Source organism: Veillonella sp. 6_1_27 (assembly GCF_000163735.1).
In the GTDB taxonomy this organism is placed as follows: Bacteria; Bacillota; Negativicutes; order Veillonellales; family Veillonellaceae; genus Veillonella; species Veillonella parvula_A.
Genome location: NZ_GG770215.1, coordinates 475,443 through 590,785, shown reverse-complemented (window position 1 = coordinate 590,785; position 115,343 = coordinate 475,443). Strand labels below are relative to the sequence as shown.

The following is a 115,343-nucleotide window of genomic DNA, read 5'->3' as shown; positions in this document are numbered from 1 at the left end:
CGCTCGTATCAACGCAGCGGCTCGCATCAACGGTACAACTTACAGCCGTTTCATCGCTGGTTTAGCTAAAGCAGGCGTTGAAGTAAACCGTAAAATGTTGGCTGACTTGGCAGTTAACGATGCAGCAGCATTCGCTAAGCTTGTTGAAGTAGCTAAAAACGCTTAATAGCTTAACAATACACACTGAGGACTCTCTTTAGAGGGTCCTTTTTTATGTGGTGAAAGTAATAGATTATCAATATTTTTATAATATGATATCCTATACATAGAATGTGTGTGATAAATATTGAAAGAGGGGAATTGAAATAATGAAAAAGTTATTTTCTATGTTATTGTTAGCATGTATAGTAATACCATTACAGATCCAAGCCATATCGATGGAAGCTATTAAAAATGATAAGAATAATATTCCTATTCTTACAGGGAAAAATGCCATTACGTATTTTGTAGATAAGAGTTCCATTAAAAGAATAGAAGAGAACCAGTTTATTTATAAAGCACAGGCAGTTGTATATGAGGTTGAAAATAATAATAGTCGTAGAACTAACTCATATATTCACAAGGTTTTAGTTACTTATCGTTATGATATAAACCATTCTGTAGCCAGCGTATTACGTACTCCACAGTATGCACAAGACTATTCACTCCTCATATATGCTAAACAAGCTAGCTCTGGTATGAAATTAACGATAAATAGTGTGGAAGATTTTAATTATGAAGGTGTAGCCTTGGGGAATTTCGGTAATATTCCAGAACAATACGTTGATGTAGCTTTGCGTGATCCTAAATATGTTGTAGGTAATTATATCTTTAAAGAAGCTTATGGTACAGCTTTTGAAAATATGACTCTTCATAAGAAATAAGATAAATGAGTTTATGGAAGTAGCTAAAAACGCTTAATAGCATAATAATACAGATTAAGGACTCTCTTTGGAGGGTCCTTTTTGTATGGTAAAAGTATGATATAGCTACATTTATATTTTAGTGTAAAATACTAAATCGTTTTGGCTGTTTTATAAAGTGAAATAAACTATCAAAAAAGTAAAATATAAAAGAGGAGTTTTATTATAGCTTGTAGAACTAACATAGTAATAAACCTATTTAAGGTGCTTGTAAAAGGAGGCATTATTATGGGAATCTTTAAAAAGCTATGTATGACCTCTATGTTAGGTGTTATGTTAACTGTACCAACGTATGCAACTGTTGTTACAGGCAGTCAATCAGATGTAAATTTAGATTTAAAGTATCCTTTAGTTTATACAGAACATGCTTATGCTCAAAGAGTTATTAATACAGATATTGCAAATTATGTACTCGAAGCAAAGGATATGTATTACAACCAACATATTTATCAAGTTTCTCAAAACTATAAGGTTACCTATGAGGATAGTCAAGTTGTTTCAATCCTACTAACTACCTATTATTACTACGCCGGAGCTGCTCATGGTATGTATAATACAAGAGGTCTTGTATATAATAAAGTAACAGGTCAACGCATTCCATTATATAACTATATAAAAATTGCGAATGCAGCACAATTGGATAACGGTTTACGATCCCATGTATTAAGTTATTATACAGGTAATCATATAAAGAGCTATATTCCAAGTGGATGGAGTGTAAAATATGTAACCGATAACTATTGCTTACGTGGTAAGGGGAACATTGATCTAGTTTACCAACCATATGAACTAGGACCGTACGCAGCTGGTAATACCTATATTGGTTTTACACCAAAAGCCATTGAATACTTTAACAGAATGAACTCCTGATAAAAGTATGTTGCTATATTGATCCTAACTGTATTTTGATGAATTAAATAGTATTCTTGTAATATACGACAAAAGCCTATAGTACATTTTTAGTACTATAGGCCTTTATCGTATTTACCATATTATCTTCTAAATCCGCCGCATCCTCTAGTATTAGAGTTTGGACCGCAATAATTTTGGTTGTTATTGGTGCCTGGTGCATAGTTAGTATTGTTCGTATTGTTATCGGAGTTGTATTGTGTGTTAGTGTTGCAATTGTACTGAGAGTTATTGCATACATAATCGTAAGCAAATCCAGTAGATACAACAGCGGTTACGGCTAAAGCAGTCATGATGAGTATACGTTTTGTAAATTTCATAGTAATTACCTCCTTGTTCCTATATTTATATTATACTACTATGAGTCAAATAAAATATGATATTCTATATATATAATATTGGGGAGACATTATGTGAAAGGATGAGAGTTTATGATGAAACGTGCATTAATGGCTGCACTATGTTTTAGTTTTGTGACATTAGGTAGCCAAGCAATTGATATTAATATACCAGGTGCGGATCCTACAATATCGAAGGATGCATATCAGAATTATCGTAAGACTGGTAATGAAGTCCAAAAGACTGAAAATATTATAGCTAATCAGATACGAGATGAATATGCTAATAATATGTCTAAAAAATGGACACTAGATGAGTTGCTATACTTTACAAAAGAATTGTATCATTCTACAAAACAGTCTTCTTCTGTTTTTATTCTTAAGGATAATGGGGCAAATATCAAATTTACTTTGCCAGAGAGTAGCCAGTTCGGTAAAACTATAAAAGGGGATCCATTAACTACAGATATTAAAAAAGGGAATTTTCGTTTAATTGAGGGCAACCTACATTATACTATTCGTAAGAGTGGTGAAAGCCAAGCTAAGGAAAATTCGTTCTCGTATCCTACTGTTAGAAATGCTACATGGGAGATTGGGCAGACTAAAAGTGGAGCTTTAGAAGGGGCTATTAACTTTGGTGTGAAATCTGATTCTTCGCTGTCTTATTATATTAGTTATGATTTGATTAAGAAAAAGGAACTAGAACTATTAAAGACACATGATCAGGAGTACGTGTATAAAGAGCTAATGTCACCATTAGTTAATTATGTACTACCTTCAATTGAACCAGCAAAACAAATACTTTCAAAAACAAAACCAATAACTATTAATGGATTCACGTTCCAAACGTTAAAATCAAGTGATTTAGTGTATCATGGCCCTGATAATGATGCAATTTATATCTATGATGGTAAAAAATATCGTGAAGGTATCATGGTGAGAGAATTAAAACCGGAAGAGTTGGCTAATCATCATCAAATTAATTATAAATTGATACGATTCTTCATTATGTATAAGCCATATTCTGATTTTAAGCCAATTCAATACGCAACAGTTTGGAATGATGCTACTCCTGCTATGTATATGGAAGTTGAACGATCTGCATCTAGAATGTACATTCAATCACTATATGATGATAAATATTTATATACTCACTTTATAATGGCCGATTTAGAGTATAAAACACCATCAAAAGACTTACGCGATATAGTTCAATATGTAGACAATGCAAATGACAAAGATAAATACGCTAAAAGCCAAGCTGGAATGGGAGCTATGCCTAAAGGTATATATGAAAACTCATCTGTAAAATAAGGGGAAAATAGTAAACCTCACATATAATCTTGACTTGATTCTAAATTTAATTTATGAAAATATATATGTAAGTTTTACCACATATAAATACTATTACTCTAGTAAAGTGTTTATATGTGGCATTTTTTGTAGTAGAATAAAATTAATTACTATGAATAAATCATGAAAAGTTAGGAGATATTATGGGTGCCGAATTAAATCAAAAATTATTTAGTGCTGCTGATAGTTTATGCGGTAAGATGAGTGCTGATCAATATAAGGATTATCTCTTGGGATTAATATTCTATAAATATTTATCCGATAAATTATTGGAATCGACAGTTGTTAAAGCTTATAAATCTCTTGATGATATTGATACACATGTAATAGATAAAGATAGTAATTTATTGAAAATTAAACGAGAATACTTTACTAAGGCATATGATTCTATTGTTGAAGACTTTGCTTCAATGTGGTGTGTTGATGTAGATGAACTCATGGTATCTGTAAATCAATCTACAGCTGGTGAGGATATATATAACAAAAATCGTATAGTAGGTAGTGCTGACTATCCCGTATATGTACAACAACACCCTGATTCCGATCCATTTTCATACCCTCAACATATGATAGAAGCATGGAAAGTGTGTTTGTTTGAAGAAGTTATTCCATTGAGAGATGAGTTGAAATAATAGAGTTTAATTAACATTGGTTAAATAATAAAATATTAGTAGTTTTGTCCATATATGGTCAGGAAAGTTAAAAAATAGTATTAGACACCATATTGTGTCTAATACTATTTTTTATAAATATTATAAATGTAAAGGTATTAAGATGACATTAAAACATAATTATTCAAAAGAGATTAGTGAATTTATTAAAGCTAATAATAAAAGATTAAATTTGAATTGGGGCACAATCACTGACTTGAATCAATTAGGACAAGGTGGAAGTGGATTAGTTTATTCTGGTAAATATAAAGATTTTGATGTAGTAATTAAATTTTTTAATAAGGAGCTAGAAAGTAGAGATGAAATTAGATTTAAAAATGAATATTTTAAGATACAGTATTTAGAAAATCATGAAAAGATGGGTATTGCTACCTATATTAATTTTGAATGTATTGAGTTTAATGAGCATAAATTTTACTTTTATATTATGAAACATTATAAAGAAACTCTTAAATCTTATATGGACCATTATACTGGTGATAGGGAAAATCTTTTTGAGCAAATCTTAGGTTTCTTTATGAATGCATTAAGACCACTTTATAGATATCAAATTACTCATCGAGATTTAAAACCTGAAAATATATTAATAGATGAAAAAGAGCGTTTTTATTTAGCTGATTTTGGTATTGCTAAATTTATAGATAGTGAGCTAACTAAAGACCATGATCGAATGGCAAATTATAGGTTTTCTGCTCCTGAACAAAAAGAACCTGAGGCATCAAGTAGTATAGCCTCGGATATGTATGCTATTGGACAAATTTTATTTTGGATTTTAGAGAAACATACATATGAAGGAACGATTACAATAAAGGATTACAAAAATCACAGAATTAAACCATTATTACATGCTTTCTTAGCATATGATCCACAAGAGAGACCTAATTCTATTGAGGAGTTAGAAGCTTTAATAAATACAATAGATCAAGATTATAAAGAATATAAATTAAATGAAGAACGTATAAAGTTTGCTGAAAAAGCGATTGATTTAAATCAAGAATATACTGTATTAATACGTAGATGTTATCCACATGCTGACAATAAGATAGTTTATGTTGATAGCTCTGATTATATTGATAGAATTATTCAAATGATAGATATATTTATTAAAGATCAATATAAAAAGCAGAATAACATTTGGTTTAGTACAGGTTATTGGGATCAAGAGCTGATAGGGATTAGATATAAGAAATCAGATAATATCATTCAAATTCAAGTATCACAAAGTAATATTATTGAATTTAGGCTAAAGGGGATATGGTTATTTGCTTCTCCATCAGACTATAACTCTATTATTTGGTTAGATGCTGAACAACTTCCATTTTATTTAATAAATGGTGATGAAAGTTCTTCTATGTCAATAGTCAATGGTAAGTATCATGTAAAAACAGAAGAAACCTATAGTGGATTTTTAGAACTAGGTCCTGGTAGTATTCCGGTTCCAATTATTGATGTGCTTACATACGAACGGTTATTACCATGTGGAAAGAATATTGTTATTGCCCCTAGATTGTCAGCAGCATTATTCAATGATAACATCGATTGTTTAGATAAACTTCAAAACTGTAAAATTGATATTGGTATTCTTGACACTTATTTACGTGAAATAAATAAATATAAGCCAAAAGATTTTTATCATTATCTATAAAAAATGTACTACTTTTATAAAAGCGTTTTAGGAATATTTTAATAAGATAGTTTTTTTATTTGGTATTATAGAACTGATAATTTTTATATGTTAGGAGGGGCCATGGAAGCTGTTGGTGTTATTTCAGATATATCATATAACGCATCTATTTTATTTTCTATATGTACAATAATTTTTACTATCTATAAATTTAAAAAACAAAAGAAGTGGAATTCTGAACTTGAAAAATTAAAATACTCTTTTGAACATAATTTAACTAGTTATCGTATTTATATAGAACTAAAACATAAGCGAATCATAAAAGTTAATCAATGTATGGTACAAGCTTATAGTTTTGTGAGTAATATTGCTTCACCGATTCAAGAACATCCTGATTTTTCTAGATACACTAAACAGGAAATTTCTGACTATTTAGATAAAATCTCATTAGATGAAAATGATAAAATTTATATAATAAATCAATGGGAACTAAATAAGACTAGAGCATTAAAAGAGGTAGTGTATTGGTATAATCGCAGCAAATGTTTAAGTGCTTATAATTCAATTAATAAATTGAAAAAACACTTGCTATATGTTCGACTATATATAAAGGAAGAAGATTTCAAAGCTTTATTTGAGTTTACCCTTAAATTAAATAGTATATTAATTTATAAAGAAACACTATTGGATGAAATTAGAGGATTAAGTTATGATAATCATAATTTAATCCAAGATATTCAAAGTAATTTGGATGAAGCTACAGTATTATATGAAGAATTAGTATCTTTACTAAGAAAAGCATTAGAGATTGACTTGTTATAAGTTCAATTGAGTGGTAGTTATTTAAGGGGAGATTTATGAATATAGGGAAACTGGAAGCTGTTCCTGTGCGGGATTTATGGGCTCATGAGCAATATGATTTTTCATCATGGCTTGCAAAAGAAGAAAATCTATCAATTTTAGGAGAAGATTTGGGGATAGCCTTTACTGGTATAGAAACTGAACAGTTTGTAGGCTCATATAGATGTGATATTGTAGCTAAGGATGATAATAATGAAGGTAAAATTGTTATTATTGAAAATCAACTAGAAAGTTCTAACCATGATCATTTAGGAAAAATTATAACTTATGCATCAGGATTAGATGCTTCAAAAATTATTTGGATTGTTACAAATGCACGTTCAGAACATAAGAGTGCTATTGAATGGTTAAATAATAATACTGAGAATGATATTAATTTCTTTTTAATTGAATTAAAGGCTTATCGAATCGGGGACTCTTTGCCAGCTCCTAAATTTGAAATTGTACAAATGCCAAATGATTTTATTAAAAATGGAAATATGAAATCTAGAAATAAAACATTAAATCGTTCACAAGCTGCTCGATATGACTTTTGGTCTCGTTTTATAGAATATAGTTCTACTCAATCTTTAATATTAAAAAATAGAAAAGCAAATACTAAGGATAGAATGTCTATATCTCTTGGTGTAAGTAATGTTCGTATGGAGATAAAACTTACTGATAAAGCACATTGTATTAGAATAGCCCTATGTATTCGTGATAATAAAAATCTATATCAGTTACTTGAAAAATTTAAGGATGATATTGAAAAAGATGTAATGTATCCCTTAATATGGAAAAACATTGATAGTTTAAAACAATCAGAAGTTATTTTAGAGATACCGGGATTAAATTTTGATGATGATAGTAATTATGACGATTTGATGCACGATACTTTAGAGAATATAGTTCGCTTAAAGGATATTTATATTAAATATTTAAAAAAAATAGGGAATATGTAGATTTCAAAATAGTTTCAATATTATTTAACTCTATTTTGGCTATTCTTATTAAATAGGTTACATGATTGTAGTTTAGTTGGTGAATTTAAATTAGATAAAAGAAAAATAATAGTGCATTTAGAACCATAGCAACTAAATAATATAGTACCTTTAAAAATTTATGAGAAACATTAAGTATTATTAATGTTGTAACATCTTTAAGAAACAGTCTGGCTTTACGGGTGGACTGTTTTTATTTTATTTTCATGAAATCTCTTTATTTTACTTATATAATAGTTTCATTAGTCTAATGAGAGGGTAGGTATAGATGAAAGATACTGCAAAGCAAATTATAAAGTATTGGTATTCACTTGAATGTTTGCAACCGAAAGAGGTTCCTAAGTATAAAGCAATTTCTAAGAAGTATGTTAATGAGCTTGTATTTACTACTGAGAATGATACAACTACTATTTATCAACAGTCTGTAATAAAATCTTATTGGAAAAGAACTAATTCACGTGTTTCTACGTATGTAGTACCCTTACCAAATGATCCTTATAATTACTCTATTATTGATGAGATTAAATATTTTAAGGATGAAAAGGAATATGTTTTAGACGATGAACATGCTGTTCTGTTATGTGTAGTTAAAGGGACTGAAATATTAGAGGCTTTCATTGATAAATTAGAAATTGAATATCCTGAAAAACCATATTTAGGAAATGTGTATAGTGCATCATTTATCGTTGATGCGGAGGGATACTATAAAGAGGGCAGTCTACAAATTGCTCCTTTTATTTGGGTAATTTATCAAATGATGTTTCAGCCTGATGTGGAGTTTAAAGATATTAAGTTAGATGGCTGGGATGAAGTTGTTAAAGAAATTGAGGATGGTTTTAATCTTCCTGAAGAAAAGATATCCCTTGATGAGGCTGCACATGTGATCAATGTGTATATACAAAAGCATATCTTGGAGCCTATGGGCGTTACCATGTTCCGTGCTGGCGATGTTTATGGCTATTGTGGCTTTACGGTCGAGGAGATTCAGCTTGTTAAAGCTGATACAATGCCTGTAAATGTTTTAAAATCTAGCTTTTTCCTTGATGATTTACAGTTGGTCTTACAGCGCATCGATACATTAAAGGATAATAATAAGGTATTGTCTTATATCAATAGTCTTAATCAGGATATTGAGCATTATGATTTGTTGAAAGATACTAAGCAGATGCGTAAATGGTATAATCCGAAGGTATTACCATATGGTAGATGGCCTTCAAAGTTTAACTTATCCTTTATGCAGCAAATTGCTGTTAATATTGCTAAGGAGAATCCTAAAGACGTCTTTTCTGTTAATGGGCCTCCTGGTACAGGAAAAACTACGTTATTGAAGGATATCATTGCTAGTAATATTGTTGAACGTGCTGCTAAGTTTTGTGAAAGTAATCATGTAAATGATATCTTCAAAAAGGTTGTGGGCCGAGATGGGATCTCTTTTTACTATGATATACCTAGTGATATTGCATTATATGGCATGCTGGTGCTTTCATCAAATAATAAGGCCGTTGAAAATATTACATTAGAATTGCCAAATATTTCCTCTGTGGAAGAGGGGACTGATGGGTCTACATTATTTCATCCAGATTCCTCCAATCAACAGGTTGATTTATCTTATTTTGCTAAGGATAAGAAGTATCAATTTGTTAAATCTAATGAGGTATATTTTACCTTTTTAGCAGATCGTTTAGCAGAGAGTAATGAACAATGGGGCTTAATTTCTGCGAGACTTGGTAAGAAGTCTAATATAAACACATTTATGCCAGTATTAGATGTATTATCCTCAGATATGTCCTCTATTATGCGTATGCCTAGTGCTCAAGATGCTTTTGAAAGTGCCAAGAAACAGTTTCAGGCTCAACATAATCTTGTAAAAGCATTATTTACTTATGTAACAGCCTATGAAGAGAATATTCATTTGATTCAAGAATTAAAGGGTAAAATCGATAAATTAAAAGAGGAAGTTCTTGTAATCAATGAACAATTAAGTAAGTATTATGATTTAGATGATAATTTGTTGAAGTTGATAGAGCGTAAAAATAGTATTGAGTCTAAATTAATAGAGTTGAACAGCAAACGTTCTATTATTGATAAGATTTGGAGTGCTACTAGCTGGTCTATTTTAGAAGCCATGAGTAATGCTGCATTGTTATCAGTTATTGAAGACGAGACTACAAAACTTCAAAATGTTAAAAGTGAATTAGATGCATTACACAAATTGGTTAATGAGCGTGAATTTATAATCAATACGAAAGATGGTCTATTATCTGATATTAAAGAACTTGATGGTACTGTCCAAAATGCAGAACATACACAGCAAGATATTTTAGGTATATTAAAAACTGATAATAAAGACACGATACATTGTTTTGATGATATAGCATCAAAGTTAATGTCACCTGATGAGGACCGAGCAGAGGCCCATACAGCGTTCTTATATGTGTGTAACTACTTAAATGAATGTAGAGAACGTTTGTTATACAATGCCTTACAAGTACAAAAGACTGTTGTTATGAGTGATGCTTTCAGAAAAAATATGCAATTACTTAGTCAGTATTGGGGCTCATTAAATGATAGGAAAAATTTACAGAAAAATTTTGACCTTGATGCCATATTCCCTGCATTACTTAATTCCTTGATGATTGCAGTACCAGTTATTTCCTCCACCTTTGCTGCTGTGGAGAGATTTTTGATTAATTGTAAATCTGAAAGCTCGTTAGGTACCATTATTATTGATGAGGCAGGGCAGGCGTCACCTCATATGCTTGTAGGGGCATTGTTCCGTGCGCAGAAGGCCGTAGTAGTTGGTGATCCTAAACAGATTGAACCTGTACAAACTGTACAGGATTTGTTTGTAGAAAAAATTGGTGGCGAAGGTATTGGTAAATATCGGAGTAAAGAGCTATCTGTACAAAGCTTAGCTGATGCACAAAATCCATTTGCAGGCATTATCAAAAATCTTGATGGTTCCGAATCTTGGGTCGGTTGCCCGCTCGTTATTCATAGACGCTGTAAGAATCCTATGTTTACAGTAGCTAATGAGTTATCTTATGGTGGCTTTATGATTAATAAGACCATGGAGCCTAAAGAGTCTATTGAGCCATGCAAAGAGAGCTGTTGGATAACATATGATACAAGTAATATTGAATCTACTATGGGTAAAGATCGATATATACAAGTACAAGGCCAAATTGCTTTTGAACTGATTCAAAAGTTACGAGCAAGAAATGTGGAGTTTAAAGATATTTTTATCATTACACCATTTACTAGTGTTGCATATGGGTTTAAAAAGTATATGGGATCCCTTAGTAATGATATTGTGAATTGGACCAAGGAGGATAATAAGAAAGATTGGTTAGATGATAATATAGGGACTGTACATACCTTCCAAGGTAAAGAGGCTAAAGTCGTTATTTATATGTTAGGCTGTCAAAGCGATGGCACGGCTAATGGGGCTATTAAATGGGTTAACGCTAACAATGTAAATGTAGCCTTTACAAGAGCAAGGGAGTATATCTATGTTATTGGTGATGCTCCGAAATGGGCTGAACTCAATAAAAATCTTGCATTTGCCCAAAGGTACTTGCCTATATATACTTTAGAGGATTTTTAAGCGAATAAATTGCAATGACTATAGTAGATTACTAGATTATAAGGCATAGGTTACTATAGATGTTTCTATAAAGAATTTATATGTACAATAAAGGTTTATAAAAGAAAACAAGGAAAGAAATCCTTAGACTCCTTTCCTTGTCCAGATATGATATAGTTTATATCCAAGTGAGGCATAAATGGTTTGGTCGCCAGACTTCGCTTCTAGTATTTATAATTGAAAAAACGGTCTGACATCATGTCAGGCCGTTTCTCCATGCTTAAATGGAGTTATTAGTTGTGTAATTCTCGTTTTCCGTATATTTTTAGGACTATAGCAATAATTGTATTTAACACAAATAGAGCGGCAAAACATTCTAAAGCAGTAGTATAGCCATATCCTGCTTCGTGAAAGTATGATACGAGCATAGGGCCTGTGATGCCCGCTAATCCCCAAGCAGTTAGAATACGACCATGAATGGTAGAAAGTTGGCGTATACCGTAGAGATCTGCAAGATATGCTGGCATACAGGAGAACCCGCCACCATAGCAGGTGATAATGAGAAGAATTAAAATTTGGAATGTTAGGGCGCTATTGGTTTGGGCGAGTAAATAGAATGCGACGATTTCTATAATAAAGAAAAGTATGTAAGTTTTTGCTCGTCCAAGGTAATCGGAGATCGTAGACCATGCAATGCGACCCCCGCCATTGAAGATACCGATGATACCAACCAGTGATGCAGCTGCTGTAGGTGTCATACCAATGGCTTCTTGCGCCATAGGTGATGCTAAGGATAGTAGACCTATACCACAGGTAATATTAATAAAGAATACCCACCAAAGGGCACCGAATTGCCAAGTTTTCATGGCATCATTGGCTAGCATGCCATGGGTATGAACGTACATGGTAGATTTATCTTTCGTAGTTCGAGTTGAGTGTTTTTGTTGAGGTGCTTTCAAATAGAGCGAAGAGGCACCCATAATCACTAGATAGATTACACCGAGGATAATGAAGTTATTTACCAATCCAAATTGAGCTACGAGGAATTGCATAAGAGGCCCTGCAATGAGAGAAGCAAATCCAAAACCCATAATAGCTAAACCAGTAGCAAATCCTGGGCGATTTGGAAAGTATTTCACGAGCGTAGAAACTGGTGTTATATAACCAATGCCTAGTCCAATGCCACCGATGATGCCGTAGAAGAGATAGAGTAAGGTAAGATTGTGTATGCTAAGTGCATAGGCCGTACCCAATAATCCGGTTACCCAGAATAACATAGCGAGAAGTCCACTTTTCTTAGGGCCAATTTTTTCTGCAAAGGAGCCAAGAAAGCCCGCAGATAGTCCGAGCATTAAAATGGCTAACGAGAATGTCCATGTTGTTTGCGATAAAGTAAAACCCATATCTGCCATAATAGGACGTGTGAGTACACTCCATGCATATACGCTACCAATGGATATGTGCAAACCAATGGCTGCTAATGCAATAAACCAACGATTTCTCATAAGAAAACTCCTTTCATATAGGTGAGATACTCAGATATAGATAAAGAAGCATTTGTTACGAGAAGGCAATAAAAAAGACCATCTGAACAAAAGCTTGCCCAGACGGTCGGCTATCACACGATGTGTGCTACTGTGCATGTAGTCAATTCTACGTATCCGTCAGCCCAGTAGGAATATATTACAAATATAGCAATTGAAAGGACATCTTGTCGGTGATCTAAGTCACTATCGTATGCATTATGATGATTTATAATTGAAAACAAGGAAAGAAATCTTTGGATTTCTTTCCTTGTTTAGATATGATATAATTTATATCAAAGTGAGGCATAAATGGTTTGGTCGCCAGACTTCGCTTCTAGAATTTAATGTTGAAGAAACGGTCTGACTTCACAGTCGGGCCTTTTTTCATAGCCTAATTCTGTGAAAAGCTAACTTTTGCTAGATGTCAATTCATTTAGCTGCCATGATAATGGTCGCCACAAGTATGCCAAAGGAAATCATTAATGATAACACTTTGAATGTACTCATATTGATCACCGCCAATCTCTAGAAGATTAGCAAAGGCTGGCCCCATTTAGAGGCCTCAAGTTCAATATAGTGTTGTGGATAATAAAAGTAAATAGATTAGAGGTTCCTAATAGTCACCTAGGTGACCAATAGGAACCTTTTTCGCTTTGTAATTATTATTATAGGATAGATAAATTATGTTACAATACAAATAAGATAATAGTTTTTAGGGAGAGGGAAACTCATATGAAACGTTATATTATGCTATTGACTTTAGGTTTATGTTTTGTAGCACCAATGCTTTCACAAGCAGTGGATATAAGACCTATCATACATGTTACGAATGTACATAATGGCCAATATGATGAAGAATTAGATGCTATTACAGCAACCAAGTTTTATGGACCGTATCAGTTCCGTGTATTGAAGGATGCTGTAGAGACTAAAGGGGAAACTAAAGATATAGATGGCAGAGCCTTTAGAACCTCTGATGGTGTTTTTATGCATGTGAAGGCTAGATCTATCGATAATACAAGTATCTCTTTAGATAAAGAGATTGAAAAAATTGTTAAAGATAGAACGGTTCCTGAACCTACTGCAAAGATGGTATTGCCTGTTAAGCATGATGTAACAGAGGTCGATAATGATGGTGTGCGCAGTTTACTAGCTGAATTTATGTATGGCTGGCCATTACATAATAGGACGGACATGGTATTAGTTACTGATTATGAAGATACTCGTTACTATTATAAGTTGCAGTTTTATAGAGACCAGCTACCAAATGGTGTTCGCATTGAGCAGTTGCGCAAAATGATTATGGATGCGCAGTTTAGTTATAAATAAGGTGTTTTTGATCAGACTTCCATATTTGTGTATCCTAATGTATTTAGTCAGTCTGTAATATTTAGCTGAACGGGTATAGTAAAAGTAAATTAAAAAGAGGTTCCTATGAGTCAACTTGTGACCATTAGGAACCTCTTTTGTTGTGCAAGAGTTTATATAGTTTTCAAACTATTATAATATGCTTTTACCTAAAGGAAATTATTATTTATTTAAGCTTTCAACAATGCTTACAATATCGTCTGCTTTTCGGGCAATATGTGTGACGCCTAGTTCTTGATGGAGAGATTCCTCTCTAAAGCCCCATGTAACACCGATGCAAAGTAGGCCGGAGTTTTCTGCAGTAGCTACGTCAACTTCAGAGTCACCTACATAAATAGATTCGTTCGGTGTAGAGTTTAGTTCTTTTAAGGCTTGTAGTACCATATCTGGTGCTGGTTTACGTTGTAATCCTGGTCTTTCACCAATGGCAACAGGTAAACGATCACCAAAGTACTCTTTATTGAGTGGCGTTACACCTTCTTGGATTTTGTTGGATACGATGGCTAATTTATAACCTTGTTTACGCAGTATATCAAGCATATCTAGGATGCCTGGGTAAGGAGCTGTTGTGTCTTTTAAATGCTCACCATAGTAAGCTTTGAACTCCTCAATGTATGGATCTAATTCATGATCAGCTACTGTACTTGGTAAACATTGACGCATCAAATAGGTTACTGCATTACCCAGAGCTACTTTTACCTCTGTTAGCGATTTTTCAGGGAAGTTATGTGTACGTAGTACATGATTTACGGCGTTGGCTAAATCTGTAGCTGTATTGAGCAATGTGCCGTCGCAATCAAAAACGATAGTAGTATATTTCATAGGGGCCTCCGATTTTAAATCAATATGTACTTTTTAAGTATATGATAAATATGTAGAAAATCAAGAGAATAGACCTATTAGTTATTATAATTGTGTTACAATAATAGAAGTAATAAGTACAGTGTATAGGAGGCGTAGTATGACTGAAATACAAGCTCTTTTATTGATAAAATCTATTCTTGAATCCGCAGATATTCACGGTATTGAACATATGTTAAGTGAAGATTGTGAGTATCTGTCTACAGGCCGTGGCATCATTGGACGAAACCGCAATGAAACTGTTGAGTTTTTGTCCTCTATGACTGAGTCCATCAAGGCTGATAATGTACCTGTTACTTGCAAGGTCATGCATATTACTGATGTGTATGAGGAGGATGCGTTATTTCACGAGGGGCGTCATGGTTTAACCATTTCCTATGAAAGTAACGATAATTACGTGTACATGATTTTTGTAGACGTAAATGATGAAGGACTTGTAGATCGTATCGTTTCAAGCCAAGAAAATTATAGTATCGAGTATGATGATCTTCGTTTTGGCACTGATGAAAGCGAATATGCCTTTATTTCTGCGCCTACTACTGTGAAAGACTGGACTACAGCCCTTAGTATATGGCTTGAAACCGCGAATGTTGATGTAGACGATTTCTATCAATATATCGATGAAGACACACGCGTTGTATTCCAAAAAGGCGATGCTGAATCTATAACCCTTGAAAGCGGCCTAGATGTAGAGGATTACTTTGATCAATTAATGAACCAACACTTTGATGCGGTGCCTCATATCATTCGCGATGAAGAAGATGGTCTTATTTTAACCTATGGGCCTATGAGTACCATTGCAACCCTCAATGAAGAAGGCGCATTAGCCCTTATTAGTATCTATATCGATACACGTGACGAAGACGAAGCTACCGATGAAGTTGGTTATATCGAAGAGGACTTAACGAAGGACACTATTATAGAAGAGAATCTATATTAGTCGATACGACTCTTTTGATAGAGCTAATTTAATTACGATTAATAGATAAAATAAAAACTACCAGTTAAACATATATCTTTTAAACAGACCTTCTACTATGAAAGGATAAGTCACTAGATATTGTGAATAACTGGTAGTTTTTTGTATTATTTACATTTCGTCATGGTCTTTAATGAGACCAGCTTTTTTCTTTTTCCAGTAGGAGTAGTAGAATGGCAAGATTACGATACAGCCGCCTAGACCCCATAATAATTGGTTAGTTTGAGCTTGGGCAAGCATCCATAGGGATGTGCCGATAGCGATGACTGGGATTAAGTAGCCACCAGGGATTGTGTAGGAACGAGCTTTGTCTGCCCATTTGCGACGGAAGATAATAACAGCCAAACACGTTGGTAGATATTGTGTAAAGCGAGATACTGCACTGATGGCTGCTAGTGTAGTAAAGGAGCCGGACCAGGCAAGTAAAACACTGGCAATGGCAGTAACGATGGCTGCTACATATGGTGCGTTGTAACGATTGCGTTTTGCCAACGCACTTGGTAGCATACCATCTTCCGCCATGGATGTAGCTACACGAGGCGCATAGTAAGCTTCAGCAAAGTTGATACCACCCATAGAGATTAAGGTGCCTATTAATACGATATACATGCCAATAGGTCCAACAATCACATTGAATGCATCTTGTACTGGAGCCTTAGTATTTGCTAAATCTGTACCAAGTACACCAATAGATACGGCGAGGATCGCCATATATAGAACCGATACAAGAAGCATACACATGATAATAGCACGTGGTAAGTTCTTTTTAGGATTTTTCATATCTTCTGCAGCAATGGCAATGACTTCAAACCCTGTATAGGCAAAGAATAGAAGAACCGCAGCTTGAGCAAATGATCCATCTACATAGATGTCTTGAGGGAAGACTGGCGTAAAGTTAGCTCCATTTATAAAGAAAATACCAATTGCAATAAATAGGGCAAGAGGAACTAGCTTAGATATAGTGATTAAGTTGTTAACAAATTTGGATACGTTAACACCAAATATATTTACAATCGTAAGGCCTACAATTAAGATAAATGAAATGACATCCTTTGCAAAATCACCACTTAAAGCTGGTACTGCAGCACCTAATGCTGTAGCAAAACCAACGGCCATAGCCGCCCAAGCAATGACGGTAACAATCCATTTAAGAACACCCACTTCAAATGCCCAGAAGTCACCTAAAGCATGTTTTGCATATAGATAAGGACCACCATTGCGTGTAAATAAACTGGCTGCTTCTGCAAAGCAAAGGGCGATGCAGCCAGCGATAACGGCGTCAAATAAGAGTACACCTAAACTAGCGGAACCAATTATGGAATATGCTTTATTAGGTAGTAGGAAAATACCTGTTCCTACAATACCATTGATGCCAAGGAGTACAATACTCCAAAAGCCAAATTTTCCTGTTTCTTTCATGATACAATCTTCCTACTATTTAGTTATATTTTCTTGAGTTGCTTTTACGAATGCAGTAAATAAACGTTTTGCATTTTCATCATTTGTAGACATCATTTCTGGGTGGAACTGACAGGCTACTAACCAAGGATAGGCTGGATCCTCTAAACCTTCTACAGTACCATCCTTAGCTCTTGCTACAACTTGTAATCCTTTACCGACATTTTTAACTGTTTGGTGATGATGGGAGTTCGTAATCCAAGTATTGCAACCTATAGCACCAGCTAGTTTTGATTTGGAATCAATTTCTACAGTATGGGTGCCAAGAGAAGGTGTTTGATTCTGAGAGTGTTTTATTGTACAGTTTTGATCATATTTTAAATCTTGGAATAAAGAGCCGCCACGATATACATTTAAGATTTGTAAGCCACGACAGATACAAAAGATAGGAATTTGTTTTTCTTCTGCTGCTTTGATTAAAGCAAAGTCGAATCGATCGCGCTCCGGAAATACATCGCCAAGACCTTGCAAAGGTTCTTCTCCATAGTGAAGAGGATATACATCATGACCGCCGGATAATAACAAGCCGTCAAGCTTTGCTACCGTTTCGCGAGCTACATCAAGATTTTCGGTAAATGGAATTATAACAGGAATGCCACCAGTTTCCTCAATAGAACGAGGATAGTCTTGGTTTACGTAAGAACGCAATAAATCTACGTAAGGACCACCATTATCTCGTAAGATATTGCCAGATATGCCAATAAATGGTTTCGTCATAATATCACCTCATATGTGTAAAAATCTGTACAACCTGATGTTAGTGTATCAGATTTTTATGGATAAAAACACTACTAATAGATATAATTATAAGACTTATAATAGAGAAAATATGTTAAAGTTGATACATTTTACTATATTTTCTTTCAAGATATAGTTGTATAAGTTTATTGCGAAACATGATATGATAAACTACGAATGAACTGTACGGGAGGTTTACTATGGTTTTTCTAACATCTTTGCAAAGTATCATACCTATTGTGCTACTTATTTTGTTAGGATATATATTAAAAGGACAGGGCATGTTTAACCCTACCTTTAGTGGTAATTTATCGCGATTTATCATGTCGGTTGCATTACCAGCGGGAGTATTTATATCCGTATTACATCACCTACATACTTCAGATATATGGAATTTACGATATGGCATGTTAGTGGTTGTCCTAACATATGTTATTGCATATATTGTAGCGTTCATTATGATGAAAATGCTGAAAGTTCCTAAAGGACGACGTGGTATTTTTATCAATATGGTAGTAAATGATAACTGCTTGTTTATTGGGTTACCAGTGCAAATTGCACTCTTTGGGCAAGATGCGCTACCGTATTTCCTGTTATATTACATCGGTAACACTATTTCCGTATGGATGGTAGGGGTATTTCTTATAGAACTAGATCCACTGCCAAATCCTAAAGTAGATTTTAATAATGGATCCCATAAGATTGATAGTATACATAATAGTTCAGTATCTATTGAAGGTAAAAGCAAGAAGCATAAATTTGATTGGAAGAAGTTATTACCACCACCTTTGATAGGTTTTTTTGTGGCATTAATTTTCTTGTTCTTTGAAATTCCTTTACTTCCAATTTTGCATACTACCTTGAATTACTTAGGTGATATGGTAACCCCATTATCCTTGATTTATATTGGTATTGTACTTCATGATACGGGTTTAAAGAGCATGCGTTTAAATAAAGATTCCATCGGTGGGATTGTAGGACGATTTGTTATTTCCCCGATTATCATGTTCTGTTTGATTATGGTTTTACAATATGGAGCAGGTATAGTTCAAGAACCAATTGCAATCATCACCTTTGTTGTACAATCAGCAGGACCTGTTATTGCAGTATTGCCGATTGTAGCTAATGAATCAAAAGCTGATTTGCCATTTGCTACAGGTTTAGTCATGATTAGTACCATACTATTTGTTGTAGTAATTCCAATTATAATGGAAATTTTAACAATGATAGGTATACAGGCTTAAAATAAGAAGAAGATTAAAATAAGTAAATAAAAAATAGGTTCCTAATGGTCATATAGGTGACTATTAGGAACCTATTTTTATGTAAGTATATATAGCTTATCTAAAGAATCTACCAACGAGTGGCATGCTAGCACCATCGTTTTTATTGAGGCCTTTTAAAAGGACCATGATAATAACGTAGAGCAATAAGCCTTCGATACCAGTGAGTATAAAGTTAGCCCACATTGGTAAGATATCTGTTAAATAGTGGTAACTCAAGAAGATGAGTATACCCATAACACCAGCACTGACCACGTTTTTCCAAAGAAGGGAAATATCAAGGAAGTAGCCTGTGTATTTTTTGATATAAATCAAGTTAAGTAATGCCGCAAAGCCAATATCAGCAACGGTTGCCCAAGCGGCACCGCCGATGCCCAGCCAAGGAATAGCGGTCAGTGTCCAGTTAAGGATGACCTTGATTATGAGAGAAATCCCCATATTTATGACTGGAATACGTGGCCTGTTGAGACCTTGTAGGATACCTGTTGTTACTTGATGTACACCTAGGAAGAATATAGAGAACGCCGTGATTTGCGTTGCTAGTTCTGCCTTAGGCGCATTGTAAATCAGTGTAACGGTTGGGGCAGCAAGTACATATAATAGCACTGTAAATGGTACGGTTGCCATAAATGTTAGTCGCATAGAGCCTGCAGTGCGATCATAGATACCTTGATGATCGCGTTTTGCAAAGGCATGAGAGATAGCAGGTACAATGCTTGTCGCAAGGGCTGCGGTAATGATGGTAGCCAAGTTAATGAGTGGCACCGCCATCCCAGTAAGGTAACCGAATAGTTCTGTTACTTCGTTCATCGGGAACCCAGCATCTAATAAGCGACGTGGTACGATAAGTAAGTCGAGATTCGCCGTCAACGGTAACATGATACTTGCTAAGGAAATTGGTATAGACAATGTTAAGAGTCGTGACAAAATTTCTTTAGCTGATTCACGAGGACCATCGTAGCTTTCACCAGTACTACTAGCCTTAGGTAATTTGTAGTAGTAATACAACAGCACCAGGAAGGCCCCAAAAGCACCTACACCAGCACCCAAACTAGCACCACCTGCTGCGGCTGGTAAGCCATAAGGCAATAAAATAGCAGCAGCACCAAGCATAACGATAACCCGTAGTAATTGTTCTACAATTTGGCTAATCGCCGTGGGCGTCATCATTTCATAGCCTTGAATATACCCGCGGAAACAGGAAATCCATGTTACAAAGAATACTGCCGGAGCGAGCGCGATGATAGAGTAGTAGGCACGGCTTTCAGCAATGAGACCACTAGAGATTAACCAATCTGCACCAAAGTACATGGCAAGACTGGCGATAAAACCTGTTATAGTCAACATTGTAAAAGAAATATTGAATACTCTCTTAGCACCACCAAAGTCGTGTAAGGCTAATCGTTCTGCCGTCAAAATAGAGATGGCAATCGGCACACCTGCGCTCGAAATTTGTAATAGTAACAAATAGATAGGAAAGGCCATCTGATAGATACCGATGCCTTCACCACCTAAGATGCGAGATAGAAGAATCCAGTTGATACTACCGATGGCTTTCACTACGAAACCGGCAATTGTTAAAATTAAGGTTCCTTTTAAAAATCCACTAGCCATTGATTATAGTTTGTTAGAAGAACCTAATACATTTTTGATTTTGTGAGCTACCATGCCTTTAATAGCATCACGAGCAGGTCCTAAATATTTACGTGGGTCAAACTCAGATGGGTTTTGAGCCAAGTATTCGCGTACAGATGCAGTCATAGCGAGGCGAAGGTCTGTATCGATGTTGATTTTGCAAACCGCCATTTGAGCTGCTTTGCGAAGCATTTCTTCAGGTACGCCTTGTGCACCAGGAATGTTGCCACCAAATTCATTACATTTTGCTACGAATTCAGGCAATACGGAGGATGCCCCATGCAATACGATTGGGAAGTTAGGCAATAATTCGCCCACTTTTTTCAAACGATCGAAATCCAGGTAAGGGTTGCCTTTGAATTTGTATGCACCGTGGCTAGTACCAATAGCGATTGCTAAGGAGTCTACACCTGTGAGATGGACAAATTCAGCAGCTTGTTCAGGATCAGTGAAGCGAGCATCTGCATCAGATACATTTACATCATCTTCAACGCCTGCTAAACGGCCCAATTCTGCTTCTACTACAACGCCGTGAGCGTGAGCATATTCAACAACTTGTTTTGTGATTTTTACGTTTTCATCGAAATCATGATGAGATGCATCAATCATAACAGATGTAAAACCACCATCTACACAGTCTTTACAAATTTCGAAGGAATCGCCGTGGTCAAGGTGAAGAGCGATTGGTAGATTGCTGTCTTCAAGAGCGGCTTCCACAAGTTTTACAAGGTAAATATGTTTAGCATATTTACGTGCGCCTGCAGATACTTGCAAGATAAGAGGAGATTGTTCCTCTTTTGCTGCATCTACAATACCTTGTACGATTTCCATGTTGTTTACATTGAAAGCGCCAACAGCATAGCCGCCTTCATAGGCTTTTTTGAACATTTCTGTAGTAGTAACTAATGGCATGTTGTCCTCCTTGGCCATAGGGCCTGTTATATCATGTTATTAATACCGTGACTGCTAATATTTCTAGTTTGTAAGAACTAGATGCATTTCTGTTATTGCAATCATATATCAATTCAAGTTAAGTATATCAAGAAACACTATAAAGGGCCAATATTTTTTGTATAACTTATGCATAAATTTCGTCTTATTTTGTGACCCATGTGGGTTATTTCTGTGTGTTAGCATTTATTTAGTGGTGTTATATCAGCTCAATCGTTCAGCAATACATTCATATCCTCTGGCATCTCTGCATGCAGTTCGATCCATTCATTTGTTATGGGATGGTAAAAGCTTACGTGCGATGCATGCAGTGCTTGGCGTTGAATAAATTCTAGATGACCACCGTATAAGTCATCACCAGCTAGTGGATACCCTAGTTGAGATAAATGAACTCGAATCTGATGAGTGCGCCCTGTGTGTAATAAGCATTGCACATGAGTAAAGTGATTATGATCTATTAGAGAGTTGTCAGTTGGACATATATTACTATTATTAATCAAATTATCAGAGTTGTTTTTACTATAGTTAATTTTGCTTGTATTTTTACTAATCACTGTTATATCTGTGCGAGCCGGCTTTCCTTGGTCTGTACAACAACGCTCAATGATACTGCCTGGTTTACGACCTATAGGCCAGTTAATGCTTATAGGCACAGACGGGAGATGTCCTTCTACAATGGCGTCGTAGCTTTTGTAAAAATAGGTGTGTTTTTTATCAAAAGCATGTTGGACCACTGATGTTTTAGCAATGATGACAATACCTGAGGTATCCTTATCTAATCGGTGTACGGGATGGAAATCATAATGCTGATTTGTTTCTTGGTAGTAATGAAGTACACCATTTGCTAGCGTATGATCTCGTACGGTAGAAGTAGGGTGCATAAGAATACCAGCCGCCTTATTAATGACTAAAATATATTCGTCCTCATATATGATATCTAGTTCCATAGGGCTTAAACTAAACTCTTGCTCTGGTGTTAACTTCATAATGAGATGATCGCCACCGTGAATGAGCGTATTCCAGGTAGCAGGTTTACCATTAATTGTTATGATGCCATCACTTCGTAAACGTCGTCTCATGCGCTGGGAGATATGCTGTTGTTTTATAATATGATTTATAGATTGTGTGTGTACATCAGAATCTACAATTAAGTCGATTATTGTTGCTGTTTTCATACGTATTATTATAACAAATAAAATAAAAATGAAGAATTTTTCATAATTCGTTGTTTTTATGAAGGTCCATATAGTATAATTTGAATTATTAAATTTTATACATTATTTATGTGTGAACTTTTTTTACTGTAAAACCGTGTGTTTAGTTATAACAGTATATTTTATGAACTATATATGTATGTTAATGACTGTATGGTTATAGCTTATTCTATAAAAGGAGAGGTTTATGAATATTAACAAGAAATCTGTATTAGTCGCATGTGTGTTAGCGGCTATGTCTACAACAACTTTTGCGGCATCTACTACAACATCTACTAGTAGCACAACGGTAACAAATCACGATACACCAACATCTACTAGTACACGTGTAACTCGTGAGCAACATACAACGACTACATCAACTTCTACTGTGCGTACAGAGAGCTCTAGCTCCACTAAAAGCACAAAAGCTAGTGTAGGTGTTATGACTCCTCAAAAAATTGAAGAGCGTAGTGCACTTTCTGGCTATATAGCAGCTGATGTGGCGAGTGCATTAAATCCTTATCGCAATGCACCTAAATCTTTAAAATCTGGTAAAGGCACTACTTTCAAAAATGACGAAGTCCTTGAACATGGTGTATTAGCAGCTATGAAACAAGGTGGTAAATGGGGTGTTATCCGTCCAGACGGTACCGTTGCCATTGAGCCTAAGTATAAAGAAATTAAAGATGTTGATTATAAAACGGGCAATGTGTTAGCTCAAGTAGATAAGAAAACAGACACTTGGGTTACGCCTAAGGGTGTAGAAATCTCTGAAGAGGAAGCTTTAAAAGAACGTGTAAAACAAGAAGCAACTCAAGAGTATGCAAGTGATTCTTATGTAGAGTTTAAAGAAAAAGGTAAATATGGCTTTAAAACTACTGATGATAAAGTAGTGATTGCTCCACAATTCCGTCAAATCGTGACTGGATTTAGCGAAGACCGTGCTTTTGTTAAAAATGCTAAAGGTAAAATCGTAGCGATTGATGGTACTGGTAAAGAATTATTTAATGCTCCATCTAAAGAGGTATATAGATACCGTAATGGTCTTGCTGAATACCGTCGCTCTGTGAGTGGCTTTAATTTAGGTGGCCTTGTAGGTGGCTTCATCGTGGGCGGTATCCTTGGAGGTGCGCTTTTAGGTGGTCAACATTATCACGTAGGTGGTTTTGCCTATGATGGTGCAAAACGTGGCTATATTGATCGTTTTGGTAATATTGTAATCGACAGCAAAAAAGATAAAGTATGGCCTATCACAGCTTATGGTACGGTAATCAAAGATGCTGGTAATTTATACTTTGTGAATCGTAAAGGTGAAGTTGTTATTCAACCAGGCGATTACGATGCAGGTGAAATGGATAAATTAAATGGTCTATTAGCGTTAAGAGACAATAAGACTGAGAAATGGGGCATTTTCGATGTATCAACAGGTAAGCAAGTAGTAACCTTCAAATATGATTCTATTTCCTTTGCAGGGACTGATCGTTTAGTAGTTGTGAAAGATCATGTTAAAAACCTTATCGATATGAATAGTGGTAAATCCTTGTATTCTGCTCAAACAGAAGCAACTATTGAACCGTTCAACAATGATACTGTAACATGGGTTCATACTGGTAAAGAGGGCTATACAATCATAGATAATAATGGTCATATTTTATTTAGAGATACAAACAAACTTATTGAAGACGCTAAGTCCTTTAACCATGGTTTCAGCTCTGTTAAGTCTAAAGGCAAATGGGGAATCATGAACTCCAAAGGTGAATGGCTTGTACAACCTACATATGATGCGGTAAACGTTTTATAATATAATTGGTTTTAGAATTCCTTTGAATTTATATTGCCTTTAGTTCTGGCTTAATTAGTATTTTTTAGTTATAGTTTTTAGCTATAGACTAAATACAACAGAATAGCGTTATATAGAACTAGCAATGTACATATATTATGTATGTTGCTAGTTTTTTATATTATTTGTCTTGTGGATTGCGTTGCATAACCGTATTAGAGAACTTTCACTATACTTATAAAAGCTTCATTAATATATAGCTAATAATTATAATTAAGAAAATCGATTTACCTAGAAAATAAGCGTATTTTAAGGTATAATTAGAGAGATGTATTCCGATTTGGTGTAGTTTTACATTTTTACTTGGAATATGAGGATGATGAAAGTAATGCTATGAACCTTATGCCCAATAGGTTCAGGTGTAGGAGGTATAAAATGGCTAAAGATTGTTCCTTTGACGTTGTGTCCGAAGTGGATATGCAGGAAGTGGATAATGCGGTAAACCAAGCGAAAAAAGAGATTGGTACGCGCTATGATTTCCGTGGTTCTAAAGCGGAAATTAGTCTTGAAGGTGACACTATTAAAATCATCGGTGATGATGAATATAAATTGAATGCCATTATCGATGTTTTAAAAGGCAAGATGGTTAAACGTAACGTAGCGATTAAAAATCTTGACTACGGCAAAGTTGAACCAGCAGCAGGTGCAACAGTTCGCCAAATCATTACTATTAAAAAAGGCATTACTAAAGAAAATGCTAAAGAAGTAGTAAAAGCAATTAAAAACATGAAAATTAAGGTACAAGCATCTATCCAAGAGGATCAAGTGCGCGTATCTGGTAAGGACAAAGATGATTTGCAAGCAGTAATCCAAATGTTAAAACAATTGGATATCCCTGTAGAACTGCAATTCGTTAACTTCCGTTCTTAATACTATATGTCCATAGGATAGGTTAGTTAGACTCGTTTGAGTCTCTAATACTATCAGTGTAGGAGGCCTTATGAAAGTGGAGGACATGAAGGGTGGATATACCACAGGTTCATGTGCTACGGCAGGTATGAAAGCTGGTTTATTGGCCCTCTTAGATAAGAATATTGTGGATCAAGTGGTCATTGAGAACCCTCAAGGGCAGTACATTGAGGTTCCTATTAAAGCGGTAGAGATTATATCCGATACAGAGGCGAAGGTGACCGTCATGAAAGACGGCGGCGACGATCCTGATGTAACTCATGGCAATGATGTGGAAACGACAGTGACCCTTGATGATACTGGTGAACTGCGATTCCGAGCTGGCTTTGGTGTAGGTACTGTAACGAAACCAGGCCTTGCTATGCCACCAGGAGAACCGGCTATCAATCCAGGGCCCCGGACAATGATGAAAATAGTTTTTGAAGAACATTGTGTCCATGGTCAAGGTGTAACGGTAACCGTTAGTGTTCCTAATGGTAAGGTATTAGCTAAGAAAACATTAAATCATACACTTGGTATCGAAGGTGGCATTTCCATTATTGGTACTACCGGTATTGTTAAGCCTATGAGTGAAGAAGGGTTTAAGAACTCGTTAGTGCCACAGTTGAAAGTTATGAAGGCTAACGGATGTGAAACAGCTGTTCTCGTACCGGGGCGTATTGGTCAAGATCTTGCAGAGCAAGTATTGGGTATCCATAAGAACCAAATGGCAGAAACAAGTAACTTTATCGGATTTATGCTAGAAAAGGCTGTACAGATTGGATTCAAGCGAATCTTAATCATCGGTCATATCGGTAAATTAATCAAACTAGCTAGCGGTAGCTTCCATACTCATAATCGCATGAGTGATGGACGTATGGAAAGCATCGTGGCCTATGCTGCCTTAGAAGGAGCATCCCAAGAGGTGTGTGAAGAGTTATTTAATTGCCAAACCACAGAGTCTACATTCCCTATCTTGGAGCGAGAAGGATTGACTGGTGTGTACCAACGTGTTGTAGATCGTGCATCTCTACGTAGTGAGCGCTATATTGCTAACGAAGCAGAGGTGGGCATCATTATTACGACCTTAAAGGGCGAAATCTTGGCAATGGATAAGCATGCAAAAGAGATAGGAGAACTTGAACATTGGCACATACCTTGTATATCGTAGGCATTGGTCCGGGTAATCCTGATTATGTGGTGCCTAGAGGCCTTAATTTAATTAAACATGCTACAGTATTGGTAGGCAGTGAACGGTCCTTAGAGGACTTTCAAGAGCCTGGCCAAATTACATATCCTGTAACGGGTAAGCTCAGCGTATTAGCGGAGCAAATTGAGCGTGAGCTCATCAACCATGACGTTGTAGTTATGGTTAGTGGCGATACAGGCTATTATAGCTTATTGCCATATTTAAAGAAAAAATTCCCTGCTAATCCTATTGAGGTGGTACCAGGTATTAGTTCTATGACCTTTGCCTTTGCTCGACTCAATGAGGTGTGGCATGATGCGGATTTAATGAGCTTTCACGGTCGCCAACCGGCACCAGAGAAACTCGTATATGAAGCAGGTAAAAAGATGGGATTCTTAACGGATCCTGAATATAATCCAGCGCATATTGCGCGTATTTTAATAGATGCAGGTTGGCCAAAAGAAACGAGAGCGGCAGCCCTTGAGCGCTTGAGTTATGATAATGAAAAAATCGTAGACTCTACGCTAGAGGTGTTAACTGAGCTCGAGGGCTTTGGTCATTCTGTAATGGTGGTACTAGGATGAGACATTTTTTCGGAATTCCTGATGAGGAGTTTATCCGCGGCGATGTGCCGATGACGAAATGCGAAATTCGCAAAGCCGTTATGAATGAGGCACGCATCGAGGAGGATAGCATCGTCCTTGACGTAGGTGCTGGTACGGGCTCTATTTCTATTGAAGCAGCCTTGGCAGCTCCTAAAGGGCATGTATATGCAATTGAGCGCTTTGATAAAGGCATCGACCTTATCAATGAGAATATAAAGAAATTCAATGTAAATAATATGACCGTAATCAAATCCAAAGCTCCTGAAGGCATGGAAGAACTGCCTGAGCTTGATGCGGTTATCATCGGAGGTAGCGCTGGTGGTATGACAGGCATCATGGACGAGGCGCAACGTCTATTAAAAATTGGCGGCCGTTTAGTTGTAACTGCTGTAACGATGGAGACAGGTTATACAATCTTGAAAGAGTTGAAAGGTCGTCCTTTCACGTATGAAGGTTACCAAATGTCCATCAGCCGTTACCGCAAGGCTGGTCCCTATCATTTGTTAGACCCATTGAGTCCAATTTTCATTGTATCTGCAACGCGTATCGCAGAAGGAGAGTAATATGGTTGACGTACATATCGTAGGTGCAGGCCCTGGGGATCCTGAGTTAATTACTCGCAAAGGATATCGTTTAGTGCAAGAGGCAGACGTTGTTATTTACGCTGGCTCCTTGGTAAACCCTGCTATTTTAGAGGCTTGTAAACCAGGCTGTGAAATCCATAACAGTGCTACGATGAACCTTGATGAGGTTTTGGCTGTTATGAAAGCTGCCGTTGAGGCTGGTAAACGTGTAGTTCGCCTTCACACAGGTGACCCTGCTATTTACGGTGCTATTCAAGAGCAAATGGATGCATTGGCTGGCATGGGTATTTCTTATGAAGTCGTGCCAGGTGTAAGCTCTTTCCTTGCTACAGCAGCGGCTTTGAAACAAGAATATACATTGCCAAATGTATCTCAAACAGTTATTATTACGCGTATGGAAGGACGTACGCCGATGCCTCCAAAGGAAAAATTGCGCATGTTAGCATCTCATGAAGCGACAATGTGTATTTTCCTTAGCGTTCAAATGTTAGATAAGGTTGTAGCTGAACTCATCGAGGGTGGTTATGACAAAACAACTCCAGTGGCTATCGTGGTAAAAGCTTCTTGGCCAGACCAACACATTATTCGTGGCACATTGGAAACTATTGCGGATATTGTAGCTAAAGAAGGCGTATTGCGCCAAGCTATGATTGTAGTAAGCCATGTATTAGATAGCGAATACGAATTATCTAAACTCTATGACAAAGGCTTCGCTCACATGTACCGCAGTGCTAAGGACTAGTATGATGAAAGAACTAGAAACTGGTGCGCCTATGACGGGAGCAAAGAAGAATAGAACGGCTATTCTCTCCGTTTCTGAACGAGGAGCAAAGCTGGGTCAACGCATCAAGTCTTTGGTGGCACCTCATGCGGATTGCTTTGAAAAAGAAAACCGTCCCTCTGGTAGTGAGGCTATTTATTTTGATTCCCTCAAAAACCATATTGGACAGATTTTCAAGGAGTATGACCAAGTACTATGTATTATGGCGCTTGGCATCGTAGTGCGTATGATTGCACCATATATTGAACATAAATCCAAGGATCCTGCGGTAGTCGTAATGGACGAAGTAGGACACCATGTGATTAGCTTATTATCTGGTCACCTTGGGGGCGCTAACGAATGGACGCAGTCCATTTCGCTGGCCATCGATGCGGACCCGGTCATTACAACGGCAACGGATGTAAACGGATTGCCAGCGCCTGACGTCTTGGCGCGCCATGAGCATCTGTTAGTAGATGATTTTCAAACCTTAATTAATGTGAACTCTGCCATCGTTGGGGGAGAGCGCGTTGATTATTATATCGATGCAAGCTTAGAGAATGCTGATCATTTAGAGGAAGCTACAAAAGCTTATATTGGTGAACATGGCATAGTTCACGTTGTTTCTTTGGAACAACTAGATTCTATTCCATGTAAAAATGAAAGCGCTGAAGAGGGTGCTTCTCGCGTTGTCATTACGGACAAAGTAATGACCGAGTATGGTCATCAATTGATTTTACGCCCTCGTACCTATACGATGGGGATTGGCTGTCGTCGTGATACGCCAAAGGAATTAATCCTTGATGCTATACAACAATCTTTGACTGCACATCAGCTTTCACCAAAGAGCCTTGTAACGGCAGCATCGGTAATTGTTAAACAAGATGAAGTAGGCCTCTTGGAGGCTATGGAAATTATGGGGTGGCCTATCGTGTTCTATACACAGGACGAGATGGCACCACTTATTGAAGAAGAAAAATTAAAAGAATCTAATTTTGTAAAAGGAACTATAGGAGTAGGAAACGTATGCGAGACAACAGCATTACTAGCGGCCAAGAGCCGAACATTAATACAGCACAAAACAATTTATCCCAAAACAACGGTAGCCATTGCACAGGTAACATCAAAGTAATCGGCATAGGCCCTGGCGATGAAGAGTTTATGACACCGCAAGCACGCGAAGCCATCTTAGCGGCTGATCGTGTTGTAGGTTATTTGACTTATCTTGACTTGATTAAAGACCTTATTGAAGGTAAAGAAACTGTAGGCACTGCCATGATGCAAGAAGTAGATCGTTGCCAACAAGCCGTTGATTTAGCGGTAGAAGGTCATCAAGTAGTTGTAGTATCCTCTGGTGACTCTGGCGTATACGGCATGGCAGGTCTTGTGTTGGAACTTGCTAATAAGGTACCAGCAGAAAAACGTCCTTCCGTAGATATCGTACCTGGCCTTAGTGCTGTAAACGTAGCGGCTTCTGTTTTAGGCGCTCCGTTGATGCATGACTTTGCAGTTATTTCTCTTAGTGACTTGATGACTCCATGGGATTTAATTAAAAAACGTGCTGACCTTTGTGCACAAGGTGACATGGTTATCTCCTTGTACAATCCGCGCAGTAAAAAACGTGTTACTCACTTAGATGAAGTTCGTGAAATCGTTCTTAAATACCGCGACCCAAAAACACCTGTTGGCATCGTGCAAAAAGCAGGACGCCCAGGTCAACATATGGTAATTTCTGACCTTGAAAACTTTACAAAAGAAGAAGTGGATATGCAAACACTTGTTATTATCGGTAATAGCCAAACCTATGTTGAAAATGGCCGCATGATTACACCTCGAGGCTACAAATTATGATTTGGGTCATCGCTGGTACCTTAGATGGTCGTACCTTAGCGGTAGATATTCAAGAACGGACAGGTGAAGAGGTTCTCGTTACTGTTGTGAGTCAGTATGGGGCAGAACTTGCTGCCCATAAGGGAATTACCGTTCATACGGGCCGCCTTGACCAAGAGGCTATGCAAAATTTGATTAAGGAACACAACATACGCTTATTAATCGATGCGAGCCATCCGTATGCTGCTATTGTTACAGCTACGGCTCAAGATGCAGCAAAAGCTAAAGGTATTCCTTTTGTTCGCTTTGAACGTAAAGAGGTACCATTACCAGATTATGATAAATTACATATCGTAGTGGATGAGGTAGAGGCCGCAAATTTAGCTGGCAAATTGGCAAAGGAGAATAACAAACATGTGTATTTGACCACAGGTAGTAAGACAATGCACATCTTTGCTAAATCTGAGGCTTTACAAGATTGTGAAGTATGGACACGTATTTTGCCGACTGCAGAGGTGTTACAAATGATGGAAGACCTCAACGTGAGTCCTAAGCGCATTGTTGCTGTTCAAGGTCCATTTTCTTATGATATGAACCGCATCATGTTCCACGATACACAGGCAAGCGTTGTAGTTATGAAAAACTCTGGCCTTGTAGGTGGTGCTGATACAAAATTACAAGCTGCTATGGATCTTGGTATCCATGTTATTGTTATCGATCGTCCACGTGTTAAACTTGAAAGTCACGTGGTATCATCAAATGATGAATTCTTTAAATTATGGGAGGACACTAATGGATTACGTTAAAAATCCTAAAGCTATTGAAGATAAAAGCATGGAAATCATTTATGATTATGTAAAGGATTTAGGCTTAACAGATGATGAAGTGCGCGTTGTATCTCGTACAGTACATGCGTCTGGTGATGTCGAATATGCTCAACTCGTAAAAATGAGCCCTGATGCTGTTCAAAAAGGTATTGAAGCATTGGATAATGGTGCAGACATTTATACAGATGTAGAAATGGTTCGCACAGGTATTTCTAAGCCAGCTCTTAAAATTCGCGGCAATGAAGTGCACTGCTTAATTAAAGACGAAAATGTAGCTAAAATGGCTAAAGAATTAGGTGTAACTCGTTCCATTGCGGCTATGCGTACCTTTGGTAAACAACTAGAAGGACAAATCGTTGCTATCGGTAATGCACCAACTGCATTGTATGAAGTGTTGCGCCTTGCTCTTGAAGAAGGCATTAAACCAGCTCTTATTATTGGTATCCCTGTAGGCTTTGTAGGTGCTGCAGAATCCAAAGACTATTTGATGGAAGTATCCCCAGTTCCTTACATCACTGTAAAAGGCAACAAAGGCGGTAGCCCAATCGCTGCCTCCGTATGTAATGCATTACTTTACACAGACGTAAAACGTAATGACATGCTCTTTGTGGAAGGTAAAGAATCTAAATAATATAAAACCCGAATCGTGTTTTAGTAGTTTTGCGATTCGGGTTTTACTGTATATATTTTTCAGAATAATTGCTAAACATAGTCAGATATAATGTATTAGATTTCTTATAATGTAGTTAATTTTGAGAGGGGGTTCATATGGCATCAAGTAATGAACGAAAATTATTTCGTGTATCAGTGATTTGTATCTTAATCATCGCCGTTATTATGAGCATGATTATATCTCTTATTTGGGGATCAACACCCGTATCATTAGCTGAGATTTGGCATACATTATGGTCTAGTGAGCTAACTGATACATCTTCACAAATTATTTGGAATATTCGATTGCCTCGCAATATTGTAGCTGCGTTAGTGGGGGCTTGTCTAGCTGTATCTGGTGCAATTTTGCAAGCAGTTATGAAAAATCCCCTAGCAGATCCACAGATTGTAGGGGTATCCTCTGGTGCCGGATTAGCTGGTGTTATCATATTTATTTTATTTCCTGGGTATGATCATATAGTTCCTTTAGTGGCCTTTTTAGGTGCTATGGCTGCAGCACTCATGGTGTATGCATTAGCATGGAAAAATGGAGTGCGACCTAGTCGTATTATCTTAGCTGGTGTTGCGGTCGCAGCCTTTTTAGGCTCAGGTATTTCAGCACTACTTGTATTCTTTGGTGATCGTGTACAAGGGGCATTGCTTTGGATGGTAGGGGGACTCGCTGCACGCAGTTGGCCTCAGGTAGAAGTGCTGTTTCCATATGCTATAATTGGTCTTATTTTTGCCTGTTTAGGAGCTAAACGACTTACCATTTTAAGTTTAGGTGATGAAACTGCAAAGGGATTAGGCCTTAAGGTAGAACAAACACGGTTTATTATGACTGCAGTGGCTGCTCTTTTAGCGGCTGGTGCTGTAAGTATAGCTGGGCTTATCGGATTTGTAGGTTTGGTTATTCCCCATATGTTACGTCTTATAATCGGTAACGACTATGCATATTTACTGCCTGGATCCGCATTATTAGGCGCACTAGTTCTTGTTGTCAGTGATACAATAGGACGTGTTATGTGGAGCCCTATAGAGGTACCAGTGGGCATTATTATGGCATTTTTTGGAGCGCCGTTCTTCTTGTATCTGTTGAGGAGGGATAACTAATGAATACCGCTATTGATGTAAAACAGTTATCCGTAACTCTTGGTAATCGTCATATTCTACATGACATTAATGTATCGGTTCCTATCGGTAAAATTACGACATTAATTGGGCCTAATGGTTGTGGTAAAAGTACGCTTTTACGATCTATGATCGGATATATTCATAGTCCTCATGAATGTATTACCATATTTGATAAACCGTTACAATCATATTCTCAAAACAATCTGGCAAGGCAAATGGCATTTTTGCCACAAGTACCGAATATGCCAAAGGATATGACTGTAGAAGAATTGGTATATTGTGGACGGTATCCATACCAAACGTGGTGGAAAAACACGGCTAAAGAAGATCGTGAGATTGTTGACTATGCGTTACATATCACGAAAACGAATCATTTGCGAGAACAATTAATCCCATTCCTATCTGGTGGTGAACGGCAACGCGTTTGGATTGCTATGGCGCTAGCACAGCAACCAAAATTATTAGTCTTAGACGAACCAACAACATATTTAGATATTAATCACCAATTAGAAATTATGGAGTTATTGAAACGATTAAATAAGGAACAAGATTTAACCGTTCTCATGGTACTTCACGAACTAACACAGGCGGTTCAATATTCACATTATATGGCTGTTATAAAAGAAGGCCATTTAGTAGTATCAGGAGAGACAAGTAAAATTATATCGGATGAGTTGTTTAGAGATGTATTCTCTGTAGATGTACAACTTGATACATTTGATAATAAAAAATATGTGCGCGTAAAAGGATTAGTTGAGTAGCTTGATACTAATAGAAAAAGAGGGCATTCCCTATTTGGGGGATGCCCTCTTTCGCATGATACAATATGTTAGAATGTAACATTAATACCGTATGCTTCTTTAACTAAACGTGCCATAGCTTCAGGTGTTTGTAGTCCTGGGTTTAATAGGAATAGTTTAGATGGTAAGTATATTACGCGGTTATTTTGTACGGCTTTTAAATTAGCCCATGCAGGATTATCTGTCATAGCTTGTTTCATAGCTTTTGTAATTTCTTCTTCTTTACCCATTGTAACAACAAAGATAATATCAGGGTTATCTGCAGTCAATGTTTCAAGAGAGTAAGGGACAGTTTTATCCTTAGTTGTGCCTTCTAAGTGGGAGGCAACAACGTTTGTCATGCCTAGTTCTTTTACCATAGATGCAGTAACTGCTTCATCAGTTTCGGCAGTTACACCTTTTCCTGTGGCACGTAATACGGCAACACGTGCAGGCTGTTGATTCTTAACAGCATCTTTTACCTTGGTAATATTGCTTTCATAGGTATTAATAACAGATTTAGCCTTATCTTGATGGTTGGTTAACTCGCCAAGGAATGTTAACATTGGTACATTATCTTTAATACCATCGTAATCAAAAAGTACGGTTGGAATATTATTAGCTTGTAATTGGGATTCATATTTTTTATGTTGATTTACTAAACCCAATACTACATCTGGCTTCAAGCCTAATAGTTGTTCCATGTTGATATTTGCAGTTTGACCAAGAGCGGGTAGAGCTTCTAATTCTGGGGCTAATTTATCCGTTGTATTGGCACGGCTAATGGCTTTACCATCGACAGCATAAAGCATAGATAAAACAGAATTAGATAATACAGCAATTTTTTGTGGATCCTTTGGTACAGTATAGGTTTGACCATTAAAGGTCAACTCCTTCGTAGTAGCAGAAGAGCTGGATGTGGTTTTACCACACCCAGCTAGTGCTAGTACAATCATAACCAAAGCGATACTACCGAGTAGTAGTTTTTTCATGATGTACTCCTATGAATGTTATATATGCAATAACGATCTTAGTTATATTGATTATTTTTCTAATGCATCCCAAGCTTCGTTAGCACGTTCAACGAATAAGTTACGGATGTTTTGGTTTTCACCTAAACCATGGATGTAAGTGTCAACTTTGAAGCCTTCTTTTTCAAGAATGGATTTGTGGGAATCTGGTTCGTTACCAGCCATGTCGTTGTTTGCATGGTCACCAGCAACCATCATGAAAGGCATCAATGTAACATGTTTAATACCATGTAATTTCAATTGAGGGATAACTTGTTCAAGATTTGGTGTACCTTCTACTGTGTAGATGAATACATTTTTCATGCCAAGAGTATGGATACGGTCTTGAATTACAGAATAGTATGCATTGGAAGGATCTGGAGTACCATGAGCCATGATAAGAAGACCATCTTCTTTACCTAATTTAGGGAATTGGGATTGAACAGCTTTTAATGTTTCAATAACTTGGTCAGTTTGGTTTTCTTGACCCATCCAGTACATAAGAGAAGTACCGAGTGTCATTTTTTTGAAATCATTTTTGTATAAATTATATACTGCTGCATCGTAGTTATATTCCATACCAGGAATTACATCTAGAGATGCCAATGCAACGCGAGTGTAACCATCTTTTTTAAGTTCAGCTAAAGCTTCTTCAGGCGTAGGGTATGTTATACCTTCTTTTTGTTGGATACGATCACGAATAATATGGCTTGTGAAAGCAGTTATCACTTTAGTATTTGGGTGAGCTGCCTTAATAGCATCTACAGTAGCATCGATTGTTTTCACACGAGTATCTTTATAAGTTGTACCAAAGCTCATAACAACCATAGCATCTTTGTTTGGCAAGTTTTGTAAAGCTTCTGTATTATGTGTACGAACACCAATTGCAGCGGCTTCTTTCAATGCTGGTGTAGGATCTTTTACTTCCTCATTTAATTGATATGCAGCATTAGATACAACTGGTGCACCAAAGGATACTGCAAGACCTAGAATAGCGGATGCTAAAGCTAATTGTTTTTTCATTTCTATACTCCTATCTATAACTATAACTACACTAATATGCAATCATTTACATAGTTCTATTATATGAAAACTATGGATTCATCGCATATATATAACCTTATTTCAATCGTAACAAAGCGGAAAACAGGTGTCAATAAACCCTATACCCCTAGAAGTATAGAGAAATTAAAAAGTTTTTAATAAATTAATGTGATGAATAAAGTATGATAGTACATTTTATAATTATATTCTTATTGGTTATAAGGATATGAATATGTGAATATATAAGTAATTTTATTTAGGATTATTTTGATGGGGCCCCATAATATTACTACAATTAAATCAATCGTTATAAATATTAATTTTGATATTTTTTCTCATTGACTTCTATAGATTAATCTTGTACTATTATTACATAGTAGTTGATAACAATTTTCAATTGTGAAAGTTGTTTCATGTATGAGTAATATGGAGGTCACATATGAAAGGCATAATTATTGCATCCTTTGGATCAATTTACCAAGATGCTGTGGAGAAATCCATTGGCAGTATAGAGAAAAAAGTACGTTCCATGTATAGCGATATGGAGGTACGCCGTGTATTCTTATCTGATGCATTAGTAGAGAAGTGGAATGAGAAGTACGAGGATAAGATTTCTTCTTTCACAGAGGCTATGCAAGATTTCGCTCGTATGGGTATCGATGAGGTGTACATTCAACCTATTACATTGGTGGCAGATCAGTGCTACCAACAAATGCGCAAACAAGCATTAAAATTTTTACATAGCAATGAATATGGTTTTAGCCAGGTAAATATTGGTAAACCATTGCTTACCTCTTTAGGTGTAAAAAATTATGCCGATGATTATGAAGCAACATTAGAAAGCATTGTTCGTCACGTTAATACAAAAGCACTTAATAAATCTGTTGTGCTCATGGCAAATGGTCAAAATCAATTAGAGTTCAGTACATTGCAATTAAAAGCTATGTATGGAGCAGCGCCAAACGTAGTAGTATTTACTACAAATGGTTTCCCTACATTCAAACAAGCTCTTACTTTCTTGGATCGTATGGGGCATAAAGATTTATTAGTTGTACCATTGGCTCTCATAGGTTCTACACATTTAATGGACTATCTTGGCGGTGAACGCTCCGATTCCATTTATGCTTTACTCGCTGAGGAAGGCTACAATGTTGATATCTGGAATGAAGGGCTTGGGGAAAATCCACATGTACAAGATTTATTCTTGAAACATTTAGGTCAAGCTATCCGCATGTCTGATCGTAAACGGCCCATGCCTAGAGAATCCGTAAAACCTGTCATGACAAATTCTCGCTTAGAAGCGCAAGGTTTGATTTCTTGATATTTGTTATTACATAATTAGACATACAACACTCCACTCTTTCACATTAATAAAAATCCTCCTTGTTGGACATCCAATGAGGAGGATTTTTACATTTACCATGAAAGATAAGAATAATTTCTATTTTATACGTACCACGGTATGCCCCTATAGAATGGTCTATGGTATGATTAAGATACATTATTAGTTAATATAAGGAGACATTCATGAAACAAGCTATCTTAGTTGTTGCCTTTGGATCCACTGTGGACAGTGCTCGTGAACATAATATCGATTCCGTAGTAGAACATATTCGTAAATCGTATCCGGATTATACTGTAGAATTAGCTTTTTCCTCTCGTATCATCGTTAAGCGCTTACGTGAGCGTGGTATTGAGATTCCTACTGAACAAGGGGCGTTAGAAAAACTAATTCGAGAAGGTTATACACATGTATATGTGCAGCCACTTCATTTCACCGGTGGTGAAGAGTTCGATAAATTGAAAAATAATATCCTTGCTCATGAAGGTGAAGGTCAACTCGAAGTATTGCGTGTAGGTAGACCTCTCGTATACTATATGGGACAAGAAGAGCACCCAGATGATTACCAAATCTTGATTGACCGTTTCATTAAATCTCTTAATATTTCCAAAGATGATGGTTTGTTATTGGTCGGTCATGGAGGTCTTGGTTCTGGCAATTCTTCATATGGTAATTTACAGTTTAAGCTAATCCGTAATGGACTTACGAATGTGCGTATTGCTGTACTTGAAAACGCACCATATGTGTCAGATGTAGCAATGCCTTGGGAATGGCTTGATGGTAAACGTCCAAAAACAATTTATGTACATCCTTTATTATTGGTACTCGGGGATCATGCACAAAATGATTTATTTGGTGACGAAGAGGATAGTGTTGTTAATGAACTTTCTGGAGCAGGATATGCGGTTAAACCAATTCATAGTGCTCTAGGTGAATATGAAGCGATTCATGATATTTTCCGTCAACATGTGCAAGATTGTATTGATGATTTGTATGGCAAACGTAGCCCACATCGTCCTGCAATTCCAAATATTAAATAGTATCTTTGTATATATTGTATAAATTGGTTATAATAAAAGATATTGCAATTATAAATAGAAGTGTGACTATAAGAATAGGAGATACCCATGAAAGGTAAATTATATGGTATTGGCGTAGGCCCTGGCGATTCTGAATTAATGACTGTGAAAGCTGCTCGCATCGTAGGTGAAGCAGATATTATCATCACACCTAAAACAGAAAAAAAAGATGGTTCCGTAGCCCTTGATATCGCATCCCCATATATCCAAGAACATACAGAAATCGTTCCCGTAGTATTCCCAATGGTGTTGGATGATTCTACGCAAGAGGAAGGCTGGCAAGAGGCTAAACGCGTTATCTTGTCTTACTTAGATGAAGGTAAAAGTGTTGTATTCTTAACATTGGGTGACCCTATGTTCTACAGTACATATATGTATGTATATCGTTTGATTGAAAATACAGGTCATGAAATTGAAACAATTCCTGGCGTTACTGCATTCTGTGCAATCGGATCTCACCTTGGCTACCCAATCGTAGAGAAGGAAGAAGTATTGGCCATCGTTCCAGCTACAGCGCCTAAAGAAAAAATCGATGCTGTATTGGCTGTTGCAGATGATGCAGTTATCATGAAGGTATATAAAAACTTTGATGAAGTACAAGAAACCTTGATTAAACATAATATGGCAGATGATGCGGTTATGATTAGCCGTGTAGGTTTGCCTGATGAGCAAGTATTTATAGGTTTAGATAATATACCAAAAGATACTAAACTCAACTACTTATCAACAATTCTTGCAAAACGCAAGGATCGTTAACAAACACGTCGTATTACGAGGTAATATCTATGAACACAGTACAGATTCCACGTGTTGTCATTGCTGGTACCAACTCTGGTGTTGGTAAAACAACTATCGTAGCGGGCTTATTGGCCGCTTATGCAAATGGTGGACGTACGGTGCAATCTTTTAAAGTGGGCCCGGATTATATCGATCCGGGCTTTCATAAAATTGCATCCGGCCGTGACAGCTATAATTTAGATACGTGGCTCGTGCCACCTCACAAGTTAACTCCTTTCTTTGCTACTATGGCGCACGATGTAGACCTTGCCATTATTGAAGGTGTTATGGGCCTTTACGATGGTGGTCGAGAAGGCGTTAGTTCTACGGCTCAAATTGCTAAACAGTTAAATGCACCAGTGGTGCTTGTTATCGATTGCAAGGCTATGGGTGAAAGTGCAGCTGCTATTGCAAAAGGCTTCCGTGACTATGACTCAGAGGTAAACTTTGGTGGTGTTATCTTAAACCGCTTAGGCTCTGCTAATCATGAGCGTATGGTTCGTGAAGGAATGGATAAAATCGGTGTACCCGTTATTGGTGCCATTTATCGTGATGATCGTATGCATTCTCCAGAACGTCATTTAGGACTTACACCGGTTACTGAAATTGATCCAACAGAGGCGATTAATACGATTCGAGAAGCTGTTGAGAAAATGGTAAATCTCGATGCACTATTGGAAATTGCTACTAATGCACCAACTATCGAACTACCAGATTCTATAGATGTTAAAACCATTGAAAAACGTGTGAAAATCGGTGTAGCTTATGATGAGGCGTTCTCTTTTTACTATCCAGCTAGTCTTGCTGCGTTAGAGGAAAAAGGGGCTGAGCTTGTTTACTTTAGTCCCCTTAATGACTCTGTGATTCCTGATGTAGACGGACTTGTATTCGGTGGTGGCTTCCCAGAAATGTTTTTATTCCAGTTATCTAGTAATGAGTCTATGAAGGAATCTATCCGCCAAGCTAATGAAAAAGGTATGCCTATATATGCCGAGTGTGGTGGCCTCATGTATCTTTGTGAAAATATTCATGACTTCGAAGGTTCTATATATAAAACTGTAGGTATTGTACCTGCCAATTGTGTGATGCAACAAAAGCTTCAAAAGGTGGGCTATGTTACAGCAACTGCAAAGAGAGATACTTTGCTAGGCGCTATGAATACAGCCATTCATGGTCATGAGTTCCATTTCTCTACAATGGAGCCAACTATAGATGACTTCCCATGGGCTTTTCATTTAGAAGGGGGCCGTAAACCTCAATCGTATGACGGCGGCTATGCAACAGAAAATGTATTAGCTTCTTACTTACATTTGAACTTTGCTGGCTCTGATGAAGGGGCACAACACTTTGTTGATACATGTGCTGTTTATAAAGCCCAAAAGTAATAGATGTATAAATGTATTTAATAGGTTTATATGACTAAGTGTTATCACAATTACATTCTGCGGGACAGTTCGTATTAAAGGAGCTATTATGGAAGAACGTGGGTTAATTCTAGTTAATACAGGGAATGGTAAAGGTAAAACAACAGCTGCATTAGGCGTTGTTTTACGTGCTGTCGGACAAGGTTTCAAGGTTCTTATATTACAATTTATTAAGAGCGGCAATGGCTATGGTGAATTGTCAGGTCTCGCTAAACTAGGTGATCAAGTTGAAATTCGCTCTATGGGAAAAGGCTTTATTTACTATAAACGGGATGAAGTAGGGGAAGCTGAGCTTGCTCGCCACAAAGAAGCAGCACAAGCCGCTTGGCGTACATTGGTAGAAGAAGTAAACTCCGACAAATGGGATCTAATTGTTATGGATGAAATAAATAATGCTATTAATTATGAGCTTATTGATGTGAATTCTGTAGTGGAAATGCTAAAAAATAAGCCTAAAAGACTTCATGTTGTTTTGACGGGGCGTTATGCTAAACCTGAAATCATTGATATGGCGGATACTGTAACAGAAATGAAGGTAGTAAAGCATGCTTATGAAAAGGGAATAAAAGCTGCTAAAGGAATAGAATTTTGATTTAATTCAAAAAAATCGAAAATAATCGAAAAAGACCTTGCTAAAACTATATCGAAAATGTATAATATAGTTATAAGCACAGAGGTGCTCAATATTCTTGACATTAAGTATGTATATAAGACTAACCAGGAGGTTAACTATGGCTGTACATGATTACATTAAATCTGGCGATTTCGCTACTGAAAAACACGTTCCTGTTATCGAAACAGTTGATACTGTAAAAGCAGGTGAAACATTCCACGTTACTTTATCCGTAGGTAAAGATATTGCACATCCAAACACTGTAGAACATCACATTGATTGGATTAAATTGTACTTCGTAGCTGAAGGCACTCAATTACCATTCGAAGTTGGCGCTATCGAGTTCAACGTTCATGGTGACGGTGCAACTGCAAACGAAGGTCCTGTAGCAGCAGTTTCTGAAGGTACTTTAGCAGTAGCTTTGAAAAAATCCGGTAAATTGATCGCTGTTTCCTACTGCAATATCCATGGCTTGTGGGAATCCGAAAAAGATATCGTAGTTGCTTAATTAACTATTACAACTAATAAAGACCAGCCCGAGGGCTGGTCTTTTTGTATATCTATGTGTTTACATAGCTTAATAATGAGGTAAAGTTAAACTTTCAATAGTAGGTATTTAATGGCATTATGGCTAATATATGTTAGGATTATTTAATGCATATTCATAATATTATAAACATATTATTTGATTTTTAGTGTCCGCATAAAAAGGAGTTTTGTATCACTCCAGTGGATTAATTGCTGTACATCCCTTTACAGTGCTATTTGTTTGTGGTAAAGTATATGCATATTGATATTTAGTAAACATAGTTAAATGAGGGATTATTGTGGCCTTAATCGTTAAAAAATTTGGTGGTAGTTCTGTAGCTACACCAGAAAAAATATTTAATATTGTTGATCGCGTTCTTCGTGAGAAGCAAGCTGACGATAAAATCGTTCTTGTTGTATCCGCTATGGGTGATACAACTGATGACTTGGTGGCCTTAGCTAAACAAGTTACATCCAAGCCGTATGGTCGTGAAATGGATCGTTTGTTATCTACAGGTGAACAAGTAACAATTGCATTGATGGCAATGGCTTTTAACGAACGTGGTCAGGAATCTGTATCCTTAACAGGTGATCAAGCAGGTATTACAAGTAGTGATACGTTTAATAAAGGTCGCATTTTGGGCGTTGATCCTAATCGTGTGTTTGAAGCTTTGGATGAAGGTAAAATTGTAGTAGTTGCTGGTTTCCAAGGTATAACTGAATATGGTGATATGGTGACATTAGGCCGTGGGGGCTCTGATACAACAGCTGTTGCATTGGCAGGTGCTATGAAAGCTGATGTATGTGAGATTTTTACGGATGTAGACGGCGTATATTCTACAGATCCTCGCGTGGCGAAGGAAGCTTTCAAATTAGAAGAAGTAACGTATGGTGAAATGCTTGAAATGGCACGCCTTGGTGCAGGTGTAATGCAACCGCGTGCCGTAGAAATGGGTTTCCGTTATGGTGTACCTATTCATGTACGTTCTACATTTAGTGATAAACCAGGTACTATTATTCGGGAGGATTATACTGTGGAAGCAAATAAACACGTAATTACTGGCGTAGCTGATGATACAAATACAGCAAAAGTAGCCCTTGTAGGCGTTGAAAATAAACCAGGCGTTGCAGCGACTGTATTTAAAGCATTAGCTGCTAGAAACGTTGACGTAGATATGATTGTTCAATCTATCCGTTCTGTGGGAGAACCAAAAACTGATCTTATCTTTACAGTAGCTATGGATGATGTGGTACTAGCTCGAGAAGTATTAGAAGAATTACAAAAAGCAGTAGATATTGAAGCTGTTAATATCGATGAAAAAATGGCGAAAGTTTCCATTATTGGTGCAGGTATGTTAGGACAACCTGGTGTAGCTGCGCAAATGTTTGATATCTTGAGCCAAGAAGGTATCAATATTGAAATCATTTCTACTTCTGAAATTAGTATTTCTTGTCTTGTTGCTGAAGATCGCGTAAAAGATGCCGTTCGTGTAATTCATAATGGCTTATTATTAGATCAACGAGGTTAATTACTTCATGGATAGTCTACGTAGTTTTATGGATGAAATGCTCAATGACCAAGGTCGTAAGGAAGGTTTCATTAGCGATCTACTAGGAAATCTAAAAAATCAGCCTATTCCAACATTGGAACAAGCTCAAACTGGTTATACAACAATGAGTAATTTACATGGTATCTTCTATGATTACGATAAGTCTGAGGTTACTATTACTTACAAGGTTGTACCAGATATGTATCAACCATATACATTGAGCTTTATACAATTTGAAGCCGTGTTAGAAGGCTTATTAACCTTACGTCGCAATCAAAAGTGGCAGATGCAACATAATAAATAATATGAACCCCATGGGTATACTTGCCTATGGGGTTTTGTAATTCGATAATTATTCTTAACATCTATATATAGAGTCATCGATATGATATAATAAATTATTCAGAGAGAAATCATTATATTTGTATAGAAAGAAGGGACAGCATGGAAATAAATAAGGTTTATTCTGGCTTTCGCCTTGACCGCATTGAGCGCATTGATGAGATCAATGGTACCGCTTATGAAATGAAACACGAAAAGTCTGGTGCACGTTTAATTTATATTGATTCACCAGATTCTAATAAAGTATTCAATATCGCTTTTAGAACAACGCCACATAATAGTACTGGTGTAGCACATATTATGGAACATTCCGTTTTATGTGGTTCTCGTAAATTTCCTTTAAAAGAGCCATTTGTTGAGCTTGTTAAGGGGTCTTTAAACACGTTCTTAAACGCTATGACATATCCTGATAAAACGATGTATCCAGTAGCCAGCAAAAACGATAAAGACTTCCACAATTTGATGGACGTATATCTTGATGCTGTATTGTATCCACGCGTTCGCGATGATGCAGAAATCGTGATGCAAGAAGGTTGGCATTATGAACTAGATAATGCGGAAGATGAACTTACCTATAAAGGTGTTGTATTCAATGAGATGAAGGGGGTTTATTCCTCTCCGGATTCCGTTTTAGAACGTCAAATGATGCGTGAGCTTTTCCCAGATACCACTTACGGTGTTGATTCTGGTGGGGATCCTGATCATATTACAGATTTAACTTATGAAGAGTTCCAAGAGTTCTATCGCGTTCATTATCATCCGTCCAATAGTTATATTTTCCTTTATGGTGATATGAATATTGAAGAGCAATTAGCATTCTTGAATGATGAGTACTTAAGTCATTTCGATGCTATTGAGGTTGATACTGAGGTTGGCTTACAAGCTCCATTTATGGAAGGTAAAGTGGTGAGCTATCCATACAGCGTAGGTTCTGAAGAACCTACAGATAACCGTACTTTGCATTCTTTTGCCTATGTTTTGCCTGATGTAACACCTGAGCATAGCTTGGCTTTTGAGATTTTAACACATGCTTTGTTGACATCTCCTGCGGCTCCTCTTAAACAGGCTTTGGTGAAAGCAGGTATCGGCTCTGATGTAAGTGGTTATTATCTTGATAGTATTCGTCAACCAATGTGGACCGTGCAAGCAACTGGTTCCAATCTCGATAAACAAGCTGACTTGCAGCGTATTGTGGAATCTACATTGCAAGAACTTTGTGATAACGGTTTAGATAAAGAATTATTAGAAGCTTCTTTGAATAGTATTGAGTTTGCTCTTCGTGAAAGCGACTTTGGTGGTCGCCCAATCGGTTTAGCTTATGTTATTCGTATGATGGATAATTGGCTATATGACAATGATCCACTGGAGCTATTACACTACGAAGAAGCATTAGTGAATATTCGCAAGGGCTTATCTGGTACGTACTTTGAAGATTTGATTCGTCAATCTATCTTAAATAACAATCATAAAGTGCTTGTTTCTATTTATCCTGAACGTGGTCTTCAAGAGCGCAAGGATGCAGAGGTTAAAGAGCATTTAGCCGCTGTAAAAGCTAAGATGTCTCCAGAAGAAATCGAAGCAATTGTAGAGCAAACAAAACGACTTAAACTTCGTCAAGAGGCTCCAGATAGTGACGAAGCATTAGCGTCGATTCCATTGCTTGAATTATCAGATTTAAATCCTAATATTGAAGAAGTAGAACGTCGTGAAAGTAAAATTGGCAATACTACAGTACATTTTGTACCTACTTTCACAAAAGGCATCAACTATGTAGGTCTTTACTTTAATTTAAGTTGTCTTACAGAAGATGAGTTGTTCTATGCCGATATTCTAAGTGATATTATCGGTCGTATCAACACATCTGAACGTGGCTATGAAGCATTGGCGAAAGATATCAATATGAATCTTGGTGGTTTAAGCTCAGATATTACGGCTATTAGCAAAGATGGTAAGCGTGATGAATTTACGCCTCTCATGATTGTTCGAGCTAAAGCCTTGCATTCTAAATTACCTGACTTATGCCGTTTGATTAACGAAGTAGTACAAAAAGCAGATTATAGTGACCATAGACGCTTGACCGAACTTGTTCAAGAAAGCAAAGCTATTTGGGATAATGAAGCGTTTCGTCGTGGCAACTCCATTGTAAGTCAACGTGTTATGGCACAAGTATCTGCAGTTGGTAAATTTAGAGATAATGGTAACTTTGGTTACTATCAAAAGATTAGCGAATTGGCTTCTAATCCTGCGGCATTACCATTATTGCCTGAAAAATTAGCTGATGTGGCTCGTAAGATTTTCCGTGCTAATAATGTGGATATCATGTTCGTTGGTGAAGAAGGCGAATTAGAAGCCTTTGAACATCTCATGAAACCATTGATTGAAACCTGGGATACTACTGACTTAAGTAATGATACATTAAAAATTACGCGTTTGTCTGGTAATGATGGTATCGTTACAGCTGGTAAAGTTCAATACGTAGCTCAAGGTGGTAACTTTATAGACCATGGGTATAAACACGTAGGCCCAATGAGTGTATTGGAAACGATTTTACGCTATGAGTATCTATGGATTCGTATTCGTGTACAAGGCGGTGCTTACGGTGCCTTTGCAAACTTCTATGACGATGGTAATATGATTTTCTGTAGCTATCGCGATCCAAACTTGGTAGAAACATTAAATGTATATAAAGAATTACCTCAATACCTTCGTGAGTTTACGTTGACTGATCGTGAGATGCGTAAATATATTATCGGTACTATGAGCTCCTTGGACTTGCCTATGACTCCTGCGTTGCGTGGTCCACGTGCGATGGGAATGTATTTTAGCGGTGCTAAACTAGAGGATAAGGTAGAGTTTCGTAAACAAGTTATCGCTTGTAAGCCAGAGGATATCGTTGCTTTAGCAGATGTGGTAGAACCAGTATTGAAGGATAATCATATTTGTACAATGGGGAATGAACAAAAAATTAAAGACGCTGGTAAGGTATTCGATAACATTATTTCTCTAGGATAATCGTTTTATATCATTTATAGTGGCATATTCTGTGTAAGTTTACGGGATATGCCACTTGTTTTGTACTGTAGGAGAGCATCATGAAAGGACGATTTGCTCCAAGCCCCACAGGATATATCCATCTCGGAAATGTATGGATAGCCCTCTTATCTTATATTTCTACGAAGCAACAAAAAGGGCAGTATGTTGTGCGAATGGAGGATATAGACATCCAACGCTCTAAACGTGAGTTAGGGGAAGCTCTATTAGATGATTTAGAGTGGCTAGGATTTGAATGGGATGAAGGACCTCGCGTTGGTGGTCCAGAAGCAACATATTGGCAAAGTGAACGACAAACATATTATGGAGACGTATTAGAAAATCTTGCATCAGAAAAACTAATTTATCCTTGCTTTTGTAATCGCACAAGATTGCATTCTATTGCTTCGGCGCCCCATGTAGGAGAGGTAGTACATCGATATGATGGTCATTGCCGCCATCTAGAGGATAAATTGATAAAAGAGTTTATGATGTCTAAGGAACCATCTTTACGTTTAGCCGTTAATTCCTGTGATATAGATTTCGTAGATCGTTGGCAAGGCTTTCAACATATTCATTTGGAAGGTGAATTAGATGATTATGTATTGCGTCGTGGTGACGGTATGTATGCCTATAATTTAGCTGTTGTACTGGATGATATTGCTATGGGGATAACAGAGGTCATTCGTGGAGACGATTTACTAGAGACTACAGGGCAGCAAATATATTTATATAGAACATTACAAACCAGTTTCAAATCTAAAAATATACAACTACCTTCTTATGGGCATGCTCCATTATTAATTGATTCTGAAGGGCATAGATTATCTAAGCGACAAAAGAGTATTACTATTCGTGAATTACGTGAAAATCAATGGTCTCCTAATAGAATTTTAGGTGAGCTGGCTATTGTAGGGGGGGTAGTTGAGGCTCATACATTAAGTCGTAGAGAAATTAGTTTATCTGAATTAATTGAGATTGATTTAAATGTACCTAGTCTTAGTCAGAAAACGATTGAGATACAAATTAAAGAATAGAGTAGTAAAATAGTATTGATTTATGTTATAGGATGTTTGCTAAAAGAGAATAATTCTTTAACTATATAATTCGATATAATATATTGACAATATTCGATATTTATTTATAATAGTATATAAGAGGTGGTCGAAATGACAATTCAACAAGCTTTAGATCAAAAAGTATGGGCCGTTATTGGAGCTACCCATAAAACCGAGAAGTTCGGTTATAAGATTTATAAATGTCTTAAAGATCACGGATATGAAGTATATCCAGTCAATCCTAATATTGCAGAAATAGATGGAGACACTTGTTACTCTAGTCTTTCTGCACTTCCCGTTGTGCCTGCTGTGGTAGATTTTGTTGTACCAGAAGCAGCGGGGTTAGCTGCACTTGATGAATGCAAAGAACTTGGCATTCCTGTTGTGTGGTTGCAACCAGGGGCGGATAAACCATCTGTTGTTGAAAAAGCACATGCTTTAGATCTGCATGTCATTCAAGATTGTGTATTAGTTCAATTACCGTAGGAGGGTACAATGAGCGAATTAAAAGATTTAAAAACTGCTGAATATCAAGATTTAGTAAACCAAGGTGGTGTTACTGTTGTTGACTTCTGGGCTCCATGGTGCGGTTATTGCGTACGTATGATGCCAATCATTGAAGAAATTGCAGGTGAGCTTGAAGGTAAAGCTAACTTTGTAAAAGTAAACGCTGATGAAGAACCAGAATTAGCACGTAACTTACAAGTTGAAGTATTGCCTACATTCGTTATTCTAAAAGATGGTGAAGTAGTAGACCGTAAAATTGGTTTCTTGCCTAAAGGCGATCTTCAAGCGGCTATCGAATCTAAATTCTAATACTATAATTAAAATCATATAAATAGAGGAAAACCTCATCAATGTATGTGTTGTACATTGATGAGGTTTTTTGCTTTTTTAATATAGACCTAAATATATATAACGTTTATGCGTTACTAAACATAATACATTGAGTTCCTAAACATAATACATCTAAAAGTGGGGTTTATGTCCATTTAAGGATTGGTATTATGCAATTGTGGTGGAGAGTGGTTTAAATTGTTTATTTTTGAATATTTAATCGAACATATGTATTGTAGAAAAGAGGAGAAAAATAGAGATTAAACAAGAAAAATATAAAAAAGTGGGATAAAAATAGATTTTTTATTGTGAAAGGTGGGGAATTGTGGTAGAATTTACCATATAGTGGTGGATAAGAAATAGTAAAGGGCGGTGATACATATGTTCATGGGCGAATATAATCACACCATTGATACAAAAGGGCGGATGATTATACCTGCTAAAATACGTGAACAACTAGGCGATTTGTGCATCGTTACAAAAGGCCTAGATAACTGCTTGGCTATTTACACCGAAGAGGCATGGAAAAAAATTTCTACAGCTTTACAATCACAATCCTCCACTAAAGCTAGCGTGCGTGCTTTAAAACGTTTTGTTTTTGGTAGTGCTGCTGAACTTGAATATGATAAACAAGGTCGTGTCCTCATTCCTGTACCATTACGTGAATATGCAAGCCTTGATAAACAGGCTGTTATTGTAGGTGCTGGAGACCACGTTGAAATTTGGAGCCGTGAAAAATACGATTTCTATGATGAGCAAGTGGCTGAAAGTATGGAAGAATTAGTTGAAGGGCTTGAAGGGATTATGTTATAGGAGGCTATGATGGAATTTAATCATACTAGCGTACTCTTACGTGAAACGGTGGACTCCGTCGTAACTAATCCAAAAGGCATTTATGTGGACTGTACCCTTGGTGGGGCAGGACATGCTCATGCAGTGGGCGAGATACTAGATCCAGAAGGCATGATTATAGGTTTAGATCAAGATGAAGATGCTTTGAGTGTAGCTCGACAGCGTTTATCTGATTTGAAATGTCAGGTGTTAACGATACCTACAAACTTTTCTAACTTAAAAGACGCTCTCCAAAATGCGGGCATTTATGAAGTCGATGGTTTTATATTTGATCTTGGTGTATCCAGCTATCAACTAGATACTCCTGAACGAGGTTTTTCATATATGAATGATGGACCTCTTGATATGCGAATGGATAAAGATGCACCTCTCACGGCAGAGGAAATTGTCAATGAATATGACAGTGAACAATTACTGCAAATTATCCGCGATTATGGGGAAGAACGATGGGCTAAACGAATTGTCGAGTTTATTGTTGAAGCACGTCAAGAAAAAAGAATTACTACTACTGGTGAGTTGGTTAGAATTATTAAGAATGCAATACCTGCAAAGGCGCGACAAGATGGACCTCATCCGGCAAAACGGACGTTTCAGGCCATACGTATTGAAGTAAATAGAGAATTAGCAATTTTGCATGATAGTTTTGTAGATGCTGTATCGATGTTAAAACCAAAGGGAAAGATTGGAGTTATTACATTCCACTCCTTGGAAGATCGAATTACAAAGCAAACTTTTAAAGAGTTAAGTACTGCATGTATATGTCCTCCACAATTGCCTGTGTGTGTTTGTAATCACAAGGCAGTTGTAAAGGCAAAGAATAAGGCTATAGAGCCAAGTATAGGGGAGATTGAAGTTAATCCGAGAGCTAGAAGCGCTAAATTGCGCGTAGCAGTAAAGTTGTAGATTTGGAAGGGGTTAAGTGTTATGTTAGCGAGAAAGGCTGTTGTGGGCCAAGTAAAAGGTGATATATTGGTTATTGCACAAGGGAGAAGACGTAGTGCAAACGTAGCTTTAGATTTAAGCCCTATGATGTGGCAAGTTGTATATGGTATTGCTGCATTAGTTGCATGCTTACTTATTATGATGGTTATGAATGCATACAGTACAAAGTTGGGCTATGAGGTAGTTAAAACACAGCAAGCTGTAGTACAATTAACAAAAGATAACGATGCATTGGACGTTGAAGTGGCTTCCTTGAAGTCTCCTGTACGTATCCAACAAATCGCAGAAGAACAACTAGGAATGGTTTTGCCTGATTCTTTTGTTTATAGCACAAAAAGCGCTGTTACTGAACGTAATGTACAAGAGAAACAGCAAATTATAGACTAGCAGGCGAAGCAGCTCGTATTGGGCTGCTTTCCTTTGCGTGTAAAGGAGATTGTATATGAAACACTTACAAGATATAGTAAAAACCTTACATGCACCGCATGTAGAAGGTAATACAGCTGTTGAAATTTTAGATGTTACCGCTGATTCTCGTGCTGTAAAAGAAGGTAGTTTATTTATTGCTTTAGATGGTGCTACTGTCGATGGACATGATTATGTTAATAAAGCTGTTGAGGCTGGGGCAGTAGCTGTATTAGTATCTAAACCTGTTGAGATAAGTAGTGACGTTTGTGTTATCACTGTTGAAGATACACGTGCGGCTATGATGGCCTGTGTGCCATACTTTTTTGATTATCCAGCCAATTCCATGCGCATGATTGGTGTCACTGGTACTAATGGTAAAACGACTACAACTCATATGATTCGTCATATTTTGAAAGCACAAGGTCATAAAGTAGGAGTTATTGGCACCGTTCATATCATGATTGGTGATACATCATATCCGATTCATAATACGACTCCTGACGTAGTAGATTTACAACATATTTTGCATCAAATGGTAGAAGAGGGTGTTACACATTGTGTAATGGAAGTATCTTCTCATGCGTTGGCTTTAGGACGCGTATCTGGTGTTGAGTATGATACGGCTGTATTTACAAATCTTACACAAGATCATTTAGACTTTCACAAAACATTTGAAAATTACTTGGCAGCTAAATGTAAACTATTTGAACAGGTTAGCAAACCAAACCAAGTAAAATCTGGTAAGGGTGCTGTCATCAATATTGATGATGCCTATGGACATCGGGTTGTTGAAAAAACTACAGCCCCTATCATTACCTATAGTATTGATGGTAGCGGCACATTGAATGCTCATGACGTTGATATGACGCCAAAGTCTAGCCGTTATACTGTATCTTATGATGGTCATGACTATACAGTTGCAATGAATACGACTGGCTTGTTTAATGTGTATAATACATTAGCAGCTATTGGTGCCTGCCTATTAGAAGGTATTTCCATGGAAGACATCGATAAAGCGTTGAAAACATTTAGTGCTGTACCTGGTCGTTTTGAATTGATTGAAGAAGGTCAACCATTTGCTGTTGTTGTAGACTATGCACATACACCAGATGGGTTAGAAAATATTTTACAAACAGCAAAGGCTATTCAAGAAAATCGTATTATTGTAGTCTTTGGTTGTGGCGGTGACCGAGATGCAACCAAACGTCCTATTATGGGACGCATTGCGGCACAATACGGTGATGTTGTGTATGTTACATCTGATAATCCGCGTACAGAGGATCCTGTACAAATTGTTAAAGATGTGGAAGTAGGCGTTAAAGACGGTCTTCGAGAAGGAACTCACTATGAAGTTATCGTTGATCGTCGAGAAGCGATTCAACATGCAATACAACATGCAAAATCTGGGGATATTGTACTCATTGCAGGTAAGGGGCATGAGGATTACCAAATCTTAAAGGATAAAACGATCCATTTTGATGATCGTGAAGAGGCGCGAGCAGCCCTCAAGGAGATCTAATATGGCAGAATTTACATTGTCTCAAGTACTGGAGGCCACAAAGGGGACGAGTGCACATACCGATAATATTAAGTTTTTAGATGTGTCTACTGATACAAGAACTATTGAATCAGGCTTTTTATTTGTAGCCTTAAAAGGTGATACCTTTGATGGCCATGATTTTATCAATGCGGCTATCGAAAAAGGTGCTACAGGGGCTATCGTTGAAAAAGGACGTTCTGTAGAAGGTATTGCTTGCATCGAGGTAGACAATACTTTGGTAGCATATCAAAACTTAGCACGATATCATCGTCGCCGCTTTGATATTCCTGTAGTTGCTATTACTGGTTCCTCTGGTAAGACTACGACAAAGGAAATGGTGGCAGCCGTACTTGGCACAGAATTTAATGTATTAAAAACTGAGAAAAATTTTAATAATGAAATTGGCTTGCCAAAAACCTTGTTACGTTTGACCGCTGAGCATGAAGCCTGTGTTGTTGAAATGGGTATGCGTGGGCTCGGACAAATTGAAGAACTGGCCTTGATTGCAGAACCAACGATGGGGATTATTACTAATGTTGGTACTAGTCATATCGAGCTTTTAGGTTCTCGAGAAGCCATTGCCGAAGCGAAAGGTGAATTGATTCGTTGCTTGCCTGAAAACAGCGTGGCTATCCTTAATGAAGATGATCCATATGTAAAAGCTATGGATCGTTTAGCTAAGGGTAAAACAATTACCTATGGTATTGAACGGAATGCTACTTGTATTGGTAGCCATCTGCGCTATAAAAAAGACGGTATTAAGTTCACTTGTAAGTGTTATGATGAAGTTTTTGATATCTTCTTGCCTATGATTGGTGAACACAATGTATATGATGCATTGGCGGCTATTGTTGCAGGTCGAGTGCTAGGCATTAAATCTAACACAATTCGCAAAGGTTTGAGTGAATTTAGTGGAACTCCAATGCGTCAAGAAATCGTCCCATTTGAAGATATTGTTATCTTAAATGATGCTTATAATGCAAACCCTTCATCCATGGCAGAAGCTATTAAAGCACTTGGTCAATTAGAAGGTAAGCGTAAAATTGCGATGCTAGGCGATATGCTCGAGCTCGGCGACTTCTCTGAAGAAGCACATCGTGAAATCGGCCATTTGCTTGCTGAAGAGGGGTATAGTGTTGTATTCACCTTTGGTGATGCTGCTGCCTTCATTGCAAAGGAAGCAAAAAAAGCGGGTTTAACTACATTCCGTTGTAACAGCCATTTAGAAATGGCCAACGCATATAGTGATATTCGTGAAAAAGGGGATGTTATCCTTGTGAAAGGTTCTCGTGGTTTACGAATGGAGCGCGTTGTTGAAGAATTAAAGGATCGAGAATAATAGGTAACGGCTAGTTATATCTAGCCGTCCTATTTATTAATAAGTAGAGGATTCATATGATAAATCACATTCTATTAGCCTTCGTAGCGACTTTCATCATTACGGTAGTGCTAGGTAAAATTGCTATTCCTATGTTGCGTTCTTTGCACGCACAACAAAGTATTCGTGAAGAAGGCCCTGAAAGTCATCAAGCAAAAGCCGGTACGCCAACAATGGGTGGTGCTTTCATGATGGTGGCCCTTATTATTGGCGTGGCATTGTTTGCACCATGGAATGTGGGCACAGGAATGTTATTATTTTTAACACTGGGTCATTGTTTATTAGGTTTTTTTGATGATTTTGTAAAAGCTGTAAAAAAACGCAATCTTGGTTTAACAGCGAAGCAAAAATTACTTGGACAATTTATATTGGCTGCCGTATTCTGTTATTGCATTACTGAGATTATGGTTGTTCCTACCACATTATGGATTCCTGTTGTAGATACACAATTACAATTGGGATGGGGTTATTATGTATTGGCATTTTTGATTATTGTAGGAGCTACAAATGCAGTAAATTTAACCGATGGTCTTGATGGTCTTGCTGGTGGTACATCAGCAGTGGCGGCGATAGCATTCTCTGTTATTGGTCTGATGGCTGCATCGATGACAAATTCTATTGGTGCTGAAAGTGTTGCGTACTTCGGCGCTATAATAGCAGCTGTATGTCTTGGCTTTTTGGTATATAATGTGAACCCTGCAAAAGTATTCATGGGGGATACAGGCTCTTTGGCATTAGGTGGTGCCTTTGCAGCAATGGCTATTTTAACTAAAACAGAATTGCTACTTGTGGTGATTGGTGGCATTTTTGTTATGGAAGCATTATCGGTTATTATTCAAGTTATTTCTTTCAAAACACGTGGTGTGCGTGTTTTTAAGATGAGTCCTATTCATCACCATTTTGAACTTTCCGGATGGGCAGAACAAACAGTTGTTAATCGCTTCTGGTTTGGTGGAGCTGTTTTAGCCATTATTGGTGTACTTTTAGCGACTATAACTTTATAAGATAATACTTAACGGAAGTTGTAAATAATGGTATGCTTATTAGATAGGATACATTAATTTTATAAATAGTTTAGGTGATATAGATGGAATATGGAGATAAACATATACTTGTTCTTGGAGCTGGAGCCAGCGGTATAGGTGCATCTTGGGTATTAGCCCAAGTGGGTGCGCATGTTGTGTTAAATGATTATAAGCCTATGACACTGCCTACGGCTGAGGAGAAACGACTCGTTGCGGCAGGGGTAAATATTATTACAGGACGTCAAGATGAATCCTTGCTAGATGGCGTGGATCGTATCGTTATTTCTCCAGGTATTTCTTTAGACATTCCGATTGTAAAAGCAGCACATGCCCGTGGTATTGACGTGGTCAGTGAAGTAGAATTAGCTTATGAAGTATCTAAATCACCTATCGTAGCTGTTACTGGTACAAATGGTAAGACTACGACAACAACCTTATTAACTAAAGTACTAGAAGGCTCTGGAAAACCAGTTCACGTCGGTGGAAATATTGGGGATTCCCTTAGTGAAGTGGCGTATTCTATGCCTGCAGGCGGTTTTTTGGTAGCTGAATTATCTAGTTATCAATTAGAGACAATCAAGTATTTTAGGCCTATTGGGGCTATTATGCTCAATATTACTCCAGATCACTTAGCTCGTCATAAGACGATGGAAAACTATATTGCTGCGAAGGAACGCATCTTTGAAAATCAATTAAGTACAGATTATTTAGTGTTGAATATAGATGATCCCGTTGTAGCTGATATGGAACATCGTTCGTCTAGTCATATTCTAAAAATTAGTCAAAAAAAAGCCGTAGAGAATGGCGCTTATTATGCTGATGGGCAATGTTATATTGCTAAAGATGGGGTAGCAAAATTTGTTATTGGAAATGAAGATATTCATATTCCAGGCAGTCATAATATTGAAAACATATTGACCGTTATTGCTTTATCTCATGCATTGGGCGTACCTGTAGAAACAATTCATCGTATTATTAGTGAGTTCCATGGCGTTGAACATCGTTTAGAACGCGTTAAGACGATTGATGGTATTACATTTTATAATGATTCTAAAGCGACTAATGTAGATTCTGTGGTTAAAGCATTAGAATCCTTTGATCAACAAGTTATTCTATTAGCTGGTGGTCATGATAAAATGACGCCTTTAGAAGACTTCATGGAGTTAGTTAAGGAGAAGACTAAAGCTGTTATTTTCATGGGGGAAGCAGCAGATCGTTTTGAGACGGCTGCAAAAGAGGCTGGTGTGAAGCCGATTTATCGTGCTTTATCCATGAAAGAAGCCGTAGAACAAGGCTATAAATTGGCAGAGACTGGCGATATTGTGCTATTATCTCCGGCTTGCTCAAGCTTTGATTGGTACAGCTGTTTTGAAGAGCGTGGAGATGACTTTAAACGTTGTGTTCATATGTTGCAAGAGGGAGGACACCATTAATGAAACGTGTTATTATTTCAGGTGGTGGCACTGGTGGACATATATATCCAGCAATAACTATATATAAGGAAATTATGAAACAAAATCCTGATGCAAAGGTGTTATATGTTGGTACCAAGCAAGGTCTCGAGGCTACATTAGTTCCTAAAGAGGGGATAGAGTTTACTACGATTCCTGTGCAAGGCTTGCAGCGTCAATTATCGTTAGGTACATTAGTTACATTAGGTAAAACTGCTTTAGGCATTGTAAAAGCTAATGCCATAGTTTGTAAGTTTAAACCTGATGTGGTTATTGGTACTGGTGGTTATGTATGTGGGCCTGTTCTCTTGGCTGCAGCATTACATAATATTCCTACTATAATTCAAGAACAGAATGTCATAGCAGGTATTACTAATAAAATTCTGAGCCGTTTTGTTGATGTGGTAGCCCTAGGCTATAAGGATGCAGAAGCATCGTTTTCTAAAGCAAAGCGCGTAGTCTATACAGGGAATCCTGTTCGTCCAGATGTGCTAGTTGATTCGAGAACAGAGGGACGTAACTATTTCAACTTAAGTGATGATACTTTTACAGTACTCATAGCTGGAGGTTCTCGAGGGGCGAGAACTATTAACAATGCTATGATAGATGTACATAAACACTTCCAAGGTGTGAAAGGTATTAAATTAATCCATATTACGGGAAACGGAGAATATGAATCTGTTTTATCCCAATTGGGTATTACCGATGGGGATGGTTTAGGTAGTTCATCTTTGATTTTGCCGTATTTACATGATATGCCAAAAGCACTAGCAGCAGCCGATTTAGCAGTATTTAGATCTGGTGCTATAGGTCTAGCAGAATTAGCAGTTCGCGGTATTCCATCCGTATTGATACCGTATCCATACGCAGCGGAAGATCATCAAACCTATAATGCACGTATCTTTGTACAAGAAGGGGCGGCTCATATGATTGTAGATAAAATGTTGAGTGCTCACGATTTAATAGGGGAAATCGAGATGTTTATGGCCAACCGTGATTTGTTGGCACAAATGGGAGACCGAGCATTGCAATTGGGGAAACCGAATGCGGCTCATGATATTGCAAAATTAGCTTTATCTATTGCAAAGTAACAAGGAGAGGTTTTATGTTAGACGGTATTCACAAAATTCACCTTATCGGTATTGGTGGATCTGGTATGCGTGCGATAGCGAATATTTTGATTCAAAAAGGTTATGATGTATCTGGTTCAGATATTGCTGAATCTGCAGTGATTTCTAAGTTTAGAGATATGGGTGCCACGGTGCATATCGGTCATAATAAAGAATATGTAAATGGTGTTGATGCCATAGTTCGTTCTACAGCGATTCGTGAAGACAATCCTGAAATTGTTGCCGCTAAAGAGCAAGGGATTACCATTTTACATCGTTCTGATATTGTAAAGGCTGTATTAGATGTAACAGATGGTATCGCAGTAGCTGGTGCGCATGGTAAAACATCTACAACTTCAATGATTGGACAAATTTTAGTGGAGGCTAATGCGGACCCTACGGTAATTATCGGTGGCGAAGTAGATTATCTCAAGGGTAGCAGTTGCCTTGGGAAAGGCCATTTTTCAGTTGTGGAAGCGGATGAGAGCGATGGTTCATTTTTAAAATTGCATCCACATACTATCGTTATAACTAATATTGAAGATGATCATATGGATCATTATAAGACTATGGATAACTTGTTAAACGCTTTCTGTGAGTTCGTCGAAACGTTACCAGAAGCGGGCAAGGCTATCGTATGTGGTGATAATGAAAATATTCGTTATGTTATGAGCCGCGTAAAACGTACTTTTATTACATATGGCTTAGAGGATAATAATGATTATGTAGCAAAAAATATTCATTATGTGGACTCTTCCTTGGTATATGATGTATATCATAAAGGCATTAATATAAGCCGTATCAGCTTGCGCGTGCCTGGAGAACATAATGTATTAAACTCATTGGCAGCCTTTATTGTGGCTCATGAATGTTGCGGTGTAGAGAATCGGTTTATTACAAAAGCGTTAGGTAAATTTATCGGTGCAAAACGACGTTTTGAAACAAAAGGTCATGTTGCTGGCGTCTGGGTTGTCGATGATTATGCACATCATCCAACAGAAATTAAAGCGACCTTAAGAGCAGCAAAAGAACTTGAAAAACATCGCGTTATTTGTGTGTTTCAACCGCATCGGTATACACGTACAAGCTTGTTGAAAGATGAATTTGCCACTGCTTTTACAAGTGCTGATGAAATATATATGACAGATATTTACAGTTCTGGTGAAGATCCGATTGCAGGTATCGATGGACGTACTATTCCTGACGCTGTTGAAGCTGCTACAAATAAGGTTGTACATTATGTACCATCTGTTGATGATATACCGGCTGTATTGGCAAAAATTGTGCGACCTAACGATCTGGTTATCACAATGGGTGCCGGTTCTATTAATCAATATGGACCTAAATTATTAGCTATATTGGAGGAAGGCTTACAATGAAAGATAGAAAAATAATCGTATTGATGGGTGGCCCTTCCAAAGAGGCTGAAGTATCTCGCCGTACTGGCGCTGCTATTGCGGAAGCACTTGAAAGTAAAGGGTATAATGCCCAAACATTAGAACTTAATCCTCGTACTGTTTTAAAAGACATTGAATCCTTAGATGGAGAGATTGTATTTAATGCAATTCACGGTCGTTATGGTGAAGATGGTGCATTACAAGGCTTACTTGAAATGGCAGAAATTCCATATACTGGATCGGGCATCATGGCTCATGCGGTAGGAATGAATAAAAAAGTAAGCAAAGATGTTTTCAAAGGGGCTAATATTCCAACAGCTACTTCTGAATCCTTTAATGGTAATTTAGAATCTGCAGAAGCTATTATAGGACATATTCGTAAACAATTTACGATTCCTGTAGTGGTGAAATCTGCTACTCAAGGCTCTAGTATTGGCGTTACCATCGTTCGTGATGAGGCACAATTGGAGGCTGCTGTTACAGAAGCGCTAAAATATGATCCGATTCTTGTAGTAGAGCAATTTCTTGATGGTCGCGAATTTACAGTATCCGTTCTTGACGGAAAGGCATTGTCAGTAATTGAAATCCGTCCACATTCTGGGGAGTATGACTATACCAGTAAATATACTGTAGGTGCTACAGAATATTTAGTACCTGCGCCTATTAGTGAAGAAATGACTGCTGAAATGCAACGCATAGGGGAACTTGTGTATCGCGAAGTACAAGGCAGTGGGGTTATTCGTGTTGATATTATGACAGATCATGCAGATAATATGTATGTTCTAGAATACAATACTGTGCCAGGTATGACGGCAACGTCTTTAGTACCAAAGGCAGCTAAAGAAATGGGAATTGACTTTCCAACATTATGTGAAAAGATTCTATTAACAGCTAGTATAGGGAAATTTTAAGGGCTGAATAGAACATAAGGAGTTATCTATGGATGATAAGCAATACCATCCATCCAACTCTGGGGAGATGCAGTCTTCTACACCTGTTCATGATGAACGGGCTGTATTTAGAAAACGAGTGTTAAAAATCGGTGGTGCAGTTACTCTCGTGTTGGTGGGATTGTTTACACTACCTATTCCTTTTGGATCCTTAAAAATTGTAGGATCGGATAAGGTAACTGTACAAGATGTAATGGTAGCAGGGGATATTCATGAACCTGTAAATATATTGCAAATTAGTACAGAGAAATTAAAAACTAGATTGGCGAAAGACTTACGGGTTGAAGAGGCCCAAATTAGTTATCAATTGCCATTTACAATGGTTGTACGTGTCATAGAACGCAAGGCTGTTGCAGTTGTACCAGCTCAGTTTGGTTATTTAACACTTGACAGCAAAGGTCAAGTGATTGCATCAGAGCCTGCAATACAAGATACGTCGGTACCGATGATATCAGGCGTTAAGGCGGGAAATATTTTGTTAGGTGATACCGTTGTGGATAAGCCCATTTTGGCGGCTCTTGAATACTTGAACTCTCTTGATGAGAGCACCTTCAAGAATATTGCAGAAGTCAATATAGGAGATCCTGATGCAATAATGGCTTATACCGTATCGGGGGTGCAAATTAGATTAGGGGATAGTAAAGATTTACCTAAAAAAGCCGAGTTAACTCAGTCCATGTTACAAGATATTAAGACAACACATAGCAATGTGCAATATATAGATGTTAATGTTTCATCGCCATATATAAAAACTGATGTAATACCGGAAGTTAAAAAGCATCAGCCTGGAACAAAGAATACAGAAGATTCATCTACTAAGAGGGATGATAAAAAACAAGATAAGCAAGGTCATGTTGAAGATAAAAGGTAGATGATTGTCGTGAGACACGAACGGTGGGCAATAGCCTTAGTCAGTTGTATATTGGGTTTCATGGTTGTCACCCAATATAAGATGACTCAAGATAATATAGAAGAAAATATCCGTTTACAACGAGCTGGTGATTTAGCTGTACAATTGCGAGAGGCCCAAAGTGAACGTGATGCATTGTTAAAACAAATAGAAGAGCTTAAACAGTCTGGTGCTACTAGCAATGTTAAAGCAGACGAACAGTTGATGATGAAAGCTGCTTTAACTAATGTTAAAGGTACGGGTGTTAGTGTATTAATCGAGGATAGCTTAAAGCCAATTCAAAGTGGTGAAAATCCTAATTTATATGTAATTCATGATGAAGATATTTTACGTATTGTTAATGAATTGCGAGCTGGTGGGGCTGAGGCGATAGCTATCAATGATCAACGTCTCATAGGGACTTCTGAAATACGATGCTCTGGTCCGACTATTACTGTGAATGGTAAGGTTTTTGGGGCTCCTTTTACAGTTAAGGCAATTGGTGATCCAAAAACACTAAATTCTGCGCTCACCATGCGAGGCGGTGTGGTGGATTCCTTGAAACACTGGGGCATAAAGGTAACCATAAAGGAAGAAAATGAAATAGCTATTCCAGCTTTTACAGGAACCTTTAGAGAAGAGCATATAAAGCCTAATGAAACAGGAGGTAAAGAATGAATATTTATATCTTTGCCATTGTTGGTTTAATTGTAGGTACTACATTAGGGTGGCTTTCACCATTTCATATACCTATAAGTTATGCAAATTACACATCGGTCGCTGTTCTGGCTGCACTAGATGCTGTATTTGGTGGTAGCCGGGCTGCATTGGAACGAACCTTTGATCTTAGTAATTTTGTACTTGGGTTCTTTTCAAATGTTGTGTTAGCTGTTATTCTTGTATATGTAGGTGACCTTATAGGAATTAACCTATATTACGTAGCTCTTATTGGCTTTGGATTGCATGTATTTATTAATGTAGGCGCTATACGAAAGATTATTATGACTAAGCGATTCTAATAAATCACATTCTATATAGTGGAAAGTTTTTAAATTTTAGTGTAAAATAAATGTAATTGTTATAAGATTGTCAGTATATAAATCGATACATTGGGACGTATATTGATACGATAGATAACGATAAGAGGAGGAAGTTCAATGTCTGATTTTGCAAATATTAAAGTTATCGGTGTTGGTGGCGGCGGTAATAACGCTGTTAATCGCATGGTAGATAGCGATCTTAAAGGTGTTCAATTTTTATCCGCTAATACTGAAAGCCAAGTGCTTGAATTATCTAAAGCGGATGTAACGATTCAAATTGGCGAGAAGGTTACAAAAGGTCTTGGTGCAGGCGCAAATCCACAAATCGGTGAAGAGGCTGCTCAAGAAAGTCGCGAAGAAATTATAAAAGCTCTTGAAGGTGCTGATATGGTATTCGTAACTGCTGGTATGGGTGGTGGTACTGGTACAGGTGCTGCTCCTATCGTTGCAGAATGTGCTAAAGAAATCGGTGCCTTGACAGTAGGCGTCGTTACTAAACCGTTCGCTTTTGAAGGTAAACGCCGTCGTGCACAAGCGGAAAAAGGCATTGAATTCTTGACTCAAAAAGTAGATACTATTATCGTTATTCCTAATGATAAATTGTTGCAAGTTGTAGATAAAAAATGTTCCTTAAGCGATGCATTCCGTACAGCTGATGATGTACTTCGCCAAGGTATCAAGGGCATTTCAGACTTGATTCAAGTTCCTGGCTTGATCAATCTTGACTTTGCAGATGTTAAAACTATCATGACTGAACAAGGCGAAGCATTGATGGGGATTGGCGTTGGCGAAGGTGAAAACCGCGCTGCTGACGCAGCTAAAATGGCTATTAATAGCCCATTGTTGGAAACATCTATCGATGGTGCAAAAGGCATCTTACTCAATATCTCCGGTAGTGCTAACTTAAGCTTGTTTGAAATTAATGAAGCTGCCGAAATTATTTCTGAAGCGGCGGATCCTGATGCAAATATTATTTTTGGTTCTGTTATCGATGAAAGCTTAGGCGATACAGTTCAAATTACTGTTGTGGCAACTGGTTTTAATTCAAATACTAAGAATGTACCTGAATTCGGTAAAACAACAACTACATCCCGTCCGGCATCCACTACAAATACTAACAGTGGTATCCCTGATATCCCTGTATTCATGAAACGCTAATTTATAGATTGTATAATTATTATACCTATCAATTAGTAACTTATTAAGACATACCATTGGTATGTGTATAGGAGGTAAAAATGAAGAAATTAGTATTATTAACTTTAGCAGCTACAGTTGTAGCCGGCAGTGCATTTGCTGCAGCTCCTGTAACAAAAATTAGTGATGGATCCACCAAGGTACAAGCTGATTATGCTTTTAAACAACACGTATCTAACGGTGGTGGCAATAGCAATGATGGTTTCGGTGTTTCTTTACAACACGACCTTTCCAATAAAGCTGCATTACAATACTCTTACGATAAATTAAATGCAAAAAATGGCGATATTAAAGATCATCAATTAGCATTGGTTTATAAGGTACATCCAAATGTAAATCTATATGGTGCAGGTACTGCGATTCGTACAAATGATACTGAACTTGGTTTCCAAGCTGGTGTTATCGGTCATGTACCTTTGACTAATAAAGTAAACGGCTTTGCTAAGGCTGGTTGGGGTAATGATATTAAGCAAACTTATCAAGTAGGTGCTCAATATGAAGTACGCCCTGATGTAGATTTGAATGTATACTATGGCTATGATAAATATAGCGTAGATAGCAATGATAAAACTGCAAAAGGTTTACACGCTGGTGTAGGCTACTCCTTCTAAGGATGATAAGGACCACTCTTTTGAGTGGTCTTTTTTTATATATTTACTGTTTTATTGTATATTTGTTAACTATTTTTCCTAAATAAGGTACTTAATTATTATATATATATTTAATAAGTGTTGAATTACTAATAGTTAGTTAAATCTTCTATGTATACAATATATTTACTGAATATACGTTGTATATTTAAATCAGTTTAGGTATGATAAATGTGTAATATTCATTTCAGATAGGATGGTGCAAGTTATGACAAGTGTTGCTGCAAAGCATGCAAAAGGAAAAAAATTAAAAGACGTAATCTTCGTAACTGCTGGTCAAGCTCAAGCTGATGCTAAAGAAAATGGCCGTGAGAATGTTGTGAATGGTACGTTGGGTGCTATTCATGATGAAGAGGGAAACTTAGTTTTTCTTAAGACCGTTAAAGAAGAATATTTGAGTCTTTCGGATTCTGAACATGTTGGTTATGCACCAATTGCGGGTATTCCAGATTTTTTGTGTGCTGCTGAAAAAGAATGTTTTGGTAATTTCCGTCCAGAAGGTCATATTCGTAGCATTGCTACCGCAGGTGGCACTGGTGGCATTCATCATTTGATTCATAACTATACAGAGCCTGGTGATGAAGTATTAACAGCGGATTGGTACTGGGGTGCATACCGTGTTATTTGTAGTGATACTGGACGTACACTAGTTACGTATTCCTTATTTGATGAACATAATAACTTTAATCATGAAGCATTCCAAAATCGTGTAAACGAATTGGCGGCTAAACAAACAAATGTGGTTGTTATCTTTAACACACCAGGTAATAACCCAACCGGCTACTCTATTGAGGATAAAGATTGGGATTCTATCCTTAATTTCTTGAAGGATTTAGTTGCTATTGGTCGAAATAATGTGATTATTGGTATTGATGTAGCATATCTTGATTACTCTGGTGAAAAAGATGAGGTACGTGCGTTCTTCAATAAATTTAGTCATTTACCAAAAGAAATTCTCACCTGTGTGTGTTATAGCTTATCTAAAGGATTTACTATGTATGGTCAGCGCGTTGGTGCGATGATTGGGATCTCTGATGATGAAGAAATAGCTGATGAGTTTTTCGAAGTTAACAAATCTACAAGTCGTGCCACATGGTCCAATATTTGTCGTCCCGCAATGCGTACAATGGCTAATATTGTGGCTGATCCAGCTAAGTTTAAGGAATATGAAGCTGAACGCAATTGCTATTATCAATTAATTCGCGATCGTGCTGATATCTTTAAACAAGAAGCAGCACAAGTAGGACTTCCTATGTTACCTTACCGCGGTGGCTTCTTTATTACAATTCCTACAGACTCTGCGAATGCTATCTGTGAAGAATTGAAAAAAGAGCACATCTATGTGATTGCATTAGCAAATGGTATTCGTATAGCAGCATGTGGTATTCCTAAATGTCAAATGACAGGTCTAGCTGAAAAAATTTATAATGCCATGAAACGTCTTGGTAAATTATAATACATAAGTAAATTATACTAAAAACCACTTGATACATGTATCAAGTGGTTTTTAGTATGTAGATATAAATTTGATTGAATAAATATAAAAGGATATTAGTAATGTAATCAATTTTGTTTATTTGTTACATTAGTGAATATCTTTATGCTCTTTAATGTCTTTAGCAGCTTCTTTTGCCAAGTTTTCAAGCGCTCGTTTAGGAGCGGTTCTTTCACCTGTTTCTGGGTCTATAAATTCAACGCGGTCCAAGGTGCTTGTAATTTGACCACGAATGAAGCTTAAGTAGATTTCGTATAGTTCTTTTTTTTCTGCTAACTCTTCTGGCGTTAATTCTTGACCAGATTTTTTCTTTGCAGCTAGTTCATTTATTCGTTTTAATGTATCGTTAATATTACTCATATGCGCCTCCTGTATTCTATATTAGAATAGTATGTTTTATTATAACATAGAACTTAATGAATACGTATGGTAAGATATAAGTTGTACGCGTCTGTACTTTCACAGGTGAGAAAGGAGAACTGTATGCGTGTAACAAAAGCGATAAAGGCAGAGCAGTTGAAATTGTTACAAGAGCATTATTTTGATGCAAAACCTGCCCTTGAGTATACAAATGAATTTGAATTATTAGTTGCTGTAGTTTTGTCAGCACAATGTACGGATGAACGGGTTAATATTGTTACTAAACGACTGTTCCCAGAACTTAATCATCCTGCAAAGATGCTTGAAATCGGAGTTGCTAAGTTAGAGACTCTCATTAAAGATTGCGGTCTTTATAAGTCCAAGGCAAAAAACTTAATTGCTACTTGTCAAATTTTAGTTGACCGATATCATGGAGAGGTGCCTCGTGAGTTTGATCAACTCGTTGAATTGCCTGGTGTGGGGCGTAAAACAGCAAATGTTGTGGTATCCGTTTTATTTGGTACACCAGCCATTGCGGTAGATACACATGTATTTCGCGTGTCTAACCGATTAAAATTAGGTATTGCTAAGACGCCAGAAGAGATGGAACAAAAGTTACAAAAGGCAATTCCAAAAAAGGACTGGGCTGCTGCACACCACTGGTTAATCTATCATGGCCGTAGAGTGTGTAAGGCTCGTAAGCCTTTGTGTAATGAATGTTTTTTAAATCATTTATGTCCTTCAGCCGGAAAGGTTTAATATGAAAGTAAATAACGAAGAATTTATTGCCCTTTGTGCTAATCATGGTATTGAGGGAATTGATATTGTAAATGAGTTAATGCGTTTTAAAGTGCTAGATCAATTGATTTCTAGTAATGCTAGCTCCCGTGAGTGGGGTGTAACGGCAGATGATTTATATGCGTTAGCAGAAAAATCCACAGTAGAATCCTTTGGTCCTGTACCATATGATTTGAATACATTCCAAGCTCTTTATGGACCATCCTTTAGAGTGGAATTGTTTGATTTTATTAGTGACACAGGCATTTTAGAAGGTCTAGATGTAGGCACTATTTGGGAAATTCCTGTTCGTGAAAGTATCGAAGCTCATAGTAAAACGGGAGAATTGGTTCTGTATGCTTATGTAGAAGAATATGCAGGCATGGTTGAAGAGATTCTTCAATCTTATGAAGATAAAAAAGTCGTTCTGTATACGGCATCTCCCGTGTGTTATAGCATTTTGACACGTTTATATCCGATGGCTCAAATCATTAATCAATGGCCTCATCGTAGCTATTTTGACCATATCTTTACAGGCACAGTTGGTATGTTCCAATCCTCTGAAGATATTGTAGAAGAGGTCGCTAACGGATTACATAACTTGGTTCCAGAAGGGACTGCTCAATTATTCTTACCTGCTACAATGGCACAAAATCAATTGGGCTTAAATAATATGGCGTTGCAATTTTTCTTGAACCAAAAACGAGTAGAAGCTATACGAGAATGGACTCCATTAGGGGCTTATGAAATCGTATATGGTAAATACGATGTAAAAAAAATGCGTGTTGGTCTTCGTGAACGTGTAGGGGATGAGTGGAAAACAATTAATTATATTCCATTACCTCATGGCGTATTTGCGCAATTGCCAGTATTTACGGTATTAAATTATGGCTTGTCCTTGCGTTCTATTTTGTTGCCCGGCGGTCAAACGGACGTAGCCTTAGGTCAAGATGGTATTTATTGCATTGATAGCCGTGTATCTGAATTAGGTCGCACTGCTCTTATTGAAAGTGGAGCTTATTTTCTTACTTTTAAACGTCATACTGATCATATTGATGTAGATATTACGACAAAAGCGCCTGTAGATGATATGTACTGGATGTTCCCAGATGCTGAATTAGTATATATGTGGTATGCCTATTTCTGCAGCACTACGGGTCAAACATTGATTCATGAAATTTCCATGCTCGTTCAAACAGATGAATCCTTTGGCTATATGCTTAGTAGCGTACGTCGTCGCGTATTAGATGTAAAGGATGAGACCCAACTAATTGAATCTGTACAGGCTGCTGACGAGGCATATATCAAGGCTGTTACGGAGGCTACAAGGAGTTGGAAAGAGACCGTAGATTCATTAGGTGCACAAGTTATGCCACCTACAGCTTCTATTGATATTGAAGATTATAGTGACTATAAAAAAGAATTGTAAATCATATAATTTTGGTTTAAAATATATCGTATCCTAAAAAATATAAACTACTAAATATAGTAGATACGAAACATAGCATATGAATATGTAAGAAAGGAGGACCTATGGCAGTTATTAATTTTGAAATCTTCAAGGTTATTGGTACTTTATCTGAAGATAAAGATGGTTGGAAAAAACAATTAACATGTACTAGTTGGGGAAAATACAATCCTAAGTTTGATCTTCGTGCTTGGGATAGTGAATATACAAGCATGAAAAAAGGTATTACCCTTTCTTTAGAGGAGCTTATTGCATTGCGTGACATCCTCAACGAAAGCGACTTGGAAGCTATTTTAGCTGAGGCTATTGAAGAAAAGCAAGCATCCAAGGAATAGTATTGGTTACTTGCATTTGTGCAGGTGTCATGCTATAATCTATAAGAATAATATTGATTGCTGGAAAGAGGTGTATAGAATGAAACAAGGTATTCATCCAGACTATAAAGAAGCTACAGTAACTTGCGGTTGTGGCAACACATTCAAAACTGGCTCTGTAAAAGAAGACCTTCGTGTAGACGTTTGCTCCAAATGCCATCCGTTCTTCACTGGTCAACAACGTGCGGCTCAAGCTCGTGGTCGTATTGAACAATTTAACAAACGTTACGGCAAATAATTTGTATTGTAATGTAACATGTATTGGCAGGGCTGTTGGCTCTGCCTATATTTGTTTATGAGAGGAGATCTTGTGAACAGAGAACGTATAAAAAAGTTTGTCGGAGGACAGGCTGTGATCGAAGGTGTCATGATGAGAGGCCCTGGCTATACGGCAACTGCCGTACGTGAGCCTGCAGGAACTATTGTAGTTCAAAAAGAGGCTACAAAGTCCATTGCTGACACATATCCAATATTGAAAAAACCATTTCTTCGTGGCTGTGTAGCTCTCTATGAATCTCTAGTGATAGGCATGAAGGCTTTATCCTTCTCCGCTAAGGCTGCTGGCGATGAAGAGGAAGAAATGTCTAATAGTGAAATCGCCATTACCATGGTCATTTCTACACTGTTTGCGATAGCTGTGTTTTTGGCATTGCCTACATTTATCGTAAAATTCATTCCTGGTGTACAGGATAATCATATAGTATTAAATCTCATTGAAGGTGTCATTCGTTTAGTACTTTTCTTACTTTATATTTGGGGGATTGGTCTTACGAAGGATATTCAACGAGTTTTCCAATATCATGGGGCAGAGCATAAAACGATTCATACTTATGAATTAGATTTGCCTTTAACTGTAGAAAACGTTCGCCAACAAAGTCGCTTGCATGCGCGATGTGGTACAAACTTCTTACTTATTGTTATGGTAGTTAGTATCTTTGTATTTGCTTTCTTGGGTTGGCCCAATTTGTTGGAACGTATCGTGAGCCGAGTACTCCTTATGCCTGTAGTAGCTGGTATTGCGTACGAGGTGATTCGTCTTGCTGGACGTAGCGATCATTCTTTTGTGAAAGCTCTTATTAAACCAGGTCTTGCGTTACAATATATGACAACGCGTGAACCAGAAGATGATCAAATAGAAGTTGCTATACGAGCTTTAGAAGAGGTCCGTCCGCCTGAGAGTGACGCATATGAAGAGGAATAAACATGTTAGTTGATAAATTACAAGTTATTGAAGATAAATTTATGGATCTTGAGCAGCGCATTAGTGACCCAGAGGTCATTGCTCGCCAAGATGAATGGCGTAAATTGACCCGTCAACATGCCCAATTATCTGAAACCGTTGAAACGTTCCGTACTTACAAAAAAGTTTTATCTGGTATTGATGAAGCTATGGAAGTTATTGAAGATAAATCCATGGACGAAGAATTCCGAGAAATGGCTCAAGAGGAATTGAAAGATTTAAAACCTCAAAAAGAGGAATTGGAAGAAAAGTTGCAAGTTCTATTATTGCCTAAGGATCCTAATGATGATAAAAATATTATCATTGAGATTCGCGGGGGCGCTGGCGGTGATGAAGCTGCATTATTTGCAGGCGACTTGTTCCGCATGTACACAAAATATGCAGAAAGCCAAGGCTGGCGTTGTGAGATTATCGATGCTAATGAACCAGAGCTTGGTGGATTTAAAGAGGTTATTTTCTCTGTGGATGGTGAAAATGTATACTCTAAGATGAAATTTGAATCGGGTGTACATCGTGTACAACGTGTACCGGCTACAGAAACACAAGGCCGTGTACATACATCTACAGTTACAGTAGCCGTATTGCCAGAGATGGAAGATGTTGATATTGAAGTTAATGAAAAAGATTTAAAAATTGATACATATCGTGCGAGTGGTGCCGGTGGTCAGCATATCAATAAAACTGAGTCTGCTGTTCGTATTACACACTTACCATCTGGTATCGTTGTAGCGTGTCAAGATCAACGATCTCAATTACAAAACCGTGAAAAAGCTATGCGTGTATTGCGTGCTAAGTTACAGGATCAAGCTGAACAAGAGGCCATTTCTAGTATGGCTGCAGATCGTAAGAGTCAAGTCGGCACAGGTGATCGTAGTGAACGTATTCGCACCTATAACTACCCACAAGGTCGCGTCACAGATCATCGTATTAATTTAACATTATATAAATTAGATGCTATTTTAAATGGCGATCTTGATGAAATTATTCAAGCCTTAAATGCTGCAGACCAAGCGGCAAAAATGCAGGAGGCTAATACAAATGCATAAGGAGATTTGGACAATCGGTCGTATTCTCCAGTGGACAGAGCAGTACTTTCAAAGCAAGGAGATGGATACACCTCGACTTGATGGGGAAGTACTGCTTTCTCACGTCTTAGGTAAAGATCGGATTTATCTATATACCCATTATGACCAACCGCTTATTCAAGACGAGCTCGATGCCTTTAGGCCTCTCGTTCAACAACGGGCTAAGGGGCATTGTGTAGCGGCTATCATTGGGGAAAAGGACTTTATGGGGTTGACCTTTAAGGTGAATGATAAGGTATTGATTCCACGACCTGATACGGAAACCTTGATTGAGCATGTACTAGGTACTTATCCAAAAGATAGTAATGTGCGTATTCTTGATGTATGCACAGGCCCTGGTACGATATTGTTAAGTTTACTACACTATTTGCCGAATGCGTGTGGTGTAGGTCTTGAAATATCTATCGATGCTTTGTTAGTGGCTGAGGAGAACGGTGAAAGATTCAACTTAAATGATCGTGTTCAATTTTTAGAGTCCGATATGTTTTCTGCCTTGGCTGGTAACGCTGAAAAGTTTGACCTCATCGTATCGAATCCACCATATATTCGTACGGGAGATGTTAAATTATTGTCTCAAGACGTGTTAAATGAGCCGCATATTGCCTTGTTTGGTGGTGAAGATGGTTTAGAATTCTATCGAATCTTAGCTAAAGAATGTAGAAATTATTTAAACGCTAATGGCCGTGTGGCGTTTGAAGTAGGCTTTGACCAAGCAAAAGAGGTAGGTGCTTTATTGCAAGAAACAGGTCAATATTCGAATATTCAATTTATAGCTGACCTCGGTGGTCATAACCGGGTAGTGACAGCTGTATATGAGGGCTAATATGGATACTAAAATCATTACAAATCCATCAGAACAAGATATAGATACTTTAGCCCGTGCTTTGCGCAATGGTGAATTGGTGTCTATTCCTACAGAAACTGTATATGGATTAGGTGCAAATGGTCTAGATCCAGAGGCGATGGATAAAATCTATGCTGCCAAAGGACGGCCTTCTGATAATCCACTCATTTTGCATGTTCCTAATAGTGAAAGCATAAAACCTTTGGTAACAGAAATTTCTGCTACGGCGCAAGCCTTAATGGATGCATTCTGGCCAGGGCCATTAACGATTACATTGCCTAAATCTGATTTAGTGCCAGATCGTGCAACAGGTGGGTTAACTCGTGTGGCGCTTCGGTGTCCTGATCATGAGGCATGTCGAGTATTATTAGAGCGTGCAGGCATACCTATAGCGGCACCTAGTGCCAATATTTCAGGGCGCCCAAGTCCAACTACTGCAGAAGATGTATATAATGATATGAATGGTCGCATTTCCTATATATTAGATGCTGGTCCATGTACGATTGGTGTAGAGTCTACTGTTGTAGAAGTCCATGATGATAAGGTCATTATATTAAGACCTGGTGGAATTACAAAAGCACAGCTTGAACGTGTGGTGTCTACTGTTGAGTATGATACTGCTTTAGTCAATGCAACCACTACACCAAAGGCTCCTGGCATGAAGTATACGCATTATGCGCCTGATGCACCTATGACGGTTGTTGTAGGTAATCCAGAGGACATAGCATCTATGTTTAAGGCGCTTTCAGAAGGCATAGAAGGTCCCATAGGGTGTTTGGTAAGTCATGAAACGTATAACTTGATTAAAGAGGATGGACGATTTATGTGCCATTGTTTTGGCCATCATAGAGATGCGTTAGCATTGGGGCACGACTTTTATAAAAGTCTATTACATTTTAATGAAAATCATGTTACGCTAATCCTAGCAGAAGGTGTTGATGATGATGGTTTCGGTGTTGCCATTATGAATCGAATGGAAAAAGCATCGAGTCATCATATCATTTATAAGTAAATTTACTAGCTTAAAGATGTCCACTGATAATAGAAAAATGTCTTTACATATTGGATAGATTTGCTATAATGTATAAAGTAATCACAAAATGTGATTGAGTAAGGATGTTATTATGAATATTTTATTTGTATGTACCGGTAACACTTGCCGCAGCCCTATGGCTGAAGGTATTACACGGGCCCTTGCAGCGGAGAAACATAAGGATGTTACAACTGTATCAGCTGGTTTATTTGCCGCTTATGGAGCAAAACCAACTGAACAAGCCGTAGTAGCTGTCCGTTCCATTGCAGATATTTCCAACCATGAATCGAGACCCTTAACGATGGAACTCGTAAATGCAGCAGATCTTATTCTTGGTATGACGAAAGATCACAAATCTGTACTACTTCGCCAATTCCCCTTTGAGGAAGGTAAAATTAAAACAATTTCCGAGTGGGGTGGTCTAGATGGTGATGTTACGGACCCATATGGATCTGACCAAACCGTATATAATCAATGTGCGGAACAAATTTATCACTTAGTAGAGGCCGGTCTTACATCAGTGCCTCAGAAGGCGTAGGAGATGAAATTATGAAAGTTGCAATCGGTTGTGATCATGGCGGATTAAATCTGAAGGAATCTGTTAAAGAAGTATTGAGTGCATTGGGACATGAAGTAGAGGATTTTGGTTGTTATTCAGCTGAGTCTTGTGACTATCCTGATATTGCAGTACCTGTAGCAAATGCAGTTGTATCTGGTCAAGCAGATCGCGGTATTTTGATTTGTGGTACTGGTATCGGTATCGGTATTGCAGCAAATAAGATAGCGGGCATTCGCGCTGCTCTTTGTCATGATACATTTTCTGCTCACGCATGTCGTGAACATAATGATGCGAACATCCTTACTATGGGTGAACGCGTTATTGGACCAGGCCTTGCTAACGATATTGTAACCATTTTTATGGAAACTGAGTTTGAAGGTGGACGTCATGCACGTCGTGTAGAGAAAATAAAAGCATTAGAGAAATAATACATCATTACTTTATAGATAGTTGTTCTATATGAGGAGGATACTCATGAGTTTCTTAGAAAAACAAGACCCTAATATTCAAGCTGTTATCAACCAAGAGTTAGCACGCCAACGCGATAAATTAGAAATGATTGCTTCTGAAAATTTTGTTTCTCAAGCTGTAATGGAAGCTCAAGGTAGCGTATTGACTAACAAATATGCAGAAGGGTATCCTGGCAAACGCTATTATGGCGGTTGTGAAAATGTTGATGTTATTGAAACATTGGCTATCGAACGTGCAAAACGCCTGTTCGGTGCAGAACATGCTAATGTACAACCTCACTCTGGTTCTCAAGCAAACTTTGGCGTGTATTTCGCATTATTACAACCAGGTGATACTATTGTGGGTATGAACTTGTCCCACGGCGGTCATTTGACTCATGGTTCTCCAGTTAACGTATCTGGTACATATTTCAATGTAGTACCTTATGGTGTAGATGCTGAAACACAACAAATCGACTACGATGAGCTCCGTAAAATTGTATTGGAAGCAAAACCTAAGTTGATTATCGCTGGTGGTAGTGCTTATAGCCGTCAAATCGACTTTAAGAAAATGGCTGAAGTGGCACACGAAGTAGATGCTATTTTCATGGTAGATATGGCTCACTTTGCTGGACTTGTAGCAGCTGGTTTACATCCAAACCCTGTGGAATATGCAGATATCGTTACTACAACAACTCATAAAACATTGCGTGGCCCTCGTGGTGGTATGATTCTTTGCAAAGAAAAGTATGCTAAAGCAATCGATAAAGCCATCTTCCCTGGCATCCAAGGTGGTCCTTTGATGCATGTTATCGCTGCTAAAGCTGTAGCATTTGGTGAAGCTTTACAACCTGAGTTCAAAGTATATGCACAACAAGTTATCGACAATGCAAAAGCGTTGGCTGCAGCATTACAAGAAAAGGGCTTAACAATTGTTTCTGGCGGTACAGATACTCATGTTATGCTTGTAGATGTTCGTAATACTGGTTTAACTGGTAAAGAAGCTGAATACTTACTTGATGAAGTAGGTATTACATGTAATAAAAATACAATTCCATTTGATCCAGCTAGCCCATTTGTAACAAGCGGTATTCGTCTTGGTACGCCAGCTCTTACAACACGTGGTTTGCAAGTGAAAGATATGGAAGAAATTGCCGATATTATTGCAGTGGTTCTTAAAAATCCTGAGGATAAATCGGTCCATGAAGAAGCTAGTAAACGTGTTGCTGCACTTTGTGAAGCGTATCCATTGTACTAATCGATTGTATTAATATTAAATATATATTTATAGTCCTATAAGTTTATAGGTAGTGTAAAAGGGGTGTGCCATCGGCACATCCCTTTCAATATTTTTATGGCATGATTTTCTAATCTGTGATAGAGTAAATATGATAGTTAATCGCTAGAATGGGATATGTATATTGTTTTATAGGAGGACAGTCATGAAAGTTAATGTTATGACACATCCATTGATTCAACACAAAGTTACATTGATGCGTGACGTACAAACAGGCTCTAAAGATTTCAGAGAACTACTTGATGAAATTACTATGTTGATGGGGTATGAAATTACACGCAACTTACCACTTGAGGATGTGGAGGTAGAAACACCACTAACTAAAATGACTGGCAAACGAATTGCAGGTAAAAAACTGGGTATTATTCCAATTCTTCGCGCTGGTCTAGGTATGGTAAATGGTATGCTTAGTTTAATTCCAACTGCAAAAGTTGGTCATATTGGTTTGTACCGTGATCCTGAAACTTTGAAACCAGTAGAATACTACTGTAAACTACCATCTGACGTAGGGGAACGCGACTTCATCGTAACTGATCCAATGCTTGCTACTGGTGGTAGTGCAGCCGCAGCGATTACATTGCTAAAAGAAAAAGGTGCTAAACATATTAAATTAATGTGCTTAGTAGCTGCTCCTGAAGGGGTAGAAGCAGTAAATAAAGAACATCCTGATGTTCCTATTTATGTAGCAGCACTTGATGAAAAGCTTAATGATCATGGTTACATCTTGCCTGGCTTAGGGGATGCAGGTGACCGTATCTTCGGTACAAAATAAAATACAATAAAACGACATATTAGAATATAATAAGGGGTCATGACGACATATTATTAGATTTGAAATAATAACAAATTATCTAAGGCATATGTCGTTTTCTCTTATTTAGGGTTGAATAAAAATTACATAAGGTATACAATACAAGTGTAAAAGTATTTTTTTATTTTAGGTGGGACGGATTTTGTTCACATGGGACGAAAAACGATTCATGTAATCCCAACGGGTAAAGGAGGGACCCGATGAACGAATTTCTAATGATATGTGAACGTATTGTTCCTGAAATTGTTAGTGTATTGAAGGAGCGATACAAAATACTAAACCACCTTGTTTATGAAGAGCCTATAGGCCGTAGAACATTAGCTACCGCAACGGATCTTCCAGAGCGAACCGTACGAAGTCATATTGAGTTAATGCGTGCTAATGGTCTTGTAGACATTTATAAACCAGGGATTTTTCTCACTGATGAGGGACATGCAATTGTTCCGAAGTTACGAAATTTTTTAAATGAGCTAGATCGTATTAACGAGCTAGAACATCGATTGACTGAAGCACTTCATATCGATAGAGTTGTTATTACACCTACAGAAGGAACCTTGATGGTTAAAAAGTTAGGTTTTACAGCGGCAAAGTTATTGCAAGACCTATTGAAACCTAATGCAGTAGTAGCCATCAGTGGCGGTAGCACCATGGCAGCAATAGCTGAAGAAATGCCTATCTTACCTTTCAATCCTACTGTGGTACCAGCCCGTGGTGGCGTTGGTGAAGTAGTGGAATACCAAGCTAATGTAATTGCTTCGGTGCTTGCTGAACGACTAAGTGGTTCCTATAAGATGCTCCATTTACCTGATGGACTTTCACAAGACTCATTACATATGCTCATGACTTGTGAACCACAAATTAAAGAAATTGGAGACCTCATTAGTAGGACTGACGTACTATTATTTGGTATTGGTACTGCAATGCGTATGGCGGATCAGCGCCATATTGCCGATGATGTGCGTAAGCAGTTGGTAGATAATCATGCGGTAGGTGAAGCACTTGGTCAATATTGTGACATTGAGGGTAAGTTAATTTATTCTACCAATAATATTGGTTTATCACTTCCCGATGTAGTAAAGGTCCCCAATGTTATTGCTGTAGCTGGTGGACAAGAAAAAGCGAATGCTATTATAGGTGTGATGCGAGCTTGCCAGAAAGGGATACTTATCATTGATGAGCAAGCAGCCGAAGGTATGCGTCAATTGTTACAAATTTCTGCCTTATAGGCGAATTAGTAGTTATAAATTTTAGTTTGAATTTGGTTAGAATTTTTGTTATTAGGAGGATCTAACAATGGCAGTAAAAGTTGGTATTAACGGATTTGGTCGTATTGGTAAATGTGTAGTTCGCGCAGCGATTAATAATCCTGATGTGGATGTAGTGGCAATTAATGCAACTGGTGATAATGAAGGTACTGCATTATTGTTAAAATACGATTCCGTACACGGTACAATTCCTAATGAAGTAACATTTGATGAAGAAAATATCTACGTTGATGGTAAAAAAATCCGTGTATTCCATGACCGCGACGCTTCTAAATTACCTTGGTCTGAAGAAGGCGTAGAAATTGTTATGGAATGTACTGGTAAATACCGTGATGCAGAGGAAGCAAAGGTTCATTTGAATCAACCTACTGTAAAAAAAGTATTAATCTCTGCACCTGGTAAAAACGAAGACTTAACTATGGTTATGGGCGTTAACCAAGATATGTATGATCCTGCAAAACATCACATTATTTCCAATGCATCTTGTACAACAAATTGCTTTGCTCCATTTGCTAAAGTATTATGTGATGAATTCGGTATCAAACGCGGTATGATGACTACAATTCATTCCTACACAAATGACCAAAAGATTCTTGATGCACGTCATAAAGACCCTCGCCGTGCTCGTGCTGCAGCAATGTCCATCATTCCTACAACAACTGGTGCAGCGAAAGCTGTTGCTAAAGTATTGCCTCAATTAAAAGGTAAATTAGATGGTTTTGCATTGCGCGTTCCTACTCCAGACGTATCTGCTACAGATCTTGTTTGCGAACTTGAAAAACCGGCTACTAAAGAAGAAATCAACGAAGCATTCCGCAAAGCAGCAGCTGGTGAATTAAAAGGTATTCTTGGTGTATCTGATGTACCATTGGTATCCTGTGATTTCAGCTCTGATTCTCGTAGCTCCATTGTTGATGCTGATTTGACAATGGTTATGGATGGCAACATGGTAAAAGTTGTTTCTTGGTATGACAACGAATGGGGTTACTCCGAACGTCTTATCGACATGGCCGCATTTGTAGCAAGCAAAGGCTTATAATCAGGAGGCTTTGATGAAACAAACAATTGAAGGTTTACAAGTAGCTAATAAAACAGTATTTGTTCGTGTTGATTTTAATGTTCCTATGAAAGACGGTGTCATCACTGATGACACTCGTATTCGTAGTGCATTACCTACTATCAATTACTTAATCGAAAAAGGGGCAAAGGTTATCCTTGCTTCTCACTTTGGTCGTCCTAAAGGAGAACGCAAACCAGAAATGTCTTTGGCACCATGTGCTAAGCATTTATCCGAGCTTATCAACAAGCCTGTAGCATTCGTAGATGACTGCATTGGTCCTAAAGTTGAAGAAGCTGTAAAAGCATTACAATCTGGTGATGTATTGATGCTTGAAAATTTGCGTTACCACAATGAAGAAACTAAAAATGACCCTGAGTTTGCTAAGCAATTGGCATCTCTTGCAGATGTTGCTATCAATGATGCGTTTGGTGTATCTCACCGTAATGCGGCATCTGTAGTCGGTATTGCTGATTATATCCCTATGGCAGCAGGTTTCTTGCTCAAAAAAGAAATTGACGCATTAAGTGCAGCTATAGTACATCCCAAAACACCTATGGCAGCTATTATTGGTGGCGCGAAAGTTACAGATAAAATCTCCGTTATTTCTAACTTATTGCCTAAAGTTGATGTAATGATCATCGGCGGTGGTATGGCTAATGCGTTCATTAAAGCGCAAGGTTGCAATATTGGTAGCTCCTTATTTGAAGAAGGTCAAGAAGTTATCGCTACAGACCTTGTTATGGAAGCTCGTGTAGCAGGTGCTAAATTACTAACACCTATTGATGCTGTAGTAGCAGATGCTTTCAGCAACGATGCTAATACTAAAATCGTTGATGTTGATCAAATCGAAGATGGCTGGATGATATTAGATATTGGGCCTAAAACCCGCGAACTTTATGTAGAAGCATTGGCGCCAATGAAGACTATTATTTGGAATGGTCCTATGGGCGTATTTGAAATGGAAAACTTTGCAGCTGGTACAAATGCAGTAGCGAAAGCTGTAGCTGAATCTGATGCGATGACTATCGTTGGTGGTGGCGACTCTGTAGCAGCCATTGAAAAAAGTGGTTTAGCAGATAAAATTAGCCACATCTCCACAGGTGGCGGTGCATCTTTAGAATTCTTAGAAGGCAAAATCCTACCGGGTATTGCTGCATTGTCCGAGGCATAATATGAGAAAACCCATTATTGCAGGGAATTGGAAAATGAATGGCACCATTGCATCTGGATCAATTCTGATCGAAGCGTTTAACAGCGTGTTACAAGATATGGAATTGTCCTGTGATGTAGTTGTATGTCCGCCTTTTACAGCTATCGAACGTGCTGTAGTATTGACGAAAAATACAGCTATTGAAGTAGGTGCACAAACTATGGATTATCATGATGCTGGTGCGTTTACTGGTGAGATTTCACCACTTATGCTTACAGAAGTAGGCGTTAATTATGTAATCATCGGTCACTCTGAGCGCCGTGAATATTATGGCGAAACAGATGAGACCGTTAATGCAAAAATTAAAAGTGCATTTCATCATAATTTGAATCCTATTGTCTGTGTTGGTGAAAGTTTAGAACATCGTGAAACGGGTCATACACTTGACTGGATTACGTCTCAACTAAAAGGGGCTTTGTCTGATATTCCGAAAGAACAAGTCAGTCAATTGATCATTGCGTACGAACCAATTTGGGCTATCGGTACGGGCAAGACAGCAACGGCTGATCAAGCTGAAGAGGTATGCAAAGAAATCCGCAATTACATTCAATCTTTATATGATAATGAAACTGCCGATGCAGTACGCATCCAGTATGGTGGTAGCGTTAAATCAGAAAATGCACTAGAAATCCTTGGAGAGCCTAATATTGACGGTGCTCTCGTAGGTGGTGCATCACTTGTGGTCGATGAATTTATTGATATTATTAAAGCTGCAAACCAAGTAAGCGCTTAATATGAGGTTACAAATGGCTAAATTAGAGGCTCCCGTAATGCTAGTCATCCTAGATGGCTTTGGCTTGGGGGATAAATCAGACACAACCAATGCTGTAGTACAGGCGAAGCCGCTCTGTTTTAATCGATTATGGGATATGTATCCACATACAACATTAGAAGCATCAGGGCTTGCGGTAGGTCTTCCAGAAGGTCAAATGGGAAATTCTGAAGTTGGCCATTTAAATCTTGGCTCTGGTCGCATAGTGTATCAAGATTTGACTCGTATTACTAAAGATGTCGAGTCTGGTGAGTTTTATAATCGCCCTGTTATGAAGGAACTATACGAAGTAGCTAAGAAGCAAAGCTTACATCTTATAGGCCTAGTTTCAGATGGCAATGTGCATTGCTCCTTAGACCATATTAAGGCAGTCATCAAGGGGGCTCATGATAATGGAATCGAGCATGTGTATGTTCATGCTTTGCTCGATGGTCGTGATGTAGCTCCACAATGTGCACAAGGCTATTTAAAGGACTTAGAAACGTATATGGCTGATTTAAATTGTGGCAAAATTGCTACAGTTAGTGGTCGCTATTATGCAATGGACCGCGATAATCGTTGGGACCGCGTTGAATTGGCATATAATGCCATTGTGCATGGTCAAGGCGAAAAGGCTACATCTGCATGTGAAGCGGTGCAACAGTCCTATGATAGAGATGCGACAGACGAGTTTGTACTTCCTACGGTGATTGATGCTGCAGGGACTATCAAAGAAGGAGATGCGGTTATATTCTGTAATTTCCGCCCAGACCGTGGTCGTGAACTTACAAAGGCACTAGTGTTACCTGATTTTGATGGCTTTAAACGGGAGCCACTATCTATATATATGGCAACTATGACAAAATACGAGGATGGTTTGCCCGTACATATTGTGTATGAAAAGGATACATTATCTGAAACATTAGGTGAAGTTCTAAGTGCAGGTGGTTATCGCCAATTGCGCATCGCAGAAACAGAAAAGTATGCTCATGTTACATATTTCTTCAATGGCGGTGAAGAGGAACCCTTTGAAGGTGAGGATCGCATTCTCGTAAAATCCCCTCAAGTGGCGACCTATGATTTACAACCAGAAATGAGTGCTTATGAAGTGACCGATAAGGTTGTACAAGCGATACAAGATGAAACATATGACATGATTATCTTGAATTTTGCAAATCCAGATATGGTTGGTCATACTGGTAGCTTTGAAGCTGCCGTTAAAGCGGTTCAAGCAGTAGATACTTGTTTAGGTCGTATCGTGGAGGCTATTCGTAGCAAGAAAGGTCATCTGTTAGTTACAGCAGATCATGGTAATGCAGAGCTTATGGTTAATCATGAAACAGGTAAGGTACATACGGCACATACAACGAACTTGGTTCCTTTAATTTTAATGAGCGACAGTTTAAAAACAGCTACATTAGAAGCTGGTAAATTATGTGACATTGCTCCTACATTATTAGACTTAGCTGGGATAAAACAACCAAAAGCTATGACAGGTCATAGCTTGGTACATAAAGCATAATATGGAGCTTTCACTATATTAGTAGTTAATTAGAGTTATAAGCCTATAAGGTTTAGCTCAATATATATATAATGGCTGTCAGATGGCAGTTATTCCATTAGATTATATGAGGTGAAGAAATGGCAGTAATTGAACAAGTCATTGCAAGAGAGATTTTAGATTCCCGCGGTAATCCAACAGTTGAAGTTGAAGTATGTTTAGAAGATGGCACTATTGCTACAGCAGCTGTTCCATCTGGTGCATCCACAGGTATGTTTGAAGCCGTAGAATTACGGGATGGAGATAAATCCCGTTATTCCGGTAAAGGTGTTTTAAAAGCTATCGATAATGTAAATGCTAAAATCGGTCCTGCACTTATCGGTTATGATGCGACAGAACAAGTGGCAATCGATAACTTAATGTTGCAATTGGATGGTACCGATAATAAATCTAACCTTGGTGCAAATGCAATCCTTGGTGTATCCATGGCAGTAGCTCGTGCTGCAGCTGAATCTTTGGACTTGCCATTATTTGTATACCTTGGTGGCTTTAATGCAAAAGAGTTGCCAGTTCCTATGATGAACATCTTGAACGGTGGCGCACATGCTGATAATAACGTAGACATTCAAGAATTTATGATCATGCCTGTAGGCGCTAAATCTTTTGCAGAAGCTCTTCGTAGCTGTGCAGAAGTATACCATACTTTGAAATCCGTACTTCACAATAAAGGCCTTAGTACTGCAGTAGGTGATGAAGGTGGTTTCGCACCTAACTTATCATCTAATGAAGAAGCATTAGAAGTAATCTGTGAAGCTATTAAAGCTGCTGGTTATGAACCAGGAAAAGATTTCAAATTGGCACTTGATTCTGCATCTTCTGAATTCTACGAAGGTGGTAAATATAACCTTGCTGGGGAAGGTAAAGTTAAAACAGCAGCTGAAATGGTAGATTTTTACGAATACCTAGTAGGCAAATATCCAATCATATCCATCGAAGATGGCCTTGCAGAAGAAGATTGGGAAGGCTGGAAATTGTTGACAGACCGCCTTGGTGACCGCGTACAACTTGTTGGTGATGATTTATTTGTAACTAACACAAAACGTTTGGCTCGTGGTATTGAGCTTGGTGTAGGTAATTCCATTCTTGTAAAAGTTAACCAAATCGGTACTCTCACTGAAGCTTTCGATGCTATGGAACTTGCTAAACGTGCTGGTTACACTTGCGTAGTATCTCACCGCTCTGGTGAAACTGAAGATACATTCATTGCTGATATTGCTGTAGCTGTAAATGCTGGTCAAATTAAGACTGGTGCACCGGCTCGTTCTGAACGTGTAGCAAAATATAATCAATTACTTCGCATTGAAGAAATGTTATACGAAACAGCTCAATATAAAGGTAATGACGTTTTTTATAACTTAAAATAAGATACGTTATATCTAATAGTCCAATAAGGGCGCCCTTTGGGGCGCCTTTTTTGTATGTCTAAAAAAAGAAAAGTTTTCGCTTCGTGGATTTTTAAAAATAAAAGAGGGATTTAGAGGCTGATGTCGAAACCTATAACGCCATACGCTAGTGTGAGGTAAAAACATACCGCAAGGTATTGGAGGTGACCATGTATGTAGACGTAACATTAGACGATATTATCTTGTATGCTTTAGAACACCATGTAAGTGATATCCACTTTGATCCCGTTGAAAGTGGTGCTCATGTTCGGTTGCGACAAGATGGACTGCTGCAACATTACATGACTGTATCATTTGAAGAAGCTGAACTCATTATCAACCGTATTAAGGTTTGTAGCTCTCTAGATATTAGCGAGAAGCGTTTACCACAAGATGGGCGTTGGTCTTGGAGTCATAAAAATAAGTCTGTAACGATGCGTGTATCTACATTGCCTAGCCTATACGGAGAAACCTTAGTATGTCGCCTTATGGGAAATGAAGGGAGTCATAAAGACTTAAAAGAATTAGGCATGCAGCTGGATATCTTTGAGCACATTGAACAATTATTAAAACGTCCTTATGGATTATTACTTATCTGTGGACCTACAGGCAGTGGTAAGACAGCTACTTTATATGCCATGCTTCGCATGTTAAATTTAGACGAAACTAAGCTTATCTGTCTTGAAGATCCTGTAGAAGCTGAAATTAAAGGGGCTATACAAATTGGTATTAATGAAAAGATTGGATTTACCTTTGCCAAAGGTCTTCGCTCTGTATTACGGCAAGATCCAGATACGATTATGATTGGTGAAATTAGGGATAAGGAGACCGCAGAGTTAGCCGTTAAGTCTGCTTTAACGGGGCATCGCGTATTATCTACTATACATACCAATACAGCTATAGGCGTTGTAACGCGACTCATGGATATGGGCGTAGAGCCGTACTTAATACGGGCTACTTTAATGGGGGCTATTGCACAACGGCTAGTACGAAAATTTGATGGTACATCATATCAGGGACGGACTGCTCTATTTGAATACTTAGAAATACCAGCTAATTCGGTTCATTGGGACGAATTGGAAACACATTTATTATTGTCATTAGAAGAGTCTGCTCGTAAGGCCGTATCTCAGCATGTTACATCTATAGAGGAGGTGCATCGTTGTGGACTCATGCTGTAAACGTGAAAGTTTAGAAACTATTGTAGAAAATGCAATACAACTATCATCAACAGATATTCATCTACAATGTGGTCAGCCTATCTATTTGCGACATGGTGATGGATTAAAGGCTACTTCATTTATGTGTACTACAGAATTAATCGAGGATATATTGCGCCGTTGCGGTATAGCATCCTATGAATGGCAGTCTCTTGATGAGGCTTGTTCCTGTTGTGGTGTGCGTATTCGTGTTCATCTATATCGAGCTAATCAGACCATATGTGGTACATTGCGATTGCTCTGTCATCAACAACTCAAATTAGATGATAACAGTGAAGGTCAGTTATTACAAAAGCTATGCGAAGCACATGATGGTCTATTGCTTGTTTGTGGTCCTACTGGCAGTGGTAAAAGTTTTACCTTAGCTTGTTGTATTGATTATATTAATCAGACTATGGAGCGCCACATTATTACCTTAGAGGACCCCATTGAATTTGAGTTTGCACCTAAGAAGTCTTTGATCCATCAACGACAATTAGGTGCTGATATTAATACTATGTCAGATGGTATTCGAGATGCTTTACGAGAGGATCCGGATGTCATTATGGTAGGCGAACTTCGAGATCGAGAAACCCTTGAAGCGGCACTTCATGCGGCAGAGACTGGTCACCTTGTAATGGCAACTATGCATACACAGCGTGCAGTGATGGCGGTTCACCGCATGATTTCTCTATTTCCTGGGGAGCAACAAGAAGAGATACGCAATCAAATATCTCAAGTGTTACGGGCCGTTATATGTCAGCGTTTACTTCGATGGAATAAAAAGTTCATTACTATTCGTGATATTTTGCTAAATACCCATGCAGTAGCAAATTTGATACGGACCCGTAAGGAACCACAAATCATATCTATTCAAGAAACGCAACTACCGATGAAAACATTAGAAATGGCTGTGCGAGATGTAAAGGCACAATATGGAGCCCAACAACAATTGCATACCTTGCTTGATCAACAATTATCGTAGGTGAATATATGGAGGCTTATGAATATGTCGTAAAAAATAATCAAAATGAAACAGAAAAAGGTTTGATGTGGGGGGATTCAGAACAAGAAATTGCAATACGGTTAAAACGAGATGGTTATAGAATTTATAGAATATCGTTGCAGGATGAAAGAAAGAAACATAAATGGAATCATACTATGGTGGTAGATGTGACTTATCAATTAGGTCTACTCATTGAATCTGGTGTTCCATTACGGCGAGCCTTACAGTTGCTCTGCCAGGGGAAACGAGTACTACTCTATACAGCTTTATATGAATCTATAGAGCGTGGTCAGACTTTATCACAGGCTTTACGAAGTGAAGGATGTCCTCCTATTGCTTTGGCTTTACTAGAAAGTGGTGAAGCAGCGGGCACTTTGGGTGAGAGTTTACAATATATATCCCGCCACTATGATTGGGAGAGGCAGCTGAAACAAAAGGTTATGAGTGCTATTTCTTACCCTTTATTTCTTCTTTTAATGATGAATATATTTTTTCTAGTTACCATTTTGTTTATTATTCCTTCGTTTGAAAAGGTATTTACCACTATGCATATTACATTACCTTTGATGACGCGAGCTCTTTTTGCATTAGGACAAGGGTTAAAATCGCATCCTCTAATGGTAATAGCTATTCATTGTGTTGTAATAGGTTCCTTAGCATTTGCTTATAAACAGCATAGTATAAAGTGTAAAGTACATCGTTGGCTTTGGCTGTTGGCTCACCGATACCAATGGAGTACTTGTGTGTATTATACAAGTATGTTAAAAGTTTGGGCTCTCTTACTAGATTCTGGTATTTCTATCATTCAAACCATGAATATCACTCGCCCTTTGTGGGGGAATATATATGGTGTTGAATGTAGTAAACAAGTGGAAGCAAGATTATTATCAGGACATTCACTGGAAGAAAGTTTACGTAGTGGTCAGATAGGAAACGCTTTTATATGGCAAATGGTGTCCATTGGAGAAGAGAGTGGTGAATTAGTAAAAATGTTAAACCACTGTGGCTACTACTATGAATCTATACTTTCAAAATATATTGCTCGTTTAGAACGATTATTGGAACCAATTTTACTAACCATAATGGGAATCGGTGTAGCCGTATTAGTTGTATCTGTTATGTACCCCTTATTTACGTCCATTGCCAACTTAGGAGGGTAATAGACAATGTTATTACTTAACTATTAAAAGGAGAATATTATGAAGTCTGTTATGCATATGATTCATGGAGTGAATCATCGATTAGAAATGTGCGGTCAATGGGTCGTAGATCGACTACATATTTCTCGTGTTCGAGAAGGGTTTAAAAAATCGAGAAAAGGCGGATTTACTCTCGTTGAATTAATGGTTGTAGTAGCGGTTATCGCTATATTAGCAGCTATTGCGATGCCACAATTCTTATCTGCAGCGGATAAAGCTCGAAACGCTAAAGAAACAGCAGATATTCAAATTATTAAAAATGCCACTCAATTGTATATGATTGATAAGAATGTCGACACACCTCCAACAGTAGAAAATCTATATAAGGAAGGATATCTTACTGAACATGTTAAGACTGCAAAAGGAAAAGAATACACTATTACTTATGAAGTTGTCAGTGGTGGGACTTCAAAATCTGTTGTTGTTAAAGCACCTAATGAGCCTTAATTAACTTGTATAGATTATGAATTATATACATTAGTTATATGAAAGGATAAGGTATGAAAGGGACTAATTATGTAATAGGACTTTTTGTATATATAGCATCTATATTGTTACCTATTATAGTTTCATCAAAAGCAATATCTTATACTCACATTGCTTTGTATGCTGTGTTTTCACTCATCATCATAGCAGGTGCTACCATCGATATGCATTACTATATATTGCCTGATGAAGGGGCATTGGCTCTTGTAATAGGTGGCATTATATATAGCTATATAAATGATCAATCTATGTTAGTAACCTTATTAAGTGTTATCAGCGTAGGTACTATTACATATGGACTTCGTTTGATTAGCCATAAAGGCTTTGGCATAGGCGATATTAAATGGTTTTCTGCTATTGCAATATGGCTTACTCCATGGGAAATTATATGTTTCTTTTACGTAACTTTTTGTGTTGGTTCTCTCTATCTCTTACTCACCGGTTATCGTAATCGATATATCCCATTTGGTCCCTTTCTATGCTTTGGCGGATGGTGTGCCTTACATGGTGGTTCCTATATGGAGGTGCTTTATCAATGGTTAAGGTGCAACTTATAAATCGTCAAAGTGGATCTTTATTGGCGGAATGGATTATTACTATTGGTTTAATCTTATTGCTCATTTCTATTGCCTTACCTATTGTGACAACACCTAGTCGTTATACTTTAAATGGTGCTACGCAAGAGGTGGCGTATATGCTCAAGAAAGTTCAACTGTGGTCTATGTTAGGGCATAAATCTAATGGTAAAGGGAGAATGCTTTTTATTTTAAATAAGGACAGTTATACCTTAGAGGAAGATGTTAATCATCATACGGTAAACATATCATTACCGCAAAATATTGAGAATGAACGGTCTATGACAATTATTTCTTTTTCAGCCTTGGGCTTACCCTATGATGGGACAGAAATTATTTTGAAAGATCGTGAAAGTGGTGAGAAAAATCGTATATGGATATCTGTACAAACGGGGCGAATTAGATGGGAAGAAGTGCACTGAAGGATTTATGTATGGTGACGCTTTAATATCAGCCGCTATAATCATGTTCATTTTACCGGTTGTATTATCTATTTTTTGGATGGCTACTCTTACGGTATATAGGGCGTATTATTGGGATCATATATTGCAAGATACCATAACGTATTTAGAAGTGGCTAAAGCTTCTTATTATAAGAATGGAGCAATAGAAACTGGTGTATATAATTCTCAATTTACAATGAGTCCCAGTGAAAAAATTACCTATAAAATACATATAAAGCCTGTAGTGATAGAAGGTGTATCTTTACAACGATTAACAGTAGATGCCATGGATAATCAATCTGTTGTCTACTCTCTATCAGTTGATTTGGAGGGGATACATTGAACGGCGAGGATATAGAAAAAGTAATTAGAAAGGACAAAGAATATAAGAAGAATCCTATAGCAAATAAGAATAAAAATAATAACAAGAAAAATAATAGTAAGAATAGAAATAATAAGGGATTTATTTTATATTCTACGCTCATTAGCATGACGATTTCTGTCATAGTTCTTACTATATTGTTAGGCATTGTATTCTATGCAGTTATGTGGGATGCTAAATTACTGGATAGTGTAGCTATGATGGAGGATGGTCGATATACAAGACGTATGGTTGTGGCTCAAATGATATGGAACCCTGTGAAGGTTACTGTAGAAGATCATAATAAAAGTTTATATATTCACGATACAAAACGTACAACCTTAACAGTACAACGTCATGCATTATACAGAAAATTAACAGATGGTAGCTTGCAACCTGTCAGTGGTAGTCGCATCGTGGGGATGACCGATAAACGAAATGTGGGCTATACCCAAGAAAACCCTTTTAGTGTAGATACTAATGGGACCGTGTATTTACGTTGGTATATTAATAATCGTTTTGTTAATGATAGAAAATATACAAGTGGTTATGGAGGACTATCCATATATGAGGTCTCTATTGGACAGAGTGCTATTTATGATTGGTATACAAGTAAAGAGGAGACTGGTTATGAACGTAGGAGCCCATAACGAGGGCTTTATTACATATATAGCGATACTTACAATGTCCTTTTTATTATTATTAGCTTTTATGGGGCTGCGTATAGGACAAATATGTGAAAGTAATGTAGTAGATGAATTGCATTTGGAAGAAGCTCATTACGCGGCACAAAGAGGTGCTCATTGGTTTGTGGGCTATTGTAAATTAGGAAATGTATGGGACTTTCAAAATAAATTAGTTGTGATAAATGATGAAAATGTAGAGATTACTATTGAAGCGGATAGCTCAACAGAAAATCCGCGTCATATTATGAGTTATGGAAAACTAAAGAATAGTGAAATCGTGAGTCGTGTACATATGTATGTGACTGTAGATAAAGAAAAACATATGCATGTTATAAAGGTAAAACCTTATTGAGGTGATTCTATGAAACGAAAAAAGAAAATACATTCTGGAGTATGTATAACTGATGAACATATTGTATGTGTTACAGCCCATATAGAAAATAAAACAATGGTCATTACTGATGCGTTAGAAATGAAGCGTACAGGACCTATTGATGAAGATGTTACAAAATTTATAGAAACTTATGATTTAGATGAAGGGGCCTATAGTATTGTTGCTAATATTGATACACAAATGCATGTGGCACCCTATGACCCTCACGATTTTGATATGAAGGAGTTTATAAAGTGGAATATAGAGGACTACTTTAGTTTTGAGGGTGATAGTTTCCAAATGGATGCTTGTCGCCGGGAATATCCACGACACAATTATCATATGTTTATGGTGGCTGTAGATCGACATTCTCTAGAACTTTTGAAGCAAGGTATACGAGATACGTATGCACCTGTTGATGTTATTGATTTTTGGCCTATTCCTATTTGTTATTGCTTGATGCGGCGCAGCGGTACTGTAACAGGTGTTGTAGAAGAAGGCGCCATGCATTTATGGCTTTGGTGGAATGATATATGCATTCAAGAGTGTATTGTACCTATTACTGGTAGCGATGTAGCTGAAGCCATGGATAAGTTAAAAGTGAGATTACAAGACTTTGGTATAGATGAGATACAGGGGATTCGGATGTATGGGTTAGAATCTATAACAAATGAAGAACGGACAGATATGGAAGGTATAATTTCCATATATGGAGAAACTGAATATATTCCATTATTATTCTTAGGTCGTGGTCGTAATCGTTGCAAGCAAGGACAATTAGATTGGGACATGGCTATTGGCATGGCAGCAAGGGGGCTGAAATGGATTGGATTGGGCTGGTAAGAATAGATGTATTAATTTAATGACACGATCCTTACGATGGCATAGTTTATGGCATACCTATCGATACTTTCTTTACGGGATAAGTTTTATATACGTTATAGTAGGGTTTGTTACCCTATATAGTTGTTGGTCAAGTTATCGTAGCTATGAAAATCGAAAGATAGACTTTGTGCGATTGCAAGCAAATGCTCAGTATCAAGAAATACATCAACAATATGGTGAATTAATGGAAATAAGAAATAAAATAATAAAGAATAAAATCCTTAAGAATCAAACAGATATATTACCCAATACAATGGTCGTATATATTCTTGATGCCGCTATGGCAGAACATATTAGTTTACAGCATCTTAGCGTTAAGGAAGGCCGTATCAGTATGGATGGTATAGGCATGAGTGACGAAGTATGTCGTAAATTTATTGCTATTCTCCAACAAAAATTACTAGGGATTGAGTGTCATGGAACAGTTAAAGCAGATAAAGGTGTTTATACATTCCATATGGACGGATCTAAAAGAGAGCACAACGTATCAGGTCAAGAGAATATTAGTGAGCCTAGTGTTGTGGGCGATGCTCATTAGCCTTTCTATGTATGGGCATATCTATTTTGAAGAAAAAAATAATAGCTTAAAAAATCAACAAGAAAATTATATTATACAAATGAATGCTGAGTCAGATTATATAGAGTCTAATGAAGCAAAACTATTAGAATCTTTTACACGGAACAAGACATCTAATACGAGTTCTAATACAAATATTTTTGATTCCTTGCAAGGAGAACCATTAATGATTGTCAGTACTGATGAGCATGAAGGTATACTAGAATTAACAGTATTAGGTAGTACAGAGCGTATGATTAACTGGATAAATACTGTTGAAGAAAAGGATCCTTCACGCCGTATAGAAATAGAAGATATAGAACGTAAAGGTAATGTAGTTTATGCGCATTGTGCAATTAAATCGATTATAAAACCTTAATGAAAATCGGATGTACTGTATAGAGACAGATTATAGATTTTATGTCTATAGTCTGTCTTTGTTTTTGGACCATTTTATAGTACAATGAAGGATATGTAATGATAAGGGGCACATAATAGATGATAATAAAACGGAATATTATGCTCATCGGTTCTATGGGAAGTGGCAAAAGTCACTTTGGACGGAACCTTGCAGAACGCAAGGGTTGGCAATTTGTAGATACCGATCGCGTATTAGAAAGTCGTTTTGGGTTGCCCATTGCTGAGATTTTTAAAAAGATAGGAGAAAAAGCATTCCGCCGCGCCGAAATGGATGTACTAAAAAAGGTTTGCTTATACCATGAAGCAGTGATTTCTGTGGGTGGGAATTTTCCTATTGAACATCGCACCTTAAAGGTATTAAAAAAATATTCCTATATTATTGGTATCCGAGCTGCACAATTCCGTATTGTCAGTCGCGTGAATCGCCGTGTTGGGAAACGGCCTACCATGGACTATAGTAATGTGAATGCCTTTGTACATGCTATGATACAATCGTGGAAGCCCGTGTATAAGCAGTGCGATTTTGTACTAGATACAACAAATGGCCGGACCTATGATTTTATACAGCGTATTGAGGATGAATTAGATGCCTCAGATGTGCAATTTAAAGCAAGACGTCAACCCAATGATACAAACGATGTAGATGCTAAAGAAGCAGCTGAAGATATACAATTTAATAATCAACAAAGAAGGAAAAAAGAGATTTCTGAAGCAGTATCAAAAAGAGCAATGTCTAATAAAATTCGTTATGATAAGAGGTATAAACAAAAGACTTCTAATCAAACGAATAAAAAAGGTAAAGCACATAGTATATCCAAACAACGTACACCACAAGGGGGTAATGGATATGAGAAGAATCGCAATACTAACAAGCGGCGGAGACGCACCTGGAATGAACGCCGCCATAAGAGCGTTAACTAGAAAAGCTATACATGAAGGCTTTGAAGTGTTTGGTATTGAGCGTGGCTATTTAGGTATTATTGAGGAAAAAATATTTCCTTTATCGAATCGAGACGTTGGTGGCATCATAACACAAGGTGGCACGATGCTGAAAACGGCTCGTTTTCCAGAATTTCAAAATGAAGAAATTCAACGCAAAGCTTATGATATTTTGAAAGCTTATGACATCGACCATCTAGTCGTTATCGGTGGTGATGGCTCCATGCGTGGTGCTGCAAGTTTATCTAAACTTGGTATGTCTACTATGACCATTCCATGTACGATTGATAATGACATGGGTGGCACACAATATACGATAGGCTATGATACGGCTCTCAATACGGTAGTTGATGCGGTTGGACGTATTCGTGATACATCAAACTCCCATGAACGTGTAGCCATTGTAGAGGTAATGGGGCGCAAAGCTGGACATATTGCATTAAAGGCAGGCCTAGCTTGTGGGGCAGAAATAGTTTTGGTTCCGGAAAATCCAATGTCTTTACATGCGGTTTGTCGTCATTTAAAGGAAACACAAATTCGGGGTAAAGAATATAGTGTTATCCTCGTTGCAGAAGGTGCCTATAACAGCGGTGAGGTGAAAGCTTTTATCAAGGAGCATACAGAATTTGATCCTAGCCTAACTGTGTTAGGCTACTTACAACGTGGCGGTGGTCCATCGGCATTTGATGCTATTTTAGCGGCTCGCATGAGTGAAGTCTGTATTAATCTATTGATGAGTGGTGTCGCTAACCGATTAGTGGGCTATATAGATGGTCATATCCGTGCGCTATCTTATGAAGAGGCAGAACGTCTTGAATTTCCAATCGATGAGAAGGATTATAGATTATTGTCAATATTGAGTAGTTAATGGCCCGTAAGGGCCATTTTTTATATATCATAATTTATTCATTAATGAAATTATATTGCGTAAAAGCAATTGGTGCTGTATAATTTAAAAATACTATATGTGTTGATATAGAATAAATGTCTTTTTAATATATCTTCATCTTAAAAAAAGGAGATCATAATGAAAGAGTTCTTACAAAAGCATCGTAAACGCATAGTGACTGGTGCTGTTGTTCTTTGTGTTCTTGGTGGCGGCACATATTACTACATGGATAGTCTAAATGCAAATCAAGCACAAACGTTATACACTACTGGCAAGGTTGAAAAGGGTGATGTAAAAACTAGTATCAGTGCCACAGGTACTATTAACCCTGTAAATTATGTAGATGTTTCTACAAATGTTGCTGGTAAACTTGAAAAAGTTTTAGTTAAAGAGAATGATCAAGTTACGGCCGGTCAAGTTATCGCTTATATTGATACACGTCAATTACAAGCATCTGTTGATGATGCTCGTGCGGCGTTAGCCAAAGCAGAACTTGATATGAATCGTTATAAATCTTTGGCGGCTCAAGATGCTATTGCACAACAAACATATGATGATTCTGTAACATCTTATGAACGTGCTAAATCTACTTATGAACGTGCGGCTGCAGATTTAAGTGATGCTACTATTACAGCTCCAATGTCTGGTACTGTTGTTGGTACACCGCTAAAAGCCGGTCAAACTATTAGTACTGGAATTTCCACACAAATGATCATTGCTACCATTGCAGATTTAAAAAATTTAGAGATTTATCTTACTGTAGACGAAACCGATATTGGCAATATTAAACAAGGTGCTAAGGTAGAGTTTACTGTAGATTCTAAGCCAGGTGAAACTTTCACAGGTTACGTTTCTGAAATTGCAAAAGGTACAAAGGGTAATATGGGCACTACAAGTAGTAGTGTTGTGTACTATACTGTTAAGGTTCAAATTCCTGAAAATATTGCAGGTAATTTCTTACCAACTATGACGGCTCGTGCCACAATCTTTGGTGAAGATATTAAAAATACATTGGTAGTTCCTCTTACTGCTGTACGTACGGACAAACAAGGTGAGTATGTATATGTTATAAAAGATGGTCAACCAGTACGAACCGCTGTCTCTACAGGTGTAACTGGGGATACTAATGTTCAAATCTTAAAAGGTTTATCTGAAGGTGATGAAATTATCGTAAGTGGTGATGTGAATGCACCAAAAAATAATGTAGCTGGACCATTCTAAGGGTAGGTGCTTATGAACCAAACAGTAATTGACATACAAGGGATTACAAAAACCTATGTGAATGGCAAATTATCAGTACCTGTTCTGCATGGCATTGATTTAGTTGTCAATAAGGGTGAATTTGTATCCATTATGGGGCCATCTGGATCTGGTAAATCAACCTTTATGAATATTCTCGGATGTTTGGACCGACCTACAACTGGTTCTTATCGACTCAATGGAGACGAGGTTGCTACCTTATCTGATGATGAACTTGCGTATGTACGTAACAAACAGATAGGTTTTGTATTTCAAAGCTTTAATTTGTTGACAAAATTGACAGCCCTAGAAAATGTAGCGCTTCCTATGATTTATGCCGGTGTAAATAAAAAGATGCGCATTGAACGGGCCACTCAATTATTACAGTCTGTCGGCTTGGGCGAGCGTATGGACCATTTGCCATCCGAGTTGTCTGGTGGGCAACGTCAACGCGTGGCGATTGCTCGTGCATTGGCAAATAATCCTGCTATTATCATGGCTGATGAACCGACAGGGAATCTTGACTCCAAGTCAACCATTGACGTTATGAACATCTTTCGAGGCCTTCATGATGAAGGCCGTACGATTCTTCTAGTTACACATGAACCGGATATTGCTACGTACGCGAGTCGTAATGTAGTCTTGAAAGATGGGATAATCGTAGAGGATTCGATCAATTCTAATATGACTCCTATAAAGGAGGTGCCTAATGTATAAAGAAAGTTTTCTAATGGCATGGGCTTCCTTGATTGCTAATAAATTGCGCTCCCTCTTGACCATGTTAGGTATCATTATCGGTGTAGCAGCTGTTATTGCCTTGGTATCTATCGGTAATGGGGTGAAGCAAGATATTGAGAATTCTATTTCTAGCTTAGGCTCTAACTTGTTGGTAGTTCTGCCAGGGGCGCCGCGGACGCCAGGTGCTAGATCTTCGCAGGGGTCCATGAAATCGTTGAAAATATCTGACTATGAAGCTATTGCTAAGTTAGAAGGTGTAAAAGCCGCCAGTCCTATGACAAATGGCTCTTATGTGGTGATTTATCAAAATAAAAACTGGACTACATCTGTTGCGGGGGTTAATTCTAACTTTCAGGACGTAAATAATTGGACTATGACATCTGGTCGATTTTTCTCCGATAAAAATGTTCAGAACCGAGAACGTGTAGCGGTTGTGGGACAAACGGTAGTAAAAAATTTGTTTGCTGATGAAGATCCTGTAGGCAAGGAAATCCGTGTTAAAAATATTCCATTCCGTGTCATTGGTGTTCTCAAAAGTAAAGGGAACGGAACCATGGGTAATGACCAAGACGATACGGTGTTAATTCCATATACAACATCAATGGAGCGCGTAGAGGGCATTGACTATCTTCGCAGGGTGTATGTTGTGGCTAAGGATGATGGGGGCATTGACCGTTTGCAGGCAGATATAGAGAATTTGTTGCGTGTTCGTCATAATATAAAAGATACAAATTTGGATGATTTTAATATTCAAAATATGAAATCTATTATGGAAACAGTGGCTCAGACGACGGGAACATTTACGTTATTCCTAGGGGCTGTAGCTGCGATTTCACTCGTTGTAGGTGGTATTGGTATTATGAACATCATGCTTGTATCTGTAACGGAACGGACTCGAGAAATTGGCGTGCGTAAAGCTTTGGGGGCTACGTATAGCGTAATTGTTACACAATTCTTAATAGAAGCTGTTGTAATAAGTTTGATGGGGGGCTTTATTGGTATTGCTTTCGGTATAGGAGCCTCAAAAGTAATCGGAATGGTATCTGGAATGAGTACAATTGTATCTGTTCCAACAATCATAATGTCCTTTGCTTTTTCCATGGCTATTGGTTTGATTTTTGGTATATACCCAGCCCGTAAAGCGGCTAAGCTCAATCCAATCGATGCATTGCATTATGAATAGTTTTGAATTTATAAATGTGTTTTCTTAAGAACATACCATATAATTAGATAGAGTTATTCGCATATGGTGCGTTGCATGATACAATATGTATGATGTAACGCACCATTTTTATATGTTTGTATTGAATTTTGACATATAACTATAAAGATTTTCATACAGGTAATGTAATAGACTTAGTATTTAGATTAGTTAATCTATGGGTATGTATATAGAATGGAGAACCTTATGGCTACAACATTGTTAGAATATTTCAACGAATTACGAGATCAAAACCCATTTTCTTGGGTGAAAGATTCTGAGATTACAGCAGTGGAACCAGGTCATGCGGAAATGACATTGCAAACAAATGAAACAGATTACTGCAATTTTAGAGGGGATTTGCATGGTGCCGTATGTATTGGCTTAGCAGATAGTGTGATGGGGACTGCTTGTTTTACATTGGGAAAATCTGTTAGCACCATTGATCTTAATGGTAACTATGTGAAAGCTGTTAAAGGCGGTGCTGTATTGCGTGGTGTAGCCAATGTAGAGCACAATGGTAAAACTACTATGGTTGCTACCGCTCGTATTTATAATGAATTAGGTGAACTTGTTCACTTGGCACGGGGTACATTTTTTGTACTAGAAGAGAAGCCATTACCTGATTTACCATGGCGTTTTATTGAAGAAGACAACCCTGATTTGGTATAATATAAGTTAGACTTTTACAAATAGGAGGATGCTTGAATGGAACAAGAATTACAACGTATTAAGGCAGAAGCCCTTGATGCCATCAAAGACGCTGCTGATCAACAAGCGTTGCAAGATATACGTGTTAAATATTTAGGTAAAAAAGGCGAGGTAACGGCTTTACTAAAAGGTCTTGGTAAATTATCTCCAGAAGAACGTCCGAAGGCTGGCGCCCTCGTTAATGCTGTTCGTGAAGCGTTAGAGGCTGAAATTGATACAGTTAAAGCTCGTATGGAAACTGCAGAGTTAAATGCTCGTTTAGAAAAAGAGCGCATCGATATTACATTGCCTGGCCGTGCACAAAAAGCTGGTCATATCCATCCATTAACAAAGGTTAATGAAATGATTGAAGACTTCTTCATGAAAATGGGGTATACCGTTGAAGAAGGTCCAGAAGTAGAGCAAGATTACTATAACTTTGAATGCTTAAACTTGCCTAAAGATCATCCTGCACGTGATATGCAAGATTCCTTCTATATTACAGAAAACTTCTTATTGCGCACGCATACATCTCCAGTACAAGCTCGTACAATGCAACGTCATGAACCTAATAGCCCAATCCGTATGATTGCGCCTGGTAAGGTTTACCGTTGGGACTATGATGCGACTCATTCCCCTGTATTCCATCAAGTGGAAGGCCTCATCATCGATGAGCATATTACATTTGCTGACTTAAAAGGCACATTAGAGTCCTTCTTACGTCACATGTATGGTGATGACACAAAGGTACGTTTCCGTACAAGCTTCTTCCCATTCACAGAACCATCTGCAGAGGTAGATATTTCTTGTGTAATGTGTGGTGGTGAAGGTTGCCGCGTATGTTCTCATACAGGCTGGCTTGAAATTTTGGGCTGCGGTATGGTTCATCCCGATGTATTGCGTATTAATGGGTACGATCCTGAAAAGGTTAAAGGCTTCGCCTTTGGCATGGGCGTAGAACGTATTGCTATGCTTTTATATGGCATTAACGATTTACGTCTATTCTTTGAAGATGATGTACGATTCTTGGAACAATTTTAGGAGGAACTCATGAAAGCAAGTTTACAGTGGATGAACGAATACGTGCCTGTGGATATGAATCGTCCTGCTCAAGAATTGGCCGATGAATTAACACAAGCTGGTATTCCTGTAGAAGATGTCATTGCTATGGATAATGGCATTAAGAAAATTTATACTGGTAAAATCGTGGAGATTACAAAACATCCAGATGCAGATAAATTACAAGTATGCCAAGTTGAATGCCTTACAGAAGAAGGCGAACCTGTTACAAAACAAATCGTAACGGCTGCTACTAATGTTGCAGTAGGTCAAATCGTGCCTGTAGCGTATCATAAATCTCGCTTAGCAGATGGTACAGAAATTAAAAAAGGTAAATTGCGTGGCGTTGTTTCTGAAGGCATGTTCTGTTCCGTTGCAGAATTTGGTATCTCTAGCGACTTAGTATTGCCAGAAGAAGCTCAAGGAATTTACATTTTCCCTGAAGGAACACCAATTGGTCTTGATGTAAAAGATGTTTTAGGCTTAAATGATACAGTATATGAATTTGAACTCACCGCTAACAGAGCTGATTGCTTCTCAATGGTTGGTTTGTCCCGTGAATTTGGAGTCATGACAAATCAAAAAGCTTTATTCCCTGTTATTATGGTTAACGAGAATGGCGAATCCATTGAAGGCAAAGCATCTGTATCTATCGAAGCTGATGATCTTTGTACGCGTTTTACAGCTCGTGTAGTAACTGATGTTAAGGTTGAGCCATCTCCATTGTGGATGCAAAACCGTTTACGTAATAGCGGCATTCGTCCTATTAATAATGTAGTAGACGTAACAAATTATGTTATGTTAGAACTTGGTCAACCTATGCATGCCTATGATTATGATCATGTAAAAGGTCATAAATTAGTGGCGAGACGTGCTAAAAATGGTGAAGTGCTTGTTACACTTGATGGTTCTGAACGCGAATTGAATGACTCCATGCTTATTATTGCTGATGCTGAACGTCCAGTAGGTGTAGCAGGTATCATGGGTGGCTTTGATAGTGAAGTGACAAACGAAACGACCACAGTTATGTTTGAAGCTGCTGAATTTAATGGTCCATCTATTCGACGCACTGCTAAAGCTCTCGGCATGCGTTCTGAAGCATCTGGTCGTTTCGAACGTGGTGTAAATCATAAATACACCGCCTATGCTATCGACAGAGCGGCGCAATTATTGCAACAAATTTGCCCTACTTGTAAAGTTGGTGTAGGCGTAATTGATGTATATAAAAATCCTGTAGAACAACATACAGTTACTTTCACAGCAGCACAAATCAACGATTACTTGGGTACAAACATTGAAAAAGACGAAATGGTTCGTATTTTGACAGCCCTTGAATTCGTTGTAACAGAAGAGGGCGACAAATTATCTGCCCTCGTTCCAACATGGCGCGGTGATGTAACAGTGATGCCTGATATCGCTGAAGAAATAGCTCGTATTTACAACTACGATAATATTACTCCGACAATTCCTGTAGCCGTATTGTCCTCTGGTGGTATGACACCTAAGAAAGCTCTTATTAAAGAGGTTACACATGCTTTGGCTAAATTGGGTATGACTCAAATCATTACATTTAGCTTCATGCATAAAGATGGTCTTTCCAATATGATGCTTCCTGAAGGGGATAGCCGTTATACAGCCATTCCAATCTTGAACCCTATTTCCGAAGAATTCCCTTATATGCGTACTACATTGGTGCCGGCTGTTATCGAAGCAGCAAAACGCAATATTGCGCAACAAAATAAGGATCTTTGGTTATTTGAAACGGCTAATGTGTATGAACCAAAAGATTTACCTTTAACAGAAGTACCTCATGAACGCCCTATGGCTTGTGGTATTTTGATGGGGAAAGCAAACCAAGCTGGTTGGAATCAAGCAGAACGCACTACAGATTTCTATGATGTAAAAGGTATTGTAGATGCGTTGTTAGCTGAACTAGGCGTTACAAGCTATGAAGTTAATCGTGGCACTGAGCCATACTTTCACCCAGGTGTGAGTGCTCAATACGTAGTTGATGGTAAAATGATTGCTCAATATGGTGAATTACATCCACAAGTGAGCAAAAACTTTGACTTACCTGGCAAAGTATATATGTTTGAAATCGATTTGGAAGCCGTATTATCCTTAACGATTCCACCGTTCCGTTATACATCCTTCAGTAAATTCCCAGGCACTAGCCGTGACCTTGCCATCGTTGCACCTGTGTCCGTATCTAGTGGTGAAATTTTATCCATCATTAAAGAACATGGTGGAGAATATTTAGAAAGTGCGTCTATCTTTGATGTTTATGAAGGTGAACATATCGAAGCAGGTTACCGCAGTCTCGCATACAACTTACAATTCCGCTCTATGGAAGGTACGTTGAATGATGAGGATATTGACGGTAATATTCAAGCTATTATTGATGCATTAGCAGAAATTAACTGCAAATTACGTTAATTTTAAGCAGTATATTGAAAGGGTTTACCATATGGTAAACCCTTTTAGTACTATAGTTATGCCTTTAGTTAGGTAGAAAGGACTGTCCATGGAATTATTGGCTCCTGCCGGTACGATGGAAAACTTTATAGCCGCTTTAGAATCTGGAGCAGATGCCATTTATCTTGGTGGCAAAGGTTTTAATGCCCGAGCTCATGCAGCAAACTTTGGAATTGAGGAATTAACCGAGGCTATTCGCTTGGCCCATATTCTAGATGTGTCTGTGTATGTAACGGTAAATATCCTCATAGGTGACTCCGAATTATCTGCTCTTGAGGCATATTTAAAGGACTTAGAGCGCATCGGCGTGGATGCTATTATCGTTCAAGATTTAGCAGTGGCTAAATTGGCGCAGCGAGTGGCTCCTAAATTACACTTACATGGCAGTACACAAATGACTGCGGCTACGCTCGATGCGGTTCGTTTTTATGAAAGTCTCGGTTTTACACGTGTCGTTTTAGCTCGTGAATTGAGCCTCGCTGAAATTGAACATATTTGCAAGAACTGTACAGCTGAAATCGAAGTCTTTGTACACGGTGCGTTGTGCGTATGTTATTCTGGTCAATGCTTAATGAGTTCTTTCATCGGTGGTCGCAGTGGTAACCGTGGTGCTTGTGCACAGCCTTGTCGGTTGCCTTATGAGCTATTGGATTCTTCAGGTACTAGCTTGTTGCCAAAACACGAAGCCTATCTATTAAGTCCAAAGGATCTTAACTATAGTGAATATATGAATGAACTTGTGGCGGCCGGTGTTACGTCCTTTAAGGTAGAAGGGCGTATGAAAAAGGTTTCCTACGTGCGTCAAGTTATTGGGACCTATCGTCATATTTTAGATACGGCTCATATAGATTCTACTGATGCCGATGCATTAGCTTCTGGATTTAATCGTGGATTCTCTACGGATTATTTAACAGACCATGTAGGAAAATCAATGATGACCGTGGTGGCCCCAAATAATCAAGGGAAATTGATAGGCAAAGCAGAGGTCAAAAAGGGTCAAGTTCATTTATTCTTAACAGAACCGATTGAAAAAGGATCACTCTTAAAGGTCATGCAAAGTTCTGGTAGTATTACGTATTATCAAATCGATCAGAACTGGTCTCTAGTGGATGAAAAGCATATTGTAGGTAAACCGGATGAAGGCTTTGCTGCGGGGCAAGCATTCCTTGCATCAGGCCCTAAAGCTAAAAAGCAACGGGGACTACAAGACTTTACCGCTAAATTAGAGGTACATGGTTATCTATCTATTAATACTGAACGAGAAATACCTTATACAGAACTAACCTTTGTATTGAATGATGGTCGTACTGTGACTATATCTAACGAGTTTGAACCTGTTTATGCTAACAATAAACCGACTACATTAGAGAAGGTTAGAGATCAAGTAGGTAGATTAGGGAATACATTATTTACACTAGGCTCTATGTCTATTCCTGATGGACCGTACATGTGGCCCGCTAGTGTTTTAAATGCATTGCGTCGTGATGCTGTAGAGGCGCTAGAAAACTTGTTGATTACAGACCATGAAGCAGCTTGGGCAGAACGTGCTGTAGAACCCCGAAATATGTCATCGTTAGTAGCTAAAAGTAAGGTTCAATACACAGAGCCTATGGTGAGTGCTCGCGTTGATGAACTTGATGGTGTAAAAGCAGCGATCGAAGGGGGCGCTAAGAAGATTATGTTCGGTGGTGACCGTTTGCAACGTAAGCCTTATGAAATTAGCATCTACGAGCAGGTAGCCAAACTTTGTAAAGAGCATAATGTGCTTTGTGTATTTGCTACGCCTCGCGTCGTTAAAGATGATGAGGTAGACGCGTACATGAATACGCTTAAGGCCATAGTTGAGTCTAAACCAGATAGCATTTCTATTCATATGCCACAAGCTCTATTATGGCTTCGTGAGTTAGGGTATTCAGGTGCTATTGAAGGTGATACAGGTCTCAACATATTCAATGGCTCTGCACTACAAGTATGGCAAGATTTTAATATGAGTAGTATAGCTCCATCCTTAGAGTTGACCTTGGCACAATTAGTAAACTTACAAAAATCTGCTCATTTGCCATTAGAGGTAATGGTACACGGTTATACAGAAATGATGATTTCTGAGTATTGTGCCATCGCTAGTTTTGTGGGCACTGGCAAAAAGGAAAACTGTCCTATGCCATGTGTAACAGAGGACTATGCATTGAAGGACCGTAAAGGGGAAGTGTTCCCATTGCGTACCGATCCTTATTGTCGCATGCACATCATGAATAGTCATGAAATGGATATGCGTGCTTACGTGCCCGAGTTACATCGTAAAGGTCTACATATCTTGCGCATCGATGGGCGTCATATGGATCCACATCGATTGCGTAACATTGTAGCAGATTATGTATCTATTCAAAATGGAACAAAAGAGGCTCCTCCTAAGAGCGTAGGCAAGGATGATACGCCTATTACAAGGGGCCACTATTTTAGAGGTATTTTATAAAAGAGGTAGTACATTGTTTAACGAAGATGTATTAGACTTTCACCATATAAAAGAACAATTACAACAGCATTGTAGTTCTACTATCGCTAAAGAATTGGCTATGAATATTGAGCCAATGACAGATGCTAAAGCTATTCAAGAGAACCTTGATGAGACGGCAGAAGCCATGCGTTCTTTGCAAACAGAGGTAGAACAGCCGTTAGGCGGTACACGCGATATTCGTGAATCTTGCAAGAAGAGTCGCAAAGACTTTGTTCTTACACGTGAAGCCTTGTGGGACATTTATTTGACCATTGGTGCTTATAAGCGCATGACAAAGTTCTTTAGAACGAAATATATGGATTATCCATTGCTATCCCTATGGGTACAGGATATGCCGAATACAGATCGCATTGAAAACCGTTTTAAACGCGTCTTTGATGAAAAGGGGGAATTGCTTGATACAGCGTCTCCTAAATTGGCGAGCCTTAGAAATACGATTATTAAAACTCGTGAAAAGATTAAAAATGATATTCAAGCTATCCTGCATGATAAAGATAATCAAAAGTATTTCCAAGAAACCATCATTACGCAGCGTAATAATCGTTACGTAATTCCTGTAAAACAAGAGTATCGCCAATACTTTGATGGCCTTATTCACGACCGTTCTGCAACGGGTCAAACACTTTACATTGAACCGATGCGTTTGGTGAATCTAAATAATGAATTACAAGAGGCTTTGATTGGTGAAGAGCAAGAGGTCTTGCGTATTTACCGCGAGTTATCGGCTCTTGTAAAACAACATAGCAATGATTTGATGGATGCTTGTGAAAAGGTATCCCATATCGAATTTGTATATGGTAAGGCAAGTCTTGCTATTTCTTACAAGGGGGTACCGGCAATCTTAAGTACTGACAGAACCGTTAATCTCATGAGAGCTCGTCACCCATTAATTCCACCAAATATGGTAGTGCCTACAAATATTCAATTAGGTACATCGTACCGTATTTTACTAATTACTGGTTCTAACACAGGTGGTAAAACAGTTTCCCTTAAAACATTGGGCCTGTTGAGCTTGATGAATCAATGTGGCCTATTTATCCCTGCTGATCACGGTTCTATGTTACCAGTATTCCATAATATCTTTGCCGACATTGGAGACGAGCAAAGTATTGAGGCCAGCCTTAGTACGTTCTCTGCTCATATGACACAAGTTATTTCCATCATCAAACATTGTGGTCCTAACGACTTGGTTTTACTGGATGAACTTGGGTCTGGTACTGATCCAGAAGAAGGTAGCGCATTAGCTGTATCTATTCTTGAGTTCTTCCGTAAAAAAGGTGCCCTTATGATGGTAAGTACCCATTATAATGAGCTTAAAAATTATGCTTACCATACGGAAGGTATTGAAAATGGTCACGTAGAGTTTGATGAGCGCACCTTAAAACCTACATATCGGCTCCATATCGGCGTAGCCGGCAGTAGCCATGCGTTAAGCATTGCTGCACGTTTAGGCTTACCAAAGGACATTGTAGAACGCGCAACAGAGTATAAATCTCAATTTGGTAGTCATGAAATGGAAGAAGTTCTTTCCGACTTAAACGAACAACTCCGTAAAGCCTCTGAACGTGAAAGAGCGTTAAAGAAAGAACTTGATGAAACAGGTCGTATGCGTGGCCAATTAGAGAAGGAAAAGAAACAGTTTAATGAAAATCGTAAACAAATCTTAGCCAAAGCTCAGGCCGATGCAGAATCCATGAAACGTAGTTTACGCGTTGAAGGGGAAGCGATTATCAAGCAATTGAAAGCGCAATTCTCTGAAACAAATAAGGATAGGCTTCAATCGGCTATTAATGCAGCACGTAAGGGGATTTCTAGTGTTCATGTACCAGAAGCTGCAGTGGATGATGATCGTAAGTCGTTAACCGCAGATGCTATTAAGGTAGGCCAAGCTGTTTATGTTACGTCCTTGCGTTCGTTGGGTACTGTGTTATCTATCAATGGTAACCGTGTAAATGTTGATATTAATGGGCTAACAGCCACCGTTAAGGTCAGCGAATTACAATCTACTACACGTGAAGAAGGCAACAAACTCGCACGTGAACAAAAAGCAGTTATGCCTAAAACAAGAAAGCGTATGGGTGGCTCGGCAGTACAACGTCAAAAAGAAGTCCGTACGGAAATTAATATTCTTGGTCAAACAGTAGATGAAGCGACCGTTTCTGTAGGTAGATTCATTGACCAAGCTTTGCTTGGTGGTATTAATCAAGTTCGTATTATTCATGGTAAGGGTACAGGTGCATTACGTGAAGGCGTTCACCAATATTTACGTACTTTGCCTCATGTAGCGCACTTTGAAACAGCCGGTTATGATGAAGGTGGTGCAGGGGCTACAAATGTAGTTCTTAAATAAAATATAATTTTCAAAATATTGTATATGGAAATAAAAAGGTAGTAAGCTCCTAGGGCTTGCTACCTTTTTGTATAGATAATATTTAGATAGTAAATATGTATATAAAGAAAGGGCGGAACACTGAGTTCCGCCCTTTTAGAAACTACTGTTGAATTAGCGTTCCTTTTTAGACTTTTTATTTTTCGATGAATTTGATTTTTGCTCTGTAACCTCTTCTTTTTGAGGCTTGTCATTACTTTTTATTTTTTCATCTGTTCCTTTGCCTGTATCATCTTTATTATCTGCTTTTTCGTCCTTTTTATCTTCTTTTTTAGGTTGTGCCTTTGTAGGATTGACGTAACCTTCAGAGATTGCTGCTTGTGCGCTAGCTGGGACAGGGAAGTCAGAGGCCGGAGTATTGGCAAGAGCATTGGACATGAATTGACCCCACATAACAGCAGGTGTACTACCACCCGTAATACCGTGTAATGTTTCGGTGCCGTAGTCATCACCAATCCAAACAGCAGCTACTAAATCTGGAGTGTAACCTATGAACCAAGCATCTTTGGAGTCATCAGTAGTACCTGTTTTACCTGCTGCAGGACGACCGATGGCTGCATTACCGCCAGTACCACCATTTATAACAGATTCTAGCATATTAGTCATGATGGCCGCATCTTTTTCATCAATAACGCGTTTTTCTTGGATAGAGTTTTCTTCTACAACTTGGCCGTTGCGATCTACAATTTTAAGGATGGCTGTAGGTTGAACCTTGATACCGCCATTAGCAAGTACACCGTAAGCCTGTACCATATCAAGAGGTGTAACACCATGAGTTAAACCGCCAAGTGCTGTCGATAAGTTGTAATCTTGATCAGTTAGAGTAGAGATACCCATTTCTTTAGCAAGATTGATAACTTTAGTCATACCTACTTCATCGGCAACTTTTACAGCTGCTACATTGCGAGAATGTTGTAATGCGTAGCGGTATGTAATATTACCTTCGTAGTCGTTTTCATAGTTTTTAGGACTCCAATTACCGAAGGTAACAGGACTGTCCTCAACTATAGAACCAGGAGTTTTACCTGATTGAATAGCTGCTAAATAAACGAAAGGTTTCATAGTGGAACCAGGTTGACGTTCTGCTTGTGTAGCGCGGTTGAAAGCGTCATCACCGCGACCACCGACCATGGCTACAATGTAACCATTGTGAGGATTCATGGCTACTATAGCACCTTGTGGTTGAGATAATCCATTTTTATCAGTGTAGTAATTAGGCAAATTTTGCATTGCTGCAACAGCAGCATTTTGTGCATCCATATCGAGAGTAGTATAGATTTTTAACCCATCTTTATAGATGGCATCATCGCCGTACTTTTCAGAAATCTGAGAAATAACATAGTTAATGAAGTAAGATGCATTAGATTTCTCATGAGCTTGTTCTTGTTTAGCTATTAAACCTAAATCTGCTTGACGAGCTTCGTCAGCTTGCTCTTGTGTAATATAACCATATTTTACCATTTGGCCTAATACGACAGCTTGACGTTTTTTACTAGCCTCTAAATCATTGAATGGGGAGTAATAGTTAGGGCTTTGTGGTAAACCAGCAATGAGCGCCGCTTGTGCAAGTGTTAACTCACTAGCATCCTTACCAAAATATACATGAGATGCAGATTGTACACCGTAAGCACCTTGACCAAAGTAGATTTGGTTCATATACATTTCAAGGATTTCATCCTTGGTGTAATGTTGTTCAATTTTAAGCGCTAATAATGCTTCGGAAATTTTACGTTTAAATGTTCTATCTTGAGATAAGAATGCATTACGAGCTAATTGTTGAGTAATTGTAGAACCACCTTCAGATACACCGCTATGTACAATGTTTACCCATACAGCACGTAAAATACCAATTGGGTCAATACCATGATGCGTATAGAAACGGGAATCTTCTGTAGCTACAAAGGCATTCTGTAAATCTTTTGGTACATCTTTTAGAGGTACTGGCAATCTATTTTCTGTGGAGTGAACCGTAGTAATGAGATTGCCGTGCACGTCATAAATCTGAGACGATGCAGAAGGGCGTACATTGGATACATCCGGTAGATTTGATAATGTGGCACTTATGAAACCACAGCCACCACCGGCTACGATGAGTATAAAGAGAAGTGTACAAATCCAAAATAGACGCTTAGGATTTGTTTTCTTCGGCGTAGAACCATTACCATTTGAGCGGCGATTGGCTCTCGTATTTGAGTTACTACTCATAGAGTCACCTCTTTTTTCTTTTAGTAAATATAACGTAAATTCTATTACGCAGTTATAAATATTATATCATAAATGGTTTAAATCCAATACTATATATAATTGTGAAAGTTTTTAGATAATGGTATACTTAAACAATAGTATTTCTAGGAGGATTATCATGATTAGTGCTCAAGAACAAGTGCGCCAAATTAAACATGGTGTAGCGGATTTAATTAACGAACAAGATCTTGTAAAAAAAATAGAGAAATCCATTAAGGAAAATAAACCACTAGTTGTAAAACTAGGTTTGGATCCAACGGCTCCAGATATTCATTTGGGACATACTGTTCCTCTTCGCAAATTACGTTTATTCCAAGAATTTGGTCATCAAGTAGTGATCGTCATCGGTGGCTTCACTGCTCGTATTGGTGATCCTACTGGTAAAAGTGTTACTCGTCCACCATTGACAAAAGAAGAAGTATTGAAAAATGCTGAAACTTATAAGACACAAATCTTTAAGGTATTAGACCCAGAAAAAACAATCGTTCGTGACAATAGCGAATGGTTAGAATCTATGAACTTTGCTGACGTACTTCGTTTGGCTAGCTCCTATACAGTTGCACGTATGATGGAACGCGATGATTTCAGCAAACGCTTTAAAGAAGGTCGTCCTATTGGCGTGCATGAGTTCATGTATCCATTGATGCAAGGTCACGATTCTGTTGCATTACATGCAGACGTTGAATTTGGTGGCACAGATCAAACTTTCAACTTGTTGATGGGTCGCCATTTACAAGAGTTAGAAGGTCAAGAGCCACAAGTTGTTATTACAATGCCATTGCTTGAAGGCCTTGACGGCATTCAAAAGATGAGTAAATCTTTGGGCAATTACATCGGTATTGATGAAGAACCTAAAGAAATGTATGGTAAAGCGATGTCCATTCCTGATGAATTGATGATGCGTTATTTCATGCTCGTTACAGATATGTCTATCGAAGAGCAAGAGGATATGGCAAAACGTCTAGAATCCGGAGAGTTACATCCACGTGATGCTAAAATGCAATTGGCTCGTACCATTGTTCGCTTGTACCATGGTGAAGAAGCTGCTTTCGAAGCGGAAGAAGAATTTAAACGGGTGTTCCAACAACGCGCCATGCCTACAGATATTCCTGAGTACGCTATGGATGCACCAACAGAACCAATCTTTGTACCACAATTCTGTACAGATGCTGGTTTAACCGCGTCCAATGGTGAAGCACGTCGATCCATTAAAGCAGGTGCTTTCAAAGTAAACGGTGAAAAATACACGGAAGAAAACCTTAAGCTAGAAGATGGCATGATCGTTCAAGTTGGGAAACGTAAATTTGTAAAAATTAAATTTAACTAATAAAAAACTGTGATGAGGTTTAGATTTCTCATCACAGTTTTTTCTGTCTATTTTGTTTATAAGATTATTTATCTACTGAATCTGTTGTTTGTGAAGCAAGAAATTGACTTACAAGTTAATGTATAATGAATATACAAAGACAATATAAATATAAAAATAAAATACAAATTTGATACATAAAAGATTTTTACAAATATTGTATAAAATAGATTATAACTTGTGTGAGGACCATTTATGGACAAGAAATTAAGTAACCTTTTATCACAACGAGAACATACTGTTCTTACAGATATTGATGTTATTACGGCGGCAGTAGCCGTGCCTCTATTAGAAATTGATGGAGAAGATCATGTGGTGTTTACCGTGCGTAGTAATACATTGCGACGTCAACCTGGTGAAATCAGTTTCCCTGGTGGGCACTGTGAACCTAATGATAAAAGTGGTGCTCATGCAGCCATGCGTGAATGCTCTGAGGAACTTGGTATAGACTTAGATCAAATTGAACTGCTAGGAAATTTAGACTGTTTAGTATCTGCTATTGGTGTAAAACTATATGCGGTCGTCGTGCGCCTACATACAAGTGATTTAAAACCAAATTCCGATGAAGTAGGTGAGGTATTTACAGTTCCCTTACAATATCTATTAGATATGGAACCGACCGTAGGTCACCTAGACATTGGAACTAAGCCATTAAAAGATTTTCCATTTCATCTATTAGAAGGATATAATATCGACTGGAAAATTAGACAAAACTATTCCGTCTATTTCTATCCCTATAAACAATACACCATATGGGGACTAACAGGACGAGTGTTGAAGAATTTTTTAGATATATATAGGGATGTTAAATGAAACCTGAATTTGTTCCATGGTTATGGATTATATATGTAGCGTATGTATTATATAAGAGACATAGAGAAAACAATCATTTAGAAAAATCTATACTTATACTAGCTAGTATAAGTTTAATTATTGTTAGTGGTGGTTTTTCTTTATTAACTTATTATAATCTTTCGCCTGAATTGCAGCTTATGTTAAATATATTAATTATAATAGTATTGTTTATAATGAAAACATTATTTGGAGTGTAGCAGATGGAAATAATACAGTTGTTTGGTTATACAATGATTCCTATTTGTATTATCATTTCAATATTATTAATGATATATGGAAAGACTAGACATATTAAATATTTGGATCCAAAGGTACCATTAGGACGTTTATTCTATTTTTTCGGCAATGCATTTTCATTTATGTGTTGTATTTTATTAATTAGTTTTGGTAGTTATGTAATACAATCTAAAGATATTGCTGAAGGGATTAAATATTTAATCTTAGGTTATTCTTTTGGCATTTATGGATTTACATTCTTTTTTATGACTGGTATGAGAAGAGCCTATGATATAGGATTTCCATTTTGGGTATATCCAATTTTTATAGCTTTAATACTTTTAAGTCTTTTTATCAATGATACTATTTTTGAATTCTTGATACTTGGAATGTATCTATTTTTATTACAGCCAGGTAGAAATAACAATTAAGTAATAACTACATGTTAAAAGATGATTGCCTAGTATTAGGCAATCATCTTTTAGTTTTTTATCATTTTTATTTGTATAATAATCCTCATATAAATTGACAGATTTTAAATTAAGGTATACTATTTATGTGTAAAAGGTTTAATGTGTTGCACTAATTAATCTAGGAGGTTCTCACATGAATCGCGAAACAGCATACGTACTTTGGTTTGATGAATTACAACGTGAAGATGTTAATTTAGTAGGTGGCAAGTCTTCTTCTTTAGGGGAATTGACATCCTCCACTAATGTACCTGTACCTTATGGCTTTGCAACAACTGCCCATGGTTATCGTGAGTTTATGAAAGCTACAGGTTTGGAAGATAAAATCCGGGCTGAGCTTGATGCTTTAGATGATGTAGAAAATTCTGCATTATTGCGCGAAGTGTGTGCTAAGATTCGCCGCATGATTTGTCAGGAAGAAATGCCAAAAGACTTGGCAGATGCTATCCGTCATGCTTATGAAGAACTTGGTAAAAAAGTGAACGAAGAAAATCCATTTGTAGCTGTTCGTTCCAGTGCAACAGCAGAAGATTTGCCAGATGCAAGCTTCGCAGGTCAACAGGATACGTATTTAAATGTACGCGGTGCTGACGTAATTATCGAAAAAGTAAAAGAATGCTACGCATCTACATTCACAGATCGTGCCACATACTACCGTGTAAAACAAGGTTTTGACCATATGACAGTAGCATTGAGTGCTGCAGTTCAAATGATGGTATTCTCTAAAGCAGCTGGCGTAATGTTTACTGTTGATCTTGTAACAGGCAATGATAACAATATTCTTATTGAAGGCTCTTGGGGTCTTGGTGAATATGTTGTACAAGGTACGGTTACACCAGATAATTTCCGTGTGGATAAAGAAAAGATGGAAATTACGGACCGTATGATTAACGATAAACATGTTCGCCTTGTTCGTAAAGCCGATGGTGACTGTGTTGAAGAAGTGGTTCCAGCTGACGAAGCAAAACAACAAGTTATTACAGATGCTCAAGTTTTGGAGCTTGCAGAATATGCAAAAGCAATTGAAAAGCATTATGGTTGCTACATGGATATGGAATGGGGCGTAGATGAACGCAATGACAAGATTTGGATCTTGCAAGCTCGTCCAGAAACAGTTTGGTCCCGCAAAGAAAAATCAAAAACATCCGAAAAAGCTAGTACATTAAATGCAGGTAATCGCGATATTATTGTAAAAGGTTTGCCAGCATCCCCTGGTAATGCAGCTGGTAAAGCTCACGTTATCATCAATCCTGAGGATATCGATGAGTTCAAAGAAGGCGAAATCCTTGTTACAGCTATGACAGCTCCTGATTGGGTGCCAGCCATGAAAAAGGCAAAAGCAATTGTTACTGACGCTGGTGGTATGACTTGTCATGCGTCTATCGTTAGCCGTGAGCTTGGTATTCCTTGTATCGTAGGTACTAAGAGCCGTAGTCATGAAGCAACTACCTCTATTAAAGATGGTCAAATGATTACTGTAGACGCTACAAATGGTATCGTATATGATGGCGTATTAGAAGATATCGTTAAAAAGCCTGAAGCTCAAGTTTCTACAGGGGCAGCAGCTGAATATGTACCTGTAACAGGCACTAAGATTTATATGAACTTAGGTGATCCTGATTTGGCCCGAAAATATGGTGTACTACCATGTGATGGCATCGGTCTCATGCGTGAAGAGTTCATTTGGACAACCTTTATTCATGAACATCCATTGCACCTTATCGAAACAGGGCGCAGTGACTTCGCTGTAAATACATTGGCGGAAGGTATGCGTAAAGTATGCCAAGCATTAGCCCCTCGCCAAGTAGTAGTTCGTTTGAGCGACTTTAAATCTAGCGAATACCGTGACCTTAAAGGTGGCGATAAATATGAACCACATGAATCTAGTGCATTACTTGGCTGGCGTGGCGCATCTCGCTACTATGATCCTAAGTACACACCTGCTTTCAAATTAGAATTAGAAGCAATCAAAAAAGTACGTAACGAATTTGGTTTCAAAAATCTACAAGTTATGATTCCATTCTGCCGTACTGTGGAAGAAGCTGAATTAGTAACTAACTTAATGGCTCAAGAAGGTCTTGCACGCAGCAAAGACTTTAAAGTATGGCTCATGGCTGAGATTCCATCCAATATCATCTTAGCTGATCAATTTAATAAATACGTAGATGGTTATTCTATCGGTTCTAACGATTTGACTATGCTTGTACTCGGTTGTGACCGTGATAACGAAACAGTTCAACATATCTATGATGAACGTAATTTAGCAGTTCGCAGAGCAATTCGTCACCTCATTGAGGTGGCCCATAAAGATGGTAAAACTGTATCTATCTGTGGCCAAGCGCCAAGCGTATACCCTGAACTTTGCGAATTTCTTGTGAAGAGTGGTATCGACTCCATTTCTGTTAACCCAGATGCAGTAGTTAATACTAAGAAAATGGTGGCTCAAATCGAACAACGAATTATGCTCGATGCTATGACTGGTCGTGGTCGTCAAGAATCTGACGAACTAATTTGGTAATAATATAGTTATAGTGAAAGAGGAGGCCTGTGGGTCTCCTCTTTTTCTGAATGGTAACTTAGGATATAATACAAACAGAGATGAAAGGGGGTTACCGTGTGAAACTGTCGAAACGACAAGAACAAATTGCTCAAATCGTTCGCGAAGAAGGTCCTGTAACAGGTAGTGCCATTGCTGAACATTTAGAGGTCACAAGATCTGCGTTGCGCTCAGATTTATCAGTATTGACCATGTTAGGTGTGTTAGATGCACGTCCAAACGTAGGCTATTACTATGTAGGACTTTCAAAAGAAACACAAACGGCTGAGCGATTAAAGTCATTTCTGGTAAGTGATGTATTATCTCAAGCAGTTGTGGTCAATGGGGATACGAGTTTGTATGATACAATTGTTACATTATTTACAGAGGATGTAGGTACCATATTAGTGTGTGATGGTTCATACCTAGTAGGTGTGGTATCTCGAAAAGATTTACTACGCGCCTCTATGGGACAAACAGATTCGCATACCATGCCTATATCTATGATTATGACCCCTGTAAGCAAGGTTATAGCAGTGGAGCCTACTGATACTTTGGTAGAGGCTGCACAGAAAATGATAGATTATGAAGTAGATTGTTTACCTGTCGTCGCTCGTGAGGATGTGGGTAACAAGAAACGTTTAAAGGTTGTGGGCCGTGTATCAAAAACGACGGTAGCAAAAGTATTTTTAGAATGTAGCATACACTGAGGTTGATAGAATGGCAGAAAAAATTATTTATGCAATATCGGATTCCCTGGGGGAAACTGCTGAGGCTGTAGCGAGAGCTACGGCGAGTCAATATGATAAGGAGCAAATTGAAATTGTCCGTGTTCCCTATATTGATAGTGAAAGCCAAATTGATGAGGTCATAGACGACGCAAAACGTGGGAATCATGTTATTTGTCATACCATTGTGTCTGCGTCTTTACGTAAGTATTTGCATGAGAAGGTGGCTGAATATAATATTCCGGCTGTGGATATCATGGGCCCTGTTCTCGATGCAGTTGGTACTATCGCGACTACTAAACCTCGCATGACAGCAGGTATGGTTCATAAGCTCGACCAAGAGTATTTTAAAAAGGTTGAAGCTATTGAGTTTGCCGTGAAATATGATGATGGTAAAAATCCATCTGGTTTTGAAAAGGCCGACATAGTTATTATTGGTGTATCGAGAACTAGTAAGACACCATTGTCCATGTTCTTGGCGTACAAAAAGATTAAAGCCGCAAATTTGCCACTAGTTCCAGAGGTACCGTTGCCAGAGGAATTATTCAAAATTCCGGCAAAAAAAATCGTGGGCCTTATTATAGATCCATACAAATTAAATAATATTCGTAGTGAACGTTTACGCGCTATCGGTCTTGAAGACGAAGCAAATTATGCATCTATTGAGCGTATTCAATCTGAATTGGATTATGCAAAGGCTATTATGCGTCGTTTGCACTGCCAAGTGTTAGATGTTTCTAATAAATCCATTGAAGAAACAGCTTCTCTTGTCATGCAATTGATTGATAAAAATCGCGCGTCGGAGGGTAAATGAATATACGTGAACAAATAGAGGAGAGGGAGGCTTTGCTTCTGTCTCCCTATGCAGCTAAAAGCCGCGATGCAATCCGTGATATAGAAGAAAAGCCTGATCCACTTAGAACCGCGTTTCAACGCGATCGGGATCGCATCATTCATAGTAAATGTTTTAGACGGTTAAAGCATAAGACACAGGTATATATTGCGCCAGGTGACCATTATCGGACACGCATGACTCATACCCTTGAGGTAGGTCAAATCGGTCGTACTGTGGCTCGTGCATTACGTTTAAATGAAGACCTTGTGGAAGCTATTGCCATGGGCCATGATGTGGGACATACACCATTTGGTCATGTAGGTGAATATGCATTGCGAGATATGGTGGGGCACTTTAATCATAATGAGCAAAGTTTACGCATGGTTGAGGTATTAGAAAGACATGGTGATCATCAAGGACTCAATTTAACCACCGCTGTTCGAGATGGCATCGTAGGTCACACAGGGGCTACAATTCCTGTGACCTTGGAAGGTCAAATTATTCGTATTGTAGACCGCATTGCGTATTTATGTCACGATTTTGATGATGCACAGCGAGCAGGTATGTTGACGGCAGAGGCGTTACCTTTTGAAGTGCGCGAACATTTTGGCATGACTCCATCCAGTATGATTACTGCAATGGTAGAGGATATGGTACGCGAATCCTTGGATAAGCCAGCTATATCTATGTCTGCTAATGTGGAAATGACGATGAATCTATTCCGTCAATTTATGTTTAAACATGTATATTTGGCACCAGCTTTAATTCCGGATCGCAAAAAGGCATCCCATGTGGTGAAAAATCTATTTACTCACTTCATGGAACACCCTGATGATATGGAAGGCTGTGAAACAGGTAAAGCGTTTTACTCTACACGTGATGTAGTTGATTATGTAGCAGGCTTAACAGATCAATATGCTATTAAGTTATTTAAGGAATATTATATTCCCAATATTACATTATAAATAACAAAAAAAAGCA

113 protein-coding genes and 1 riboswitch (1 of these 114 only partly in view) are annotated in these 115,343 nt (G+C 37.9%); of the genes, 100 read left to right on the top strand and 13 right to left on the bottom strand.

Features of this window, described 5'->3' with window-relative positions; genetic code table 11:
- The 3 genes from rplT to HMPREF0874_RS02795 form a co-directional block, all read left to right on the top strand.
- A protein-coding gene (gene rplT / locus HMPREF0874_RS02805; RefSeq protein ID WP_004696335.1) for a 50S ribosomal protein L20 crosses the window boundary here: on the top strand, positions 1–166 show its final stretch. 185 nt of this gene lie to the left of the window's left edge; the window shows 166 of its 351 coding nt (coding positions 186–351); the start codon falls outside the window, past its left edge; the stop codon is at positions 164–166.
- 142 nt (positions 167–308) lie between these two features.
- Entirely contained in the window at positions 309–863 is a 555-nt protein-coding gene (locus tag HMPREF0874_RS02800) for a hypothetical protein (RefSeq protein WP_008601308.1), read from the top strand.
- A 267-nt stretch (positions 864–1,130) separates the two neighbouring features.
- Positions 1,131–1,772 (top strand): PdaC/SigV domain-containing protein, encoded by a 642-nt coding sequence (locus HMPREF0874_RS02795; protein WP_038125449.1) that lies wholly within the window; start codon positions 1,131–1,133, stop codon positions 1,770–1,772.
- A 122-nt stretch (positions 1,773–1,894) separates the two neighbouring features.
- Here HMPREF0874_RS02795 and HMPREF0874_RS02790 read toward each other — a convergent pair whose 3' ends face one another.
- Entirely contained in the window at positions 1,895–2,131 is a 237-nt protein-coding gene (locus HMPREF0874_RS02790) for a hypothetical protein (RefSeq protein WP_038125447.1), read from the bottom strand.
- Positions 2,132–2,242: 111 nt separating this feature from the next.
- On the opposite strand from HMPREF0874_RS02790, the gene HMPREF0874_RS02785 reads away from it, so the two are divergent.
- The 6 genes from HMPREF0874_RS02785 to HMPREF0874_RS02760 all read left to right on the top strand — a co-directional run bounded on the left by HMPREF0874_RS02785 (position 2,243) and on the right by HMPREF0874_RS02760 (position 11,245).
- Complete coding sequence (locus tag HMPREF0874_RS02785; protein ID WP_008601304.1) at positions 2,243–3,463, top strand: hypothetical protein; 1,221 nt, start codon at positions 2,243–2,245, stop codon at positions 3,461–3,463.
- A 182-nt stretch (positions 3,464–3,645) separates the two neighbouring features.
- Complete coding sequence (locus tag HMPREF0874_RS10110; protein WP_008601302.1) at positions 3,646–4,134, top strand: type I restriction-modification system subunit M N-terminal domain-containing protein; 489 nt, start codon at positions 3,646–3,648, stop codon at positions 4,132–4,134.
- 142 nt (positions 4,135–4,276) lie between these two features.
- On the top strand, positions 4,277–5,818 hold the full coding sequence (locus HMPREF0874_RS02775) for a protein kinase (protein ID WP_008601301.1): 1,542 nt from the start codon (positions 4,277–4,279) through the stop codon (positions 5,816–5,818).
- Positions 5,819–5,920: 102 nt separating this feature from the next.
- Positions 5,921–6,619: a hypothetical protein gene (locus HMPREF0874_RS02770; RefSeq protein WP_039965018.1), complete on the top strand. Its 699-nt coding sequence runs from the start codon at positions 5,921–5,923 to the stop codon at positions 6,617–6,619.
- 35 nt (positions 6,620–6,654) lie between these two features.
- Entirely contained in the window at positions 6,655–7,599 is a 945-nt protein-coding gene (locus tag HMPREF0874_RS02765; RefSeq protein WP_008601297.1) for a DUF4268 domain-containing protein, read from the top strand.
- Positions 7,600–7,906: 307 nt separating this feature from the next.
- Positions 7,907–11,245, top strand: coding sequence for an ATP-binding protein (locus tag HMPREF0874_RS02760; RefSeq protein WP_008601294.1), 3,339 nt, complete (start codon positions 7,907–7,909; stop codon positions 11,243–11,245).
- Between the two features lie 272 nt (positions 11,246–11,517).
- On the opposite strand, the gene HMPREF0874_RS02755 is transcribed toward HMPREF0874_RS02760, so the two are convergent.
- Complete coding sequence (locus HMPREF0874_RS02755; protein WP_008601292.1) at positions 11,518–12,729, bottom strand: OFA family MFS transporter; 1,212 nt, start codon at positions 12,727–12,729, stop codon at positions 11,518–11,520.
- A gap of 89 nt (positions 12,730–12,818) precedes the next feature.
- A riboswitch (ZMP/ZTP riboswitch) is annotated at positions 12,819–12,906 on the bottom strand.
- A gap of 273 nt (positions 12,907–13,179) precedes the next feature.
- Positions 13,180–13,230 carry a hypothetical protein gene (locus HMPREF0874_RS10160; RefSeq protein ID WP_353511575.1) on the bottom strand — a complete coding sequence of 17 codons (51 nt, stop codon included), beginning with the start codon at positions 13,228–13,230 and terminating at the stop codon, positions 13,180–13,182.
- Positions 13,231–13,482: 252 nt separating this feature from the next.
- Here HMPREF0874_RS10160 and HMPREF0874_RS02750 point away from each other — a divergent pair, with 252 nt between their 5' ends.
- Positions 13,483–14,079: a hypothetical protein gene (locus HMPREF0874_RS02750; RefSeq protein ID WP_008601290.1), complete on the top strand. Its 597-nt coding sequence runs from the start codon at positions 13,483–13,485 to the stop codon at positions 14,077–14,079.
- A gap of 201 nt (positions 14,080–14,280) precedes the next feature.
- On the opposite strand, the gene HMPREF0874_RS02745 is transcribed toward HMPREF0874_RS02750, so the two are convergent.
- Positions 14,281–14,940, bottom strand: a complete 660-nt coding sequence (locus HMPREF0874_RS02745; protein WP_008601288.1) for an HAD family hydrolase — start codon at positions 14,938–14,940, stop codon at positions 14,281–14,283.
- Positions 14,941–15,079: 139 nt separating this feature from the next.
- On the opposite strand from HMPREF0874_RS02745, the gene HMPREF0874_RS02740 reads away from it, so the two are divergent.
- Positions 15,080–15,919, top strand: a complete 840-nt coding sequence (locus tag HMPREF0874_RS02740; RefSeq protein ID WP_024061928.1) for a hypothetical protein — start codon at positions 15,080–15,082, stop codon at positions 15,917–15,919.
- A 150-nt stretch (positions 15,920–16,069) separates the two neighbouring features.
- Here HMPREF0874_RS02740 and HMPREF0874_RS02735 read toward each other — a convergent pair whose 3' ends face one another.
- On the bottom strand, positions 16,070–17,377 hold the full coding sequence (locus HMPREF0874_RS02735; RefSeq protein WP_008601283.1) for an APC family permease: 1,308 nt from the start codon (positions 17,375–17,377) through the stop codon (positions 16,070–16,072).
- Between the two features lie 15 nt (positions 17,378–17,392).
- A complete protein-coding gene (locus HMPREF0874_RS02730; RefSeq protein WP_008601281.1) occupies positions 17,393–18,133 on the bottom strand; it encodes a gamma-glutamyl-gamma-aminobutyrate hydrolase family protein in 741 nt (246 codons plus the stop codon).
- A gap of 221 nt (positions 18,134–18,354) precedes the next feature.
- On the opposite strand from HMPREF0874_RS02730, the gene HMPREF0874_RS02725 reads away from it, so the two are divergent.
- Positions 18,355–19,398 carry an AEC family transporter gene (locus tag HMPREF0874_RS02725; protein ID WP_008601280.1) on the top strand — a complete coding sequence of 348 codons (1,044 nt, stop codon included), beginning with the start codon at positions 18,355–18,357 and terminating at the stop codon, positions 19,396–19,398.
- A 96-nt stretch (positions 19,399–19,494) separates the two neighbouring features.
- Here the strand turns inward: HMPREF0874_RS02725 and HMPREF0874_RS02720 are convergent, their stop codons facing one another.
- The 3 genes from HMPREF0874_RS02720 to HMPREF0874_RS02710 all read right to left on the bottom strand — a co-directional run bounded on the left by HMPREF0874_RS02720 (position 19,495) and on the right by HMPREF0874_RS02710 (position 23,198).
- On the bottom strand, positions 19,495–21,051 hold the full coding sequence (locus HMPREF0874_RS02720; RefSeq protein WP_008601278.1) for a polysaccharide biosynthesis protein: 1,557 nt from the start codon (positions 21,049–21,051) through the stop codon (positions 19,495–19,497).
- A 3-nt stretch (positions 21,052–21,054) separates the two neighbouring features.
- Entirely contained in the window at positions 21,055–21,984 is a 930-nt protein-coding gene (fba, locus tag HMPREF0874_RS02715) for a class II fructose-1,6-bisphosphate aldolase (protein ID WP_004696283.1), read from the bottom strand.
- A 248-nt stretch (positions 21,985–22,232) separates the two neighbouring features.
- On the bottom strand, positions 22,233–23,198 hold the full coding sequence (locus HMPREF0874_RS02710; protein ID WP_008601276.1) for an RluA family pseudouridine synthase: 966 nt from the start codon (positions 23,196–23,198) through the stop codon (positions 22,233–22,235).
- 226 nt (positions 23,199–23,424) lie between these two features.
- Here HMPREF0874_RS02710 and HMPREF0874_RS02705 point away from each other — a divergent pair, with 226 nt between their 5' ends.
- The 12 genes from HMPREF0874_RS02705 to HMPREF0874_RS02650 all read left to right on the top strand — a co-directional run bounded on the left by HMPREF0874_RS02705 (position 23,425) and on the right by HMPREF0874_RS02650 (position 34,288).
- Positions 23,425–25,020 (top strand): WG repeat-containing protein, encoded by a 1,596-nt coding sequence (locus tag HMPREF0874_RS02705; protein WP_039965014.1) that lies wholly within the window; start codon positions 23,425–23,427, stop codon positions 25,018–25,020.
- 414 nt (positions 25,021–25,434) lie between these two features.
- Complete coding sequence (locus HMPREF0874_RS02700; RefSeq protein WP_004696277.1) at positions 25,435–25,929, top strand: YajQ family cyclic di-GMP-binding protein; 495 nt, start codon at positions 25,435–25,437, stop codon at positions 25,927–25,929.
- Between the two features lie 70 nt (positions 25,930–25,999).
- Positions 26,000–27,118 carry a cobalt-precorrin-5B (C(1))-methyltransferase CbiD gene (cbiD, locus tag HMPREF0874_RS02695; protein WP_004697171.1) on the top strand — a complete coding sequence of 373 codons (1,119 nt, stop codon included), beginning with the start codon at positions 26,000–26,002 and terminating at the stop codon, positions 27,116–27,118.
- Complete coding sequence (gene cbiE / locus HMPREF0874_RS02690; RefSeq protein WP_004697187.1) at positions 27,094–27,720, top strand: precorrin-6y C5,15-methyltransferase (decarboxylating) subunit CbiE; 627 nt, start codon at positions 27,094–27,096, stop codon at positions 27,718–27,720. The genes cbiD and cbiE overlap by 25 nt, the downstream gene beginning before the upstream one ends.
- Complete coding sequence (cbiT, locus tag HMPREF0874_RS02685; protein ID WP_008601266.1) at positions 27,717–28,304, top strand: precorrin-6Y C5,15-methyltransferase (decarboxylating) subunit CbiT; 588 nt, start codon at positions 27,717–27,719, stop codon at positions 28,302–28,304. The genes cbiE and cbiT overlap by 4 nt, the downstream gene beginning before the upstream one ends.
- 1 nt (position 28,305) lies before the next feature.
- Positions 28,306–29,067: a precorrin-4 C(11)-methyltransferase gene (gene cobM, locus HMPREF0874_RS02680; protein WP_039965012.1), complete on the top strand. Its 762-nt coding sequence runs from the start codon at positions 28,306–28,308 to the stop codon at positions 29,065–29,067.
- A gap of 4 nt (positions 29,068–29,071) precedes the next feature.
- Complete coding sequence (locus tag HMPREF0874_RS02675; RefSeq protein ID WP_050760773.1) at positions 29,072–30,217, top strand: cobalt-precorrin 5A hydrolase; 1,146 nt, start codon at positions 29,072–29,074, stop codon at positions 30,215–30,217.
- A gap of 29 nt (positions 30,218–30,246) precedes the next feature.
- A complete protein-coding gene (cobJ, locus tag HMPREF0874_RS02670; protein WP_004697003.1) occupies positions 30,247–30,936 on the top strand; it encodes a precorrin-3B C(17)-methyltransferase in 690 nt (229 codons plus the stop codon).
- The gene (gene cobK / locus HMPREF0874_RS02665) at positions 30,933–31,721 is read left to right on the top strand and encodes a precorrin-6A reductase (RefSeq protein ID WP_004697081.1); all 789 of its coding nucleotides are present in this window, start codon (positions 30,933–30,935) and stop codon (positions 31,719–31,721) included. Before cobJ ends, cobK begins: the two co-directional genes overlap by 4 nt.
- On the top strand, positions 31,708–32,373 hold the full coding sequence (locus HMPREF0874_RS02660; protein WP_004696261.1) for a precorrin-8X methylmutase: 666 nt from the start codon (positions 31,708–31,710) through the stop codon (positions 32,371–32,373). The genes cobK and HMPREF0874_RS02660 overlap by 14 nt, the downstream gene beginning before the upstream one ends.
- 137 nt (positions 32,374–32,510) lie before the next feature.
- Positions 32,511–33,506: an iron ABC transporter permease gene (locus HMPREF0874_RS02655; protein WP_008601262.1), complete on the top strand. Its 996-nt coding sequence runs from the start codon at positions 32,511–32,513 to the stop codon at positions 33,504–33,506.
- A complete protein-coding gene (locus tag HMPREF0874_RS02650) occupies positions 33,506–34,288 on the top strand; it encodes an ABC transporter ATP-binding protein (protein WP_008601260.1) in 783 nt (260 codons plus the stop codon). Before HMPREF0874_RS02655 ends, HMPREF0874_RS02650 begins: the two co-directional genes overlap by 1 nt.
- A gap of 68 nt (positions 34,289–34,356) precedes the next feature.
- Here the strand turns inward: HMPREF0874_RS02650 and HMPREF0874_RS02645 are convergent, their stop codons facing one another.
- On the bottom strand, positions 34,357–35,298 hold the full coding sequence (locus HMPREF0874_RS02645) for an ABC transporter substrate-binding protein (protein WP_008601258.1): 942 nt from the start codon (positions 35,296–35,298) through the stop codon (positions 34,357–34,359).
- Positions 35,299–35,349: 51 nt separating this feature from the next.
- Positions 35,350–36,339: a sirohydrochlorin cobaltochelatase gene (locus HMPREF0874_RS02640; protein ID WP_004696254.1), complete on the bottom strand. Its 990-nt coding sequence runs from the start codon at positions 36,337–36,339 to the stop codon at positions 35,350–35,352.
- Between the two features lie 460 nt (positions 36,340–36,799).
- Here HMPREF0874_RS02640 and HMPREF0874_RS02635 point away from each other — a divergent pair, with 460 nt between their 5' ends.
- The 28 genes from HMPREF0874_RS02635 to HMPREF0874_RS02500 all read left to right on the top strand — a co-directional run bounded on the left by HMPREF0874_RS02635 (position 36,800) and on the right by HMPREF0874_RS02500 (position 65,224).
- Complete coding sequence (locus HMPREF0874_RS02635; RefSeq protein WP_004696252.1) at positions 36,800–37,681, top strand: sirohydrochlorin cobaltochelatase; 882 nt, start codon at positions 36,800–36,802, stop codon at positions 37,679–37,681.
- A gap of 206 nt (positions 37,682–37,887) precedes the next feature.
- On the top strand, positions 37,888–38,742 hold the full coding sequence (locus HMPREF0874_RS02630; RefSeq protein ID WP_024061918.1) for a sirohydrochlorin cobaltochelatase: 855 nt from the start codon (positions 37,888–37,890) through the stop codon (positions 38,740–38,742).
- An 87-nt stretch (positions 38,743–38,829) separates the two neighbouring features.
- Positions 38,830–39,537 carry a precorrin-2 C(20)-methyltransferase gene (cobI, locus tag HMPREF0874_RS02625; RefSeq protein WP_039965009.1) on the top strand — a complete coding sequence of 236 codons (708 nt, stop codon included), beginning with the start codon at positions 38,830–38,832 and terminating at the stop codon, positions 39,535–39,537.
- Between the two features lie 29 nt (positions 39,538–39,566).
- Positions 39,567–40,943, top strand: coding sequence for a cobyrinate a,c-diamide synthase (locus HMPREF0874_RS02620; protein WP_008601254.1), 1,377 nt, complete (start codon positions 39,567–39,569; stop codon positions 40,941–40,943).
- Between the two features lie 88 nt (positions 40,944–41,031).
- On the top strand, positions 41,032–41,574 hold the full coding sequence (cobO, locus tag HMPREF0874_RS02615) for a cob(I)yrinic acid a,c-diamide adenosyltransferase (RefSeq protein ID WP_008601251.1): 543 nt from the start codon (positions 41,032–41,034) through the stop codon (positions 41,572–41,574).
- A gap of 139 nt (positions 41,575–41,713) precedes the next feature.
- Entirely contained in the window at positions 41,714–42,103 is a 390-nt protein-coding gene (locus tag HMPREF0874_RS02610) for a class II SORL domain-containing protein (RefSeq protein ID WP_004696242.1), read from the top strand.
- A 319-nt stretch (positions 42,104–42,422) separates the two neighbouring features.
- Complete coding sequence (locus tag HMPREF0874_RS02605; protein WP_004696945.1) at positions 42,423–43,652, top strand: aspartate kinase; 1,230 nt, start codon at positions 42,423–42,425, stop codon at positions 43,650–43,652.
- A gap of 7 nt (positions 43,653–43,659) precedes the next feature.
- The gene (locus HMPREF0874_RS02600) at positions 43,660–43,977 is read left to right on the top strand and encodes a hypothetical protein (protein WP_004696238.1); all 318 of its coding nucleotides are present in this window, start codon (positions 43,660–43,662) and stop codon (positions 43,975–43,977) included.
- 140 nt (positions 43,978–44,117) lie between these two features.
- Positions 44,118–47,027 carry an insulinase family protein gene (locus HMPREF0874_RS02595; protein WP_008601247.1) on the top strand — a complete coding sequence of 970 codons (2,910 nt, stop codon included), beginning with the start codon at positions 44,118–44,120 and terminating at the stop codon, positions 47,025–47,027.
- A gap of 80 nt (positions 47,028–47,107) precedes the next feature.
- The gene (gene gluQRS, locus HMPREF0874_RS02590; protein WP_008601245.1) at positions 47,108–48,082 is read left to right on the top strand and encodes a tRNA glutamyl-Q(34) synthetase GluQRS; all 975 of its coding nucleotides are present in this window, start codon (positions 47,108–47,110) and stop codon (positions 48,080–48,082) included.
- Between the two features lie 132 nt (positions 48,083–48,214).
- Positions 48,215–48,589 carry a CoA-binding protein gene (locus HMPREF0874_RS02585; protein ID WP_039965007.1) on the top strand — a complete coding sequence of 125 codons (375 nt, stop codon included), beginning with the start codon at positions 48,215–48,217 and terminating at the stop codon, positions 48,587–48,589.
- A 9-nt stretch (positions 48,590–48,598) separates the two neighbouring features.
- Positions 48,599–48,919, top strand: a complete 321-nt coding sequence (gene trxA, locus HMPREF0874_RS02580) for a thioredoxin (protein ID WP_004696229.1) — start codon at positions 48,599–48,601, stop codon at positions 48,917–48,919.
- Positions 48,920–49,321: 402 nt separating this feature from the next.
- Positions 49,322–49,753, top strand: a complete 432-nt coding sequence (mraZ, locus tag HMPREF0874_RS02575; protein ID WP_004696227.1) for a division/cell wall cluster transcriptional repressor MraZ — start codon at positions 49,322–49,324, stop codon at positions 49,751–49,753.
- A gap of 9 nt (positions 49,754–49,762) precedes the next feature.
- Positions 49,763–50,695 (top strand): 16S rRNA (cytosine(1402)-N(4))-methyltransferase RsmH, encoded by a 933-nt coding sequence (gene rsmH / locus HMPREF0874_RS02570; RefSeq protein ID WP_039965005.1) that lies wholly within the window; start codon positions 49,763–49,765, stop codon positions 50,693–50,695.
- Between the two features lie 21 nt (positions 50,696–50,716).
- Positions 50,717–51,121, top strand: a complete 405-nt coding sequence (gene ftsL, locus HMPREF0874_RS02565) for a cell division protein FtsL (RefSeq protein ID WP_008601237.1) — start codon at positions 50,717–50,719, stop codon at positions 51,119–51,121.
- 55 nt (positions 51,122–51,176) lie between these two features.
- Positions 51,177–52,661 (top strand): UDP-N-acetylmuramoyl-L-alanyl-D-glutamate--2,6-diaminopimelate ligase, encoded by a 1,485-nt coding sequence (locus HMPREF0874_RS02560; protein ID WP_039965004.1) that lies wholly within the window; start codon positions 51,177–51,179, stop codon positions 52,659–52,661.
- A 1-nt stretch (position 52,662) separates the two neighbouring features.
- Positions 52,663–54,021: a UDP-N-acetylmuramoyl-tripeptide--D-alanyl-D-alanine ligase gene (gene murF / locus HMPREF0874_RS02555; RefSeq protein ID WP_004696219.1), complete on the top strand. Its 1,359-nt coding sequence runs from the start codon at positions 52,663–52,665 to the stop codon at positions 54,019–54,021.
- A 56-nt stretch (positions 54,022–54,077) separates the two neighbouring features.
- Positions 54,078–55,064 (top strand): phospho-N-acetylmuramoyl-pentapeptide-transferase, encoded by a 987-nt coding sequence (gene mraY, locus HMPREF0874_RS02550; RefSeq protein ID WP_008601232.1) that lies wholly within the window; start codon positions 54,078–54,080, stop codon positions 55,062–55,064.
- Between the two features lie 83 nt (positions 55,065–55,147).
- Entirely contained in the window at positions 55,148–56,518 is a 1,371-nt protein-coding gene (gene murD, locus HMPREF0874_RS02545) for a UDP-N-acetylmuramoyl-L-alanine--D-glutamate ligase (protein ID WP_008601230.1), read from the top strand.
- Complete coding sequence (gene murG / locus HMPREF0874_RS02540) at positions 56,518–57,627, top strand: undecaprenyldiphospho-muramoylpentapeptide beta-N-acetylglucosaminyltransferase (RefSeq protein ID WP_004696212.1); 1,110 nt, start codon at positions 56,518–56,520, stop codon at positions 57,625–57,627. Before murD ends, murG begins: the two co-directional genes overlap by 1 nt.
- Positions 57,628–57,641: 14 nt before the next feature.
- The gene (murC, locus tag HMPREF0874_RS02535; protein ID WP_008601228.1) at positions 57,642–59,024 is read left to right on the top strand and encodes a UDP-N-acetylmuramate--L-alanine ligase; all 1,383 of its coding nucleotides are present in this window, start codon (positions 57,642–57,644) and stop codon (positions 59,022–59,024) included.
- A complete protein-coding gene (locus HMPREF0874_RS02530; RefSeq protein WP_008601226.1) occupies positions 59,021–59,953 on the top strand; it encodes a D-alanine--D-alanine ligase in 933 nt (310 codons plus the stop codon). The genes murC and HMPREF0874_RS02530 overlap by 4 nt, the downstream gene beginning before the upstream one ends.
- A 28-nt stretch (positions 59,954–59,981) precedes the next feature.
- Complete coding sequence (locus HMPREF0874_RS02525) at positions 59,982–60,863, top strand: cell division protein FtsQ/DivIB (RefSeq protein ID WP_008601224.1); 882 nt, start codon at positions 59,982–59,984, stop codon at positions 60,861–60,863.
- Complete coding sequence (locus tag HMPREF0874_RS02520; RefSeq protein ID WP_008601222.1) at positions 60,864–61,559, top strand: DUF881 domain-containing protein; 696 nt, start codon at positions 60,864–60,866, stop codon at positions 61,557–61,559. It begins immediately after the preceding gene.
- On the top strand, positions 61,556–61,900 hold the full coding sequence (locus HMPREF0874_RS02515; protein ID WP_004696202.1) for a small basic family protein: 345 nt from the start codon (positions 61,556–61,558) through the stop codon (positions 61,898–61,900). The genes HMPREF0874_RS02520 and HMPREF0874_RS02515 overlap by 4 nt, the downstream gene beginning before the upstream one ends.
- A gap of 138 nt (positions 61,901–62,038) precedes the next feature.
- Positions 62,039–63,079 (top strand): cell division protein FtsZ, encoded by a 1,041-nt coding sequence (gene ftsZ / locus HMPREF0874_RS02510; protein WP_004697140.1) that lies wholly within the window; start codon positions 62,039–62,041, stop codon positions 63,077–63,079.
- Positions 63,080–63,159: 80 nt separating this feature from the next.
- Positions 63,160–63,729, top strand: a complete 570-nt coding sequence (locus HMPREF0874_RS02505; protein ID WP_004696198.1) for an outer membrane beta-barrel protein — start codon at positions 63,160–63,162, stop codon at positions 63,727–63,729.
- A gap of 247 nt (positions 63,730–63,976) precedes the next feature.
- Positions 63,977–65,224 (top strand): aminotransferase class I/II-fold pyridoxal phosphate-dependent enzyme, encoded by a 1,248-nt coding sequence (locus HMPREF0874_RS02500; RefSeq protein WP_004696196.1) that lies wholly within the window; start codon positions 63,977–63,979, stop codon positions 65,222–65,224.
- Positions 65,225–65,353: 129 nt separating this feature from the next.
- Here HMPREF0874_RS02500 and HMPREF0874_RS02495 read toward each other — a convergent pair whose 3' ends face one another.
- Positions 65,354–65,623, bottom strand: a complete 270-nt coding sequence (locus HMPREF0874_RS02495; protein ID WP_008601219.1) for a DUF896 domain-containing protein — start codon at positions 65,621–65,623, stop codon at positions 65,354–65,356.
- Between the two features lie 123 nt (positions 65,624–65,746).
- Here HMPREF0874_RS02495 and nth point away from each other — a divergent pair, with 123 nt between their 5' ends.
- The 40 genes from nth to HMPREF0874_RS02295 all read left to right on the top strand — a co-directional run bounded on the left by nth (position 65,747) and on the right by HMPREF0874_RS02295 (position 105,073).
- Positions 65,747–66,382, top strand: coding sequence for an endonuclease III (gene nth / locus HMPREF0874_RS02490; protein WP_008601217.1), 636 nt, complete (start codon positions 65,747–65,749; stop codon positions 66,380–66,382).
- Between the two features lies 1 nt (position 66,383).
- On the top strand, positions 66,384–67,829 hold the full coding sequence (locus tag HMPREF0874_RS02485; RefSeq protein WP_008601215.1) for a hypothetical protein: 1,446 nt from the start codon (positions 66,384–66,386) through the stop codon (positions 67,827–67,829).
- A gap of 104 nt (positions 67,830–67,933) precedes the next feature.
- Complete coding sequence (locus HMPREF0874_RS02480) at positions 67,934–68,203, top strand: YdbC family protein (RefSeq protein ID WP_004696187.1); 270 nt, start codon at positions 67,934–67,936, stop codon at positions 68,201–68,203.
- A gap of 79 nt (positions 68,204–68,282) precedes the next feature.
- Entirely contained in the window at positions 68,283–68,480 is a 198-nt protein-coding gene (rpmE, locus tag HMPREF0874_RS02475; RefSeq protein ID WP_004696185.1) for a 50S ribosomal protein L31, read from the top strand.
- Between the two features lie 57 nt (positions 68,481–68,537).
- Entirely contained in the window at positions 68,538–69,443 is a 906-nt protein-coding gene (locus tag HMPREF0874_RS02470; RefSeq protein WP_008601206.1) for a DUF1385 domain-containing protein, read from the top strand.
- Between the two features lie 2 nt (positions 69,444–69,445).
- Positions 69,446–70,528: a peptide chain release factor 1 gene (prfA, locus tag HMPREF0874_RS02465; protein ID WP_004696177.1), complete on the top strand. Its 1,083-nt coding sequence runs from the start codon at positions 69,446–69,448 to the stop codon at positions 70,526–70,528.
- The gene (gene prmC / locus HMPREF0874_RS02460) at positions 70,521–71,390 is read left to right on the top strand and encodes a peptide chain release factor N(5)-glutamine methyltransferase (protein WP_008601202.1); all 870 of its coding nucleotides are present in this window, start codon (positions 70,521–70,523) and stop codon (positions 71,388–71,390) included. The genes prfA and prmC overlap by 8 nt, the downstream gene beginning before the upstream one ends.
- A 1-nt stretch (position 71,391) precedes the next feature.
- Entirely contained in the window at positions 71,392–72,423 is a 1,032-nt protein-coding gene (locus tag HMPREF0874_RS02455) for an L-threonylcarbamoyladenylate synthase (RefSeq protein WP_039965001.1), read from the top strand.
- A gap of 112 nt (positions 72,424–72,535) precedes the next feature.
- Positions 72,536–72,982: a low molecular weight protein arginine phosphatase gene (locus HMPREF0874_RS02450; protein ID WP_004697098.1), complete on the top strand. Its 447-nt coding sequence runs from the start codon at positions 72,536–72,538 to the stop codon at positions 72,980–72,982.
- A gap of 11 nt (positions 72,983–72,993) precedes the next feature.
- On the top strand, positions 72,994–73,431 hold the full coding sequence (gene rpiB / locus HMPREF0874_RS02445; RefSeq protein ID WP_004696955.1) for a ribose 5-phosphate isomerase B: 438 nt from the start codon (positions 72,994–72,996) through the stop codon (positions 73,429–73,431).
- Positions 73,432–73,477: 46 nt separating this feature from the next.
- On the top strand, positions 73,478–74,710 hold the full coding sequence (gene glyA / locus HMPREF0874_RS02440) for a serine hydroxymethyltransferase (RefSeq protein ID WP_039964998.1): 1,233 nt from the start codon (positions 73,478–73,480) through the stop codon (positions 74,708–74,710).
- Positions 74,711–74,894: 184 nt separating this feature from the next.
- Positions 74,895–75,521, top strand: coding sequence for a uracil phosphoribosyltransferase (upp, locus tag HMPREF0874_RS02435; RefSeq protein ID WP_008601199.1), 627 nt, complete (start codon positions 74,895–74,897; stop codon positions 75,519–75,521).
- Between the two features lie 239 nt (positions 75,522–75,760).
- Positions 75,761–76,786 (top strand): sugar-binding transcriptional regulator, encoded by a 1,026-nt coding sequence (locus HMPREF0874_RS02430; RefSeq protein ID WP_008601197.1) that lies wholly within the window; start codon positions 75,761–75,763, stop codon positions 76,784–76,786.
- A 67-nt stretch (positions 76,787–76,853) separates the two neighbouring features.
- Entirely contained in the window at positions 76,854–77,864 is a 1,011-nt protein-coding gene (gene gap, locus HMPREF0874_RS02425; protein WP_008601195.1) for a type I glyceraldehyde-3-phosphate dehydrogenase, read from the top strand.
- 13 nt (positions 77,865–77,877) lie between these two features.
- Complete coding sequence (gene pgk, locus HMPREF0874_RS02420) at positions 77,878–79,056, top strand: phosphoglycerate kinase (RefSeq protein WP_039964996.1); 1,179 nt, start codon at positions 77,878–77,880, stop codon at positions 79,054–79,056.
- Between the two features lies 1 nt (position 79,057).
- Positions 79,058–79,828 carry a triose-phosphate isomerase gene (gene tpiA / locus HMPREF0874_RS02415; RefSeq protein WP_039964995.1) on the top strand — a complete coding sequence of 257 codons (771 nt, stop codon included), beginning with the start codon at positions 79,058–79,060 and terminating at the stop codon, positions 79,826–79,828.
- A gap of 13 nt (positions 79,829–79,841) precedes the next feature.
- Entirely contained in the window at positions 79,842–81,368 is a 1,527-nt protein-coding gene (gpmI, locus tag HMPREF0874_RS02410; protein WP_039964993.1) for a 2,3-bisphosphoglycerate-independent phosphoglycerate mutase, read from the top strand.
- Positions 81,369–81,487: 119 nt separating this feature from the next.
- Positions 81,488–82,771 carry a phosphopyruvate hydratase gene (eno, locus tag HMPREF0874_RS02405; RefSeq protein ID WP_008601191.1) on the top strand — a complete coding sequence of 428 codons (1,284 nt, stop codon included), beginning with the start codon at positions 81,488–81,490 and terminating at the stop codon, positions 82,769–82,771.
- A 188-nt stretch (positions 82,772–82,959) separates the two neighbouring features.
- Positions 82,960–83,970 carry a GspE/PulE family protein gene (locus tag HMPREF0874_RS02400; protein WP_039964992.1) on the top strand — a complete coding sequence of 337 codons (1,011 nt, stop codon included), beginning with the start codon at positions 82,960–82,962 and terminating at the stop codon, positions 83,968–83,970.
- Complete coding sequence (locus tag HMPREF0874_RS02395; protein ID WP_008601186.1) at positions 83,954–84,973, top strand: type IV pilus twitching motility protein PilT; 1,020 nt, start codon at positions 83,954–83,956, stop codon at positions 84,971–84,973. The genes HMPREF0874_RS02400 and HMPREF0874_RS02395 overlap by 17 nt, the downstream gene beginning before the upstream one ends.
- Before the next feature lie 8 nt (positions 84,974–84,981).
- Positions 84,982–86,154 (top strand): type II secretion system F family protein, encoded by a 1,173-nt coding sequence (locus tag HMPREF0874_RS02390; RefSeq protein WP_008601184.1) that lies wholly within the window; start codon positions 84,982–84,984, stop codon positions 86,152–86,154.
- Between the two features lie 39 nt (positions 86,155–86,193).
- The gene (locus HMPREF0874_RS02385; protein WP_004697182.1) at positions 86,194–86,640 is read left to right on the top strand and encodes a competence type IV pilus major pilin ComGC; all 447 of its coding nucleotides are present in this window, start codon (positions 86,194–86,196) and stop codon (positions 86,638–86,640) included.
- A 53-nt stretch (positions 86,641–86,693) separates the two neighbouring features.
- Positions 86,694–87,236, top strand: a complete 543-nt coding sequence (locus HMPREF0874_RS02380; RefSeq protein WP_008601179.1) for an A24 family peptidase — start codon at positions 86,694–86,696, stop codon at positions 87,234–87,236.
- A complete protein-coding gene (locus HMPREF0874_RS02375) occupies positions 87,215–87,676 on the top strand; it encodes a hypothetical protein (protein WP_024061885.1) in 462 nt (153 codons plus the stop codon). The genes HMPREF0874_RS02380 and HMPREF0874_RS02375 overlap by 22 nt, the downstream gene beginning before the upstream one ends.
- Positions 87,677–87,683: 7 nt before the next feature.
- Entirely contained in the window at positions 87,684–88,040 is a 357-nt protein-coding gene (locus HMPREF0874_RS02370) for a hypothetical protein (protein ID WP_039964991.1), read from the top strand.
- Complete coding sequence (locus tag HMPREF0874_RS02365; RefSeq protein ID WP_008601174.1) at positions 88,037–88,708, top strand: hypothetical protein; 672 nt, start codon at positions 88,037–88,039, stop codon at positions 88,706–88,708. Before HMPREF0874_RS02370 ends, HMPREF0874_RS02365 begins: the two co-directional genes overlap by 4 nt.
- A complete protein-coding gene (locus HMPREF0874_RS02360; protein ID WP_039964990.1) occupies positions 88,689–89,096 on the top strand; it encodes a hypothetical protein in 408 nt (135 codons plus the stop codon). Before HMPREF0874_RS02365 ends, HMPREF0874_RS02360 begins: the two co-directional genes overlap by 20 nt.
- Before the next feature lie 9 nt (positions 89,097–89,105).
- The gene (locus HMPREF0874_RS02355) at positions 89,106–89,960 is read left to right on the top strand and encodes a hypothetical protein (protein WP_008601170.1); all 855 of its coding nucleotides are present in this window, start codon (positions 89,106–89,108) and stop codon (positions 89,958–89,960) included.
- Positions 89,961–90,129: 169 nt separating this feature from the next.
- Entirely contained in the window at positions 90,130–90,540 is a 411-nt protein-coding gene (locus HMPREF0874_RS02350; RefSeq protein WP_232197500.1) for a fimbrial assembly protein, read from the top strand.
- Positions 90,509–90,937, top strand: coding sequence for a hypothetical protein (locus HMPREF0874_RS10105; protein ID WP_008601166.1), 429 nt, complete (start codon positions 90,509–90,511; stop codon positions 90,935–90,937). The genes HMPREF0874_RS02350 and HMPREF0874_RS10105 overlap by 32 nt, the downstream gene beginning before the upstream one ends.
- A 119-nt stretch (positions 90,938–91,056) precedes the next feature.
- On the top strand, positions 91,057–91,899 hold the full coding sequence (locus tag HMPREF0874_RS02340) for a shikimate kinase (RefSeq protein ID WP_039964989.1): 843 nt from the start codon (positions 91,057–91,059) through the stop codon (positions 91,897–91,899).
- Complete coding sequence (locus HMPREF0874_RS02335) at positions 91,871–92,785, top strand: ATP-dependent 6-phosphofructokinase (RefSeq protein WP_039964987.1); 915 nt, start codon at positions 91,871–91,873, stop codon at positions 92,783–92,785. The genes HMPREF0874_RS02340 and HMPREF0874_RS02335 overlap by 29 nt, the downstream gene beginning before the upstream one ends.
- Positions 92,786–92,944: 159 nt before the next feature.
- Positions 92,945–94,027 carry an efflux RND transporter periplasmic adaptor subunit gene (locus tag HMPREF0874_RS02330; RefSeq protein ID WP_004696124.1) on the top strand — a complete coding sequence of 361 codons (1,083 nt, stop codon included), beginning with the start codon at positions 92,945–92,947 and terminating at the stop codon, positions 94,025–94,027.
- A gap of 12 nt (positions 94,028–94,039) precedes the next feature.
- Entirely contained in the window at positions 94,040–94,762 is a 723-nt protein-coding gene (locus HMPREF0874_RS02325; RefSeq protein WP_004696122.1) for an ABC transporter ATP-binding protein, read from the top strand.
- Positions 94,755–95,966, top strand: a complete 1,212-nt coding sequence (locus HMPREF0874_RS02320; RefSeq protein WP_021148250.1) for an ABC transporter permease — start codon at positions 94,755–94,757, stop codon at positions 95,964–95,966. The genes HMPREF0874_RS02325 and HMPREF0874_RS02320 overlap by 8 nt, the downstream gene beginning before the upstream one ends.
- A gap of 225 nt (positions 95,967–96,191) precedes the next feature.
- Positions 96,192–96,656 (top strand): PaaI family thioesterase, encoded by a 465-nt coding sequence (locus HMPREF0874_RS02315; protein ID WP_004696117.1) that lies wholly within the window; start codon positions 96,192–96,194, stop codon positions 96,654–96,656.
- A 36-nt stretch (positions 96,657–96,692) separates the two neighbouring features.
- A complete protein-coding gene (gene pheS, locus HMPREF0874_RS02310) occupies positions 96,693–97,715 on the top strand; it encodes a phenylalanine--tRNA ligase subunit alpha (RefSeq protein WP_008601159.1) in 1,023 nt (340 codons plus the stop codon).
- Positions 97,716–97,724: 9 nt separating this feature from the next.
- A complete protein-coding gene (gene pheT / locus HMPREF0874_RS02305) occupies positions 97,725–100,169 on the top strand; it encodes a phenylalanine--tRNA ligase subunit beta (RefSeq protein ID WP_008601157.1) in 2,445 nt (814 codons plus the stop codon).
- Between the two features lie 88 nt (positions 100,170–100,257).
- Entirely contained in the window at positions 100,258–102,681 is a 2,424-nt protein-coding gene (locus HMPREF0874_RS02300; RefSeq protein ID WP_008601155.1) for a DUF3656 domain-containing protein, read from the top strand.
- Positions 102,682–102,694: 13 nt separating this feature from the next.
- Positions 102,695–105,073, top strand: coding sequence for an endonuclease MutS2 (locus HMPREF0874_RS02295; RefSeq protein ID WP_008601153.1), 2,379 nt, complete (start codon positions 102,695–102,697; stop codon positions 105,071–105,073).
- A gap of 153 nt (positions 105,074–105,226) precedes the next feature.
- On the opposite strand, the gene HMPREF0874_RS02290 is transcribed toward HMPREF0874_RS02295, so the two are convergent.
- Complete coding sequence (locus HMPREF0874_RS02290; protein ID WP_008601151.1) at positions 105,227–107,317, bottom strand: transglycosylase domain-containing protein; 2,091 nt, start codon at positions 107,315–107,317, stop codon at positions 105,227–105,229.
- 157 nt (positions 107,318–107,474) lie between these two features.
- On the opposite strand from HMPREF0874_RS02290, the gene tyrS reads away from it, so the two are divergent.
- The 8 genes from tyrS to HMPREF0874_RS02250 all read left to right on the top strand — a co-directional run bounded on the left by tyrS (position 107,475) and on the right by HMPREF0874_RS02250 (position 115,327).
- Positions 107,475–108,683 (top strand): tyrosine--tRNA ligase, encoded by a 1,209-nt coding sequence (tyrS, locus tag HMPREF0874_RS02285; protein WP_008601149.1) that lies wholly within the window; start codon positions 107,475–107,477, stop codon positions 108,681–108,683.
- A gap of 234 nt (positions 108,684–108,917) precedes the next feature.
- Positions 108,918–109,535, top strand: coding sequence for a CoA pyrophosphatase (locus tag HMPREF0874_RS02280; protein ID WP_004696103.1), 618 nt, complete (start codon positions 108,918–108,920; stop codon positions 109,533–109,535).
- Positions 109,532–109,774, top strand: a complete 243-nt coding sequence (locus tag HMPREF0874_RS02275) for a hypothetical protein (RefSeq protein WP_008601146.1) — start codon at positions 109,532–109,534, stop codon at positions 109,772–109,774. The genes HMPREF0874_RS02280 and HMPREF0874_RS02275 overlap by 4 nt, the downstream gene beginning before the upstream one ends.
- Positions 109,775–109,777: 3 nt before the next feature.
- A complete protein-coding gene (locus tag HMPREF0874_RS02270) occupies positions 109,778–110,224 on the top strand; it encodes a hypothetical protein (RefSeq protein WP_008601144.1) in 447 nt (148 codons plus the stop codon).
- Positions 110,225–110,399: 175 nt separating this feature from the next.
- Entirely contained in the window at positions 110,400–112,781 is a 2,382-nt protein-coding gene (gene ppsA, locus HMPREF0874_RS02265; protein WP_008601143.1) for a phosphoenolpyruvate synthase, read from the top strand.
- A 98-nt stretch (positions 112,782–112,879) separates the two neighbouring features.
- A complete protein-coding gene (locus HMPREF0874_RS02260) occupies positions 112,880–113,509 on the top strand; it encodes a helix-turn-helix transcriptional regulator (protein WP_004696095.1) in 630 nt (209 codons plus the stop codon).
- Positions 113,510–113,519: 10 nt separating this feature from the next.
- Positions 113,520–114,341: a pyruvate, water dikinase regulatory protein gene (locus HMPREF0874_RS02255; protein ID WP_008601139.1), complete on the top strand. Its 822-nt coding sequence runs from the start codon at positions 113,520–113,522 to the stop codon at positions 114,339–114,341.
- On the top strand, positions 114,338–115,327 hold the full coding sequence (locus tag HMPREF0874_RS02250) for a deoxyguanosinetriphosphate triphosphohydrolase (protein WP_008601137.1): 990 nt from the start codon (positions 114,338–114,340) through the stop codon (positions 115,325–115,327). The genes HMPREF0874_RS02255 and HMPREF0874_RS02250 overlap by 4 nt, the downstream gene beginning before the upstream one ends.
- Positions 115,328–115,343: the final 16 nt, after the last annotated feature.

What these genes read in the sequence shown, in the direction of transcription:
- HMPREF0874_RS02800 (WP_008601308.1), top strand. Translation starts at nt 309, where the DNA reads ATGAAAAAGTTATTTTCTATGTTATTGTTAGCATGTATAGTAATACCA.
- HMPREF0874_RS02795 (WP_038125449.1), top strand. Translation starts at nt 1,131, where the DNA reads ATGGGAATCTTTAAAAAGCTATGTATGACCTCTATGTTAGGTGTTATG.
- HMPREF0874_RS02790 (WP_038125447.1), bottom strand. Translation starts at nt 2,131, where the DNA reads ATGAAATTTACAAAACGTATACTCATCATGACTGCTTTAGCCGTAACC.
- HMPREF0874_RS02785 (WP_008601304.1), top strand. Translation starts at nt 2,243, where the DNA reads ATGATGAAACGTGCATTAATGGCTGCACTATGTTTTAGTTTTGTGACA.
- HMPREF0874_RS10110 (WP_008601302.1), top strand. Translation starts at nt 3,646, where the DNA reads ATGGGTGCCGAATTAAATCAAAAATTATTTAGTGCTGCTGATAGTTTA.
- HMPREF0874_RS02775 (WP_008601301.1), top strand. Translation starts at nt 4,277, where the DNA reads ATGACATTAAAACATAATTATTCAAAAGAGATTAGTGAATTTATTAAA.
- HMPREF0874_RS02770 (WP_039965018.1), top strand. Translation starts at nt 5,921, where the DNA reads ATGGAAGCTGTTGGTGTTATTTCAGATATATCATATAACGCATCTATT.
- HMPREF0874_RS02765 (WP_008601297.1), top strand. Translation starts at nt 6,655, where the DNA reads ATGAATATAGGGAAACTGGAAGCTGTTCCTGTGCGGGATTTATGGGCT.
- HMPREF0874_RS02760 (WP_008601294.1), top strand. Translation starts at nt 7,907, where the DNA reads ATGAAAGATACTGCAAAGCAAATTATAAAGTATTGGTATTCACTTGAA.
- HMPREF0874_RS02755 (WP_008601292.1), bottom strand. Translation starts at nt 12,729, where the DNA reads ATGAGAAATCGTTGGTTTATTGCATTAGCAGCCATTGGTTTGCACATA.
- HMPREF0874_RS02750 (WP_008601290.1), top strand. Translation starts at nt 13,483, where the DNA reads ATGAAACGTTATATTATGCTATTGACTTTAGGTTTATGTTTTGTAGCA.
- HMPREF0874_RS02745 (WP_008601288.1), bottom strand. Translation starts at nt 14,940, where the DNA reads ATGAAATATACTACTATCGTTTTTGATTGCGACGGCACATTGCTCAAT.
- HMPREF0874_RS02740 (WP_024061928.1), top strand. Translation starts at nt 15,080, where the DNA reads ATGACTGAAATACAAGCTCTTTTATTGATAAAATCTATTCTTGAATCC.
- HMPREF0874_RS02735 (WP_008601283.1), bottom strand. Translation starts at nt 17,377, where the DNA reads ATGAAAGAAACAGGAAAATTTGGCTTTTGGAGTATTGTACTCCTTGGC.
- HMPREF0874_RS02730 (WP_008601281.1), bottom strand. Translation starts at nt 18,133, where the DNA reads ATGACGAAACCATTTATTGGCATATCTGGCAATATCTTACGAGATAAT.
- HMPREF0874_RS02725 (WP_008601280.1), top strand. Translation starts at nt 18,355, where the DNA reads ATGGTTTTTCTAACATCTTTGCAAAGTATCATACCTATTGTGCTACTT.
- HMPREF0874_RS02720 (WP_008601278.1), bottom strand. Translation starts at nt 21,051, where the DNA reads ATGGCTAGTGGATTTTTAAAAGGAACCTTAATTTTAACAATTGCCGGT.
- fba (WP_004696283.1), bottom strand. Translation starts at nt 21,984, where the DNA reads ATGCCATTAGTTACTACTACAGAAATGTTCAAAAAAGCCTATGAAGGC.
- HMPREF0874_RS02710 (WP_008601276.1), bottom strand. Translation starts at nt 23,198, where the DNA reads ATGAAAACAGCAACAATAATCGACTTAATTGTAGATTCTGATGTACAC.
- HMPREF0874_RS02705 (WP_039965014.1), top strand. Translation starts at nt 23,425, where the DNA reads ATGAATATTAACAAGAAATCTGTATTAGTCGCATGTGTGTTAGCGGCT.
- HMPREF0874_RS02700 (WP_004696277.1), top strand. Translation starts at nt 25,435, where the DNA reads ATGGCTAAAGATTGTTCCTTTGACGTTGTGTCCGAAGTGGATATGCAG.
- cbiD (WP_004697171.1), top strand. Translation starts at nt 26,000, where the DNA reads ATGAAAGTGGAGGACATGAAGGGTGGATATACCACAGGTTCATGTGCT.
- cbiT (WP_008601266.1), top strand. Translation starts at nt 27,717, where the DNA reads ATGAGACATTTTTTCGGAATTCCTGATGAGGAGTTTATCCGCGGCGAT.
- cobM (WP_039965012.1), top strand. Translation starts at nt 28,306, where the DNA reads ATGGTTGACGTACATATCGTAGGTGCAGGCCCTGGGGATCCTGAGTTA.
- HMPREF0874_RS02675 (WP_050760773.1), top strand. Translation starts at nt 29,072, where the DNA reads ATGAAAGAACTAGAAACTGGTGCGCCTATGACGGGAGCAAAGAAGAAT.
- cobJ (WP_004697003.1), top strand. Translation starts at nt 30,247, where the DNA reads ATGACACCGCAAGCACGCGAAGCCATCTTAGCGGCTGATCGTGTTGTA.
- cobK (WP_004697081.1), top strand. Translation starts at nt 30,933, where the DNA reads ATGATTTGGGTCATCGCTGGTACCTTAGATGGTCGTACCTTAGCGGTA.
- HMPREF0874_RS02660 (WP_004696261.1), top strand. Translation starts at nt 31,708, where the DNA reads ATGGATTACGTTAAAAATCCTAAAGCTATTGAAGATAAAAGCATGGAA.
- HMPREF0874_RS02655 (WP_008601262.1), top strand. Translation starts at nt 32,511, where the DNA reads ATGGCATCAAGTAATGAACGAAAATTATTTCGTGTATCAGTGATTTGT.
- HMPREF0874_RS02650 (WP_008601260.1), top strand. Translation starts at nt 33,506, where the DNA reads ATGAATACCGCTATTGATGTAAAACAGTTATCCGTAACTCTTGGTAAT.
- HMPREF0874_RS02645 (WP_008601258.1), bottom strand. Translation starts at nt 35,298, where the DNA reads ATGAAAAAACTACTACTCGGTAGTATCGCTTTGGTTATGATTGTACTA.
- HMPREF0874_RS02640 (WP_004696254.1), bottom strand. Translation starts at nt 36,339, where the DNA reads ATGAAAAAACAATTAGCTTTAGCATCCGCTATTCTAGGTCTTGCAGTA.
- HMPREF0874_RS02635 (WP_004696252.1), top strand. Translation starts at nt 36,800, where the DNA reads ATGAAAGGCATAATTATTGCATCCTTTGGATCAATTTACCAAGATGCT.
- HMPREF0874_RS02630 (WP_024061918.1), top strand. Translation starts at nt 37,888, where the DNA reads ATGAAACAAGCTATCTTAGTTGTTGCCTTTGGATCCACTGTGGACAGT.
- cobI (WP_039965009.1), top strand. Translation starts at nt 38,830, where the DNA reads ATGAAAGGTAAATTATATGGTATTGGCGTAGGCCCTGGCGATTCTGAA.
- HMPREF0874_RS02620 (WP_008601254.1), top strand. Translation starts at nt 39,567, where the DNA reads ATGAACACAGTACAGATTCCACGTGTTGTCATTGCTGGTACCAACTCT.
- cobO (WP_008601251.1), top strand. Translation starts at nt 41,032, where the DNA reads ATGGAAGAACGTGGGTTAATTCTAGTTAATACAGGGAATGGTAAAGGT.
- HMPREF0874_RS02610 (WP_004696242.1), top strand. Translation starts at nt 41,714, where the DNA reads ATGGCTGTACATGATTACATTAAATCTGGCGATTTCGCTACTGAAAAA.
- HMPREF0874_RS02600 (WP_004696238.1), top strand. Translation starts at nt 43,660, where the DNA reads ATGGATAGTCTACGTAGTTTTATGGATGAAATGCTCAATGACCAAGGT.
- HMPREF0874_RS02595 (WP_008601247.1), top strand. Translation starts at nt 44,118, where the DNA reads ATGGAAATAAATAAGGTTTATTCTGGCTTTCGCCTTGACCGCATTGAG.
- gluQRS (WP_008601245.1), top strand. Translation starts at nt 47,108, where the DNA reads ATGAAAGGACGATTTGCTCCAAGCCCCACAGGATATATCCATCTCGGA.
- HMPREF0874_RS02585 (WP_039965007.1), top strand. Translation starts at nt 48,215, where the DNA reads ATGACAATTCAACAAGCTTTAGATCAAAAAGTATGGGCCGTTATTGGA.
- trxA (WP_004696229.1), top strand. Translation starts at nt 48,599, where the DNA reads ATGAGCGAATTAAAAGATTTAAAAACTGCTGAATATCAAGATTTAGTA.
- mraZ (WP_004696227.1), top strand. Translation starts at nt 49,322, where the DNA reads ATGTTCATGGGCGAATATAATCACACCATTGATACAAAAGGGCGGATG.
- rsmH (WP_039965005.1), top strand. Translation starts at nt 49,763, where the DNA reads ATGGAATTTAATCATACTAGCGTACTCTTACGTGAAACGGTGGACTCC.
- ftsL (WP_008601237.1), top strand. Translation starts at nt 50,717, where the DNA reads ATGTTAGCGAGAAAGGCTGTTGTGGGCCAAGTAAAAGGTGATATATTG.
- HMPREF0874_RS02560 (WP_039965004.1), top strand. Translation starts at nt 51,177, where the DNA reads ATGAAACACTTACAAGATATAGTAAAAACCTTACATGCACCGCATGTA.
- murF (WP_004696219.1), top strand. Translation starts at nt 52,663, where the DNA reads ATGGCAGAATTTACATTGTCTCAAGTACTGGAGGCCACAAAGGGGACG.
- mraY (WP_008601232.1), top strand. Translation starts at nt 54,078, where the DNA reads ATGATAAATCACATTCTATTAGCCTTCGTAGCGACTTTCATCATTACG.
- murD (WP_008601230.1), top strand. Translation starts at nt 55,148, where the DNA reads ATGGAATATGGAGATAAACATATACTTGTTCTTGGAGCTGGAGCCAGC.
- murG (WP_004696212.1), top strand. Translation starts at nt 56,518, where the DNA reads ATGAAACGTGTTATTATTTCAGGTGGTGGCACTGGTGGACATATATAT.
- murC (WP_008601228.1), top strand. Translation starts at nt 57,642, where the DNA reads ATGTTAGACGGTATTCACAAAATTCACCTTATCGGTATTGGTGGATCT.
- HMPREF0874_RS02530 (WP_008601226.1), top strand. Translation starts at nt 59,021, where the DNA reads ATGAAAGATAGAAAAATAATCGTATTGATGGGTGGCCCTTCCAAAGAG.
- HMPREF0874_RS02525 (WP_008601224.1), top strand. Translation starts at nt 59,982, where the DNA reads ATGGATGATAAGCAATACCATCCATCCAACTCTGGGGAGATGCAGTCT.
- HMPREF0874_RS02520 (WP_008601222.1), top strand. Translation starts at nt 60,864, where the DNA reads ATGATTGTCGTGAGACACGAACGGTGGGCAATAGCCTTAGTCAGTTGT.
- HMPREF0874_RS02515 (WP_004696202.1), top strand. Translation starts at nt 61,556, where the DNA reads ATGAATATTTATATCTTTGCCATTGTTGGTTTAATTGTAGGTACTACA.
- ftsZ (WP_004697140.1), top strand. Translation starts at nt 62,039, where the DNA reads ATGTCTGATTTTGCAAATATTAAAGTTATCGGTGTTGGTGGCGGCGGT.
- HMPREF0874_RS02505 (WP_004696198.1), top strand. Translation starts at nt 63,160, where the DNA reads ATGAAGAAATTAGTATTATTAACTTTAGCAGCTACAGTTGTAGCCGGC.
- HMPREF0874_RS02500 (WP_004696196.1), top strand. Translation starts at nt 63,977, where the DNA reads ATGACAAGTGTTGCTGCAAAGCATGCAAAAGGAAAAAAATTAAAAGAC.
- HMPREF0874_RS02495 (WP_008601219.1), bottom strand. Translation starts at nt 65,623, where the DNA reads ATGAGTAATATTAACGATACATTAAAACGAATAAATGAACTAGCTGCA.
- nth (WP_008601217.1), top strand. Translation starts at nt 65,747, where the DNA reads ATGCGTGTAACAAAAGCGATAAAGGCAGAGCAGTTGAAATTGTTACAA.
- HMPREF0874_RS02485 (WP_008601215.1), top strand. Translation starts at nt 66,384, where the DNA reads ATGAAAGTAAATAACGAAGAATTTATTGCCCTTTGTGCTAATCATGGT.
- HMPREF0874_RS02480 (WP_004696187.1), top strand. Translation starts at nt 67,934, where the DNA reads ATGGCAGTTATTAATTTTGAAATCTTCAAGGTTATTGGTACTTTATCT.
- rpmE (WP_004696185.1), top strand. Translation starts at nt 68,283, where the DNA reads ATGAAACAAGGTATTCATCCAGACTATAAAGAAGCTACAGTAACTTGC.
- HMPREF0874_RS02470 (WP_008601206.1), top strand. Translation starts at nt 68,538, where the DNA reads ATGAGAGGAGATCTTGTGAACAGAGAACGTATAAAAAAGTTTGTCGGA.
- prfA (WP_004696177.1), top strand. Translation starts at nt 69,446, where the DNA reads ATGTTAGTTGATAAATTACAAGTTATTGAAGATAAATTTATGGATCTT.
- prmC (WP_008601202.1), top strand. Translation starts at nt 70,521, where the DNA reads ATGCATAAGGAGATTTGGACAATCGGTCGTATTCTCCAGTGGACAGAG.
- HMPREF0874_RS02455 (WP_039965001.1), top strand. Translation starts at nt 71,392, where the DNA reads ATGGATACTAAAATCATTACAAATCCATCAGAACAAGATATAGATACT.
- HMPREF0874_RS02450 (WP_004697098.1), top strand. Translation starts at nt 72,536, where the DNA reads ATGAATATTTTATTTGTATGTACCGGTAACACTTGCCGCAGCCCTATG.
- rpiB (WP_004696955.1), top strand. Translation starts at nt 72,994, where the DNA reads ATGAAAGTTGCAATCGGTTGTGATCATGGCGGATTAAATCTGAAGGAA.
- glyA (WP_039964998.1), top strand. Translation starts at nt 73,478, where the DNA reads ATGAGTTTCTTAGAAAAACAAGACCCTAATATTCAAGCTGTTATCAAC.
- upp (WP_008601199.1), top strand. Translation starts at nt 74,895, where the DNA reads ATGAAAGTTAATGTTATGACACATCCATTGATTCAACACAAAGTTACA.
- HMPREF0874_RS02430 (WP_008601197.1), top strand. Translation starts at nt 75,761, where the DNA reads ATGAACGAATTTCTAATGATATGTGAACGTATTGTTCCTGAAATTGTT.
- gap (WP_008601195.1), top strand. Translation starts at nt 76,854, where the DNA reads ATGGCAGTAAAAGTTGGTATTAACGGATTTGGTCGTATTGGTAAATGT.
- pgk (WP_039964996.1), top strand. Translation starts at nt 77,878, where the DNA reads ATGAAACAAACAATTGAAGGTTTACAAGTAGCTAATAAAACAGTATTT.
- tpiA (WP_039964995.1), top strand. Translation starts at nt 79,058, where the DNA reads ATGAGAAAACCCATTATTGCAGGGAATTGGAAAATGAATGGCACCATT.
- gpmI (WP_039964993.1), top strand. Translation starts at nt 79,842, where the DNA reads ATGGCTAAATTAGAGGCTCCCGTAATGCTAGTCATCCTAGATGGCTTT.
- eno (WP_008601191.1), top strand. Translation starts at nt 81,488, where the DNA reads ATGGCAGTAATTGAACAAGTCATTGCAAGAGAGATTTTAGATTCCCGC.
- HMPREF0874_RS02400 (WP_039964992.1), top strand. Translation starts at nt 82,960, where the DNA reads ATGTATGTAGACGTAACATTAGACGATATTATCTTGTATGCTTTAGAA.
- HMPREF0874_RS02390 (WP_008601184.1), top strand. Translation starts at nt 84,982, where the DNA reads ATGGAGGCTTATGAATATGTCGTAAAAAATAATCAAAATGAAACAGAA.
- HMPREF0874_RS02385 (WP_004697182.1), top strand. Translation starts at nt 86,194, where the DNA reads ATGAAGTCTGTTATGCATATGATTCATGGAGTGAATCATCGATTAGAA.
- HMPREF0874_RS02380 (WP_008601179.1), top strand. Translation starts at nt 86,694, where the DNA reads ATGAAAGGGACTAATTATGTAATAGGACTTTTTGTATATATAGCATCT.
- HMPREF0874_RS02375 (WP_024061885.1), top strand. Translation starts at nt 87,215, where the DNA reads ATGGTTAAGGTGCAACTTATAAATCGTCAAAGTGGATCTTTATTGGCG.
- HMPREF0874_RS02370 (WP_039964991.1), top strand. Translation starts at nt 87,684, where the DNA reads ATGTATGGTGACGCTTTAATATCAGCCGCTATAATCATGTTCATTTTA.
- HMPREF0874_RS02360 (WP_039964990.1), top strand. Translation starts at nt 88,689, where the DNA reads ATGAACGTAGGAGCCCATAACGAGGGCTTTATTACATATATAGCGATA.
- HMPREF0874_RS02355 (WP_008601170.1), top strand. Translation starts at nt 89,106, where the DNA reads ATGAAACGAAAAAAGAAAATACATTCTGGAGTATGTATAACTGATGAA.
- HMPREF0874_RS02340 (WP_039964989.1), top strand. Translation starts at nt 91,057, where the DNA reads ATGATAATAAAACGGAATATTATGCTCATCGGTTCTATGGGAAGTGGC.
- HMPREF0874_RS02335 (WP_039964987.1), top strand. Translation starts at nt 91,871, where the DNA reads ATGAACGCCGCCATAAGAGCGTTAACTAGAAAAGCTATACATGAAGGC.
- HMPREF0874_RS02330 (WP_004696124.1), top strand. Translation starts at nt 92,945, where the DNA reads ATGAAAGAGTTCTTACAAAAGCATCGTAAACGCATAGTGACTGGTGCT.
- HMPREF0874_RS02325 (WP_004696122.1), top strand. Translation starts at nt 94,040, where the DNA reads ATGAACCAAACAGTAATTGACATACAAGGGATTACAAAAACCTATGTG.
- HMPREF0874_RS02320 (WP_021148250.1), top strand. Translation starts at nt 94,755, where the DNA reads ATGTATAAAGAAAGTTTTCTAATGGCATGGGCTTCCTTGATTGCTAAT.
- HMPREF0874_RS02315 (WP_004696117.1), top strand. Translation starts at nt 96,192, where the DNA reads ATGGCTACAACATTGTTAGAATATTTCAACGAATTACGAGATCAAAAC.
- pheS (WP_008601159.1), top strand. Translation starts at nt 96,693, where the DNA reads ATGGAACAAGAATTACAACGTATTAAGGCAGAAGCCCTTGATGCCATC.
- pheT (WP_008601157.1), top strand. Translation starts at nt 97,725, where the DNA reads ATGAAAGCAAGTTTACAGTGGATGAACGAATACGTGCCTGTGGATATG.
- HMPREF0874_RS02300 (WP_008601155.1), top strand. Translation starts at nt 100,258, where the DNA reads ATGGAATTATTGGCTCCTGCCGGTACGATGGAAAACTTTATAGCCGCT.
- HMPREF0874_RS02290 (WP_008601151.1), bottom strand. Translation starts at nt 107,317, where the DNA reads ATGAGTAGTAACTCAAATACGAGAGCCAATCGCCGCTCAAATGGTAAT.
- tyrS (WP_008601149.1), top strand. Translation starts at nt 107,475, where the DNA reads ATGATTAGTGCTCAAGAACAAGTGCGCCAAATTAAACATGGTGTAGCG.
- HMPREF0874_RS02280 (WP_004696103.1), top strand. Translation starts at nt 108,918, where the DNA reads ATGGACAAGAAATTAAGTAACCTTTTATCACAACGAGAACATACTGTT.
- HMPREF0874_RS02275 (WP_008601146.1), top strand. Translation starts at nt 109,532, where the DNA reads ATGAAACCTGAATTTGTTCCATGGTTATGGATTATATATGTAGCGTAT.
- HMPREF0874_RS02270 (WP_008601144.1), top strand. Translation starts at nt 109,778, where the DNA reads ATGGAAATAATACAGTTGTTTGGTTATACAATGATTCCTATTTGTATT.
- ppsA (WP_008601143.1), top strand. Translation starts at nt 110,400, where the DNA reads ATGAATCGCGAAACAGCATACGTACTTTGGTTTGATGAATTACAACGT.
- HMPREF0874_RS02255 (WP_008601139.1), top strand. Translation starts at nt 113,520, where the DNA reads ATGGCAGAAAAAATTATTTATGCAATATCGGATTCCCTGGGGGAAACT.
- HMPREF0874_RS02250 (WP_008601137.1), top strand. Translation starts at nt 114,338, where the DNA reads ATGAATATACGTGAACAAATAGAGGAGAGGGAGGCTTTGCTTCTGTCT.